Annotated in this window: 121 protein-coding genes (1 of these 121 running past the window's edge); 109 read left to right on the forward strand and 12 right to left on the reverse strand. The window is 27.7% G+C overall.

All coding sequences use genetic code 11. The features are described from left to right. From Q7K47_10195 to Q7K47_10215, 5 genes are all read right to left on the reverse strand, one after another. The coding region (locus tag Q7K47_10195; GenBank protein MDP0507559.1) for a GTP-binding protein at positions 1–109 on the reverse strand (109 nt) is incomplete at its 3' end. A 54-nt stretch (positions 110–163) separates the two neighbouring features. Next, complete coding sequence (gene fusA, locus Q7K47_10200) at positions 164–2,239, reverse strand: elongation factor G (protein MDP0507560.1); 2,076 nt, start codon at positions 2,237–2,239, stop codon at positions 164–166. 35 nt (positions 2,240–2,274) lie between these two features. Beyond that, positions 2,275–2,745, reverse strand: a complete 471-nt coding sequence (gene rpsG / locus Q7K47_10205; GenBank protein ID MDP0507561.1) for a 30S ribosomal protein S7 — start codon at positions 2,743–2,745, stop codon at positions 2,275–2,277. A gap of 35 nt (positions 2,746–2,780) precedes the next feature. Continuing rightward, positions 2,781–3,149: a 30S ribosomal protein S12 gene (rpsL, locus tag Q7K47_10210; protein MDP0507562.1), complete on the reverse strand. Its 369-nt coding sequence runs from the start codon at positions 3,147–3,149 to the stop codon at positions 2,781–2,783. A 134-nt stretch (positions 3,150–3,283) separates the two neighbouring features. Then, entirely contained in the window at positions 3,284–5,194 is a 1,911-nt protein-coding gene (locus tag Q7K47_10215; protein ID MDP0507563.1) for an ABC-F family ATP-binding cassette domain-containing protein, read from the reverse strand. Between the two features lie 155 nt (positions 5,195–5,349). Between Q7K47_10215 and Q7K47_10220 the strand changes: the two genes are divergently transcribed. The 69 genes from Q7K47_10220 (at position 5,350) to rpsI (ending at position 63,897) form a co-directional block, all read left to right on the forward strand. After that, positions 5,350–6,510, forward strand: coding sequence for a LysM peptidoglycan-binding domain-containing protein (locus Q7K47_10220; GenBank protein ID MDP0507564.1), 1,161 nt, complete (start codon positions 5,350–5,352; stop codon positions 6,508–6,510). A 14-nt stretch (positions 6,511–6,524) separates the two neighbouring features. Next, the gene (rpoN, locus tag Q7K47_10225) at positions 6,525–7,760 is read left to right on the forward strand and encodes an RNA polymerase factor sigma-54 (GenBank protein MDP0507565.1); all 1,236 of its coding nucleotides are present in this window, start codon (positions 6,525–6,527) and stop codon (positions 7,758–7,760) included. Next, positions 7,757–8,344, forward strand: coding sequence for a dephospho-CoA kinase (gene coaE / locus Q7K47_10230; GenBank protein ID MDP0507566.1), 588 nt, complete (start codon positions 7,757–7,759; stop codon positions 8,342–8,344). The genes rpoN and coaE overlap by 4 nt, the downstream gene beginning before the upstream one ends. 3 nt (positions 8,345–8,347) lie before the next feature. After that, on the forward strand, positions 8,348–10,510 hold the full coding sequence (locus Q7K47_10235) for a U32 family peptidase (protein ID MDP0507567.1): 2,163 nt from the start codon (positions 8,348–8,350) through the stop codon (positions 10,508–10,510). After that, complete coding sequence (locus Q7K47_10240; GenBank protein ID MDP0507568.1) at positions 10,510–11,007, forward strand: phosphatidylglycerophosphatase A; 498 nt, start codon at positions 10,510–10,512, stop codon at positions 11,005–11,007. The genes Q7K47_10235 and Q7K47_10240 overlap by 1 nt, the downstream gene beginning before the upstream one ends. Before the next feature lie 18 nt (positions 11,008–11,025). After that, entirely contained in the window at positions 11,026–12,234 is a 1,209-nt protein-coding gene (locus Q7K47_10245; GenBank protein ID MDP0507569.1) for a CinA family nicotinamide mononucleotide deamidase-related protein, read from the forward strand. Then, entirely contained in the window at positions 12,218–12,784 is a 567-nt protein-coding gene (locus Q7K47_10250) for a cupin domain-containing protein (protein ID MDP0507570.1), read from the forward strand. Before Q7K47_10245 ends, Q7K47_10250 begins: the two co-directional genes overlap by 17 nt. Before the next feature lie 18 nt (positions 12,785–12,802). Continuing rightward, entirely contained in the window at positions 12,803–15,319 is a 2,517-nt protein-coding gene (locus Q7K47_10255) for a DegV family EDD domain-containing protein (protein ID MDP0507571.1), read from the forward strand. A gap of 45 nt (positions 15,320–15,364) precedes the next feature. Continuing rightward, the gene (locus Q7K47_10260; GenBank protein MDP0507572.1) at positions 15,365–16,645 is read left to right on the forward strand and encodes an ArsB/NhaD family transporter; all 1,281 of its coding nucleotides are present in this window, start codon (positions 15,365–15,367) and stop codon (positions 16,643–16,645) included. 13 nt (positions 16,646–16,658) lie between these two features. Further along, the gene (locus Q7K47_10265; protein ID MDP0507573.1) at positions 16,659–17,588 is read left to right on the forward strand and encodes a PTS sugar transporter subunit IIA; all 930 of its coding nucleotides are present in this window, start codon (positions 16,659–16,661) and stop codon (positions 17,586–17,588) included. A 28-nt stretch (positions 17,589–17,616) separates the two neighbouring features. After that, a complete protein-coding gene (locus Q7K47_10270) occupies positions 17,617–18,894 on the forward strand; it encodes an ArsB/NhaD family transporter (protein ID MDP0507574.1) in 1,278 nt (425 codons plus the stop codon). Positions 18,895–18,907: 13 nt separating this feature from the next. After that, positions 18,908–19,615, forward strand: coding sequence for a biotin--[acetyl-CoA-carboxylase] ligase (locus Q7K47_10275; protein MDP0507575.1), 708 nt, complete (start codon positions 18,908–18,910; stop codon positions 19,613–19,615). 2 nt (positions 19,616–19,617) lie between these two features. After that, the gene (locus Q7K47_10280; protein MDP0507576.1) at positions 19,618–20,052 is read left to right on the forward strand and encodes a hypothetical protein; all 435 of its coding nucleotides are present in this window, start codon (positions 19,618–19,620) and stop codon (positions 20,050–20,052) included. A gap of 125 nt (positions 20,053–20,177) precedes the next feature. Then, positions 20,178–20,384 carry a S4 domain-containing protein YaaA gene (gene yaaA, locus Q7K47_10285; GenBank protein ID MDP0507577.1) on the forward strand — a complete coding sequence of 69 codons (207 nt, stop codon included), beginning with the start codon at positions 20,178–20,180 and terminating at the stop codon, positions 20,382–20,384. Positions 20,385–20,406: 22 nt separating this feature from the next. Next, positions 20,407–21,498: a DNA replication and repair protein RecF gene (recF, locus tag Q7K47_10290; protein MDP0507578.1), complete on the forward strand. Its 1,092-nt coding sequence runs from the start codon at positions 20,407–20,409 to the stop codon at positions 21,496–21,498. After that, a complete protein-coding gene (locus Q7K47_10295) occupies positions 21,485–22,018 on the forward strand; it encodes a DciA family protein (protein MDP0507579.1) in 534 nt (177 codons plus the stop codon). The genes recF and Q7K47_10295 overlap by 14 nt, the downstream gene beginning before the upstream one ends. An 18-nt stretch (positions 22,019–22,036) precedes the next feature. After that, positions 22,037–23,941, forward strand: coding sequence for a DNA topoisomerase (ATP-hydrolyzing) subunit B (gyrB, locus tag Q7K47_10300; protein ID MDP0507580.1), 1,905 nt, complete (start codon positions 22,037–22,039; stop codon positions 23,939–23,941). A gap of 29 nt (positions 23,942–23,970) precedes the next feature. Then, complete coding sequence (gyrA, locus tag Q7K47_10305) at positions 23,971–26,529, forward strand: DNA gyrase subunit A (protein MDP0507581.1); 2,559 nt, start codon at positions 23,971–23,973, stop codon at positions 26,527–26,529. 32 nt (positions 26,530–26,561) lie between these two features. Further along, positions 26,562–27,338 (forward strand): hypothetical protein, encoded by a 777-nt coding sequence (locus Q7K47_10310; GenBank protein ID MDP0507582.1) that lies wholly within the window; start codon positions 26,562–26,564, stop codon positions 27,336–27,338. A 14-nt stretch (positions 27,339–27,352) separates the two neighbouring features. Further along, entirely contained in the window at positions 27,353–27,811 is a 459-nt protein-coding gene (locus tag Q7K47_10315) for a YfcE family phosphodiesterase (GenBank protein ID MDP0507583.1), read from the forward strand. Positions 27,812–27,830: 19 nt separating this feature from the next. Further along, a complete protein-coding gene (gene pheS, locus Q7K47_10320) occupies positions 27,831–28,847 on the forward strand; it encodes a phenylalanine--tRNA ligase subunit alpha (protein ID MDP0507584.1) in 1,017 nt (338 codons plus the stop codon). A gap of 15 nt (positions 28,848–28,862) precedes the next feature. Continuing rightward, positions 28,863–31,253 (forward strand): phenylalanine--tRNA ligase subunit beta, encoded by a 2,391-nt coding sequence (pheT, locus tag Q7K47_10325; protein ID MDP0507585.1) that lies wholly within the window; start codon positions 28,863–28,865, stop codon positions 31,251–31,253. A 22-nt stretch (positions 31,254–31,275) separates the two neighbouring features. Further along, positions 31,276–32,481 (forward strand): L-serine ammonia-lyase, encoded by a 1,206-nt coding sequence (locus Q7K47_10330; GenBank protein ID MDP0507586.1) that lies wholly within the window; start codon positions 31,276–31,278, stop codon positions 32,479–32,481. Between the two features lie 18 nt (positions 32,482–32,499). Continuing rightward, a complete protein-coding gene (gene pth, locus Q7K47_10335) occupies positions 32,500–33,066 on the forward strand; it encodes an aminoacyl-tRNA hydrolase (protein MDP0507587.1) in 567 nt (188 codons plus the stop codon). A gap of 124 nt (positions 33,067–33,190) precedes the next feature. Continuing rightward, on the forward strand, positions 33,191–34,501 hold the full coding sequence (gene rsxC, locus Q7K47_10340; GenBank protein ID MDP0507588.1) for an electron transport complex subunit RsxC: 1,311 nt from the start codon (positions 33,191–33,193) through the stop codon (positions 34,499–34,501). A 42-nt stretch (positions 34,502–34,543) separates the two neighbouring features. Further along, positions 34,544–35,473 (forward strand): RnfABCDGE type electron transport complex subunit D, encoded by a 930-nt coding sequence (locus Q7K47_10345; GenBank protein MDP0507589.1) that lies wholly within the window; start codon positions 34,544–34,546, stop codon positions 35,471–35,473. Next, positions 35,463–35,993, forward strand: coding sequence for an RnfABCDGE type electron transport complex subunit G (locus Q7K47_10350; GenBank protein ID MDP0507590.1), 531 nt, complete (start codon positions 35,463–35,465; stop codon positions 35,991–35,993). The genes Q7K47_10345 and Q7K47_10350 overlap by 11 nt, the downstream gene beginning before the upstream one ends. Further along, positions 35,993–36,595 carry an electron transport complex subunit E gene (locus tag Q7K47_10355; protein ID MDP0507591.1) on the forward strand — a complete coding sequence of 201 codons (603 nt, stop codon included), beginning with the start codon at positions 35,993–35,995 and terminating at the stop codon, positions 36,593–36,595. The genes Q7K47_10350 and Q7K47_10355 overlap by 1 nt, the downstream gene beginning before the upstream one ends. A gap of 4 nt (positions 36,596–36,599) precedes the next feature. Continuing rightward, complete coding sequence (gene rsxA, locus Q7K47_10360) at positions 36,600–37,184, forward strand: electron transport complex subunit RsxA (protein ID MDP0507592.1); 585 nt, start codon at positions 36,600–36,602, stop codon at positions 37,182–37,184. A 15-nt stretch (positions 37,185–37,199) separates the two neighbouring features. Continuing rightward, positions 37,200–38,090 (forward strand): RnfABCDGE type electron transport complex subunit B, encoded by an 891-nt coding sequence (locus Q7K47_10365; protein ID MDP0507593.1) that lies wholly within the window; start codon positions 37,200–37,202, stop codon positions 38,088–38,090. A 190-nt stretch (positions 38,091–38,280) separates the two neighbouring features. Continuing rightward, positions 38,281–38,589, forward strand: a complete 309-nt coding sequence (rpsJ, locus tag Q7K47_10370; protein MDP0507594.1) for a 30S ribosomal protein S10 — start codon at positions 38,281–38,283, stop codon at positions 38,587–38,589. 168 nt (positions 38,590–38,757) lie between these two features. Next, positions 38,758–39,384: a 50S ribosomal protein L3 gene (gene rplC, locus Q7K47_10375; GenBank protein MDP0507595.1), complete on the forward strand. Its 627-nt coding sequence runs from the start codon at positions 38,758–38,760 to the stop codon at positions 39,382–39,384. Positions 39,385–39,411: 27 nt separating this feature from the next. Continuing rightward, positions 39,412–40,044, forward strand: a complete 633-nt coding sequence (rplD, locus tag Q7K47_10380; protein MDP0507596.1) for a 50S ribosomal protein L4 — start codon at positions 39,412–39,414, stop codon at positions 40,042–40,044. Then, positions 40,044–40,328, forward strand: coding sequence for a 50S ribosomal protein L23 (rplW, locus tag Q7K47_10385; protein ID MDP0507597.1), 285 nt, complete (start codon positions 40,044–40,046; stop codon positions 40,326–40,328). Before rplD ends, rplW begins: the two co-directional genes overlap by 1 nt. A 52-nt stretch (positions 40,329–40,380) precedes the next feature. Beyond that, positions 40,381–41,211: a 50S ribosomal protein L2 gene (rplB, locus tag Q7K47_10390; protein MDP0507598.1), complete on the forward strand. Its 831-nt coding sequence runs from the start codon at positions 40,381–40,383 to the stop codon at positions 41,209–41,211. 24 nt (positions 41,212–41,235) lie between these two features. Beyond that, on the forward strand, positions 41,236–41,508 hold the full coding sequence (gene rpsS / locus Q7K47_10395; protein MDP0507599.1) for a 30S ribosomal protein S19: 273 nt from the start codon (positions 41,236–41,238) through the stop codon (positions 41,506–41,508). A 48-nt stretch (positions 41,509–41,556) separates the two neighbouring features. After that, the gene (gene rplV, locus Q7K47_10400; GenBank protein ID MDP0507600.1) at positions 41,557–41,889 is read left to right on the forward strand and encodes a 50S ribosomal protein L22; all 333 of its coding nucleotides are present in this window, start codon (positions 41,557–41,559) and stop codon (positions 41,887–41,889) included. A gap of 12 nt (positions 41,890–41,901) precedes the next feature. Next, entirely contained in the window at positions 41,902–42,558 is a 657-nt protein-coding gene (gene rpsC / locus Q7K47_10405) for a 30S ribosomal protein S3 (GenBank protein MDP0507601.1), read from the forward strand. A 2-nt stretch (positions 42,559–42,560) separates the two neighbouring features. Further along, positions 42,561–42,983 (forward strand): 50S ribosomal protein L16, encoded by a 423-nt coding sequence (gene rplP / locus Q7K47_10410; protein MDP0507602.1) that lies wholly within the window; start codon positions 42,561–42,563, stop codon positions 42,981–42,983. Continuing rightward, positions 42,983–43,165 carry a 50S ribosomal protein L29 gene (gene rpmC / locus Q7K47_10415; protein MDP0507603.1) on the forward strand — a complete coding sequence of 61 codons (183 nt, stop codon included), beginning with the start codon at positions 42,983–42,985 and terminating at the stop codon, positions 43,163–43,165. The genes rplP and rpmC overlap by 1 nt, the downstream gene beginning before the upstream one ends. Before the next feature lie 41 nt (positions 43,166–43,206). Next, complete coding sequence (gene rpsQ, locus Q7K47_10420) at positions 43,207–43,458, forward strand: 30S ribosomal protein S17 (protein MDP0507604.1); 252 nt, start codon at positions 43,207–43,209, stop codon at positions 43,456–43,458. 35 nt (positions 43,459–43,493) lie between these two features. Beyond that, entirely contained in the window at positions 43,494–43,862 is a 369-nt protein-coding gene (gene rplN / locus Q7K47_10425; protein MDP0507605.1) for a 50S ribosomal protein L14, read from the forward strand. Between the two features lie 16 nt (positions 43,863–43,878). Beyond that, positions 43,879–44,220, forward strand: coding sequence for a 50S ribosomal protein L24 (rplX, locus tag Q7K47_10430; GenBank protein ID MDP0507606.1), 342 nt, complete (start codon positions 43,879–43,881; stop codon positions 44,218–44,220). Positions 44,221–44,238: 18 nt separating this feature from the next. Further along, a complete protein-coding gene (gene rplE, locus Q7K47_10435) occupies positions 44,239–44,790 on the forward strand; it encodes a 50S ribosomal protein L5 (GenBank protein MDP0507607.1) in 552 nt (183 codons plus the stop codon). Positions 44,791–44,811: 21 nt separating this feature from the next. Next, on the forward strand, positions 44,812–45,099 hold the full coding sequence (gene rpsN / locus Q7K47_10440) for a 30S ribosomal protein S14 (protein ID MDP0507608.1): 288 nt from the start codon (positions 44,812–44,814) through the stop codon (positions 45,097–45,099). Positions 45,100–45,138: 39 nt separating this feature from the next. Further along, positions 45,139–45,534: a 30S ribosomal protein S8 gene (gene rpsH, locus Q7K47_10445; GenBank protein MDP0507609.1), complete on the forward strand. Its 396-nt coding sequence runs from the start codon at positions 45,139–45,141 to the stop codon at positions 45,532–45,534. Between the two features lie 21 nt (positions 45,535–45,555). Next, positions 45,556–46,092: a 50S ribosomal protein L6 gene (rplF, locus tag Q7K47_10450; GenBank protein ID MDP0507610.1), complete on the forward strand. Its 537-nt coding sequence runs from the start codon at positions 45,556–45,558 to the stop codon at positions 46,090–46,092. 29 nt (positions 46,093–46,121) lie between these two features. Then, entirely contained in the window at positions 46,122–46,490 is a 369-nt protein-coding gene (rplR, locus tag Q7K47_10455) for a 50S ribosomal protein L18 (protein ID MDP0507611.1), read from the forward strand. 36 nt (positions 46,491–46,526) lie between these two features. Beyond that, a complete protein-coding gene (rpsE, locus tag Q7K47_10460; GenBank protein MDP0507612.1) occupies positions 46,527–47,021 on the forward strand; it encodes a 30S ribosomal protein S5 in 495 nt (164 codons plus the stop codon). Between the two features lie 13 nt (positions 47,022–47,034). Next, entirely contained in the window at positions 47,035–47,217 is a 183-nt protein-coding gene (gene rpmD, locus Q7K47_10465; GenBank protein MDP0507613.1) for a 50S ribosomal protein L30, read from the forward strand. A gap of 3 nt (positions 47,218–47,220) precedes the next feature. Then, the gene (gene rplO / locus Q7K47_10470) at positions 47,221–47,700 is read left to right on the forward strand and encodes a 50S ribosomal protein L15 (protein ID MDP0507614.1); all 480 of its coding nucleotides are present in this window, start codon (positions 47,221–47,223) and stop codon (positions 47,698–47,700) included. Positions 47,701–47,730: 30 nt separating this feature from the next. After that, positions 47,731–49,011 (forward strand): preprotein translocase subunit SecY, encoded by a 1,281-nt coding sequence (secY, locus tag Q7K47_10475; GenBank protein MDP0507615.1) that lies wholly within the window; start codon positions 47,731–47,733, stop codon positions 49,009–49,011. A 138-nt stretch (positions 49,012–49,149) separates the two neighbouring features. Next, a complete protein-coding gene (gene ychF, locus Q7K47_10480) occupies positions 49,150–50,244 on the forward strand; it encodes a redox-regulated ATPase YchF (GenBank protein ID MDP0507616.1) in 1,095 nt (364 codons plus the stop codon). 70 nt (positions 50,245–50,314) lie between these two features. Then, positions 50,315–50,806, forward strand: a complete 492-nt coding sequence (locus Q7K47_10485) for a DUF177 domain-containing protein (protein MDP0507617.1) — start codon at positions 50,315–50,317, stop codon at positions 50,804–50,806. Positions 50,807–50,837: 31 nt separating this feature from the next. Further along, positions 50,838–51,017, forward strand: coding sequence for a 50S ribosomal protein L32 (gene rpmF / locus Q7K47_10490; GenBank protein ID MDP0507618.1), 180 nt, complete (start codon positions 50,838–50,840; stop codon positions 51,015–51,017). Between the two features lie 233 nt (positions 51,018–51,250). Further along, entirely contained in the window at positions 51,251–52,246 is a 996-nt protein-coding gene (plsX, locus tag Q7K47_10495) for a phosphate acyltransferase PlsX (protein ID MDP0507619.1), read from the forward strand. A 22-nt stretch (positions 52,247–52,268) separates the two neighbouring features. Beyond that, the gene (locus Q7K47_10500) at positions 52,269–53,255 is read left to right on the forward strand and encodes a beta-ketoacyl-ACP synthase III (GenBank protein ID MDP0507620.1); all 987 of its coding nucleotides are present in this window, start codon (positions 52,269–52,271) and stop codon (positions 53,253–53,255) included. Positions 53,256–53,331: 76 nt separating this feature from the next. After that, on the forward strand, positions 53,332–54,243 hold the full coding sequence (fabD, locus tag Q7K47_10505) for an ACP S-malonyltransferase (protein ID MDP0507621.1): 912 nt from the start codon (positions 53,332–53,334) through the stop codon (positions 54,241–54,243). An 84-nt stretch (positions 54,244–54,327) separates the two neighbouring features. Continuing rightward, positions 54,328–54,555: an acyl carrier protein gene (locus tag Q7K47_10510; protein ID MDP0507622.1), complete on the forward strand. Its 228-nt coding sequence runs from the start codon at positions 54,328–54,330 to the stop codon at positions 54,553–54,555. Between the two features lie 80 nt (positions 54,556–54,635). After that, positions 54,636–55,868 (forward strand): beta-ketoacyl-ACP synthase II, encoded by a 1,233-nt coding sequence (fabF, locus tag Q7K47_10515; protein MDP0507623.1) that lies wholly within the window; start codon positions 54,636–54,638, stop codon positions 55,866–55,868. Positions 55,869–55,882: 14 nt separating this feature from the next. Continuing rightward, positions 55,883–56,611 (forward strand): ribonuclease III, encoded by a 729-nt coding sequence (gene rnc, locus Q7K47_10520; GenBank protein ID MDP0507624.1) that lies wholly within the window; start codon positions 55,883–55,885, stop codon positions 56,609–56,611. After that, complete coding sequence (locus tag Q7K47_10525; protein MDP0507625.1) at positions 56,598–57,632, forward strand: radical SAM protein; 1,035 nt, start codon at positions 56,598–56,600, stop codon at positions 57,630–57,632. Before rnc ends, Q7K47_10525 begins: the two co-directional genes overlap by 14 nt. Next, a complete protein-coding gene (locus Q7K47_10530; protein MDP0507626.1) occupies positions 57,625–59,091 on the forward strand; it encodes an Rne/Rng family ribonuclease in 1,467 nt (488 codons plus the stop codon). The genes Q7K47_10525 and Q7K47_10530 overlap by 8 nt, the downstream gene beginning before the upstream one ends. Positions 59,092–59,102: 11 nt before the next feature. Continuing rightward, positions 59,103–59,603, forward strand: a complete 501-nt coding sequence (gene coaD, locus Q7K47_10535; GenBank protein MDP0507627.1) for a pantetheine-phosphate adenylyltransferase — start codon at positions 59,103–59,105, stop codon at positions 59,601–59,603. Positions 59,604–59,612: 9 nt separating this feature from the next. Further along, entirely contained in the window at positions 59,613–60,968 is a 1,356-nt protein-coding gene (radA, locus tag Q7K47_10540; GenBank protein ID MDP0507628.1) for a DNA repair protein RadA, read from the forward strand. Positions 60,969–60,971: 3 nt separating this feature from the next. Beyond that, entirely contained in the window at positions 60,972–62,030 is a 1,059-nt protein-coding gene (disA, locus tag Q7K47_10545; protein MDP0507629.1) for a DNA integrity scanning diadenylate cyclase DisA, read from the forward strand. A gap of 101 nt (positions 62,031–62,131) precedes the next feature. Continuing rightward, positions 62,132–62,929 (forward strand): hypothetical protein, encoded by a 798-nt coding sequence (locus tag Q7K47_10550; GenBank protein MDP0507630.1) that lies wholly within the window; start codon positions 62,132–62,134, stop codon positions 62,927–62,929. 120 nt (positions 62,930–63,049) lie between these two features. Beyond that, positions 63,050–63,484 (forward strand): 50S ribosomal protein L13, encoded by a 435-nt coding sequence (gene rplM / locus Q7K47_10555; protein ID MDP0507631.1) that lies wholly within the window; start codon positions 63,050–63,052, stop codon positions 63,482–63,484. Between the two features lie 23 nt (positions 63,485–63,507). Beyond that, the gene (rpsI, locus tag Q7K47_10560) at positions 63,508–63,897 is read left to right on the forward strand and encodes a 30S ribosomal protein S9 (protein ID MDP0507632.1); all 390 of its coding nucleotides are present in this window, start codon (positions 63,508–63,510) and stop codon (positions 63,895–63,897) included. A gap of 140 nt (positions 63,898–64,037) precedes the next feature. Here the strand turns inward: rpsI and sstT are convergent, their stop codons facing one another. The 3 genes from sstT to trxA form a co-directional block, all read right to left on the reverse strand. Then, complete coding sequence (gene sstT / locus Q7K47_10565) at positions 64,038–65,258, reverse strand: serine/threonine transporter SstT (GenBank protein MDP0507633.1); 1,221 nt, start codon at positions 65,256–65,258, stop codon at positions 64,038–64,040. A gap of 219 nt (positions 65,259–65,477) precedes the next feature. Then, the gene (locus Q7K47_10570; GenBank protein MDP0507634.1) at positions 65,478–66,326 is read right to left on the reverse strand and encodes a mechanosensitive ion channel; all 849 of its coding nucleotides are present in this window, start codon (positions 66,324–66,326) and stop codon (positions 65,478–65,480) included. Positions 66,327–66,400: 74 nt separating this feature from the next. Further along, positions 66,401–66,709, reverse strand: a complete 309-nt coding sequence (gene trxA, locus Q7K47_10575; protein MDP0507635.1) for a thioredoxin — start codon at positions 66,707–66,709, stop codon at positions 66,401–66,403. 231 nt (positions 66,710–66,940) lie between these two features. On the opposite strand from trxA, the gene Q7K47_10580 reads away from it, so the two are divergent. After that, positions 66,941–67,291 (forward strand): CoA-binding protein, encoded by a 351-nt coding sequence (locus Q7K47_10580; protein ID MDP0507636.1) that lies wholly within the window; start codon positions 66,941–66,943, stop codon positions 67,289–67,291. A gap of 76 nt (positions 67,292–67,367) precedes the next feature. Here the strand turns inward: Q7K47_10580 and rpmB are convergent, their stop codons facing one another. Further along, positions 67,368–67,625, reverse strand: coding sequence for a 50S ribosomal protein L28 (gene rpmB, locus Q7K47_10585; GenBank protein ID MDP0507637.1), 258 nt, complete (start codon positions 67,623–67,625; stop codon positions 67,368–67,370). Positions 67,626–67,779: 154 nt separating this feature from the next. Here rpmB and Q7K47_10590 point away from each other — a divergent pair, with 154 nt between their 5' ends. The 7 genes from Q7K47_10590 to Q7K47_10620 all read left to right on the forward strand — a co-directional run bounded on the left by Q7K47_10590 (position 67,780) and on the right by Q7K47_10620 (position 75,800). Continuing rightward, positions 67,780–70,119, forward strand: coding sequence for an endonuclease MutS2 (locus tag Q7K47_10590; protein MDP0507638.1), 2,340 nt, complete (start codon positions 67,780–67,782; stop codon positions 70,117–70,119). Then, positions 70,095–70,790, forward strand: a complete 696-nt coding sequence (gene ispD / locus Q7K47_10595) for a 2-C-methyl-D-erythritol 4-phosphate cytidylyltransferase (GenBank protein ID MDP0507639.1) — start codon at positions 70,095–70,097, stop codon at positions 70,788–70,790. Before Q7K47_10590 ends, ispD begins: the two co-directional genes overlap by 25 nt. Before the next feature lie 75 nt (positions 70,791–70,865). Next, on the forward strand, positions 70,866–72,086 hold the full coding sequence (locus tag Q7K47_10600; protein ID MDP0507640.1) for a hypothetical protein: 1,221 nt from the start codon (positions 70,866–70,868) through the stop codon (positions 72,084–72,086). Next, positions 72,070–73,497 (forward strand): cysteine--tRNA ligase, encoded by a 1,428-nt coding sequence (gene cysS / locus Q7K47_10605; protein MDP0507641.1) that lies wholly within the window; start codon positions 72,070–72,072, stop codon positions 73,495–73,497. Before Q7K47_10600 ends, cysS begins: the two co-directional genes overlap by 17 nt. Next, on the forward strand, positions 73,485–73,880 hold the full coding sequence (locus Q7K47_10610; protein MDP0507642.1) for a ribonuclease III domain-containing protein: 396 nt from the start codon (positions 73,485–73,487) through the stop codon (positions 73,878–73,880). The genes cysS and Q7K47_10610 overlap by 13 nt, the downstream gene beginning before the upstream one ends. Further along, the gene (locus tag Q7K47_10615) at positions 73,867–74,892 is read left to right on the forward strand and encodes a rod shape-determining protein (protein ID MDP0507643.1); all 1,026 of its coding nucleotides are present in this window, start codon (positions 73,867–73,869) and stop codon (positions 74,890–74,892) included. Before Q7K47_10610 ends, Q7K47_10615 begins: the two co-directional genes overlap by 14 nt. 2 nt (positions 74,893–74,894) lie before the next feature. Continuing rightward, positions 74,895–75,800 carry an ATPase gene (locus Q7K47_10620; protein MDP0507644.1) on the forward strand — a complete coding sequence of 302 codons (906 nt, stop codon included), beginning with the start codon at positions 74,895–74,897 and terminating at the stop codon, positions 75,798–75,800. A gap of 11 nt (positions 75,801–75,811) precedes the next feature. On the opposite strand, the gene Q7K47_10625 is transcribed toward Q7K47_10620, so the two are convergent. Beyond that, entirely contained in the window at positions 75,812–77,206 is a 1,395-nt protein-coding gene (locus Q7K47_10625) for a PLP-dependent aminotransferase family protein (protein ID MDP0507645.1), read from the reverse strand. Between the two features lie 163 nt (positions 77,207–77,369). On the opposite strand from Q7K47_10625, the gene Q7K47_10630 reads away from it, so the two are divergent. The 25 genes from Q7K47_10630 to Q7K47_10750 all read left to right on the forward strand — a co-directional run bounded on the left by Q7K47_10630 (position 77,370) and on the right by Q7K47_10750 (position 107,233). Beyond that, positions 77,370–78,518 carry an iron-containing alcohol dehydrogenase gene (locus Q7K47_10630; protein ID MDP0507646.1) on the forward strand — a complete coding sequence of 383 codons (1,149 nt, stop codon included), beginning with the start codon at positions 77,370–77,372 and terminating at the stop codon, positions 78,516–78,518. Between the two features lie 13 nt (positions 78,519–78,531). Continuing rightward, complete coding sequence (locus tag Q7K47_10635; GenBank protein ID MDP0507647.1) at positions 78,532–79,197, forward strand: L-fuculose-phosphate aldolase; 666 nt, start codon at positions 78,532–78,534, stop codon at positions 79,195–79,197. A gap of 49 nt (positions 79,198–79,246) precedes the next feature. Beyond that, a complete protein-coding gene (locus Q7K47_10640; GenBank protein ID MDP0507648.1) occupies positions 79,247–80,539 on the forward strand; it encodes a Na+/H+ antiporter NhaC family protein in 1,293 nt (430 codons plus the stop codon). Between the two features lie 23 nt (positions 80,540–80,562). Continuing rightward, positions 80,563–81,612, forward strand: a complete 1,050-nt coding sequence (locus Q7K47_10645) for an S-methyl-5-thioribose-1-phosphate isomerase (GenBank protein ID MDP0507649.1) — start codon at positions 80,563–80,565, stop codon at positions 81,610–81,612. Between the two features lie 21 nt (positions 81,613–81,633). Next, complete coding sequence (gene mtnK / locus Q7K47_10650) at positions 81,634–82,818, forward strand: S-methyl-5-thioribose kinase (GenBank protein MDP0507650.1); 1,185 nt, start codon at positions 81,634–81,636, stop codon at positions 82,816–82,818. Between the two features lie 92 nt (positions 82,819–82,910). Continuing rightward, the gene (gene sbcD / locus Q7K47_10655; GenBank protein ID MDP0507651.1) at positions 82,911–84,059 is read left to right on the forward strand and encodes an exonuclease subunit SbcD; all 1,149 of its coding nucleotides are present in this window, start codon (positions 82,911–82,913) and stop codon (positions 84,057–84,059) included. Continuing rightward, positions 84,059–87,088 carry an AAA family ATPase gene (locus tag Q7K47_10660; GenBank protein ID MDP0507652.1) on the forward strand — a complete coding sequence of 1,010 codons (3,030 nt, stop codon included), beginning with the start codon at positions 84,059–84,061 and terminating at the stop codon, positions 87,086–87,088. The genes sbcD and Q7K47_10660 overlap by 1 nt, the downstream gene beginning before the upstream one ends. Positions 87,089–87,239: 151 nt before the next feature. Beyond that, positions 87,240–88,187: a tRNA dihydrouridine synthase DusB gene (gene dusB, locus Q7K47_10665; GenBank protein MDP0507653.1), complete on the forward strand. Its 948-nt coding sequence runs from the start codon at positions 87,240–87,242 to the stop codon at positions 88,185–88,187. Then, positions 88,180–90,801: a DNA mismatch repair protein MutS gene (gene mutS, locus Q7K47_10670; GenBank protein ID MDP0507654.1), complete on the forward strand. Its 2,622-nt coding sequence runs from the start codon at positions 88,180–88,182 to the stop codon at positions 90,799–90,801. The genes dusB and mutS overlap by 8 nt, the downstream gene beginning before the upstream one ends. A 9-nt stretch (positions 90,802–90,810) precedes the next feature. Beyond that, a complete protein-coding gene (locus Q7K47_10675; GenBank protein ID MDP0507655.1) occupies positions 90,811–92,217 on the forward strand; it encodes a hypothetical protein in 1,407 nt (468 codons plus the stop codon). Positions 92,218–92,226: 9 nt separating this feature from the next. Continuing rightward, complete coding sequence (lptB, locus tag Q7K47_10680) at positions 92,227–92,952, forward strand: LPS export ABC transporter ATP-binding protein (protein ID MDP0507656.1); 726 nt, start codon at positions 92,227–92,229, stop codon at positions 92,950–92,952. A 23-nt stretch (positions 92,953–92,975) separates the two neighbouring features. Then, positions 92,976–95,582 carry an alanine--tRNA ligase gene (alaS, locus tag Q7K47_10685; GenBank protein ID MDP0507657.1) on the forward strand — a complete coding sequence of 869 codons (2,607 nt, stop codon included), beginning with the start codon at positions 92,976–92,978 and terminating at the stop codon, positions 95,580–95,582. 9 nt (positions 95,583–95,591) lie between these two features. Further along, positions 95,592–96,011, forward strand: a complete 420-nt coding sequence (gene ruvX / locus Q7K47_10690; GenBank protein MDP0507658.1) for a Holliday junction resolvase RuvX — start codon at positions 95,592–95,594, stop codon at positions 96,009–96,011. Positions 96,012–96,028: 17 nt separating this feature from the next. After that, positions 96,029–97,279 (forward strand): protein translocase subunit SecD, encoded by a 1,251-nt coding sequence (gene secD / locus Q7K47_10695; GenBank protein MDP0507659.1) that lies wholly within the window; start codon positions 96,029–96,031, stop codon positions 97,277–97,279. Further along, positions 97,254–98,189, forward strand: coding sequence for a protein translocase subunit SecF (secF, locus tag Q7K47_10700; protein ID MDP0507660.1), 936 nt, complete (start codon positions 97,254–97,256; stop codon positions 98,187–98,189). The genes secD and secF overlap by 26 nt, the downstream gene beginning before the upstream one ends. Positions 98,190–98,253: 64 nt before the next feature. Next, on the forward strand, positions 98,254–99,324 hold the full coding sequence (gene alr, locus Q7K47_10705; GenBank protein ID MDP0507661.1) for an alanine racemase: 1,071 nt from the start codon (positions 98,254–98,256) through the stop codon (positions 99,322–99,324). A gap of 27 nt (positions 99,325–99,351) precedes the next feature. After that, positions 99,352–100,527, forward strand: coding sequence for a class I SAM-dependent rRNA methyltransferase (locus Q7K47_10710; GenBank protein MDP0507662.1), 1,176 nt, complete (start codon positions 99,352–99,354; stop codon positions 100,525–100,527). Between the two features lie 11 nt (positions 100,528–100,538). Continuing rightward, a complete protein-coding gene (locus Q7K47_10715) occupies positions 100,539–101,072 on the forward strand; it encodes a CvpA family protein (protein ID MDP0507663.1) in 534 nt (177 codons plus the stop codon). A 9-nt stretch (positions 101,073–101,081) separates the two neighbouring features. Then, positions 101,082–102,155, forward strand: coding sequence for an LptF/LptG family permease (locus Q7K47_10720; protein MDP0507664.1), 1,074 nt, complete (start codon positions 101,082–101,084; stop codon positions 102,153–102,155). 1 nt (position 102,156) lies between these two features. Beyond that, entirely contained in the window at positions 102,157–103,230 is a 1,074-nt protein-coding gene (locus Q7K47_10725) for an LptF/LptG family permease (GenBank protein ID MDP0507665.1), read from the forward strand. Between the two features lie 14 nt (positions 103,231–103,244). Next, positions 103,245–104,474, forward strand: coding sequence for a pitrilysin family protein (locus Q7K47_10730; GenBank protein ID MDP0507666.1), 1,230 nt, complete (start codon positions 103,245–103,247; stop codon positions 104,472–104,474). 12 nt (positions 104,475–104,486) lie between these two features. Next, positions 104,487–104,924, forward strand: a complete 438-nt coding sequence (dut, locus tag Q7K47_10735; GenBank protein ID MDP0507667.1) for a dUTP diphosphatase — start codon at positions 104,487–104,489, stop codon at positions 104,922–104,924. A gap of 13 nt (positions 104,925–104,937) precedes the next feature. Continuing rightward, on the forward strand, positions 104,938–106,041 hold the full coding sequence (gene rodA, locus Q7K47_10740) for a rod shape-determining protein RodA (GenBank protein MDP0507668.1): 1,104 nt from the start codon (positions 104,938–104,940) through the stop codon (positions 106,039–106,041). 8 nt (positions 106,042–106,049) lie between these two features. Further along, positions 106,050–106,913: an RluA family pseudouridine synthase gene (locus Q7K47_10745; protein ID MDP0507669.1), complete on the forward strand. Its 864-nt coding sequence runs from the start codon at positions 106,050–106,052 to the stop codon at positions 106,911–106,913. 113 nt (positions 106,914–107,026) lie between these two features. Continuing rightward, positions 107,027–107,233, forward strand: a complete 207-nt coding sequence (locus Q7K47_10750; protein ID MDP0507670.1) for a hypothetical protein — start codon at positions 107,027–107,029, stop codon at positions 107,231–107,233. 41 nt (positions 107,234–107,274) lie between these two features. On the opposite strand, the gene Q7K47_10755 is transcribed toward Q7K47_10750, so the two are convergent. Then, the gene (locus tag Q7K47_10755; GenBank protein MDP0507671.1) at positions 107,275–108,666 is read right to left on the reverse strand and encodes a tryptophanase; all 1,392 of its coding nucleotides are present in this window, start codon (positions 108,664–108,666) and stop codon (positions 107,275–107,277) included. 336 nt (positions 108,667–109,002) lie between these two features. Here Q7K47_10755 and Q7K47_10760 point away from each other — a divergent pair, with 336 nt between their 5' ends. The 6 genes from Q7K47_10760 to Q7K47_10785 all read left to right on the forward strand — a co-directional run bounded on the left by Q7K47_10760 (position 109,003) and on the right by Q7K47_10785 (position 113,727). After that, positions 109,003–109,692 carry a PAS domain-containing protein gene (locus Q7K47_10760; GenBank protein MDP0507672.1) on the forward strand — a complete coding sequence of 230 codons (690 nt, stop codon included), beginning with the start codon at positions 109,003–109,005 and terminating at the stop codon, positions 109,690–109,692. A 311-nt stretch (positions 109,693–110,003) separates the two neighbouring features. After that, positions 110,004–110,645, forward strand: coding sequence for a helix-turn-helix domain-containing protein (locus Q7K47_10765; GenBank protein MDP0507673.1), 642 nt, complete (start codon positions 110,004–110,006; stop codon positions 110,643–110,645). A 108-nt stretch (positions 110,646–110,753) separates the two neighbouring features. After that, positions 110,754–112,280 carry a sodium-dependent transporter gene (locus tag Q7K47_10770; GenBank protein ID MDP0507674.1) on the forward strand — a complete coding sequence of 509 codons (1,527 nt, stop codon included), beginning with the start codon at positions 110,754–110,756 and terminating at the stop codon, positions 112,278–112,280. Between the two features lie 3 nt (positions 112,281–112,283). Further along, a complete protein-coding gene (locus tag Q7K47_10775) occupies positions 112,284–112,385 on the forward strand; it encodes a MetS family NSS transporter small subunit (GenBank protein ID MDP0507675.1) in 102 nt (33 codons plus the stop codon). Between the two features lie 185 nt (positions 112,386–112,570). After that, positions 112,571–112,849: a hypothetical protein gene (locus Q7K47_10780; GenBank protein ID MDP0507676.1), complete on the forward strand. Its 279-nt coding sequence runs from the start codon at positions 112,571–112,573 to the stop codon at positions 112,847–112,849. A gap of 125 nt (positions 112,850–112,974) precedes the next feature. Beyond that, the gene (locus Q7K47_10785; GenBank protein ID MDP0507677.1) at positions 112,975–113,727 is read left to right on the forward strand and encodes a DUF368 domain-containing protein; all 753 of its coding nucleotides are present in this window, start codon (positions 112,975–112,977) and stop codon (positions 113,725–113,727) included. A 70-nt stretch (positions 113,728–113,797) separates the two neighbouring features. On the opposite strand, the gene rpsT is transcribed toward Q7K47_10785, so the two are convergent. Next, a complete protein-coding gene (rpsT, locus tag Q7K47_10790) occupies positions 113,798–114,058 on the reverse strand; it encodes a 30S ribosomal protein S20 (GenBank protein MDP0507678.1) in 261 nt (86 codons plus the stop codon). 212 nt (positions 114,059–114,270) lie between these two features. Between rpsT and Q7K47_10795 the strand changes: the two genes are divergently transcribed. Then, positions 114,271–115,343: the 5' end (the start) of a helicase C-terminal domain-containing protein gene (locus Q7K47_10795; GenBank protein MDP0507679.1), read on the forward strand. The gene runs 1,396 nt beyond the window's last position; only the first 1,073 of its 2,469 coding nucleotides appear in the window; the start codon lies at positions 114,271–114,273; its stop codon lies beyond the right edge, outside the window.

Here is a 115,343-nt window from a genome sequence, read left to right on the forward strand (position 1 = left end):
CTAATACCTTAGAGATAGCTGCTGTTGTAGTTGTTTTTCCGTGGTCAACGTGTCCTATTGTACCAATGTTTACATGGGGTTTACTTCTGTCAAATTTTTCTTTTGCCATTTTTTTTGTCCTCCTAAATTTTTATTAATTTTAAATTTTATTTGATATAAAGAGTTATCTTCCTCTTTCTTCTTTAATAGCTTCTTGAATATTTCTAGGTACTTGAATATATTTTTCAAATTCCATAGCATAGTTAGCTCTTCCTTGAGATTTAGATCTTAAGTCAGTTGCATAACCAAACATTTCTGATAAAGGAATTTTAGCATCAATGATTTTAGCACCATTTCTATCTGTCATTCCACCAATCATTCCTCTTCTAGAGTTGATATCTCCTATGATATCTCCCATATACTCTTCAGGAGTAGTAACTTCTACTTTGAATAAAGGTTCAAGAATAACTGGTTTACATTGAGAAGCTCCTTGTTTCATAGCCATAGATCCAGCTATTTTAAATGCCATCTCAGATGAATCAACCTCATGGAAAGATCCATCATATAATGTAACTTTAACACCAACTAAAGGATATCCAGCAACAACACCATTTTCAAGCGCTTCTTTACATCCTTTTTCAACAGCAGGAATATATTCTCTAGGAATAGCTCCTCCTGTAATTGAGTTAACAAATTCAAAGTCTTTATCTTCAATAGGTTCAATTTTAATTTTAACATGTCCGTATTGACCTTTACCACCTGATTGTTTAGCGTATTTAACTTCTTTATCAGTAGAACTTGTAATAGTTTCTCTATAGGCAACTTGAGGTTTACCAACTGTAGATTCAACTTTAAATTCTCTTTTCATTCTATCAACAATGATATCTAAGTGAAGTTCACCCATTCCAGATATGATAGTTTGTCCAGTTTCCTCATCAGATTTAACTCTAAATGTAGGATCTTCTTCAGCAAGTTTAGCTAAAGCAATACCCATTTTTTCTTGGTCAGCTTTTGTTTTAGGTTCAACTGCAACAGAGATAACTGGTTCAGGGAATTCCATTTTTTCAAGAATAATAGGAGCTTCTGGGCTACATAAAGTATCTCCAGTAGTAGTGTCTTTAAGACCAACAACAGCTGCTATATCTCCACAATAAACAACATCTTCTTCAGCTCTTTTATTAGCATGCATTTGAAGAAGTCTTCCCATTCTTTCTTTTTTACCTTTAGTAGAGTTTAATACATAAGAACCTTTATTAGCAATTCCTGAGTAAACTCTAAAGAAAGTTAATCTTCCTACAAAAGGATCTGTCATAACTTTAAAAGCTAATGCAGAGAAAGGAGCGTCATCAGATATTTCTAACTCAACAACTTTATCTTCATGCTTAGGGTCAGTTCCTGATATAACACCTTTTTGAGTAGGTGCAGGCATGAAATCAACAATTACATCAAGTAATGGTTGGATTCCTTTGTTTTTAAATGCAGTTCCACAAAGTACAGGAATGATCATATTTCCAATAGTTCCTGTTCTTAAAGCAGATTTTATTTCATCAATAGAAATTTCTTCTTCACCTAAATATTTTTCCATTAAAGCATCGTCACATTCAACGATAGATTCAATCATAGCTTCTCTCATTTCTGTAGCTTCATCAATTAATTCAGCTCTGATTTCTCTTTCTTCGATGTTAGCCCCAATTTCATCAAGGTAAACTATTTCTTTCATTGTAATTAAGTCTACAATTCCTTCAAAATTGTCTTCAGCACCTATAGGTAGTTGAAGAGGAACAGGATTTGCTCCTAATTTTTCTTCGATATCGTTTACGCACATTTTAAAATCTGCTCCAACTCTATCCATTTTATTGAAGAAAGCTATCCTAGGTACTTCGTACTTATCAGCTTGTCTCCAAACAGTTTCAGACTGTGGTTGAACTCCATCAACTGCAGAGAAAACTGCTACAGCACCATCTAGAACTCTAAGAGATCTTTCAACCTCAACAGTAAAGTCCACGTGACCTGGTGTGTCTATTATATTTATTCTGTGTTTTTTCCAGAAACATGTTGTAGCGGCAGAAGTAATTGTGATACCTCTTTCTTGCTCTTGCTCCATCCAGTCCATAGTTGCTGCTCCATCATGAACCTCTCCGATGTTATGGTTAACTCCAGTATAGAAAAGAATTCTTTCTGTAGTAGTAGTTTTACCAGCGTCAATATGAGCCATTATACCAATGTTTCTAGTCATGTCTAATGAAACTTGTCTAGCCATTTAATGATTCCTCCTTGATATAAAAATACGCTAAATTAATATTTATAATGTGCGAAAGCTCTATTTGCTTCAGCCATTCTATAAGTATCTTCTTTTTTCTTGATAGTAGCACCCTCGTTATTTGCTGCTGCAATTAATTCAGCTGCTAATTTTTCGATCATACCATATTCTTTTCTTGCTCTAGTATAAGCTTTTAACCATCTTAATGCTAAAGTTTGTTGTCTTTCTAATCTTACTTCAGTAGGAACTTGATAAGTTGCTCCTCCAATTCTTCTAGATCTTACTTCAACTTGAGGTTTAATATTTTCCATTGCTTGTTTGAAAATATCGTACCCCTCTTTACCAGTTTTTTCTTTAATTAAATCCATTGCTGAATAGAATATAGATTCAGATAAAGATTTTTTTCCATCTATCATTAATGCGTTTATAGTTTTAGTAACTACCTTATCGTTATATCTAGAATCAGGTAATACATCTCTTTTTACCGCTGCTCTTCTTCTTGACATACTAAACTGTTCACCTCCTTAATTTTTATAAATTGTTATGCTTTTTTTACACCATATTTAGATCTTGATTGTTTTCTATTGTTAACTCCTGCTGTATCTAGAGCTCCTCTTACAATTTTATATCTAACTCCTGGTAAATCCTTTGTTCTTCCACCTCTTATAAGTGCGATTGAATGTTCTTGTAAGTTATGTCCTTCACCTGGAATATAACAAGTAACTTCAAGTCCATTAGTTAATTTAACTCTGGCAACTTTTCTTAAAGCTGAGTTTGGTTTTTTAGGTGTAGTAGTATAAACTCTTACACAAACTCCTCTTCTTTGTGGGTTTCCTTGTAATGCTGGTGACTTACTTGTTTCTTCTAAAGTTTGTCTTCCTTTTTTTACTAATTGATTTAGAGTAGGCATTTTACCCTCCTTCCGATTTTTTTATTTTTTTATAATTAAAAATTATATAACTTAAATATTATAGCTTTTATATAAATAAAAGTCAATTATCTTAGTGTATATAGCAGAAAACATTTTATCATATTTTAAAATATTTAGAAAGCATTTTTTAAATTTTTTAATTTAATTTCTAAATTTTCCCATTCTTCCATTGAGATCAAAATCTCATTATCTAATAAGTCTAAGTCTTTTTGGATTCTCAATAGTTCGTCTAAATTATTTTCCTTTCCTGCTAATTCGTATTTATTTTCTAAGACATTTTTTTTGTTTTCTAAAGTTTCGATATTTTTTTCAATATTAAAGGATTTTTTTTCTAAAGAAGAAATTTTGTTTTTTATTTTTTTTTGTTCTTCATAATTATTGCTTTTATTGTTGTTATTTTTAATGGGAGAATTTAACTTTGATTTACAATAATCAGTGTAGTTTCCAGAAAATTTGATAGCACCTTCTTTGTTTATTTCATAAATAGTATTTGTAACATTTTCCAAAAAATATCTATCATGAGAAACTATTAAAAGTGTTCCAGGAAATTCTTCCAAAGCTTCTTCTAGAATTTCTCTTGAATATATGTCAAGATGATTAGTTGGTTCATCAAGTATTAAAAAATTGGATTTTTTTAAGATCAACTTCATTAAAGAAACTCTTGCCTTTTCTCCTCCGCTAAGAGAAGCAATTGTTTTGAAAACATCATCTTCTGGAAAAAGAAAACTACCGGCTAATTTACGTACATCTTCTTCTCCCATAGGATAATTAAACATAAATTCATTAAGAATACTAGCTTTTAAATCAAGATTTTTATGGTTTTGATCATAGTAACCAATAGAAACTTTTTCTCCAATGTTTATATTTCCTGAATCAGAAGATAATTCGCCTATAATTATTTTTAAAAGAGTGGATTTACCTACCCCATTTTTACCAATAATTCCAATTCTTTCTCCTTTAAAAACCTCTAAATTAAGATTATTGAAAAGGTTGGTGTTTCCAAATGATTTAGATAAATTTTTAATATTTAAAACTCTGTCTGCACTAGGTTTTTCAATTTCAAATTTTAATTTCATTTTGCGTGGTTTAATTACAGGATTTTCCATTTTTTCCATACGGTTTAATAGACTTTGACGTCCTCTTGCTTGTTTTGATTTTATTCCAGCTTTATATCTTTGGATATATTCTTCGGTTTGTTTTATTTTTTCTTGTTCTTTATTAAAAGCTTTTAAAGCTCCGCTTAAAAATAATTCTTTTTGAATAACGAAGTCGTCATAATTACCTTTATATGTTTTTAAATGATGATTTTCAATTTCAAATATTTTATCAATGACATTGTTTAAAAAATATCTATCATGTGAAACTACCAATACAGCACGATTATAATCTTTTAAAAATTTTTCCAACCATTCGATAGCTAATAAGTCTAGATGATTAGTGGGCTCATCTAAAATTAAAAGGTCAGGTTCTTCTAAAAGAATTCTACTTAATGCTACTCTAGATTTTTGTCCACCAGACAAAGTTTTTATTTTTTGTTTCCAAAGTTTTTCAGGCAAACTAAGTCCATGTAATATTTGTTTTACCTTGTATTCAATAGCATATCCTTCATTGTGTTCATATCGAGATGTAACGGTAGCTAAAGTTTCCATAATTTCATCGAAATTATTAGGTTCTTCAGATAATTTTAAAGTTAAAGAAGTTATTTCATTATAGTCGTCTAAAATATTTTTAAAAACTAACATTAGCTCGTTAAAGACGGTGTTTTCATTATTTAAGTTGATGTTTTGAGAAAGATAACCTATTTTTAAATTACTTTTTTTAGAAATATTCCCTCTTTGATTATTTTCAGGATTAACATCATTAAGTTCTTCTCCTAATATAATTTTAATAAGAGTAGTTTTTCCAACTCCATTCATACCAATTAAGCCTATTTTATCTTTAGAATCTATAGAGAAAGATAAATCTTTAAATATAGTTTCTCCAGAAAAACTTTTATATAAATTATTAATATTTAATATAGCCATATTTTTTCTCCTAAAATTAATATATATTCGAAGAATATTATAACATATTTTATAAAGATAAAATATGTTTGGTAAAAAATAACTAAGAAAAAAAAGAAAGCTTGGAGGAATTATAGTATAATGTATACTGTAGAAAATAAAAAAGGGGGAATCTTTTGAAAAAAATAATATATATTCTGTTAATGGGAACCTTTCTAGGATGTTCTCAAATAGATAATTTTAAATTAAAAACTAAGAAAGAAAAAGAAGTGGATTATAATTTAGCGATTATAAACACAGGAAAAGGACAAGGCGTTTTAAATGAGGGGATTGGATATTCAAGAGTTTCAACAATTATAAAAAGAGCAGAAGACAGATATGGAAAGAAAAATGTTTTATATCTAGATGTTGGAGGAAATTTTTCCGGAACAAAGCTAGCTAATAAAACTAAAGGGGCATCTAGTGTTACTGTATTTAATGGAATAAAATTAAAAGCTACCACTTTAGGAGAAGAAGATTTTAAATATGGGTTGGATAATTTAGAACAAATCAAAGAGAAATCTAATTTTAAATTAATTGCAACAAATATAAAAAAAATAGACGGTAGCACATTTTTAGATAATTATTTAATTGAGAAAATTGGAAATAATAAAATAGGAATAATTGGATTAGTTTCTCCTAAATTTTATGAAAAATTAGAAGGAAGAGAAATAGAGAAAATATCAATAGAAGAGCCTATAAGTTCAGCTAAAACAACTATAAAATCATTTAAAAAACAAGGTGTTGATTTTATAATAGTATTATCTTCATTGGGAAATGATGAAAAAATCAATAAAGAATGGACAATTAAAAAATTAGCAGAAGAAACTAACGGAATAGACTTAATTATAGACAAAGGAGAAAATAATGATAACAGTTTTAAAATAAAAAATACTTTAATTGTTTCTTCAAGAGAAAAATTAAAATCATTAGGAATTATTCAAATAGATTTAAATGCAAGAAAAACAAATAAAAATAGAATGAATTATAGAGTTTTAAAAGCAGAAGAAATTTATAAAAATGATTTACCAGAATTAAAAATAGAGCAATATTTAGTAAAAAAAGAAGATACATTATATTCCTTAGCTAAAAAATATAAGACAACAGTAGGTGAATTGCTTAAACTTAATCCTGAAATTAAAGATGGACAAACAATAAAAATTAATCAAAAATACTTAGTACCAATTTTAAAAGAAAAATTTGATGAAAGGATTCAAGAAAACAAGAAAAACAAAACTAAACAAATAAAAATAATAGAAGATAGACAGATAAAAAAAATAATAGAAAAAATAAATTAAAAAAGGATAGAAATATGGATTTTTCTTTAAATATAAAACAAGAATTAAAATTAATATTAACTCAAAGTATGAAAATATCATTAAATATTTTAGAAATGTCTTCTTTTGATTTAGAAAAATATATTTTGAAAGAAAGCAAAAAAAATCCCTTTGTAGAAGTTCAGTATACTAATAATTATAGAAAAACTAAAAATTCTGATGGAGCTTCTCCTTTAGATTTTGCACATAAAGAAAAGAATTTAATAGATTTTTTAGAAGAACAGATAGGCTATATTCATTTAAATAATAATCAAAGGTTTTTATATACTTTTATTGTAAATAATTTAGATAATAGAGGATATCTAGGGTTGAATATAAAAGAAATAAAAAGTCTAACAAAATTTTCAACTAAAGAGATAAAAGAAGCATTAAAAAATATTAAAAAATTTGAACCAATAGGAATAGGGGCTTCAAATTTAGAAGAGTGCTTAATTATTCAACTGCATAAAAAAAATATAACTGATTTAAAATTAGAATATATTATAAAAAATTTATTAAAAGAGATAGCTTTAGGAAGACTCGAAGAAATAGGAGAAAAAGTTGAACTTTCTATTCAAGAGGTAGAGGAAAAACTAAAAATAATAAGAACATTAAATCCAATTCCTTCTCGAGGATTTTATATGGGTGATACAATAAGATATATAATTCCAGAGGCAGAGGTGAAAAAAATAGAGGGGAAGTATGCTATCATAATGAATGAGGATAGTGTGCCTAAAGTCAAAATAAATAAAAGTTTAAAACTTGAAAAAGAAAGCTCAAATGATTATTTTAATTCAGCTAATAATTTAATAAAATGTATAAAAAAGAGAAGGGAAACATTAAAAGAAATCTTAGAAATTATTTTAGAAAAACAGTATGATTATTTTTCCGAGGGAAAAACTAAAAAATTTTTGCCAATGAAACTAGTAGCAAAGCAATTAAAAATACATGAATCAACAGTATCAAGGGCCATAAAAAATAAATATATAAAAACAGAAAAAGGGGTTGAAAGGATAAGGGATTTTTTTGTTTTGGATGAACAAAAAGAAAAGGTGGATAGTATTATTGAAAAAATAATATTAAAAGAAGATAGAGAAAAGCCCGTATCAGATCAAGAAATAACAAAAATTTTAAATGAAATGGGAATAAAAATAGCTAGGAGAACGGTTGCTAAATATAGAGAGAACCTAGGAATTAAATCAACTTCAAAAAGGAAAGTGAAAAGAATATGATATTAGGATTAACAGGAGGAATAGCATCTGGAAAATCAACAGTGAGTAATATTTTAAAAAAGTTGGGAATCAAAATTATAGATGCAGATTTAATGGCAAAAAAAATTTCTAATCAAAAATATATAAAAAGAGAAATAGCCTTAAGATTAGATGAAACTTTATTGGATTCTAATTATGAAATTGATAGAGAAAAATTAAAAAAAATAGTTTTTAAAGATAAAAAAAAATTAGAAATATTAAATAGCATCTATCATCCAAGGATAAAAGAAGAATTTAAAAAAATAAAGGAAAATCATAATAAAAATGATATAATAATATTTGATGTTCCGTTATTATTTGAAACAGGGATAAATAAGTATTGTGATCTAGTCATTTTAGTTTGTGTAGATGAGGAAATTCAAATAGAAAGAATTATGAAAAGAGACGGAATAGATAAAAAGTTAGCAATAGAAATTATAAAAAGTCAAATGTCTCAAAAAGAAAAAAAAGATATGGCAGACATTATTATATATAATAATAATACTTTAGATAAATTAAAAAAAGAAACAATGAAAATAATAAAAGATATTATAAGGAGAAAATAAAAGATGAAAATAGTAGCCCCTGCTGGAAACATAGAAAGATTTTATTCAGCTATAAAATCAGGTGCAGATGAAATATATATGGGTTTAAAAGGATTCGGAGCAAGAAGAAATGCTGAAAATTTTACAGTAGAAGAAATAAAAGAAGCAATAGATTATGCTCATGAAAGAGGGAGTAGAATTTTTCTAACTTTAAATACATTAATGAAAAATAATGAGATAGAATTTTTATATACTAACTTTAAAAAGTTATATGAGTATGGATTAGATGCAGTAATAGTTCAAGATTTAGGATATTTCAGATTTTTAAAAGAGAACTTTCCAGATATTGATTATCACGGCAGTACTCAAATGACTATAGCTAATCATGTTGAAGCTAATTATTTAAAAAAAATAGGATTTAAAAGAGTTGTTTTACCAAGAGAAATGTCTTTACAAGAAATACAAGAAATAAAAGCTAAAACAGATATTGAACTAGAAGTTTTTGTATCTGGAGCTTTATGTGTGAGTTGTTCTGGAAATTGTTATATGAGTAGTTTTATTGGTGGAAGAAGCGGAAATAGAGGAATGTGTGCCCAACCTTGCAGAAAAGAATATATAGTTTCTAAAGAAAAAGGATATTTATTAAGTCCAAAAGATCAGTTGATGGGGTTAGAGGAAATAAATGAATTAAAAAAAATTGGAGTCAATTCAATAAAAATAGAAGGAAGAATGAAACAGAGTAATTATATATATGAAGCAGTTACTTATTTTAAAAACTTGTTAAATAATAAAGAAGTTGAAAATAATTTAGATTCTATATTTAATAGAGGATATTCTAAAGGATATTTAGGAAATGACCAAGAGAATATAATAAATAAAAATTATTCATTTAATGCCGGTAAAAAGTTAGGGATAATAAGTGGAAAAGAATTAAGATTAGAAGAGAAAGCTATGCTGGGAGATGGGATAACTTACTATTCTAAAGATTTTAATAATTTAGGTGGAGACTATATAAACAGGATAGAAAAGAAAAATAAAAAGGAAAAATATAAAGAAGCCTCAGTAGGGGATAAAATTATTTTATCAAAGGCACCTAAAGGATCGAAATATGTTTTTAAAAATTTTGACAAGAAAATAAATTCTCAGATTGAAAGTAATTTAAAAAATATCAATAAATTTTTAGGAATAGATTTTAAATTTCAAGGGAAAATAAATAAAAAGCCTATTCTAGAAGCTGTTGTTATTAATAGCTTTGGAGAGAAAATAAGTTCAAAATTATTAGGAGATAAAGTTTTAGAGAAAGCTTCGAAGAAGGAAGCAACAGAAAAAGATATTTCTGAAAAATTAGCAGAAACAGGAGGAACATCATTTGATGTAAAAAATATTAATGTGGAAATAGATAAGGGTATGTTTTTACCGGTGTCTTTATTGAAACAACTTAGAAGAGATGTTCTAAATAAATTAAGAGATAATTTAGTAGAAAGTTATAGAAGAAAAGTTGAAATTAAAAAGAAGTTTGTTGAAGTAGTTAACAAAGATAACTCTAAACATGCAGAAATTTCAGCAATAGTTTCCAATAATTTACAAGAAAAAGTATTAAAAAAATTAGGGATAAAGAGAATATATAAAAGAGGTTATCATGTAGCTAAAGAAAGCAATTTAGAAAATATAGATTTAAATTCTAATTTGGCAAGTAACTTATATCAAGTCTTGGAAAATAAAACCAAAGATATAACTATTAATTGGAATTTAAATATAGGAAATATTTATTCTTTACTAGAATTAGGAAGAATAAAAAATGTAAAAACAGTAATATTATCTCCAGAATTAAGTTATGAACAAATTGAAAATATAGGGCAGGTTCCTGTTAGAAAAGCAATGCTAGGATATAGTAAATTATTAGCTATGTATATAGAGAAGAGATTATTTAAAAATAACGAAATTATTGAAAGTCCTCAAGAGGATAAATTTATTTCAAAAATAAATGATTTAGGAAATAATGAAATATATTTTAATAAAAGCTTAAATGTTCTTAGTCAAGTTAAAAGATTAGGGAAAATAGGAATAGATGAAGTTGTTATTGAGCTTTTAGATGAAACAGAAGAAGAAATAAAATTTCTCATAAATAATATAAATAAAAAGGAAAATGTATATAGTCCTTACAATTATGAAAGGGGAGTATTTTAATGAGAAGAAAAGTAGTGAAAAATTTAGGAACGTGGTTTGGATTAGGAGATTTGCCAAAAGCTCCAGGGACTTTTGGGACTTTAGGAGGGATACCTGTTTATATAGGACTGAATTTAATTAGAAAGTTATTTCCTAACAATTTAGTTTTTAATTCTTTTTATTTTATGTTTTTAATGACTTTTTTTATGGTAGCAGTTTATGTTGCTAATATTTGTGAAAAAGAAATATATCATAAAAAAGATCCTCAAAATGTTGTGATTGATGAAGTTTTGGGGTATTTAACAACACTATTTCTTATAAATCCTGTAGGGTTAAAAGAAAATATAGTTGCCATAATACTTGCATTTATAATTTTCAGATTTTTTGATATTACAAAACTAGGACCAATTAATAAATCTCAAGCTTTAGGAGAGGGAGTCGGAGTTGTAATAGATGATTTTTTAGCAGGTATAATAGGAAACTTTTTATTAGTTTGTATATGGTCAATAATATTTTAAGAAGGGAGAAAAAAGGTGATGGAAGCAACACTCATATTAGTTGGAACTGAATTGTTAAATGGAGCAATGTTAGATACAAATAGCATATATATGACAGAAAAATTAAACTCTTACGGTATTTTAATAAAATATAAAATAATTGTTAAAGATGATATAGAAGAAATAAAATATGCAATAGATATTGCAAAAAAAAGTGGAGATTTAGTAATAATGTCTGGAGGTTTAGGTCCAACTATAGATGATTTAACAAAAAAAGCTGTTGCAGAATATTTAGAAAAAAAATTAATTATAGAAAATGAAGATTTAAAAAAAATAAAAAATAAATTTAAAGAAAAAAGGATTAAGTTTTTAGATGAAAATAAAAAAGAAGCAGAAAAAATAGAAGGAGCAATTTCTTTCGAAAATGAAATAGGAATGGCCTCAGGAATGTATATAGACAATATCGTTTGCTTTCCCGGAGTACCAAGAGAATTATATAATTTATTTCCTAAATTTTTAAAATGGTATTCAGAAAAGCATGAATTAAAAATAGATCAAATTTACACCAGAGATTTATTGACTTATGGAATACCGGAATCATATTTAAATAATAAGTTAAAGCGTTTATTTAAAGAGCCAAGAATAGAATATGAATTTTTAATAAAAGATTATGGAACAATAATAAGATTGCAAAGTAGAATAAGTAATAAAAACGTAGTAGAAAAAATAATTAAAAAGATATATAATGAAGTAGGTGACAAAATTTTTAGTGAGAATAATATGAAATTAGAGGAAGTGATATTAGGAATTTTAAAGAAAAAGAAATTGACGCTTTCAGTTGCAGAGTCATGTACAGGTGGAATGATTTCTTCTAAATTAGTATCGGTCTCAGGGGCTTCGGAAATTTATAAAGAAGGGTTAGTAACATATAGTAATTTATCTAAAAGTGAAAGATTAGGTGTAAATAAAAAAACATTGGAAAACTATGGAGCGGTTAGTTTTGAAGTGGCAACAGAAATGGTAAAAGGGTTAAAGACAGATGTGGGGATAGCTACAACAGGAATAGCAGGACCATCTGGAGGAACAAAAGAAAAACCAGTAGGGTTAGTTTTTATTGGTTTAAGGGTAAAAGAAAGAATAAAAATAATAAAGAAAATATTTAAAGGATCTAGGGAAGAAATAAGGGAAAAAGCTGTGTTATGTAGTTTATTTTACTTAAAGGAATTATTAGATGAAGGAAGTAATTAAGATGACTATAGGGGAAAGAATAAAAAAGCAAAGAAACGAAAAAGGTTTTTCATTAAGAGAATTAGCAAGTAAAGTTGATTTATCTGCAAGTTTTTTATCTCAGATTGAACAAGGAAAAGCATCTCCATCTATTGAAAATTTAAAAAAAATTGCAAACTGTTTAGAAGTAAGAGTAAGCTATTTGATAGAAGAGGAAGATGAAAAAATAGGTTCTTATCATTTGAAGAAAAAAGATAGAAAATATGTTGAAAGTATTGATTCAAAAACGTCAATAGCTTTATTAACATCTTCTAAAATAGAAAAGGATATGGAACCAATTATGTATGAAATAAAACCTGGAGGAGAAAGTGGGAGAGGTTTATTCAATCACAATGGAGAAGAATTCATATATATAGTGGAAGGAAGCTTAGATATATATATAGAAGATCATATTACAACTTTAAATGAAGGAGATAGTTTCTATTTTAAATCAACATTAAATCATAGATTTAAGAATAATGGAAAAAAATTGACAAAAGCTTTATGGGTAGTTACACCACCGACATTTTAAAAATATATGGAGGAAGAAATGAAAATAGAAGTAAAAGTTTTAAATGCTATGAGACTTACAAAGTTATTGATAGCGGCGAGCAGATGGCTTTCAAGACATGCTGACATATTAAATGATTTGAATGTTTATCCTGTTCCTGATGGAGATACAGGAACTAATATGTCAATGACGTTACAAGCTGTTGAAAATGATTTGGTTAGACTTAGCTATGAACCAGAAATGAATGAATTATGTGAAATAGTATCAGAGACAATTCTTTTAGGTGCAAGAGGAAATTCAGGAACAATATTATCTCAAATAATTCAAGGATTTTTGGATGGCTTAAAAGATAAAGAAGCAGTTACTGTAGAAGATGTAATAAAAGCTTTTGAAAAAGCCAAAGAAAAGGCATATAAAGCAGTAAATAATCCAGTTGAAGGAACTATGCTTACAGTTATAAGAAAAGTTTCAGAAGCAGCTAAAATTTATGAAGGGAATAAAGAGGATTTTATTCCTTTTTTAAGCTATTTAAAAAATGTGGCAGCAGATGCAGTAGAAGAAACACCAAATTTATTAGATAAACTAAAAGAAGCGGGAGTAGTAGATGCAGGGGGAAAAGGAATATATTATATTCTAGAAGGATTTGAAAAATCTGTAACTGATCCTCAAATGCTAGAAGATTTAGAAAGAATAATTCAATCTCAATCAAAAAGAAAAGAAATTTTAGATGCGAATGTATCTATTATGGACGAAATAAAATTTAAATATTGTACAGAATTTATAATTGAAAACGGAGATTTTGATTTAGAAGAATATAAAGGAAAAATAACTGATTATGGAGATTCAATGGTTTGCGCCCAGTCTTCTAAAAAAACTAAGACACATATTCATACAAATAATCCAGGATTAGTTTTTGAAGTAGCTTGTAAATTAGGAGATTTATCGCATATAAAAATAGATAATATGTCATTACAACAACATAAAAATAATTTGTTTAAAGATTATGATTTATTTAACAGTAAAAATGATAGTTTTTTAGTAAATAATAAAAATAGTAAACCGTTAGCTTTCTTTGCTATTGCTGATAATAAAGAATTAGGAGAGGAGTTTATTAAAGCTGGAGCTACGGCAGTTTTAATAGGAGGACAAACACAAAATCCAAGTGTAGCTGATATTGAAAAAGTATTGGATAAGATAGAAACAAATACTATTTATCTTTTGCCAAATAATAAAAATATAATTTCAGCAGCAAAAATTGTAGCGGAAAGATCAGATAAAGAAGTAATTGTAGTGGAAACTAAGACAATGTTAGAAGGGTATTATATTGTTGAAAATAAAGAATTAGATTTAGAGAAAGTTACAAATCAACTAATTTATAACAACTCTATAGAAATAACAAAAGCAGTAAGAGACACCAAGGTTGAATTATTAGAGATAAAAAAAGGTGATTATATTGCTTTAGTTAATGGAAAAATAAAACAAAAAGCTAAAAAATTAAGTGAATTAATAGAAATTATAAAAATAAATTATATTTCAGAAGAAACTTTAAAAGTTGTAACAGCTGTAGGAAAGCAAGCGGATAAAAATACAACTTTGGAGTTAGGGAAATTGAAAGAAATTTTGAGATATAAAGAAATGAATATTTTTCAAGAAAATTATTTTTATTACATTTATATAGAAAATAGAGATCCAAATCTTCCAGAAATAGCTATAGTAACTGATTCAACATCAGATTTAAGCAAAGATATGATAAAGGATTTAAAAAACATCGAAATAATTCCATTAAAAGTCAAATTAGATGGAAATAATTATTATAGAGATGGAGTAGATATTTCAAGTGAAGAATTTTGGGGAAAGCTTCTTACAGAAGGACAAGTTCCCAAAACATCTCAACCTTCTCCAGCTGAGTTTAAAGATTTATATGAGAAATTATTAAACAAGGGTTACAAAAAAATTATTTCAATTCATATTTCAGGAAAACTTAGTGGAACTCAGCAAGCAGCAAGAGTAGGAAGAAGTATGCTTAAAAGAGATAAGGATATTGTGATAATAGATTCAAAAACAGTCACATTTGCTTTAGGATTTTTAGTGACAGAAGCAGCAAAAATGTCAAAACAAGGAGTTGCTTTATCTCAAATTATTAAGTGGATAGAAGATAGAAAAGAAGCGATGAAAGTATATTTTGTAGTAAAAGATTTAGAATTATTACAAAAAGGTGGAAGAGTAGGAAAAACTTCAGCAACAATAGGAGGAATTTTAAAAATAAAGCCAATTCTTAAAATGGAAAATGGAGAAATAACTACAGAAACTAAGGCTATAGGAGATAAGGGAGCAATGCTTCATATGGAAAAACTGATCAAATCTAGTAAAAAATCGATTGTTTTGTATACTGGGTGGGGAGGAGAAAGAAATCAATCTTCTAATGCGGATATGCTTAAAAATATAGCGGATAAATATAAAAAAGTTGATTATAGAGGTAGGGTTGAAATAGGAGCGGTTATTGGTTCTCATGTAGGTTCTGTTTATGGAATGGGAATTATGGATAAAATAAGATAAAGAAGGACTCAATTTGAGTCCTTCTATCTTTTAGGAGGCTGGATTGTGAAAGAAAATTTGATTTTATTCGTCGGCATTTTTATATTTTTATGTACTTTTTATTTTATAGTTTCAGAAAAATATCCAAAATCAGTAATGTCTGTAGTGGGTGGAAGTTTAATGGTGTGGGTTGGAATATTAGATGAGAAGAAAGCTTTAAAAACAATAAGTTATAATCTAGAAATATTATTTTTACTTATAGGAATGATGATTATAGTTGAAATAATATCAGAGACAGGCTTATTTCAATGGGTAGCAATAAAAATAGCTCAGCTGGTCAGAGGAAATGCTATGAAAATATTAATTTTTCTTTCTTTAGTAACTGCATTTTTTTCAGCAATGCTAGATAATGTAACAACAATTTTATTGATGGTACCTATAACTATATTTTTGGTGAAAAAATTAAAGCTAGATCCCAAACCCTTTATATTAATTCAAATATTTATGTCAAATATAGGTGGAACAGCCACAATGATAGGAGATCCTCCTAATTTAATAATAGCTAGTTTAGGGGATATAAATTTTAATGAATTTATTATAAATTTAATGCCAATAATAATAATAAATATAATTATTATATTAGGTGTAGCTAGTTTTTTTTTAAGAAAAAAATTAATTGTTTCAAGAGAACTTAAAAATAGTATAATGGAATTAGATGTTTCAAGAGTAATAAAAAATAAGAGATTAATGTTTCAATCGTTAATTGTATTTTCGTTAGTAATAATTGGATTTTTAACTAATTTTTTTACTCACATGGGGTTAGCTATTATAGCTATTTCAGGAGCATTTATTTTAATATTGATAAGTAAAAAAAATCCAGAAGAAATTTTAAAAAAAATAGAGTGGGATATGATATTTTTCTTTGGAGGATTATTTATTTTAGTTCAAGGAGTAGAAGAATTAGGAATAGTTGAAAAATTAGGAGAAAAATTAGTTTTTCTAACAGAGGGTAATTTAAAGTTAACATCTAGTTTAATTTTAATTATGTCAACATTTTTTTCACCTCTGCTAGGGGCGATACCCAGTACATTATCTTTAGGAAAAATTATATTAGAGATATTGCCTAATTACAATGGAGAAACAAGAATTTTATGGTGGGCATTGTCTTTAGGGGCTTGTTTAGGTGGAAACATGACAATTGTTGGAACTGCAGCAAATATGGTGGGTGTTTCGGTAGCTAAAAAGGTTGGAATAGAAATTTCATTTAAGGAATTTTTTGGATATGGAGTAATGATAGTTTTAGAAACAACAGTTATGAGTTTAATTTATTTATATATTAGATATTAAGGAGAGGGATAATATGAAATTTTCGAGTTATTTGGATAAAAATTTAATATTTAACGGAATAAAAGGGAAAACCCAAGAAGAAGTTATAGAAAATATGTTGAAAGAAATGTCCAAAAAAGATTCTAAAATAGCAAAGAAACAAAATGAGATAAGAGAGGCTGTATTAAAAAGAGAAAGAGAAATCTCAACTGCAATAGGGAAAGGGATAGCTATCCCTCATGCAAGAATGTCTAAATTTAATGACTTTGTTGTTGCGATTGGTATATTGGAAGAACCTTTAGATGTTCAGGTCGAAGGATTAAATGAAAAAGACGAAGTTAAAGTCGTCTTTTTAATAGTTTGTGATATATTAAAAAATAAAAATATATTAAAAATAATGAGTACAATTACAAAATTAGTTATGAAATATCCTGAAATTATGGAAAAAATAAAAAATTCAAAAAATTCAGAAGAAATTTTTGATTTAATTGATAGTGCGAAACTAGAAATAGGTAAAAAAATAATAGCGGATGATGTATTGAGCCCAAATATAGATCCAGTAACTCCTGACATGACTTTAGAATATGTGGCTAAAAGACTAATTGTAGAAAAAATAGCAGGAATTCCTGTAGTTGATGAAAATAGAAATTTTTTGGGAGAAATAACTGAAAAAGAATTAATAGAATTTGGAATGCCTAAATATTATTCAGTTATGTCTGATTTGAATTTTTTAACAGTGGGAGAACCCTTTGAAGAATATTTGATTAATGAAAAGACAGCATTGATAGAAAATATATATAGAGAAAAAAGTAGTTTATGCGTAATAGATAGAAAAGCTCCTATTATGGAAATTTGTTTTATTATGATAAATAAAGGAATAACAAGGATATATGTAGTTGAAGATGGAAAGTATTGTGGAGTGATTAGAAGATACGATATAATAAAGAAAATTTTACATATATAAATAATAAATAGAAATTTTAGGAGGAAAGATGTTTTATTTAATAGCTGGGATGATTATTTTTATAGGGACATTTTATTTTATAATAACAGAAAAAATACCATCTGCATGGGCAACTATGCTAGGGGGATTATTAATGTCTTTGATTGGAATAATGAATGAGGAAGAAGCTTTAAAATCAGTTGGGGAAAGATTGGAAATATTATTTTTATTGATAGGAATGATGATAGTTGTTCATATTATTTCAGAAACAGGAGTTTTCCAATGGTTTGCAATAAAAGTAGCTCAGTTAGCTAAAGGTGAACCATTTAAATTAATATTAATGTTATCTATAGTGACAGCTATATGTTCTGCGTTTTTAGATAATGTAACAACAATATTATTAATGGCTCCAGTATCAATTCTTTTAGCAAATGAATTAAGGTTAGATCCTTTTCCTTTCGTGATGACAGAAATAATGGCAGCGAATATAGGAGGAGCAGCAACCTTGATAGGAGATCCAACTCAATTAATTATAGGACATGAAGGAAGAATAGGATTTAATGAATTTTTAATAAATACTTCTCCCATGGCTATAATAGCTATGGTGATATTACTTTTAAATGTTTATTTTTTTTATTGTAAAAAAATGGAAGTTTCAAGAGAATTAAAAGCAAGAATAATGGAATTAGATCCTAGTCGTTCTTTAAAAGACAAAAAAGTTTTAAGGATAGCATTGGTAATATTTTTATTGATTATAACAGGTTTTATTTTGAATAATTTTGTAAATAAAGGGTTAGCTATAATATCTCTTTCAGGAGCAATAATTTTAGTTGTTTTAACTAAAAAAGAACCGAAAGAAGTTTTGGAAAACGTAGAGTGGGAAACTTTATTTTTCTTTATAGGCTTATTTATGATGGTTACAGGAATTGAATATCTGCATGTAATTGGATTTATAGGAGAAAAAATAGTGAAAATAACAGAAGGAAAATTTAATTTAGCTTTAATCTTAATCACTTGGGTTTCTGCAGGGTTTACATCTATAATAGGAAATGTAGCCAATGCAGCGACAGTTTCTAAGATTATAGCAGTTATGGAACCAGCTTTTAGAAATGAGATCCATATAAAAGCTCTTTGGTGGGCGCTATCTTTTGGTTCTTGTTTAGGAGGAAATTTAACTATTTTAGGCTCAGCGACTAATGTTGTTGCTGTTGGAGCGGCTAAAAAGGCTAGTTGTAAAATAGATTTTGTAAAGTTTTTTAAGTTTGGAGCAGTTATATCTATACAAACGTTGATTGTAGCAACTATTTATTTATTAATTAGATATTAATTTAGGAGAAAAAATGAATATATATAGATTTAAAGAGATAAATTCAACCAACACTTTTTTAAAAGAGTTAGATGAAAAAGAAAGTTATGATATTGCTATAGCAGAAAAGCAAACTTTAGGGAGAGGAAGGAGAGGGAATAAATGGTCTTCTGAAAAAGGAGGGGCATATTTTAGTTTTTTGTTGGAAGAAGAGAGAGGTATTTCTTCTGAAAAATATATAAAATTACCATTAGTTGTTGGTTATTCTCTTTTAAGAACCTTTGAAAAAATGGAATGTTTAGATTTTAAATTTAAATGGACAAATGATATTTATGTAAATGATAAAAAATTAAGTGGAATACTCGTTGAGAAAAAAGCAAATTTTTATATTATTGGTATAGGAATTAACTTAAATAATGAAATAGGAAAAGAATTCAAAGAGAAAGGAATATCTTTGAAAGATATTAATAAAAAACATTACAATAAAGAAGAGGTTATTTTTAAAGTCATTGATGACTTTAAAAATAATTTAAGATATTATTTGAACGGGAACTGGAAAGAGATATTAGACTATTTAAATTCTAGAAATTATCTTCTAGGAAAAAAGATAATTATAGATTTAAGAAATAAAAAGGAAGAAGGAATAGGTCAAGAAATTGATGAAAGCGGAGAATTTTTAGTTGAAATAAAAGGAGAAATAAAAAGCTTTTCCATAGGAGAAATTCATATTAAAAGGAGATAATTATGAAGGGAATAAAATTAGTTTTGTTATTAGTTGCGTTTTCTTTGAGACTGTGTGCAGAGACTAGTCAAGATTTAAAAATTGATTTAAATATAATGACGCCATTGACAGTTTGGGAACAATCTCCAATGAATTTTGGGAAATTAATGATAGGAAGTCAAGGACCTTTTTTAGCAAAGACGGTTTTAAAAGCAAAAGGAGAAAAGAATAGACACTTTAAAGTAAACGTTCCCAGAATAGTTGTTTTGAGAAATATAGAAGGGTATTCTTCTATTAATTTAACTATAGATAGAAATGCAGGAGAAGGAATTTTAGGCGAAGAGATAAATGGAAACATAGGCAGTAGATCTATGACCTTTGAAGGGCGGATAGATGTTCTTGCGAACGAACCAGGAATATATAAAACAACAGTTCCAGTAAAGATTATTTACGATTAAAAGTAATAAAAAAACTTTGTTTATACAAGGTTTTTTTTATTTTAAAGAAAGTGACATCTGGCTCAAAGTATGTTAAAATATAAAGTATGATATACGCTTATTGTTAAGAAAACAAGGAGAAAGAGATGAATAAAATAAAGATAAATACAGAGTTTATAAAATTAGATCAATTTTTAAAATGGATTGGAATTGCAGAAAATGGAGTAATGGCTAAAGAAATAATTTTATCGGGAGAAGTGAAGGTAAACGAAGAAGAAGAAAGAAGAAGAGGTAAAAAATTATATCCAGGAGATGTTATTTTTGTTTTTGGGAAAGAATATACTGTAGAGTAAATGATTTTATAGAGGTGAAGTTTTGAAAATTTTAGAAATAAGTTATATTAATTTTAGAAATTTAAAAGATAAGAGTATAAAGCTATCACCAGGAATAAATTTATTTATAGGAAAAAATGGTCAAGGGAAAACTTCTGTAGTAGAAGCTATATATTTTAATGCTACGGGAAAAAGTTTTAGAACTTCAAAATATGATGAAATCATAAGTTATAATAAAACAAAAACAGGTTGTCATATGAAGTTTATGGATAAGTTAAGTAATAAAAGCCTAGCAATAAAGTTTGATTCGCAAAAAAAAGAATATATTTTTAATAAAAAAAAGATAGCTTATGAAGAATATTATGGAAAAGTCAATATAGTTTCTTTTATTCCTGAGGATATAGAACTTATAATGGGGGCTCCTTCTATTAGAAGACGTTTTTTTAATAGTGAAATTTCTCAAAGTAACGAGGATTATTTTTATAACATAAGAAAATATAAAAAATTATTAAAAATAAGGAATAGGTATTTAAAAGATAAAGATGTGAAAAACGAGATGTATAGAATATATGAAGAAGAATTTATAAAGTATGGTTCTTTAATTGTGAAAAAAAGGATTGAATATGTTAAAAATATATCAATTTTATTAAATTTAAATTATAGAAAACTTTTTGACAATGAAAAAGAATTATGTTTAAAATATTCTTGCTTTTTAGGAAAAGTAAAAAGAATAGAATTAAGTGAAATACAAAAAAAGTTTAGAGAAAGTATAGTTAAAAATTATAAAAAAGAGATAAAATATGGTTATTCTTTTGTGGGACCTCAAAAGGATGATTTTATATTTTTTTTAAATGAGAAAGAAGCAAAATCATTTTCATCTCAAGGAGAAAAAAAATCAATAGTTTTTTCTTTGAAATTGGCAGAATTAGATATGATACTAAAAGAGAAAAGAGAAAATCCTATTTTTATTATAGATGATTTATCTTCATATTTTGATAAAACAAGAAAAGATAATATTATAAAATTTTTAGTAAAACGAAATATACAAGTTATGATTACTTCAACAGAAAATTTTAAAATAAATTCAAAAAATTTCAATGTATTTGAAGGAGAACTTTGTTATGAAAATAATTAGTGTTGAAGAAATGATAAGTAAAGGAATAAAAAAAAGTAAAACATTAAGAGAGGCTTTAATAAAAGCTTATTGGAAAGATATTGTTGATAAAATGGAAGTGAAGTCAGAAGTTATAAAAATTAAAGATGAAATATTAATTGTTAAGGTTGAAGGATCGGCTAATTTACATTTTATGACAATGAAAAAAAATATTTACTTAGAAAATATAGAGAAATTACTAAAAGGCAAATATATAAAAAAAATAAATTATAAACTTGGAAAAGTTAATTTACAAAACAAATTACAAAATAAATTAGAAGAAATAAAAGAGGCTGAAAGAATAAAAGATGTAGATTATAGCATTTATTCATTAGAAGAAAGAATAGAATTATTAGCACAAGCATCTAAAAAAAGAGAAAAATATTTGTTGCAAAATGGTTATAGTAAATGTATTCAATGTGATAATTTATTTTTAGGAAACAACCTTAAATGCCCAAAATGTAGGGGGATAGAGGATAAAACAGTTGTGAATAAATATTAAATGGAGGGAAGATAAATAATGAGCAATTATCAGGCAGAAAATATTACAGTCCTAGAAGGATTGGAAGCAGTAAGAAAAAGACCTGGGATGTATATAGGTACAACTTCAGAGAGAGGACTTCATCACTTAGTTTGGGAGATTATAGACAATTCAATTGATGAAGCTTTAGCTGGATTTTGTAATAAAATAATAGTAAATATTCTTCCTAACAACATTATTGAGGTTATTGACAATGGAAGAGGAATTCCGACAGGACTACATCCTAAATATGGAAAATCAGCATTAGAAATAGTTTTAACAGTTTTACATGCTGGAGGAAAATTTGAGAATGATAACTATAAAGTTTCAGGAGGACTTCATGGAGTTGGTGTATCAGTTGTTAATGCTCTTTCTGAATGGTTAGAAGTTGAAGTTAAAAGAGAAGGTAAAATTTGGTATCAAAGATACGACAGAGGAATACCTGAAGAAGATGTAAAATCAATAGGGGAAACGAATGAAACAGGTACTAAAGTAACATTTAAAGCAGATGGGGATATATTCGAAACTTTAGTCTATAGTTATGAAACATTAGAAACAAGATTTAAAGAATTGGCTTATTTAAATAAAGGACTTGCAATAGAATTAAATGATCAAAGAAAAGAACCTATGAAAACTTCAGATTTAATATTTGAAGGGGGAATAATAGATTATATAAAAGAAATAGAAAATGATTCTATTAAACTTATAAAAGAACCAGTTTACATGTCAGGAGAAGCTGAAAATATTATAGTAGAAGCTGTAATACTTTATAATACAAATCAAAGAGAAAAAATATATTCTTTTGTTAATAATATTCATACTCATGAGGGAGGAACTCATGTGAGCGGATTAAAAACAGCTTTAACTAGAATTATAAATGATGTAGGAAAGTCTCAAGGGTTTATAAAAGAAAGAGATGGAAAACTTCAAGGAACAGATATAAGAGAGGGGTTAACTGCAATTATTTCTATAAAAATAGCTCAGCCTCAATTTGAAGGACAAACAAAAACAAAATTAGGAAATTCTGAAGTAACAGGAATAGTTTCTAATATTGTAGGTACACATTTAAGAATGTTTTTAGAAGATAATCCAGGAGATACTAAAATAATAGTTGAGAAAGTTTTAAATTCAAAGAGAGCAAGGGAAGCAGCACAGAAAGCAAGAGAATTAGTTTTAAGAAAATCGGCTTTAGAAGTAGGTTCTTTACCAGGTAAATTATCAGATTGTTCATCTAAGAATCCAGATGAATGTGAAGTTTATATAGTCGAAGGAGATTCGGCAGGAGGATCAGCTAAACAAGGTAGAGATAGACGTTTTCAAGCCATATTGCCATTAAGAGGAAAGATTTTAAATGTTGAGAAAGCAGGATTACATAGAGCGTTGGAAAACACAGAAGTAAGAGCTATGATTACTGCTTTTGGAGCAGGTTTTGGAGAAAATTTTGATTTAGAAAAATTAAGATATGGGAAAATAGTAATTATGACAGATGCTGATGTTGATGGAGCACATATAAGAACTTTATTATTGACATTTTTCTATAGATATATGGTAGAACTTTTACATAATGGAAATATATATATAGCACAACCACCATTATATAAAATATCAGTAGGAAAATCTGTTTCATATGTTTATAGTGATAAACAATTAAAAGAAGCTCAAACAAAGCTAGAAAATGAAGGTAAAAGATATACATTACAAAGATATAAAGGTTTAGGAGAAATGAATCCAGAACAATTATGGGAAACTACTATGGATCCAGATGCAAGAACTTTTTATCAAGTTCAAGTTGATGATGCTATTGAAGCGGATACAATTTTTGATAAATTGATGGGAGATAAAGTTGAACCGAGAAGAAAATTTATAGAAGAACATGCAGAATTTGTTAAGAATTTGGATATTTAGTAATTGTATGTGGAGAGGAGAAAAATATAATGTCTAACATAATAAATAGATATGTCGAAGAAGAAATGAAGGAATCATATTTAGATTATTCGATGAGTGTAATAGTTAGTAGAGCTTTACCTGATGTCAGAGATGGGATGAAACCAGTTCATAGAAGAATTTTATTTGCCATGAACGAAATGGGAATGACTTATGAAAAAGCTTATAAAAAATCAGCAAGAATCGTTGGGGAAGTACTAGGTAAGTATCATCCTCATGGAGATAGTGCGGTTTATGGAACAATGGTTAGAATGGCTCAAAGTTTTAACTATAGATACGAATTAATTAATGGACATGGAAATTTTGGATCAATTGATGGTGATTCAGCAGCTGCAATGAGATATACAGAAGCTAAAATGTCTAAAATAACTAGTGAATTATTAGAAGATATCGATAAAAATACAGTTGATTATAGAAAAAACTTTGATGATTCCTTAGATGAGCCGGTAGTTTTACCAGCAAAATTACCAAATTTATTATTAAATGGAGCTACAGGAATAGCAGTCGGAATGGCGACTAATATTCCTCCTCATAATTTAGGAGAATTGATTGATGGGATATTGGCTCTAATAGAGAACAGGGAAATAACCTCTTTAGAGTTGATGGACTATATTCCTGGGCCAGATTTTCCAACAGGAGCAATAATTAATGGGAAAAAAGGTATTGTAGATGCATATACGACAGGTAGAGGAAGAGTTAGAGTAAGAGGAAGAGTAGAGATAGAAGAAGGAACAGGAAAATCTCCAAAAGCGTCAATAATTATTAAAGAAATTCCTTTTCAAGTAAATAAATCAAATCTTATTGAAAAAATAGCTAGATTAGTTAGAGAAAAAAAGATATTAGGAATAGCTGACTTAAGAGATGAATCTGATAGAGATGGAATAAGAATAGTTATAGAATTAAAAAGAAATGAAGAACCAGAAATAGTATTAAATAAATTATATAAATATACAGAACTTCAAAATACATTTGGAGTTATTATGCTGGCGTTAGTAAATAATGTTCCTAGAGTGTTAACTTTAAAAGAGGTTCTAAGTGAATATTTAAAACACAGATTTGAAGTTATTACAAGAAGAGTAAAATTTAATTTAGAAAAAGCAGAAAAAAGAGATCATATATTACAAGGATTTAGAATTGCTCTAGAAAATATAGATAGAATAATAGAACTTATTAGAGCTTCTGCAGATGGAAGCAGTGCTAAAGAATTATTAATAGAAAAATATGCTTTTTCAGAAATACAAGCAAAAGCTATTATGGATATGAAACTTCAAAGATTGACTGGTTTAGAAAGAGAAAAAATAGAAAATGAATTTATAGAACTAGAAAAGAAAATAAAAGAATATAAATTAATATTATCTGATGATGACAAAATATATGAAATTATAAGAGAAGAGTTAGAAGAATTAAAAGAAAAATATAATGATGAGAGAAGAACAACTATTCAAGACGAAAAATCAGAAATTAATATAGAAGATTTAATTAAGGATGAGAAAGTATTGATAACCATTACAAATAGAGGATATGTTAAGAGAATAGGATTAAATACATATAAATCTCAAAAACGTGGGGGAAAAGGAGTTTCAACTCAAAACACAGTTGAAGACGACTTTGTTCAAGATATGGATATCATGTCGAACTTGGATTCTATGATGTTGTTTACAGATAAGGGAAGAGTATTTAATATCAAGGCTTATGAAATTCCGGAAACTTCAAGACAATCAAGAGGAAAGTTAATAGAAAATATTATTAAACTTCAAGAAGATGAGAAAGTTAGATTTACAATCAAAATAAAAGAATTTACAGATAAACAAGAAATTATATTTGTTACTAAAGATGGAACTGTTAAGAAGACAAATTTAATGGAATTTAAGAATATAAATAGTTCTGGAATAATTGCAGTAAAATTAAGAGAAGAAGATGACTTAATTTATGTTGGCGTTGTTACTGATTTAGAAGATCAATTATTTATTGCAACTAAAAAAGGTTATGCAATAAGAGTTTCTACAGGTGAAATCAGAAGTTTAAAAAGAAATACAACTGGGGTTAAGGGAATTACGTTAAGAGAAGAAGATCACGTTGTATCTGCTTTATTAATAAAAGATATCGAAGAAGAAAATATTTTAACAGTTACAGAAAATGGATACGGGAAAAGAACAAGAATTAATGAATATCCTCTTCAAGGAAGAGCGGGAAAAGGAGTTATTAATTTAAAATGTAATGAAAAGACAGGAAATATAGTAGAAGTTAAGCCAGTAAGGATGGAAGAAGAATTAATGGCGATAACATCGATGGGAGTTGTTTTAAGAACTCCAGTAGATTCAGTTTCTATTTATGGAAGAACAGCAATGGGAGTTAAAATAATTAGGACTTCTGAAGATGAAAAATTAGTTGCTATAGCAAAAGTTAAGAATGAAAAAGATGAAGAAAAAATGTTACAAGAAGAAGAAATGGAAGGTAAAGAAATTAAAAAAGTTTCACAAGAAGAAAAAGATTTAAAAAAATCTGAGGATTTGTTTAAAGTTTTTGATAATGAAGAAGATGAAAACTAATTACTAATGAAGCTACATATGGAGGGGATTTTATGAATAAGAATGTTCTTTTGGTATTAGGAAATGGTTATAATAGGGAAAATCTTATTAAAAGTGCGCTATATTTAAGAGATAACTTAGGGGTTGAAATAAGACCGATTCATGTGAGGGATGTTAGAAAAAAAGAATTTTTGCCCAATGCTATTGATGGAATAATGTTAGAACCAATGATAGCAGGGGTAAACAAAGAATGGACAGAATATGAGGATAAAGAAATTTTAAAAATTCAAGATTTGTTAAAAAAAAATAGAATTGAAAAAGATTTAGAAATAAAATATGGAATAACTCCTGAAATAGTTATACAGGAACTAAAAAAATCAGATATGCTTCTTATAGAAAAAGAAGAAAAATTTACAGAAGATTTAATAGTTTTAATGAAAAGATTTTTCAAACCAATTATAGTTGTTAGGGATAAACCTTTAAAACTAGATAAAATATCTATAGCTAATGATGATGGAACTAAAGTTAATAAAAGTTTTCAAAGATTTTCAAATATATTTGATATAAAGGAAGTAAGGTCTTTAAAGTTGAAGGAAACTTCTTCTGATGAAGAAGAAAATTATTTAGAAACATTTATTCTAAACAAGGGATTAAAACTAACTTCTAAACAATTTGAAAAAGAGAATATAGAAGAATTTATAAAAGAATGTAACAAAGCGGATATATTAGTAATGGGAAACTTAAGTAATTCTTATTTGTTTGAAAAGATTACTAAAAAAATAGGAATAAAAATTATGGAATCAGTAGAAACTACTTTATTTATAGCTTAAAGGATAGAATAATTATGAAAATATTAGTTATGTCAGACAGTCATGGAAATTTTCAAAATTTTTATAATGCTTGTATTAAAGAATCTCCGGAAATTGTACTTTTTTTAGGAGATTTAACAAAAGATGCTTATGAAATAGAAAGTATATTTCAAGATATCAAGTTCTATATAGTTAGAGGAAATTGTGATTATGATGATTTTAAGTCTGATGATGAAAAAAATATTGAAATAAAAGGAGTTAAAATATTTTTAACTCATGGGCATATATATCAAGTTAAAAGAAATTATAAATCAATATCTGCTAAGCTAAAATATGCAGATATTGTTCTTTTTGGACATACTCATGCTAAATATCTAGAACGATTAGAAAATAAAATATTGTTTAATCCAGGAGCTCTTATTTTAGGGGAATATGGATTAATTGAAATAGAAAATAATAAACAAATAAAAATTAAACATAAAAATTTAGGTTAGTCTTATGTGGGAGGAAAGAATGAAAGAAAAGTTATCTTTGCTTAGTAAACAAGCAAAAGAAGAAATTTTTAATTTGAAAGAGCTTCAGGAATTAGAAAATTTTAGAGTTAAATATTTAGGTAAAAAAGGACAGTTAACAGAAATTTCTAAAGGAATGAAGAATTTAACAAAGGAAGAGAAACCAGTTATAGGTCAAGCTTTAAATATAGTAAGACAAGAAATAACAACTTTAATTGAAACTAAAAAAGTTGAAATTATGGAAATGCTAACAGAAAAAAAATTAAAAGAAGAGGTAATAGATATAACTTTATCTGGTAAAAAAGTTGAAGCAGGAAGTATTCATCCTTTAACAGAAACAGCTAATTTTTTAAAAAAAATATCTATGGAAATGGGATTCGATGTTGCAGATGGACCAGAAGTTGAATTGGTTTCATATAATTTTGATGCTTTAAATATTCCAAAAACGCATCCATCAAGAGATTTAACAGATACTTTTTATATATCTAAAGATGTTGTTTTAAGAACTCAAACATCTCCAGTTCAGATAAGATATATGTTAGAAAAAAAGCCACCTTTTAGAATGGTTTGTGTTGGGAAAGTATATAGACCAGATTATGATGTTTCTCACACTCCAATGTTTCATCAAATGGAGGGACTAATGGTGGGAAAAGATATTTCTTTTGCTAACTTAAAAGCAATCTTAACAGAATTTGTAAATAAAGTTTTCGGAGAAACAAAAGTTAGGTTTAGACCTCATTTTTTTCCGTTTACAGAGCCAAGCGCAGAAATGGATGTAGAATGTGTTATTTGTAAAGGAAAAGGATGTAGAGTTTGTAAAGGTAGTGGTTGGCTAGAAATTATGGGCTGTGGGATGGTAGACCCTTCAGTATTAGAAGGAGTTGGATATAATCCAGAAGAAGTTTCAGGGTTTGCATTTGGAATGGGTATAGAAAGAATAACTATGCTTAGACATGGAATAGATGATTTAAGAGCATTCTTTGAAAATGATATGAGATTTTTAAAACAATTTAAGTAGGAGAGTGGATAGGTAATGTTAATTTCGTTAGAATGGCTTAAACAATATGTAGATATAAAAGAAAATATAAATGAGTTAGAAAATGCTTTAACGATGATAGGTCAAGAAGTGGAAGCGATAAATATACAAGGTGAAGATTTGGATAATGTTGTGATAGGCCACATAGTTGAATATGGTAGGCATCCTGAAGCAGATAAATTATCTTTATTAAAAGTTGATGTTGGAGAGGAAGAAAATCTTCAAATAATTTGTGGAGCTTCTAATCATAAATTAGGAGATAAAGTTGTAATTGCAAAAATTGGTGCAGTTTTACCAGGAAATTTTAAAATAAAGAAAAGTAAAATAAGAGGAATAGAATCACAAGGAATGTGTTGTTCAGATGAAGAGCTGGGCTTAGGAAAAGACTCTTCAGGAATAATAATATTACCAGAGAATGCTCCAATAGGTGAGGAATATAGACAATATGCGGGATTAAATGATGTTGTTTTTGAATTAGAAATAACTCCAAATAGACCAGATTGCTTATCTCATATAGGAATAGCAAGAGAGATAGCAGCTTATTATGGAAGAAAAGTAAAGTATCCTCATGCAGAAGTATTTGAATCTTTAGATGATATTGAAAATAATATAAAGATTGATATAGAAGATAAAGAAAGATGTAAAAGGTATGCAGGAAGAGTAATTAGAGGAATTAAGGTAAAAGAATCTCCAGAGTGGTTAAAGAAAAGAATAACTTCAATGGGATTAAATCCAGTTAATAATATAGTAGATATTACAAATTTTGTAATGTTTGAATATAACCAACCAATACATACTTATGATTTAAGTAAGTTAGAGGGGAATAATATAATAGTAAGAAAAGGTAAAGAAGGAGAAAAATTAGTAACTTTAATGGATCAGGAAGTTGAATTAAATGGAGAATTAGTTATAGCTGATGCTCAAAAGCCAATTGGTTTAGCAGGAGTTATAGGAGGAGCTAATACTTGTATAAAGGAAGAGACTACAGATTTATTTTTAGAAGTAGCTTATTTTGAACCAGATGATATTAGAAAAAATTCTAAAAAATTAGGAATATTTACGGATGCTTCGTATAGATTTGAAAGAGGCTTAGATATTGATAATATAGAAGAAGTTTTAGAAAGAGCAACATATTTAATTGAAGAGCTTGCAGGAGCAAAAATTATAGGAAAAGCAAAAGATTGTTATTTAGAAAAGGCAACAAGAAAAGAAATTCCTTTAGACATGAATAAATTGAAGAAGTTTATGGGGAAAGAGATAGAAGCTCAAGACGGAATTAAAATTTTAACAAACTTAGGTTTAGAAGTTAAAACTTCTTTAGGGGAAGGTGCGGTAGTAGTTGTTCCTCCTTTATATAGACAAGATTTATCGAGACCTGCAGATTTATATGAAGAAGTTATACGTATGTATGGATTTGAAAATATTGAAAATAAAATGCCAATAGAAGATATAACTGCAGGTAAGAAAGATCAAACAATTTCTTTAATGGATGAAACTAAAGAAATGTTGGCTAAAATAGGATTACAAGAAGTTATAAACTATAGTTTTATTCCAAAGGAAGTTAATAATATTTTTGAAATAAATAAAAATGAATTAATGATATTAAATCCAATAGTTGAAACAATGTCTATGATGAGACCATTTTTAGCTTATAGTATTTTATCTAATATAAAAGAAAATTTAAATAGGAATCAAAATTCAATAAAAATATTTGAAGTATCTAAAGTTTTTGAAAAGACAGAAGATCTATTGGCTAAAGAAGAAGTTCACATGGCCATTGGAATTTCAGGAAGAGAAGAAAGAGATCTTTGGAATTCAAAACCAGAATCATACGACTTCTATACATTAAAAGGATATGTAGAAGAGTTTATGAAACAAGTTGGAGTTAAGAATTATAAAGTTGAAAGGACGGATAATAAAAATTATCATCCTGGAAGAGCTGCAGATATTAAAATAGGAAAAGTTTTAGTAGGAACTTTTGGAGAGATACATCCAAAAGTATCTGAAAAATTAGAAATAGAAAGAGAAAGAGCTTATATTGCTGAAATTAATTTATCTTTATTAGAAAGATATATGAAAAAGAAAAGTAAATATGAAAAAGTAGTTAAATATCCGGAAGTAAGTAGAGATTTAGCAATTGTTTTAGAGGAAAATATATTAGTAGGAGAAATGATAACAGCGATTGAAAAAAGTTCATCTTATATAGAAAGTGTTAATCTATTCGACATTTATAAAGGCGAACATATAGAAAAAGGGAAGAAATCAGTTGCTATAGGAATAATATTAAGAAAAAAAGAAGGAACTTTATCAGAAGAAGAAATATTAAAAGTTCAAGAGAAAGTTTTATCGTTAATTGAGAAAAAATTTAAAGGAGAGATAAGAAAATAAATAAAAAGTAAGGAGGGGTAAAATGGATTCGTTAAAAGAGTTATTCAAAATTGGAAATGGACCTTCTAGTTCGCATACTATGGGACCAGAAAGAGCTGCAAGAAAATTTAAAAAAGAGGTTAGTAATGCAGAAAAATACAAGGTGGAGCTCTACGGTTCATTAGCCCTTACTGGAAAAGGACATTTAACAGACTGGATAGTTGAGAAAACTTTAGGTAAAGAAAAAACTGAGATTATTTGGAAGCCTGAATTTATTCATCCTTTTCATCCTAATGCAATGAAATTTTTTGCGTATGATAAAAATGGGGATGAAATAAAAAATTGGTTAGTTTTTTCAGTTGGTGGAGGAACTATTATAGAAGAAGGACAAGAAAGAAATTCAAGGTCAACTGTTTATCCTTTAAAAAAAATGGATGATATATTAGAGTGGTGTGAATCTAATAAAAAGGAATTGTGGGAATATGTGTTCCAATATGAAGATAAAAATATAAAATTATTTCTATTAGATATATGGCAAGCAATGAAAGAAGCTGTAGAAAGAGGAATAATTAAAGAAGGAGTTCTTCCTGGAAGTATCGGGTTAAAGAGAAGAGCAGCAGTATTTTATAAAAAAGCCAGAACAGAAGGGAAAGTAAGAGCTTTTAGAGGAAAACTATTTGCTCATACTTTAGCTGTTTCAGAAGAAAATGCTGCAGGAGGAAGAGTTGTAACAGCTCCTACTTGTGGAGCGGCAGGAGTTATTCCAGGTACTTTATATACTTTAGTAGGAACTTTTGAATTATCTGATGATGAAATAGTAAAAGCGTTAGCTATAGCGGGTCTTATAGGAAATATAGTTAAAGAAAATGCTAGTATATCTGGAGCTGAAGCAGGATGTCAAGCTGAAGTAGGAACAGCATGTGCTATGGCAGCAGGAATGGCAACCTTTATAATGGGAGGAACAAAAGAACAAATAGAGTATGCTTCAGAGATGGCTTTGGAGCATAGTTTAGGATTAACTTGCGATCCTGTTGGAGGTTATGTGCAAATTCCATGTATAGAAAGAAATGCATCAGCAGCAGCCAGAGCTTTAGATACAGCTAATTATGCTATATATACCGATGGAATTCATTCTGTTTCTTTTGATGATGTGGTAATTACAATGAAAGAAACAGGAAAAGATATGAAAAAAGAATATAGGGAAACTTCATTGGGAGGATTAGCAAAATATTATTGTCCTCATTGTTAAAGAAGCTAGGAGAAAGAAATGAAATTAATAATTGGATTGGGAAATCCAGGTAAAAAGTATGAAAAGACAAGGCATAATATAGGTTTTATGGTGGTTGATGAAATTTCTAGAAAATTAAATCTTAATAATTTCAAAGAGAAATTTAAAGGATTATTAATAGAAACTAGTTATAATAATGAAAAATTATTTTTATTAAAACCACAAACGTATATGAACTTAAGTGGGGAATCGATAGTTGAACTTGTTAATTTTTATAAGTTGGATATTGAAAAAGATGTGATAGTAATTTATGATGATATGTCTATGGATTTTGGAAAAATAAGAATAAGAGAAAAAGGTAGTGCTGGTGGACATAACGGAATAAAATCAATTATATCTTTTTTAGGAGATAAATTTACAAGAATTAAAGTCGGTATAGGTGGAGCAAAAACTGATGATAAGATTATAGAACATGTAATAGGTCGGTTTTCAATAGAAGAAGAAAAAGACTTGGGAATTATAATTGAAAATGTTTCTGAAATGACTTTATTGTTAGCAAAAGGTGAAAAAAAAGATAAAGTATTGCAGAAAACTAACAAAAAGTGATTAAATAATACTCAAAATGCTCAAAAAAATATTGTTAAAAAATTATAAGTGTGGTAAACTCTAGAGGGGATTATTTATTATATTAATTAATAAATTTTATATAAGTTTAAGGAAGGAGATTTGTATGAAGTTTTTTGGATTCAAGGGTGGAGTACATCCGCCTGATAACAAAGCTCAAACGGCAAAATTAGTAACTGAGGATATGGTGTCACCTAAAATGGTATACGTACCAATGCAGCAGCATATAGGAGCTCCATTAGATCCAATAGTGAAAATTGGAGAAAGAGTTTTAAAAGGTCAGAAAATAGCTGACTCGAAGGCATTTATGTCTACAACTATTCATGCACCAGTTAGTGGAGTTGTAAAAAAAATCGAAAAGCGTGTTTTTCCTTTAATGGGACAGGCTAATACTGTTGTAATTGAAAACGATGGTAAAGATGAATGGTGTGAACTTGAGAAAATTGAAAATTGGAAAGAGGCATCAACTGAAGAATTATTAAAGCTTATTAGAGAAAAAGGAATTGTTGGTATTGGTGGAGCTAGTTTTCCAACTCATATTAAGCTAAACCCACCAAAAGATTGTAAGATTGATACATTATTATTAAATGGAGCTGAATGTGAGCCTTATTTAAATTCAGACAACAGACTTATGTTGGAAGATCCAAAGGCAATAGTAGAAGGTATTAAGATTATTAAAAAAATATTAGGTATAGATTCTGCAATTATAGGAATAGAAGAAAATAAACCAGAAGCAATAGCTAGTATGAAAAAAGTTTGTGAAGGAACAGGAATAGAAGTATTACCTCTTCACACAAAGTATCCTCAAGGAGGAGAAAAACAATTGATAAAGGCAGCTCTAAATAGAGAGGTTCCGTCTGGAAAATTACCAGCAGCTGTAGGAGTAGTTGTTCAAAACACAGGAACTGCAGCAGCAATATATAGAGGAATTGTATTAGGACAGCCTTTAATTGAAAAAATAGTAACTGTTTCAGGAAAAGCAATAAAGGAACCTAAAAATTTAAGAGTAGTTATAGGAACTCCTTTTTCTGAGTTACTAGAAAAATGTGGAGTAGATAGAGAAAAAGTAGATAAACTTGTAATGGGTGGACCTATGATGGGTATGGCACAATTTACAGAAGATGTTCCTGTTATTAAAGGAACAGGTGGATTATTAGCATTGACTGATGAAGAGACTAACTACTGTAAACCTCAAGCATGTATTAGTTGTGGTAAATGTGTAGATGTATGTCCTATGAATTTAGTACCATTTATGTATGGGAGATTAGCAATAAAAGAAGAATGGGATAATATGGGGCAATATAATTTAATGGATTGTATTGAATGCGGTTCTTGTGCATATATATGTCCAGCAAATAGACCATTAACTGAGGCTATAAAAATAGGAAAAGCTAAATTAAGATCAATGAAAAAATAATTAGCAGATAGGAGGAGAGAAAAAGTGTCAAAAGTATATAATATGGGGCCATCACCTCACATAAGAACTTCAGAAACAGTAGACAAAGTAATGCGTGATGTTATTATAGCATTAGTTCCAGCTTTGTTAATGGCTATATATGTTTTTAAATTAAAAGCTGTAATAGTAACAGCTGTTTCAGTTATATTCTGTATGTTGACAGAGTTAGTATTTAATAAGATAAGAAATAAAGATTGTACATTACATGATGGGAGTGCTATTATAACAGGGCTTTTATTTGCATTTGTAATACCTGTAGATATGCCAATTCAATTTGTAATAATTGGAGCAATTGTTTCAATAGCTTTAGGAAAAATGCTGTTCGGAGGATTGGGACAAAATATTTTTAATCCAGCTTTAGTTGGAAGAGCATTTATTCAGGCTTCATGGCCAGTAGCAATAACAACATTCTCTTTGGATGGAATGGCAGGACCAACAATGTTAGACGCTATGAAAAGAAGCTTACCTTTAGGAGATGTTTTAATAGGTAAAGGAAATATATATATTCAAAGTTTAATTGGAAATATGGGTGGATGTTTAGGAGAAACATCAGCATTAGCCTTGCTAATAGGGGGATTATATTTAATATATAAAAAACAAATTGATTGGAAAATGCCAACAATAATAATAGCAACAGTATTTGTATGTACTTATTTACTAGGTGCAGAAAATCCTTTAGCTCAAATTCTTTCAGGAGGATTGCTATTAGGAGCATTCTTCATGGCAACTGATATGGTAACTAGTCCAGTAACTCCTAAAGGAAAAATAATTTTTGCTCTAGGGATAGGATTTTTAATTTCAGTTATAAGAATGAAAGGTGGATATCCAGAAGGGACAGCGTTTTCAATATTAATAATGAACGGTGTAACACCTTTAATAAATAGATATACAACACCTAAGAAATTTGGGGAGGTGAAAGCTAGTGGAAAATAGATTTATACGTTTTGGATCTGTTTTATTAATTATAGCAGCGATCTCTGCAGGTTGTTTAGCTGGAGTTAATTCTATGACTAAGGGAGTAATTGAAAAGAATAAAATAGCAACTGCGAATGCAGCTAGAAAAGAAGTTCTTCCAAAGGCAATAAAATTTGATGAATCATTAGCAAAAGAAAATGAAGGATTAAAATTTATACCAGGAGTAGATTCTTCAGAAAATATAGTTGGTTATGTAGTAGTAGTGGATCAAGGTGGATATGGAGGAAATATTAATTTTTCTTTAGGAGTAGATTTAGAAGGAAAAATTACAGGGCTAAGAATAATGAACCATCAAGAAACACCTGGATTAGGAGCTAAAATTACAGGACTTGAATGGGAAAATCATTGGATAGGAAAAGATAAAACTTGTACTTTCGATAAGTCAGTAGATGCTTTTGCAGGAGCAACTATTTCTCCAAGCTGTGTTTACGCAGGTATTCAGAAAGCATTATCAGCATATGCGGGGGTGAATAAATAATGGCTAAAAATAGATTAAGTATAGTTATAAATGGATTAGTAAAAGAAAATCCAGTATTTGTTTTATTACTAGGGTTATGTCCAACACTAGGAACAACAACTTCTGCAATTAACGGTATGTCTATGGGACTTGCTACAACAGCTGTTTTAGTGTGTTCGAATTTTTTAATATCATCAGTAAAGAAATTTATACCAGATAAGGTAAGAATTCCAGCGTTCATTATGGTAATAGCCTCTTTAGTTACTGTTGTTCAAATGATGATGGAAGCATATACTCCTGGAATTTATAAAGTTCTAGGTTTGTTTATACCTCTGATAGTTGTTAACTGTATAGTTTTAGGAAGAGCTGAAAGTTTTGCTTCTAAAAATGGAGTTTTTGACTCGTTATTAGATGGATTAGGGTCAGGTCTTGGATTTACATTAGCTTTAACAATATTAGGATCAATTAGAGAAATTCTAGGAAATGGATCATTATTCAATATTTCTCTTTTCCCAGCTAGCTGGCAACCAGCATTAATATTCATATTACCTCCTGGAGGATTTATGACTATAGCTTTTGTTATTGCTTTTCAAAACTATTTAAAACAAAAGAAGGAGGCATAGTTAAATGGATTTCGGAAAATTATTTAGTATAATTATAACTTCAATCTTTATTCAAAACTATGTTTTTGGTAGAGTATTAGGGATTTGTCCTTATATGGGAGTTTCTAAAAAAGTAGAATCATCTATTGGGATGGGAATGGCAATTGTATTTGTAATTTCATTATCATCCGCGATAACATGGATTATATATCAATATATGTTAGTACCTTTTGGTTTAGAATATCTACAAACAATAATGTTTATATTAATCATTGCTTCTTTAGTTCAATTTGTAGAAATGGCAATTCAAAAATTATCGCCTAATTTATATAATGCTCTAGGGGTTTATTTACCATTAATAACAACAAATTGTTGTGTATTAGGGGTTGCAATATTAAATATACAAGAAGGATATAATTTTATAGAAACAGTAGTAAACGGAGCAGGAGCAGCAATTGGTTTTACATTAGCTTTAGTATTACTTGCAGGAATAAGAGAAAGAATGGAATATTCAGATATTCCAGCACCTTTCAAAGGTGTTCCAATAGCATTTTTAGCAGCAAGCTTTTTGGCAATTGCATTTATGGGATTTAGTGGAATGAAAATATAATTTTTGGAGGTCAAAATGGGTAGTGAAATTTTAATAGCTATGGTAATTCTTGGTGTAACAGGACTTGCAATGGGGCTATTCTTAGCTTTTGCCTCTAAAAAATTTGAGGTTAAAGTAGATGAAAGAGTTACAAAAATAACAGAATGTTTACCAGGAGCAAACTGTGGTGGTTGCGGATTCCCTGGTTGTGGAGGATATGCAGATGCAGTAGTTAACAAAGGAGCTAAGCCAAATTTATGTGCTCCTGGTGGTGCTGGAGTATCTGAAAAAGTAGCAGAAATTATGGGAATGAAAGTTGAAGCTTCAACTGGAGATAAAATAGTAGCTAAAGTTCTTTGTCAGGGAAATACAAAGAATGCGAATACTAAATATAATTTCAGAGGAGAAATACAAACTTGTGCAGCGGCAAATATTTATGCAAATGGAGAAAAAGCATGTTCATATGCATGTTTAGGATTAGGAGATTGTGTAAAAGTTTGTCCAGTAGGTGCTATAAAGGTTGTAGATGGAATAGCTAGTATAGATGAAGAAAAATGTGTATCTTGTGGTGCATGTAAGAATACTTGTCCTAAAGGAGTTATTGAAATGTTACCTCAAAAAAAATTGGTAACTGTAAAATGTTCATCTAAGGACAAAGGTGTGGATGCTAGGAAAAATTGTAAGGTAGCATGTATTGGTTGTGGAATGTGTGCAAAGGCATGTCCTAAGGATGCGATTATAATAGAGAATAATTTAGCAAAAATAGATCCTGAAAAGTGTATAAATTGTGGTTTATGTGAGCTAAAATGTCCGACTAATGCAATTGTTAACTTAAGATTTGAAAGTGGTCACGGAGTAAGAAAAAAGCCAGCGCCTAAAAAGCCAGCATCTAAAAAAGAAGAAGTTAAAGCAGAAAATAAAAAATAGAATAAAAAATAGAATAAAAAATAGAATAGTGCTAATAGAAGAGTATCTATTAGCACTGTTTTTATGAAGAAAAAAAAAATATAAAAAAATGTAAAAAAACCTTTGAAATTGTTATAAAGTATGATATAATCTTTCAGGTGTACAAAGGATATTAATTCTTTTAAATGAAAAAATTAAAGGAGGTGTATAGATGTCTAGCAAATTAAGAATCTATTTAAAAGCTTATGATCACATGTTATTAGATCAATCAGCTAAAAAAATAGCGGAGGTAGCACAAAAGTCAGGAGCTGAGATAGCAGGGCCAATGCCACTACCTACAAGAATAAAAAAATACACTGTATTAAGATCAGTACATGTAAATAAAGATTCAAGAGAGCAATTTGAGATGAGAGTTCACAGAAGAATGGTAGAAATAAAAAATTCTACTCAAAAAACTATATCATCATTAACAGCTGTAAATTTACCAGCTGGAGTTGGAATCGAGATTAAACAAGCGTAATTTGAGGCAAAGTATAATGGCTGATTCTCGGGTAATTTGAAATTAAATATAGGTTGAATCAAATTATCCTTACAGAATAATACAAGTTGACGCTTTTTTTAAAGCAAACTCGTGGAACCACGAGGTCAAGTTGTCAACCGATATATTATTTGATGGAGGTAAAAAGAAATGTCAGGAATTTTAGGAAAAAAAATTGGAATGACTCAAATCTTTGAAGACGGGAAATTTGTTCCAGTAACTGTTGTAGAAGCTGGTCCAAACTATGTTTTACAAAAGAAAGAAGTTGAGACAGAAGGATATGTAGCATTACAATTAGGTTTTGATGAGAAAAAAGAAAAAAATTCTACTAAACCAATGATGGGAATATTCAATAAAGCTGGAGTAAAACCATTAAGATTCGTAAGAGAATTAAAAGTTGAAACAGTTGAAGGATATGAACTTGGACAAGAAATAAAAGCAGATGTTTTAGAAGGTGTTGAATATTTAGACATTACAGGAACATCAAAAGGTAAAGGAACTGCAGGTGTTATGAAAAGACATAACTTTGGTGGAAATAGAGCAACTCACGGTGTTTCTAGAAACCATAGACTTGGAGGTTCAATAGGACAATCTTCTTGGCCTGGAAAAGTTTTAAAAGGGTTAAGAATGGCTGGACAATATGGAAATGCTACTGTTACAGTTCAAAACTTAAAAGTAGTTAAATTAGATGTTGAAAACAATGTAATCTTAGTAAAAGGTGCAGTACCTGGACCTAAAAATGGATACGTTGTATTAAGACCAGCTATAAAAAAATAGGTTAGTAGAAGTGAAAGGAGGAAAGAAATGGCAGTTTTAAGCATATATAACTTAGCAGGAGCACAAACTGGAACTGTTGAAGTAAATGATACTATATTTGGAATTGAACCAAATAAAATAGTACTTCATGAAGTACTTACAGCAGAATTAGCAGCAGCTAGACAAGGAAGTGCAAATACTAAGAACAGATCCGCAGTAAAAGGTGGAGGAAGAAAACCTTTTAAACAAAAAGGAACTGGTAGAGCTAGACAAGGAACAATAAGAGCACCACATATGGTTGGTGGAGGAGTTGTTTTTGGACCAACACCTAGAAGTTATGAGAAAAAAGTAAATAAAAAAGCTAGAGTGTTAGCTCTTAAATCAGCATTATCAGCTAAATGTGCAAATGGAGATATCGTTGTTTTAGATGGCGTTATAGAAGCTCCAAAAACAAAAACTATAATTGAATTAACAAAAGCTTTAGGAGCTACAACAAAACAAATGTTTGTAGTTGATGACTTAACAGAACAGAATGATTTTAATTTATTCTTATCTGCAAGAAATTTAGAAAATGCAGTAGTATTTCAACCAAGCGAGTTAGGAATTTACTGGTTACTAAAACAAAATAAAGTTATCATTACTAAAGAAGCATTAGCAACAATTGAGGAGGTGCTTGGATAATGACAGCTTATGAAATTATAAGAAAGCCTCTAATTACTGAGAAAACTGAGCTTCTTAGAAGAGAGCATAACAAATATACTTTTGAAGTAAATAGAAAAGCAAATAAAATAGAAATAAAAAAAGCGGTAGAAGAAATATTTGATGTAAAAGTAGCAAATGTTTCTACATTAAACGTTAAACCTGTAACAAAAAGACATGGTATGAAATTATATAAAACTCAAGCTAAGAAAAAAGCAATTGTTGAATTAGCTTCAGGAACTATTTCATATTTTAAAGAAATGTAATAAAGGATTTAAAGATAGTTATAGGTCTATATTAGATATCGGAGGATTAAGAATGGCTATAAAAGTAATGAAACCAACAAGTGATGGAACAAGACACATGTCAAGACTTGTTGTAGAAGGACTAAGTAAAGCAAGACCTGAAAAGTCTTTAACTGTACCTTTAAACTCTGCTTATGGTAGAGATAATTACGGTCACAGAACAGCAAGAAATAGACAAAAAGGTCATAAAAGATTATACAGAATAATCGATTTTAAAAGAAATAAATTAGATGTACCTGCAACTGTTGCATCAATAGAATATGATCCAAACAGAACTGCAAACATCGCATTATTACATTATGCTGATGGAGCTAAAGCTTATATATTAGCACCTAAAGGATTAAAAGCTGGAGACGTTGTATTAAGCGGATCAAAAGCTGAAATCAAACCAGGAAATGCATTAAAATTAAAAGATATGCCAGTAGGAGCTCAAATTCATAATGTTGAACTTCAAGTTGGAAGAGGTGGACAATTAGTAAGATCTGCAGGGACTGCAGCTAGACTAGTTGCTAAAGAAGGAACATATTGCCATGTTGAGTTACCGTCTGGAGAACTTAGATTAGTACATGGTGAATGTATGGCAACTATTGGAGAGGTAGGAAACTCTGAGCATAGCCTAGTATCAATCGGAAAAGCAGGAAGAAATAGACATATGGGAAGAAGACCTCATGTTAGAGGTTCTGCAATGAACCCTTGTGATCACCCTCATGGTGGAGGAGAAGGTAAAGCTACTGTAGGTAGAAAATCTCCATTAACTCCTTGGGGTAAACCAGCACTTGGTATTAAAACAAGAGGTAAAAAATCATCTGATAAGTTTATTGTAAGAAGAAGAAACGACAAGTAATTTCGAGAGAGGAGGACATAGGTTATGGCAAGATCGCTTAGAAAAGGGCCTTTTTGTGATCATCACTTAATGAAAAAGGCTGAAGAAGTAAAAGCAAGTGGAAATTTAAAAACTGTTATAAAAACTTGGTCAAGAAGATCAACAATATTCCCTAGCTTCATAGGGTTAACATTTGGAGTTTATAATGGTAAAAAACATATACCAGTTTATGTAACAGAACAAATGGTTGGAAATAAATTAGGTGAATTTGCACCTACTAGAACTTACCACGGACATACAAGAGTCGGAGGAAAGTAATAATTAAAATGTTTAAACGATATTAATATAAAAAAGGAGGAGAAACTAGTGGAAGTAAAAGCAAGTACTAGATTCGTGAGAATGTCTCCAAGAAAAGCTAGATTAGTAGCTGACTTAGTGAGAGGAAAATCAGCACTAGAGGCACTTGATATATTAGAATATACAAATAAAAAAGCAGCTAGAATAATAAAGAAAACTTTAACATCAGCTATAGCAAATGCAACAAATAATGCTAAATTAGATGATGAAAAATTGGTTATATCTACAATGATAATAAACGATGGACCAGCTCTTAAAAGAATTAGCCCAAGAGCAATGGGAAGAGCTGATATAATTAGAAAACCAACAGCTCATATTATAGTTGGAGTATCTGAAAAGTAGGAGGTTAAAACTGTGGGACAAAAAGTAGACCCTAGAGGATTAAGACTTGGAATAACAAGAACTTGGGACTCTAACTGGTATGCAGACAAAAAGGAATACATTAAGTACTTCCATGAAGATGTAAAGATCAGAGAGTTCATTAAGAAAAATTATTACCATGCTGGAATAGCAAAAGTAAGCATAGAAAGAACATCACCTTCACATGTTGTAGTGATAATCAATGCTGCTAAAGCTGGAATAGTAATAGGTAGAAAAGGTTCTGAAATAGAATCAATAAAAGCTAAATTAGAAGCTTTAACTGGTAAAAAAGCATTAGTTAAAGTTTTAGAGGTGAAAAACTTCAATAAAAATGCTGTCTTAGTAGCAGAAAATATAGCTGGAGGAATTGAAAGAAGAATTGCGTATAAAAGAGCAGCTAATCAAGCTATAATGAGAGCTATGAGATCAGGAGCAAAAGGAATCAAAGTTATGATTTCTGGAAGACTAAACGGAGCTGAAATTGCTAGATCTGAGTGGATGGTTGAAGGTAAAGTGCCTTTACATACATTAAGAGCAGACATAGATTATGCAACAGCAACAGCACATACTACTTATGGAGCATTAGGAATTAAGGTATGGATATTTAACGGTGAAGTACTTCCAACTAAAAAGGAAGGAGGGGATAAATAATCATGTTAATGCCTAAAAGAACAAAACATAAAAAAATGTTTAGAGGAAGAATGAAAGGTTCAGCTAATAGAGGAACTACTGTAGCATTTGGTGACTATGGATTACAAGCTTTAGAGCCTGCTTGGATAACAAACAGACAAATAGAAGCGTGTAGAGTAGGAATCAACAGAACATTCCAAAGATCAGGAAAGACATTCATAAGAATATTCCCTGACAAACCAATAACTTCTAGACCAGCTGGTGTTAGAATGGGTAAAGGTAAAGGAGCTGTAGACGGATGGGTTTCAGTTGTTAAGCCTGGAAAAATAATGTTTGAGGTTGCTGAAGTAACTGATGAATTAGCAAAAGCAGCGCTAAGAAAAGCAGCTATGAAGCTACCAATTAGATGTAAAATAGTTAAAAGAGAAAATGGCGGTGATAAATAATGAAAGCTAAGGATATAAGAGAAATGTCTAGTGAAGACTTAGTTGTTAAGTGCAAAGAACTTAAAGAAGAATTATTCAATCTAAAATTTCAACTTTCATTAGGACAATTAACTAACACTGCTAAAATTAGAGAAGTTAGAAGAGAAATTGCAAGAATGAATACAATATTAAACGAAAGATAATATTTTAGATATAAAGATTCTTAAGAATAGGAGGTCAAACCTTGAGAAACGATAGAAAAGTAAGAGAAGGAATAGTTGTTTCTAATAAAATGGAGAAAACTGTAGTTGTTGCAATAGCTACTATGGATTTACACCCACTTTATAAAAAGAGAGTTAAAAAAACTACCAAGTTAAAAGCTCATGATGAAAATAATGTAGCTCAAGTTGGTGATAAAGTTAGAATTATGGAAACTAGACCTTTATCTAGAGATAAAAGATGGAGATTGGTTGAGGTTTTAGAAAGAGCTAAATAAAATCCAATATATAAATTTGGAAGGAGGATATTTTAATGGTACAACAACAAACTATCCTTAATGTTGCAGACAACTCAGGTGCAAAAAAGATTATGGTAATCAGAGTACTTGGCGGAACTAAGAAAAGATTCGGAAGAATTGGTGACATAGTTGTAGCATCAGTAAAGGAAGCAATACCTGGTGGTAGCGTTAAAAAAGGTGACATCGTTAAAGCTGTCATTGTAAGAACTAGAAAAGAAACAAGAAGAGAAGACGGATCATATATAAAATTTGATGATAATGCAGGAGTTGTTATGAATGCTAACAACGAACCTAAGGGAACAAGAATTTTTGGGCCTGTTGCAAGAGAATTAAGAGCTAAAGGCTTTATGAAAATAGTATCTCTTGCTCCAGAAGTAATATAGAGAGGAGGCTAACGAAGTGGCTAAACCTAAAATTAAATTTGTACCAAATTCTTTACACGTGAAAACAGGAGATACAGTATGTGTTATCTCTGGTAAAGATAAAGGTAAAACTGGAAAAGTATTAAAAGTATTTCCTAAAAAAGGAAAGATAGTTGTAGAAGGAATTAATGTAGTTACTAAGAACTTAAAACCATCACAAACAAACCCACAAGGTGGAGTTGTAACTAAACCAGCAGCAATTTTCTCATGTAAAGTAATGCTTTATGATGAAAAAGCTGGAAAACCAACAAGAGTTGGATATAAATTAGAGAACGGGAAAAAAGTTAGATACTCTAAAGTGTCTGGGGAAGTTCTATAAGAAGGGAGGATAACATAAGTGTCTAAATATGTTTCTAGATATCATAAATTATTTGATGAAGTAATCAGAGAAAATTTAATGAAAGAATTAGAATTAACAAATATAATGGAATGTCCATCTATGGAAAAAATTATAGTTAATATGGGAGTTGGAGAAGCTACTCAAAATACTAAATTAATGGACGCAGCAATGAAAGATTTAGCAATTATTACTGGACAAAAACCACTAGAAAGAAGAGCTAAAAAATCAGAAGCTGGATTTAAATTAAGAGAACACCAAGCAATCGGAGCAAAAGTTACTTTAAGAAAGGAAAGAATGTATGACTTTCTTGATAGATTAGTAAATGTGGTTCTTCCAAGAGTTAGAGACTTTGAAGGAGTTTCAGCTAAAGCTTTTGATGGAAGAGGAAATTATTCAATTGGTTTAAGAGATCAATTAGTATTTCCTGAAATAGATTTCGATAAAGTAGATAAACTACAAGGAATGTCTATCACATTAGTATCTTCTGCTAAGACTGATAAAGAAGGAAGAGCTTTACTTAAGGCTTTCGGAATGCCTTTTAAAAAGTAATTAGTTAAGGAGGAGTAAAGAATGGCTAAAAAGTCAATGATCGCTAGAGATGCCAAAAGAGCTGAACTTTGTGATAAATATGCAGCTAAAAGAGCTGAATTAAAGAAAAGAGTGCTTGAAGGAGATTCTGAAGCTATGTTTGAATTAAATAAGCTTCCAGCTAACTCTTCAGCAGTTAGAAAAAGAAATAGATGTCAACTTGACGGTAGACCAAGAGGATTCATGAGAGAATTTGGAATATCTAGAGTTAAGTTTAGACAACTAGCAGGTGCAGGATTAATTCCTGGGATAAAAAAATCATCTTGGTAGAAAGATGCCATTAGTAATATGGAAGGAGGATTAGAGTAAATGTTTTTAACAGATCCAATCGCAGATATGTTGACAAGAATCAGAAATGCTAATGCAGTAATGCATGAGAAAGTTGATATTCCTTATTCTAACTTAAAGTTTAAATTAGCAGAAATACTAAAAGAAGAAGGATATGTAACTAACTATAAAGTTATAACTGATGATAATAAGAAAAATATAAGAATATATTTAAAATATGACGGAAAAGATAGAGTAATAAAAGGACTAAAAAGAATTTCTAAACCAGGAAGAAGAGTGTACGCACAGGTAGATGAATTACCAAGAGTACTTTCTGGATTAGGAATAGCTATAGTATCTACTTCAAAAGGTATTGTTACTGATAGAGTAGCAAGACAAGAAAATGTAGGTGGAGAAGTCCTTGCATTCGTATGGTAATAAACTAGGAGGTGTCCATTAATGTCTAGAATAGGTAAACTACCTATAGTGGTACCTGCTGGGGTGACTGTTACAGTTGATGCTAATAATGTAGTAACTGTAAAAGGACCTAAGGGTACTTTAACAAAAGAATTTAACAAAGAAATGGTAATAAAAATAGAAAATGATCATGTGGTTATAGAAAGACCTAATGAAGAAAGATTCATAAGAGCTTTACATGGAACTACAAGAGCACTTATTCACAACATGGTTGTTGGTGTAAGTGAAGGATTCAAAAAAACTCTAAAATTAGTAGGGGTTGGATATAGAGCAGCTGTTAAAGGAAACGGATTAGAATTATCTTTAGGATATTCACATCCAGTTATAATTGATCCAGTTGAAAATATAAAATTCTCAGTAGATAAAAATACTACAGTTGTAGTTGAAGGAATTGAAAAAGATATTGTTGGACAAGTTGCAGCAAATATCAGATCAAAAAGAGCTCCTGAACCTTATAAAGGAAAAGGAGTTAAATATGAGGATGAAGTTATTAGAAGAAAAGAAGGTAAAAAATCATAGTATTTAGCTAAAATAAGGAGGTAAGTGAGTTGTTTAAGAAAGTAGATAGACAAGCTGTTAGAGTTAGAAAACACTTATCAATCAGAAATAAAATTTCTGGTACAGCAGAAAGACCAAGACTTTCAATATACAGATCAAACGCAAATATGTTTGCTCAATTAATAGATGATATTAATGGAGTTACTTTAGTTTCTGCATCAACTGTTGATAAAGAAATAAAAGGAACAATTGCTAATGGTGGAAATATAGAAGCTGCTAAAGCTGTTGGGAAGTTAATCGCGGAAAGAGCTGTATCAAAAGATATAAAAAATATTGTATTTGATAGATCAGGATATAATTATACAGGAAGAGTATCCGCTCTTGCAGAATCAGCTAGAGAAAACGGATTAAACTTCTAATTTTATTAGAGAGGAGGATTTCACTTGTCTAAAGTAATGGATAAAAGAGAAGAAAAAGAGTTTGAAGAAAAACTATTAAAAATTTCTAGAGTATCTAAGACAACTAAAGGAGGAAGAACAATATCTTTCTCAGTATTAGCTGCTGTAGGAAATAAAGAAGGAAAAATAGGATTAGGATTAGGAAAAGCCAACGGTGTTCCTGATGCAATAAAAAAAGCAATTGCTGCTGCTAAGAAAAACATGATAGATGTTTCTCTTAAAGGAAGAACAATTCCTCACGAAGTTGAAGGAAGATGGGGAGCAACAACTATATGGATGGCACCTGCATATGAAGGTACTGGAGTTATTTCAGGATCATCATGTAGAGAAATCCTTGAGTTAGTTGGAATACATAATATTTTAACTAAAATCAAAGGATCAAAAAATAAACATAACGTTGCAAGAGCTACAATTGAGGGTTTAAGAATATTAAGAACAGCCGAAGAGGTTGCAGCTTTAAGAGGGAAAACTGTTAAGGAAATCTTAGGCTAGGAGGTTTAGAAAAATGGCAAAGGTTAAAATAAGACTTGCAAAAAGTATAATAGGAAGAAAGCCTAACCACATAGCAACTGTAAAGTCGCTAGGGCTTAAGAAAATGAATAGTGTAGTGGAACACGAAGCAACTCCAGATATTATGGGGAAAATAGCTTTAGTTTCTTATTTACTTGATGTAGAGGAGGTGCAATAATAAATGAAATTAAATGAATTACAACCTTCTGTACCAAGAAAAAATAGAAAAAGAGTAGGAAGAGGAGAATCTTCAGGTTGGGGAAAAACTTCAGGAAAAGGAAGTAATGGACAAAAATCAAGATCAGGTGGAGGAACTAGACCAGGTTTTGAAGGTGGACAAATGCCAATAATCCAAAGAGCTCCTAAGAGAGGATTCAGTAACTATCCATTCAAAAAAGAGTATGCTATTATTAATTTAGATACTTTAAACAGATTTGAAGAAGGTACAGTTGTAACTCCAGAAATATTATTTGAAACTGGATTAGTTAAAAAAATGTTAGACGGAGTAAAAGTTTTAGGAAATGGTACTCTTGATAAAAAAGTATCAGTAAAAGCTCACAAAGTTTCTAAATCTGCTCAAAAAGCAATTGAAGCTGTTAATGGAGTTGTTGAAATTATAGAAGTAAAAACTTTTGCAGACGTAGCTAAAAATAATAAATAGTTTTGACTATGATAAGCGAGGTGAAAAACTTTGACTTTAATGGAAAGCTTTAATACGAAGTTAAAAGGAATCATGGGTATTCCTGAATTAAAAGCAAGAATTGTTTTTACCTTGTTGATGTTCCTTGTTGCTAGAGTGGGGACTTTTATCCCTGCTCCAGGCATAGACATAGAGAGATTGACAGCAATGACATCTCAAAATGACTTATTAGGGTTTATCAATATGTTTTCAGGGGGAGCTTTTCAAAGAATTTCTATTTTTGCTTTAGGAATAGTTCCATATATCAATGCGTCTATTGTTTTTAGTTTACTTGGAGTTATTATTCCTAAAATTGAAGAGATTCAAAAAGAGGGAGAATCAGGTAGAAATAAAATTAATCAATGGACAAGGTATGTGACAATACTAATAACTATAATGCAAGGAATAGGAGTTTGTGTTTGGCTTACATCCTCAGGATTAGTGATTAATCCAGGTTTTAAATTTATGCTAGTAACAGTAACAATACTTACAGCAGGAACAGTGTTTTTGATGTGGGTAGGAGAGCAAATATCAGTTAATGGTATAGGAAATGGTGTTTCTTTACTAATATTTTTGAATGTTATTTCAAGAGGACCATCTAGTATTGTTCAAACAATACAATTAATGAAAGGAAGTAAATTTATAATACCAGTTTTTATTGCTGTTGCAATAGCTGCAATACTAACTGTAACAGGAATAGTAATATTTCAACTTGGGCAAAGAAAAATCCCAGTACATTATGTTGGAAAAGGTTTTGGAAGACAAGGAGGAATGGCACAAAATTCATATATTCCATTAAAATTAAATACTTCAGGGGTTATGCCGGTAATTTTCGCTTCTGTATTAATGATGATACCAACATTAATAACAAAAGCTTTGCCAGTAACATTTCCATTTAGAGATTATATTGTTTTAATCTTTAATCAGAAACATCCTGTTTATATGATTTTATATGCATTAATAATAGTGTTCTTTTCATTTTTCTATACAGCTATAATATTTGATCCTGAAAAAGTAGCGGATAATTTAAAACAGGGTGGAGGAACTATCCCAGGAATTAGACCTGGTGAGGAAACTGTTGAATATTTAGAAGGTGTTGTAACAAGAATAACATGGGGAGGAGCAATCTTCTTAGCTATTATTGCTATTTTACCAATGGCAATTTTTACAGCATTAGGATTACCTGTTTTCTTTGGGGGAACAGGAATAATAATTGTTGTTGGAGTTGCTTTAGATACAGTTCAACAGATAGATGCCCATTTAGTTATGAAAGAATATAAAGGATTTTTATAAAAAAAGGATAACACAGGTATCTGTGTTATTCTTTTTATTAATATAAAGATTTAAATATTTTCAAATGTAATTTTATTTACAAAGAAAATTATATATGTTAGAATTGATAGTAAATATAAATTTCAGGAGGAATATGAAATGATAGGAATAGGAATAGTTGGGTTACCAAATGTAGGTAAGTCAACATTATTTAATGCAATAACAAAAGCAGGAGCAGCAGAAGCAGCTAATTATCCTTTTTGTACTATAGAGCCAAATGTAGGTATGGTAACAGTTCCAGATGAAAGATTAGAAGAATTATCTAAGATAATTAATCCTAATAGAGTTGTAAATGCAACCGTTGAATTTGTAGATATAGCTGGCTTAGTAGAAGGGGCTTCTAAAGGGGAAGGATTAGGAAACAAATTCTTGTCAAATATAAGAGGAACAGCGGCTATTTGTCAGGTTGTTAGATGTTTTGCTGATGAAAATGTAGTTCATGTAAATGGAGAAGTTAACCCATTAAGAGATATAAATGTAATTAATGGAGAGCTTATTTTAGCTGACTTAGAAACTGTTGAAAGAGCTTTAGAGAAAAATAAAAAATTATTAGTTGCTAAAAATAAAGAAGCAATGAAATTGGTTCCAGTTTTAGAAAAATGTCTAGATCATTTAAATCAAGAAAAATTATTAAAAACATTAACTTTAACAGAAGATGAAATAAATTTATTAAAAGTTTATCAGTTTTTAACTATCAAACCAATGCTGTTTGTTACAAATGTTTCAGAAGATGACTTAGCTGATGGAAATCAATATGTTGATCAAGTTAAAGAATATGCAAAAAATTTAAATTCTGAAGTAGTAATAGTTTCTGCCAAAGTTGAAGAAGAACTTCAAGAAATGGAAGAAGAAGATCAAGCTGAATTTTTAGAAAGTTTAGGAGTGCAAGAAGCGGGATTAAATAGATTAATAAAGGCAGGATTTAAATTGTTAGGATTACAGACTTATTTTACTGCTGGAGTTAAAGAAGTAAGATCTTGGACAATTAAGATAGGAGACTCTGCACCTCAAGCGGCAGGAGTAATACATACTGACTTTGAAAGAGGCTTTATAAGAGCTAAGGTATGCTCGTATGAAGATTTTGTTAAATATTCAGGATGGAAAGGAGCTCAAGAAGCTGGAGTAATGAGAGTGGAAGGTAAAGATTATATTGTTAAAGATGGAGATTTGATGGAATTTTTATTTAATGTATAAAGAATTATACTTGACATTAATCTAAAAACCGTGTAAAATAACTAGGTATCACAATAATGGAGGGCTATAGTTGAAGATTGAATTAAAAGATTTTATCACAAAGGATTTAAAAAGATTTGACTTAAGTTTATCAGATATTGAGGGTATATTTTTAGACGGAGATGTCCATATAAATGGTTCGGTTTCTAAAGTTGAAAATGAATATATAGTTGAAGGAAGTTATTCAGCTAATATAAAATCTTCATGTGTAAGATGTCTAGAAGATATTGTTATAAAATTAGAAAAAAAGAAGTTTTACGGGATATTTCTAAAAGAAGAAGATTATTTTAATTATCAAAAATCATTGAGTGAAAAAGATATTATGATTAGTGATAATTATTTCGAAATTAAAAATGAAGAAATTGACATTTTAGAATTTATAAGAGAGCAAATTATTTTAGATATTCCTCTATATCCTAAGTGTAATGGAGGATGTTTAGACGATACATATTTAAAAAAATATGGAGAAGACCAACCAGATCCGAGATGGATGGGATTGTTGGACATTGAAATAAAAAATTAAAATAAGAAAGTTGTGAGGAGGGGAAACTGAGATGGCAGTACCTAAGAAAAAGACTTCAAAAGCTAAAAAAAATATGAGAAGATCTCACCATGCAATTGCAGGAACTACTTTAGTTACTTGTGAAAAATGTGGAGCTACAAAAAGACCTCATAGAGTATGTTTAGAATGTGGAGACTATAACGGAAAACAAGTACTAAATTCAGCTGAGTAATTTAGACTAAATAAAAAAAGCAAGAGGAATTAACCAACTTGCTTTTTTTATTTTTTGTAATTTTATAAAAAATAAATATTTGCTAAATCTTAATGAAATAGGATATAGGAAGTAATTCAAATAGAAAAAAATAAAAATTATTTAAGGAAGGTTTTGATTAAAAGAATTTCTTTAAGAAAAAATAAAAGTTTTATGTTAAAATATAGAAAAAGAAATTTTTTTAGAGGTGAAAGATGAAAATAGTTGTAGATGGTATGGGCGGAGATAAAGGTAGTAAAGAAGTATTAAAAGGAATAAAGAAAGCGTTAGAAGAAAAAAAAGATATAGAGATAATCGTTGTTGGACAGGAAAATAAATTATCTGAAATATTAAAAGAAATGAATTTTTCAGATAAAAGATTAACTATAGTTAATGCAGATGAAATAATCAAGATGGATGATGAACCTGTAGCAGCAGTTAGAGAGAAAAAAAATTCTTCTATAAATGTAGGGTTAGGTTTAGTAAAGAAAGGAGAAGCGGATGCTTTTGTATCAGCAGGAAATACAGGAGCATTGATTTCAGCTAGTCAACTTAAATTAAGAAGAATAAAAGGAATATTAAGACCAGCAATAGCTACAGTATTTCCTTCAAAAAAAGGAAAAATTGTTTTTATGGATGTAGGAGCAACTGCGGATACAAAACCTGAGTATATAAATCAATTTGCAATTATGGGAACTGAATTTGCTAAAGAAATTTTAAAGATCGATTTTCCTAAAGTTTCTCTTTTAAACATAGGAAGTGAAGAAGGAAAAGGAAACGAAGTTACTAGACAAGCTTTTGATTTATTAAAAGAAAACAAAGAAATAAATTTTGTGGGTAATATAGAAAGTAGAGAAATGATGTTTGGAGATGTAGATGTTATTGTTTCTGATGGCTTTACAGGAAATATGGTTTTAAAAACAAGTGAAGGTGTTGCAAATTATATATTTTCGGTTTTAAAAGAAGAAATTAAGAAGAGTTTTTTTGCAAAAATAGGAGTAATTTTTTTGAAAAAAGCATTGAAAAGTATGAAGAATAAATTAGATTCATCTGAATATGGTGGAGCTTTATTTTTAGGTCTGAATGGAATTTCAATAAAAGCTCATGGAAATTCTGATTATATAGGTATAAAAAATGCTATAATAGTTGCAGATAGTTTTGCAAATAACAAATTTGTAGAGAAATTAAAAAATAAAATTAATAACAATTAAGAATAACTGGAGGTAAATAGCTTTGAAGAGTGTTGGAATCTTAGGGTTTGGGAAGTACGTTCCTGAAAGAATAATGACTAATGCAGATTGGGAAAAATTGGTAGATACATCAGATGAGTGGATCACAACAAGAACAGGAATAAAAGAAAGAAGATATGCAGGTGAAAACGAAGGAACATCTGACTTAGGAGTTGGAGCAGCTAAAAAAGCTTTGGATGATGCTAATATGAAGGCAGAAGATGTTGATTTAATAATTTTAGCTACATGCACTCCTGATTATAGAGCTCAAAATTGTTCTTCTTTAATTCAAAGTAAGTTAGGAGCTGTAAATGCAGCAGCATTTGATTTAGAGGCAGCTTGTAGCGGTTTTATATATTCTTTAACAGTAGGAAAAGCAATGTTACAAGCAGGAATGTATAAAAATATTTTAGTTATTGCAGCAGAATCTATTTCAAGAATAATAGATATGAAAGATAGAAATACAGGAATTTTATTTGGCGATGGAGCCGCTGCCGCAGTTTTAGGAGAAGTTGAAGAAGGTTATGGAATAATTTCTTCTTATCTTGGAACAGAAGGAGTAACAGATGGAACTTTAAGAATAAAAGCTGGTGGAACTAGATATCCTATGACTCAAGAGAGATTTGATAATAGAGAACATTTTATAGAAATGAATGGAACAGATGTTTTTAAATTTGCAGTAAGAGCATTACCACATGCAACAAAAGAAGCAGCAAAACAAGGAAAGATAGACTTAAAAGATATTGATATAGTTTTTCCTCATCAAGCAAATTTAAGAATAATTAAATCTGCAGCTAAAAAACTAGGTATTCCATATGAAAAAGTATATATAAATCTTGAGAAATATGGAAATACTTCTGCAGCCTCAATTGGGATAGCTATGGCTGAAGCAATAGAAGAAGGAAGATTGAAAAAAGGAGATTTAATAGCTTTAACAGGATTTGGAGCAGGTTTAACATATGGTTCTTTAATAATGAGATGGAGTAAATAGTTTTAAAATATATTGAAATAAAGATAAAACTATGATAAAATTACATATGTAATTATAAAAAACAAGGAGAATTTTAATGGGGAAAATAGCTTTTGTTTTTCCAGGTCAAGGAAGTCAATTCGTTGGGATGGGAAAAGATATTTATGAAAATAATACTTTAGCAAAACAAGAATATGATAAAATTTTTGAAAATCTTTCTTTTGATTTAAAAACACCTATGTTTGATGGGCCAGAAGAAGTTTTAAAGAAAACAAAATATACTCAACCAGCAATAGTTGCGATGAGTTTAATTTTAGATAAGTTATTAAAAAGCAAAGGAATTAATCCTGATTTTGTAGCAGGTCATTCAGTTGGAGAATATGCAGCAATAGGTTCTGCAGGATTTTTAAATCTAGATGAAGCTGTTAAGTTAACTTCTTTTAGAGGAGAAGTAATGAATGAAATAGCTGAAAAAGTAAATGGAGGAATGGCTGCAATAATAGGGATGCCTGTAAATAAGATACAAGAGATCTTAACAACAATTCCTGGAACAATTGAAGCAGTTAACTTTAATGAACCTAAGCAAACAGTAATTGCAGGGGAAAAAGGAGCCATAGAAAAAGCATGTGAAATACTGAAGGAAAATGGGGCAAGAAGAGCAATGCCTCTTGCTGTATCAGGACCTTTTCATTCATCTCTTATGAAACCTGCAGGAGAAAAATTAATAAAAGAAATAGAAAATTATACAATTAAAGATACTAATATAAAATTAGTAGCAAACACAACAGCAGAGTTTATTTCTACAGGAAAAGAATTAAAAGAAGAAATATATAATCAAAGCTTTGGGCCAGTAAAATGGGTAGATACTATTGAGAAATTAAAGGAAAATGGAGTAGAAACAATTTATGAAATAGGACCTGGTAAAGTATTATCTGGACTTATTAGAAAAATAGATAAGAGCTTAAAGGTTATAAATATAAACTCCCTTTCAGCTATTGATAATTTATAATAAATTGTTGAAAACTATTGTTAAATTTGGTAATATGGTATTGAAAACATTTAAATAATATAAAAAACTTTAGGAGGAATATTAATGTTAGAAAAAATAAGAGAAATAGTAGTAGAGCAATTAGGAGTAGATGCAGATCAAATTACTGTAGATGCAAACTTTATTGATGATTTAGGAGCAGATTCACTAGATACAGTTGAATTAATAATGGCTTTTGAAGAAGAATTTGATATAGAAATTCCTGATACAGATGCAGAAAAAATTAAAACTGTAAAAGACGTTATAGATTACATCGAAGCAAATAAGAACTAAAAGTTAAAGGGGATACGTAATATCCCCTTTAAAATTATAAAAAATTAAAGGTATTTTATTATAGATTATGAGGTGATTTTATGAGAAGAGTTGTAGTTACAGGTTTAGGACTTATTACAGCTTTAGGAACTGGACTAGAAAAATCTTGGACAGCTATAAAAGAGGGGAAAACAGGAGTTAAAAAAATAGAATCTTTTGATACTTCTGATTCTTCAGTTAAATGCGCTGCAGAAATAAGAGATTTTTCTCCTTTAGAATTTGGGATAGAAAAAAAAGAATTAAAAAAAGTAGCTAGAAATACTCAATTTGCAATAGCAGCAGCTAAAATGGCAATAGAAGATTCTGGTTTAATAATAGATGAAAAAAATGCGGAAAAAGTAGGAGTAATAGTTTCTTCTGGAATAGGAGGAATTGAAGTTTTTGAAAAGCAATATGAGTCAATGCTAAACAAAGGAGTAAGAAGAATATCTCCTTTTACAATACCAGCAATGATAGCTAATATGGCAGCGGGTAATGTAGCAATATATACAGGGGCTAAAGGGCCTAACAAATCTGTAGTTACAGCATGTGCAGCGGGAACTCATTCTATTGGAGATGCTTTTGAAATAATTAAGCTAGGAAAAGCAGATTCGATGATAGCAGGTGGAGCTGAAGGCTGTATAACTAAATTTGCCTTAAATTCATTTGCAAATATGAAAGCTTTATCTACTAATCCAGATCCAGAAAAAGCTTCAAGACCGTTTACTATTGATAGAGATGGTTTTGTTATGGGAGAAGGATCAGGGATTCTTATATTAGAAGAATTAGAATCAGCTAAAAAAAGAGGAGCTAAAATTTATGCAGAGGTAGTTGGGTATGGAGAAACTTGTGATGCTCATCATATTACAGCACCTGTTGTAGAAGGAGCAGCAAGAGCTTTTAGAATGGCATTGAATGAAGCTAACATAAAATTAGAAGAAGTTGATTATATTAATGCTCATGGTACTTCTACAGGGCTTAATGATAAAAATGAAAGTGCTGCAATTAAAGAAGTTTTTGGACAACATGCATATGAATTAAATGTTTCTTCTACAAAAGGAGCAACAGGTCATGTTTTAGGAGGAGCAGGAGGAATAGAAGGTGTAATACTTGCTAAAAGTATAGAGGAAGGAATTATACCTCCAACAGCAAATTATGAAAATTCAGATCCAGAATGTGATTTAAATTACACTCCAAATAAAGCAGAAGAAAAAGAGATTAATGTAGGAATGTCTAGTTCATTAGGATTTGGTGGACATAATGCAGTTATAGTTATGAGAAAATATAAAGATTAATTAAGGAGTGAAAAATGAATATTGAAGTGAAATTCGATTTAAGTTTAAAATCATTAGAAGAAAGGTTAACTCATTCTTTTAAAGATATTAATTTATTGAAAAATGCACTTCTTCATAGATCTTTTGGAAATGAAAATAGGAGATATAAAAAAGTAAACAATGAGAGACTAGAACTGCTAGGTGATGCGGTTCTAGATCTTGCTGTTGCAGAATATTTATATTTACATAACGAAGATTATACTGAAGGAGACTTAGCAAGAATTAAATCAATGGTAGTAAGTGAGCCTGTTTTTGCTAAAATTTCAAGAAAGTTAGATTTAGGAAAGTATTTAAGATTGAGTAAAGGTGAATTGATGACTGGTGGACAAGATAGAAATTCTACACTATGTGATACTTTTGAAGCAGTAATGGGAGCAATTTATCTTGACTCTAATTTTGAAGAAGCTAAAAGAGTAGGAATAAAATTTTTAAAATATGAAATAGAGCATTTTGATGAAGATGAAGAAATAACAGATTATAAAACAACTCTTCAAGAATTTGTTCAAAAAAAATATAAGATTGTTCCAACTTATACTGTTGTAAAAGAATCAGGACCTGATCACAAAAAAACTTTTGAAATTGTAGTCAAAATAGGACAAGATGAAGAAGGATATGGAATAGGGAAAAGTAAAAAAGTTGCAGAGCACGCAGCTGCTAAAGATTTATTAAAAAAAATAAAGGAAATTAAAAATGAAACATTATAACATTCCTGTTTTTATAAGTCATTTTGGGTGCCCTAATGCCTGTGTTTTTTGTAATCAAGTAAAGATTAATGGAAGAGAAACAGATGTTACTAATAAAGACTTAGAAAATATTATAGAGGAATATTTAAGAATATTACCTGAAACTTCATATAAAGAAGTAGCATTTTTTGGAGGAACATTTACAGGAATATCTTTAGGGAGACAAAAGGAATATTTAGAAGTTGTAAAAAAATATTTAGATAAAGGCTTAGTTCAAGGAATAAGGCTTTCAACTAGACCAGATTATATAAATAAAGAGGTAATGGATCAGTTAAAAAAATATAAAGTGACAACTATTGAATTAGGAGTTCAATCTTTTGATGAAGAAGTGTTAAAAAAAAGTGCTAGATATTATGAAATAGAATCTGTTTATAAAGCTTGCAACATGATAAAAAGTTATGGGATTGATTTGGGGATTCAAATTATGCCTGGATTACCAGGGTCGACATTTGAAAAAGATTTTGAAACAGCTAAAATAGTTGTTAGAATAAATCCTATAAATGTAAGAGTTTATCCTACATTAATAATAAAAGATACAGAGTTAGAAAGAATGTATAAAGCAGGAGAATATAAAGTATTATCAATGGAAGAAGCAATAAAAAGATGTAGGAAAATATGCGCTCTTATAGAGTTGAATGGAATAAAAATAATAAGAGTGGGATTGCAACCATCAGAAGATTTAAGAAATGGTGGGGTATCTGTAGAAGGAGCTTTTCATCCAGCATTTAAAGAATTAGTTGATGGAGAGATTTATTTTAATTTTTTGAATAAAATTGAAAATAAAGAAAATAATTTAGATGTGGAGACTTGTGAAAAAAATATCTCTAAAATAATAGGGATAAATAAAAGAAATAAAAAAAGATTAAAAGCTTTGAAGATGAAAATAAATAACAGCTTAACAGTGGACAAAGTAATAGTTAATGGGGTAGAATATAGTAGAGATAAAATATTACAACAGGAATTGAGTGAATGTTATGAATAGAATTGTTATTAGTGTAAATACTTTTCAAAGAAAAGCAGCAATCATAGAAGATGATAGGGTTGTAGAAATTTTTAATGAGCGAGATGATGAGTCAAATATAATAAAAAACATTTATAAGGGAAGAGTAGCAAATGTTCTTCCTGGAATGGAGTCAGCTTTTGTTGATATAGGCTTAAAAAAAAATAGTTTTCTTTTTGTTGATGATTTAAGAGAATTTGAGGAAAAATATTTAAATGGGTTAGTAAATAGTGAAAAACCTATAGAAGATTTATTAACTGTTGGTGATCAAGTTGTAGTTCAAGTTTTGAATGTTCCTAGAGGGAATAAAGGAGCGAGAGTTACAACCAATTTTACAATACCAGGAAAATACCTAGTATTGATGCCTAACAGTGATCATATTGCAATTTCTAAGAAAATTTCAAATGAAGATGAGAGACAACGGCTTCAAAAAATATTTGAAGAAATAATGCCAAACAAGATGGGAGTCATAATAAGAACAGCTGCTAGAGGGAAATCTGTATACCATTTTGAAAGAGAAATAAGTTATTTAGTTAAAAAATGGCAAGATATTGAAAAAAGAATATCAAAATCTAAAGTAGGAGAAATTTTATATAATGATAATGATATTGTAATAAAAATATTAAGAGATATTTTAAATAGCAACATAGACGAAATTATAGTAGATAATGAAGAGGTTTATTTAGAAATAATTGATTATATTAATGCTTTTAGTGAAGGAAAGTCTAAAACAAAAGTTAAACTATTCTATGGAGAAAATGAAATATTTGAAGAATATAACATAGATAAGGAAATAGAAAAAGCTCTTCAAAAAGAAGTATGGTTAGATTGTGGAGGATATTTAGTTATAGAAAAAACTGAAGCTCTTATAAGTATTGATATTAATACAGGAAGAAATACTGGAAGCTATAATTTGGAAAAAACAGTATTAAATACAAACTTAGAAGCAGCTAGAGAGATACCTAAACAATTAAGAATAAGGAATTTAAGTGGAATTATTATAATAGATTTTATAGATATGAAATTACAAGAAGATAAAGATTTAGTTATTCAACAATTAGATTCAGAATTAAAAAAGGACAGATTAAAGAATAATATAGTCCATTTTACTGATTTAGGATTAATTGAAATGACAAGAAAAAGAGTAGGAAGAAATTTAAGTTATTTTTATCAAACAGATTGTCCAAGATGTAATGGATTAGGAAAAGTGAGATCTATAGAAGGAACAATAGAAATGATAATAAGAGAACTTAAAGAAGTTTCTAAGGAAATGGATATAAAAATAGTATGTTTATTATCTACAAAGGAAATAATAGATAAAATAAAAGAAGTTTATTTTGATATTTTAAAGGAGTATTTTAAAAAAAGAGGAAAATACTTAAAGTTTGTAGTAGAAGAGATAAACAATAAATCAGGTTATGATATATTACTAGAAAAATAGGGGGAATAAATTTGAAAGTAGGAGTTTATTCTGGTAGTTTTGATCCTATAACTTTAGGACATCAGAATATTATTGAAAGAGCAAGTAAAATGTTCGATAAGTTAATAGTTGTTATTGGAAATAATAGTGAGAAAAAATATTGGTTTAATTTAGAAGAAAGAAAGGCTATGTTAGAAGAATTATTTAAAGAGTATAATAATATTCAGATTGATACTTATGAAGGATTAATTGTTAATTATTTACTTGAAAATAAATTACAAGTCATAGTTAGAGGGATAAGAACGATTGAAGATTGCGGTTTAGAGTTGTATTTTGCTGATGGAAACTTGATGATATCTGAAAATAAAGTGGATACAGTATTTTTACCTGCATTTAAGGAATATATGCATGTTAGTTCAACAGCGGCAAGAGAAATAGCAAGATATGGAGGAAAAGTAACTTGTTATGTAGATGAAAAAATAGAAAAAAAACTTTTAGAGAGAGGGAAATTGTATAGTCCTAAGAAAAAATAAGGTGAAAATATGGCTAAAGAAAAAATTGTATATACTTGTCAAGAATGTGGATATAAAACTTCAAAATGGATAGGAAAATGTCCTAGTTGTGGAGAGTGGGATACTTTTGAAGAATATGAAGAAAAAAAAATAAATAAAAATTTTTCTTTAGCTGATATAGAAAAAAATGTATCTTCTTTTAATGAAATAAAAATAGAAGAAAATTTTAGATATAAAACTTCTGTGAAAGAAATAGATAGATTATTAGGAGGAGGCTTAGTACAGGGAGAGGTTGTTTTAATAACAGGAAATCCTGGTATAGGAAAATCAACTCTTCTTCTTCAAATGGCTTCAGAATATTGTCAATATGGGGATATATTATATGTTTCTGGTGAAGAATCTTTAGGTCAGATTAAAAGTAGAGGAGAAAGGCTAGGAATAGATAATTCTAATTTATATTTAATGGCAGAAGTTGTTATTGAAAAAATAGTAGAGTATATTACTTTTAAAAAACCTAAGATAATAATAATAGATTCTATTCAAACTATCTCAAGTGAAAATAGTATGTCAGTTTCAGGATCACCTAGTCAAATAAGAGAATCAACATTAAAAATAGTTGAAATTGCTAAAAAAACAGGAGTGTGTTTTTTTATTGTAGGACATATAACTAAGGAGGGGAAAGTTGCAGGTCCTAAATTATTAGAGCATATGGTAGATGCTGTTTTTAATTTTGAAGGTGAAGAAGGTTTGTTTTATAGAATATTGAGAAGTACTAAAAATAGATTTGGATCAACTAATGAGTTGGCTGTTTTTAGTATGGATGAAGAAGGCTTGAAAGAAATAAAGAATTCATCAGAATTTTTTATAAGTGAAAGAAATGAAAAAAATATAGGAAGTATGATAGTTCCTGTTTTAGAAGGAACAAAGGTTTTTCTTTTAGAAGTACAAACGTTATTAACTGAAGGAAACAATATAGGTATACCTAAAAGAATCATACAAGGCTTTGACAGAAATAGATTTCAAATTTTAATGGCTATTGGTGAAAAAAGAATGGGTTTAAATATAGGAAATAAAGATGTATTTTTAAATATTCCAGGAGGAATAGCTATAAAAGATCCAGCAGCAGATTTAGGAGCTTTAATATCTTTATTGTCTATTTATAGAAATGTTGAAATTAGTCAAAAAATTGCAGCTGTAGGAGAGTTGGGATTAAGAGGAGAAATTAGAAAAGCTTTTTTTATTGATAAAAGATTAGCAGAGCTAGAAAAATTAGGCTTTAAGGGAGTTTATATTCCCGAAGCTAATAGAAAAGAAATAGAAAAGAAAAATTATAATTTGAAAATAATTTATCTAAAGAATATAGAAGAATTTCTAGAAAGGATGTAGAGTATGGAAAAATCAGAAATGAAAGAAATATTCAGTTTTGTAAGACCAGGAACAAGACTTAGAGAAGGCTTAGATAGCATCCTTGATGGAAGAAAGGGAGCTTTAATTGTTATAGGGATGGACGAAGAAGTTGAAAAAGTTTTAGATGGAGGTTTTTTTTTAAACTGTGATTATAGTCCTGAAAGACTATTTGAGTTATCTAAAATGGATGGAGCAATAGTACTAGATGAGAGTATAGAAAAAATATTATATGCAAATGTTCATTTACAACCGGACAAGAGATATACTACAGATGAAAGTGGAACAAGACATAGAACAGCTCAAAGAATAGCTAAACAATTAGATAGATTAACCATTGCTATTTCAGAAAGAAAAAGAGTTTTGACTCTATATAAAGGGGAAATAAGATATAAACTAAGAAGTTTACTTGAATTAACTAATGAAGCAGCTCAAGCCTTAAATACTTTGGAAAGATATAGAAATGTTTTGGAAAGAAGTTTAGGAAATTTAACTATATTAGAATTAGATGATATGGTTACAGTTGAAGACGTATGTACTGTTTTACAAAAATTTGAAATGTTAAAGAGGATAAAAAAAGAAGCTTTTGATTGTATAATAGAACTTGGAACAGAAGGTAGATTAATAAGTCTTCAGTTAGAAGATTTATTGAGAGGAACCAAGGAAGAAAAGGAAGAATTTTTAAATGATTACTATACCTATAAAAGCGAAGAAGAAATAAAAAATATAGAATTAGAAATTTCAGAATTAGATAATAGTGAAATGTTAGATTTGGTTAAGATTTCTACTATATTGGGATTTGGAAAGTCGGTTTCTAAATTAGACAATAGAATAAGTCCTAAAGGATATAGAATATTAAATAAATTTGGAAAAATTAATGATAAAGATATTGAAATTTTAGTAGAAAATTTTGGAGAATTATCAAAAATTCAAATAGCTTCTGCAGATGAATTAGTAGAAAAATCTGAGATAAGTAAATTTAAAGCAAATGCTATTAAGAGAGGATTTGCAAGATTAAAGTTTACAGTAGGATTAGATAAATAATTAGAAGAAAAGCGCTAGGTAGTGGACTAGTGCTTTTTCATTGAAAAAATAAAATTATATGTATACAGACAAAAATAAAAATTATTTAGAAAGGATTTAAAATGAATTACTTTTTGTTTTTAAACCACCCAAAAGGTGAAAAAATTTACAAGGTATCTTTAGAAAAAGAAAAGTTAGCTAGAAGATATTTTGATTCTATAGATACAATAGAATGTGAGATTACAATAAAAGAAAAAAAATATAATGCAGTAATTGATTATGAAAGTTTTGGCAAATTATGTAATTTTGATTGTTTTAATTGTGTAAATGACTGTTGTGCAGATAGCCCTTCGCTATTAGAGGAAAATACAAAAAAATTTTTAAAGGATAATTTAAAAGAATTTAATAAAATTACTAAGAATTATGATATAGCAGAAGAGTTAGGTTATTGTAAAAAAGAATTAAAAGAAGAGTTAGAAAAAGAAGATGAAAGAGAAATTATATCTCATGTAGAAGAAGAGACTGAAATGTGTTTTTATGCATATAGAACGAAGGATAGAAAAACTTTATGTAGTATTCACTCAATTTGCTTAAATAAGAAGATGAAAGAGAAAGAAATATGGCAGTATAAACCTTTAGTTTGTTCTCTATGGCCAATGGAAATATTAATAGAAGATGATAAATCTAAAATTTATATTACATTACCTGATGATTTTACAAATAGTTTTACAATAGAAAACTATTATGAAATTCCCTGTATAAATATAGAAATGTTAGAAAGTAGTCTATTTAGAAAAAAAAATCCAAACGGTTTTTCTGAAAAAAACTATATTCCATTTGTAGAAGCATATAAGACGACAATAAGTTCTATTTTTGGTGAACAAATATATGAATTAATAAAGTCTAAAGTAATGGAATAATTAAATAAAACTATTGACATCAAAAGAAAATTCATATATAATCTTAAGGTAAATGTACCTTTCCCACAAAGGACCGTTGCGTTATATAAAAATATATAACTGAAATTTTAGGAGGATAAAGTGAAGAAATACACTGAAATGCAAAGAAAAGAAGATGTAGTAAGAGAGTGGTTCCATTACGACGCTGAAGGCGTAGTATTAGGAAGATTAGCTGTAGAAATTGCTAAAAAATTAATGGGAAAAGAAAAAGTTTCTTTCACACCACATATTGACGGTGGAGACTATGTAGTAGTTACTAATATTGAAAAAATAGCAACAACTGGAAATAAAATGAAAGACAAACTTTATTATAGACATTCTGGATTCCCTGGTGGAATTAGCAAAAGAACTTTAGGGGAAATTATAGAAGCTAAGCCAGAAGATGCTTTAATGCTAGCTGTAAAAAGAATGCTTCCAAAAAATAAGTTAGGAAGAGAACAATTAACAAGACTAAGACTATTTGTAGGAGCTGAGCACGGACATGTTGCACAAAAACCTACAAAGGTAGAAATGTAAGGGGGTATTGAACAGTGGCAGAAATGAATCAATTTAGAGGAACAGGTAGAAGAAAAACTTCTGTAGCAAGAGTAAGATTAATTCCTGGAGAAAAGGGAATAGTTATAAATGGAAAAGATATGAAGGATTATTTTGGAGGAAGAGAAATCTTATCTAAAATAGTTGAACAACCATTATCATTAACAGAAACTTTAGATAAATATCAAGTAATAGTTAATGTATTTGGTGGAGGAAATTCAGGACAAGCTGGAGCTATTAGACATGGAGTTTCTAGAGCTTTAGTTGAAGCTGATGAAACTTTAAAAGGAGCTTTAAAAGCAGCTGGATTCTTAACTAGAGACTCAAGAATGGTTGAAAGAAAGAAATTCGGAAGAAGAAAAGCAAGAAGAAGTCCTCAATTCTCAAAAAGATAATTTTATCCTTTGGAGAAGTCGAGAAAATATACAAAAAAACCTTGGAGATTATATTTCCAAGGTTTTTTATTTTAGCACACAAAAAAGAGACTGTTTAAACTTTTGGTAAGTTCAGTAGTCTCTTTTAATATTTTAATAAATTATTTTATCTTTATTTCTCTTCCTTGTTTTTTCCACTCTGAAAATTCAGCAACAGCTGTAAACAGAGCATCAGTAGAAGAATTTAAACCAGTTTCGACAGAATCTTGAATAACTCCAATAACAAATCCTACACCAACAACTTGCATGGCAACATCATTAGGTATTCCAAATAGACTACATGCTAATGGAATTAGTAAAAGAGATCCTCCAGCAACTCCAGAAGCACCACAGGCGCTCACAGCGGACAAGACACTTAGTATAACGGCAGTTCCAAAATCAACATGTATACCTAGAGTATTAACAGCTGCTAAAGTAAGGACAGATATTGTAATCGCAGCTCCAGCCATATTGATAGTAGCTCCTAAAGGAATAGAAACAGAATACATATCTTTGTCTAGATTTAATTCTTCACATAAATCCATATTAACAGGAATGTTTGCTGCAGAACTTCTTGTAAAGAAAGCAGTTATTCCACTTTGTCTTAGACATTTAAAAACTAGAGGATAAGGATTTTCTTTGATCATAATAAAAGTAATTAATGGATTAACAACTAATGCCATGAATCCCATAGCTCCTAATAAAAGAACAAGCAATCTACCATATTGCATTAAAGAAGATAACCCACTAGTTGAAATAGATGTGAAAACTAATCCAGCAATTCCAAATGGCGCTAAACTTATTACCCATTTAACAATTTGAGAAAGAGCATCTGAAAAATTAGAAATCATAATTTTTGTAGAATCAGGAGCATGCTTTAATGCAACTCCTAATAAAAGAGCCCAAACTAAAATTCCGATATAGTTTGCATTTGATAGGGCGTTTATAGGATTATCAACAATATTTAATAATAATGTTTTTAATACTTCAGCTACTCCACTGGGAGGAGCTATACTTTGAACACTTTCTCCCAATGCTATTTTTACTTTAAATATAAAACTTGCAACAACAGCAACTATTCCAGCAGAAAGGGTACCAATTAGATATAAAAATATAACAGATTTCATATTTGTTTTTTGTCCTGGTTTATGTTGAGCTACCGCCGAGATAACTAAGAAAAATACTAAAATAGGCGCTACCGCTTTTAGTGCACCAACAAATAATGTACCTAATAATTGAATAGGTTTTAATTGGTTTGGTGCTATTATGGCAAGAGCAATTCCTACGATTAATCCTATTATTATTTTTTTTACTAAACTTAATTCATTCCACTTGTTAAACATTTTTTCCTCCCTATTATTTAAGCTTGTGCCAAAATTTCAAACAACAATACTTAAAAAACACTACTTTTTTTTAATTTCAATTAGTTTATCATATTTTCACAAAAAAATAAAGAAAAAAATGAAAAAAGCATAAAAAAGATAAGAAAAAGTGTTTTGAAAAAAATCAAATTTCATTATAATGAAAAAAAAGGTGCTGATATTTTATACCAGCACCTTTTTTTATTGCTTTTCTAATTCAAAACTTTTATTATAGATATCAAGTTTGTTATAAGGGATTTCGATATTATTTTCTCTAAACTTAATAATAACTTCCTCCATTAAATCAAATCTAACTGTCCAATAATTAGGAGTAGAGGTCCAGACTCTAAATGTAAAATCTAGAGAGCTAGCATTATGTGACATAAGTCTAATTGTGTATCCTCTATTGTGTAATACTTTTTCATGACTATCAGCAATTTTTTTTAAAGTGTCTTTTACTAAATTGATATCAGCATCATAATTTACAGAAATTATTAAATCAATTCGTCTTTCAGGATTTCTTGAAAGATTAGTTAATGGAGAATTAGCCAAAGCTCCGTTTGGAATAATAATTTTTTTATTATCAATGGTTACAATTGTAGTGTAAAGAATACGAATGCTATCAACTATTCCTGAACCAGAAGAGCTTTCGATATAATCACCCTTGTAAAAAGGTTTGAATAATAAAATTAAAATTCCACCAGCTAAATTAGTTAAACTTCCTTGAAGCGCTAAACCTATTGCTATACCAGCAGTACCAAGTATAGTTATTAAAGAGGTTGCTCTAATTCCTATTCCCCCAATTAACAAGAAAAATATAAAAATATAAGTAATCATATGTAAGAGTGAAAGAGAAAAAGTTTTTAATAAAGGATCAACATTATGTTTTTCCATAAGAATATTACTGGTTTTATCAATTAAATTAACTATAGGTTTAGATAAAAAAAGGATTACTAAAATCCAAATAAGTTTAAGAGTAATGCCGGGAAGTTTTGTTCCCATACTAGCAAATAAACTTTGAAAAAATATATCCAGATTTAAATTGTTCATAGATACCTCCTTAAAAGAATAACAGAGATTAGAATTCTTCTAATCTCTGTTATTAAATCTTATTTAGTAAAAAATTATTTAATTAACTCAGATATTTTACTTTCAGAAACTAGCCCAACAGATTTATTAATAATTTCTCCGTTTTTATAAATTATTAAAGTAGGAATACTCATTATTTCAAATTTACCAGCTAATTCAGCCTCTTCATCTACATTGATTTTACCTATTTTAATATTAGAATTTTTATTAACAAAAGATTCTAGTATAGGTCCTAGTGCTCTACAAGGTCCACACCAAGTAGCCCAAAAATCTAAAATAACAATATCATTAGATTTTAAAACTTCAGCTTCAAAATTATCTTTAGTTATATTTATGATTGACATAGTTATAACCTCCTTAGAGTTTTAATTTATTATATATTAATATTATACAATAAAAATAAAGATATGTCATTAATATAATATAAATTAAATTTAAACTTTTTTAAAAAATTTATCGTCATAATGGTGAAAATGAATAAAAGATGTTAATAGAAATTCTCCCCTTATCTCATAAAGGAAGAACGAGTGATGGTCGTTCTTTTTTTATTTTTTGGAGAGAAAAAGGAGGCAAAGATGGATTTGAAAGAAACAATGAAAATGAAAAATTTTGTTGTTGTTGGAGATACTTTAAATGAAAGAAAATATGCATGTAAAATAAAAAAAGAATTACTAGCAGGAGGATATAAAGTTGCTTCCGTTGGAAAAGAATTAGAAAGTATAAATGATGTTGGATTTGAGATAGATGTTTTAGATTTATGTATTAATCCTAGGGCTGGAATAAAATTATTAAAAGAAAATAAAAAAAAGTTTAAAAATATAGTTATTCAACCAGGAGCAGAAAGTAGAGAAATTTTAGAATATTTAAATAAAAATAATATCCCATATATAGAAAGTTGTTTGCTTGTAGGATTAAGAATATATTAAAAGAGAAATAAAAAAAAGACATACTATATATAATAAGTTGTCTTTTTTTTATTTCTCATAAAATTTTAAAATAAAATTATTTGCTTAAGAATTTTTGAATTCTAGGGCTTAAATTATTTTTATTTGCTTTTAATATTTGCATAGTTTCAACTTCAGTAGCTGATTTTAAAGTTTTTAAAACTTTAGTACAAACTTTAACTTTAAGAGATTTTCCATTAACAGTTATTACAACTGGTTGAAGATTTGGTTTCCATACTCTGTTAGTTGCTCTATGAGAGTGAGAAACTTGGTGTCCGAAAGTCATTCCTTTACCACTAACTTCACATCTTTTCATTGTAGCACCCCCTTTTAAACAATATTGCAAGATATTATATCACTATATTGATATAATATCAAGAAAATTTTAGAGAAAACTATTCTATAAAGTTTAATTGTGAATGCACTTATGGTATAATATCAATGAGAAAAAGAGAAAGAAGGAGAAAAAATTGAATACACATAGTTATGATGTTTTAGAATTTAATAAATTAAAAAATGTTTTAAGTGAATATATGGTAACGGAAAGTTCTAAGAATAAATCTAAGAATTTATCAATATACAAAGAAGTTAACTTATTAAGGAAAGATTTTAATATTTTAAAAGATTTTATAGATTTTTCAAAGTATGATGGAGGAATTGAATTGTCAGGATTGACTGATATAACAAATCTTTTAAAAAAATGTGAATTAATTGGAATGTTTTTTGAACCAGATGAGTTATTTTTTATTAATCAAAATTTAAGATTATTTAGATTATTTAAGAATAAATTAGAAGAATTAGATAAATATAAAGAATTAAGAAATAAATATTCCAAGATAGAAACACTAAAATATATAGAAGATATTATTAATAAAACTATTGATAATGAAAAAAATATAAAAGATGAGGCTTCTCTAGATTTAAGAGATTTAAGATCTCATAAAAAATTATTATCTTCTAATATAAAAAGAAAATTTGAAGATATGTTTTCAAATGATAATTTATCAAAGGCAATTCAGGAAAAAATAATAACAGTTCGTGATGGAAGAAATGTAATTCCGATAAAAACAGATTTTAAAGGATTAATTAAAGGGATAGAACATGACAGATCTTCAAGTGGTCAGACAGTATTTATAGAACCTTTAGCTGTAGTTTCTTTGAATAATAAGATGAGGGAATTAGAAGCTAGAGAAAGAGAAGAAATAAGAAAAATATTATTAAGGTTAACTGATCAAGTTAGAATGAATATTGACACTATTTCTAAGGTTTCTGAAGTTTGTTTAGAATTGGACTTTCTTAATGGAAAATCAAAATTTTCTATTGACTTAGAATGCAATATTCCTGAAATTAACACAAGAGAACAATTAAATATAATAAGTGGAAGACATCCTTTTATACCAAAAGATAAGGTTGTTCCTCTTACTTTTGAAATAGGAAAAAAATATAATACTTTATTAATAACAGGTCCAAATACAGGAGGTAAAACAGTAGCTTTAAAAGTTGCGGGATTACTTACTTTGATGGCTTTATCAGGAATCCCAATTCCAGCAAGTCCGGATTCAAGTGTTGGATTTTTTGAGAATGTTTATGCGGATATAGGTGATGAGCAAAGTATAGAACAGTCATTGTCATCTTTTTCAGCTCACTTAACAAATGTTCAGAAAATATTGTCAGGTGTTTCTAAAAATAGTTTAGTTTTGTTAGATGAATTAGGTTCAGGAACAGATCCAGTTGAGGGGTCAGCTTTTGCAATGGCAGTAATAGATTATTTAAAAGATAAGAAATCAAAATCAATTATAACTACTCACTATAGTGAAGTAAAAGCTTATGGTTATAATGAAGAAGAAATTGAAACAGCTTCAATGGAATTTAATTCTCAAACATTATCTCCTACATATAAATTATTGATAGGAATTCCAGGGGAGAGTAATGCTTTAACTATAGCAAGAAGGTTAGGAGTTTCAGAAGAAGTTATAAATAAAGCAGAATCTTATATAAGTGATGAGAATAAAAAAGTAGAAAAAATGATTAGTAATATAAAAACTAAATCAGAAGAACTTGAAATTATGCAAGTAGAAGTAGATAGGCTAAAAAGAAAAGCTTTGGCTGATAAACAAGAGTATGAAGAAAAGCTAAGAAAATTAGAAATTGAAAAAAATAAAATATTAAAAGAAGCTTATGAAAAAGCTGATAATATGATGAAAGAAATGCAAAATAAAGCAGCAGCTTTAGTTAAAAAAATTCAATCAGAAGAAGCAAAAAAAATAGATGCAAAAAATGTTCAAAAAAGTTTAAATATGCTTAGAAGTTCTTTAAAAGATGATAAAAAGAAAAATGTAGAAATAAAACCTAAAATAGCTAGAAAAATAGATATAAAAGAAGGAGAGAAAGTTTTTGTTAAAAGTTTAAAACAATATGCAGATATTTTAAAAATAAATAAAGTTAAAGAAACAGTATTTATTCAAGCTGGAATATTAAAATTAGAAGTTTCCCTAGATGATGTTAGTAAAATTATAAGTAAAAAGAAAAAAACATATACTTCTGTGATATCTCATAATAAATCTATGGTAAAATCTAAAATTGATTTAAGAGGTAAAATGGTTGAAGAATCAGTATATGACTTAGAATCTTATTTTGATACTGCTATGTTAAATGGATATAAGGAAGTTCAAGTTATCACAGGAAACGGTACAGGAGCTCTAAGAAAAGGAGTTGTTTCTTATCTTAAAGAATGTAGATATGTTAAAGAATTTAGATTTGGAGGACAAGGAGAAGGTGGTGTTGGTTGCATAGTAGTAACTCTGAAATAGAATGTACTTTAATAGTTGCAGCAGCAGGGCAAGGAAAAAGAATGGGGCTTTCTTTCCCTAAACAGTTTTTGAAATATAAAGATAAACCTTTGTTTATAAATGTTTTAGAAGTGGGAGAAAAATCAAATTTAGTGAAAAATATAATTGTTGTTACAAAAGAAGATTTAATAGATGAAGTTTCTAATTTATGTGAAATGTATAAATTGAAAAAGGTTAAAGCTATTATAAAAGGTGGAAAAGAAAGGCAAGAATCTATTTATAATGCATTAAAATATTGTTCGAAGGATTCAATAATTGCCATACAAGATGGAGTAAGACCTTTTTTCAAAGAGGAATATTTAGAAAAAACTATAAGAGAATTAAAAAATAATCAAAAATTATCAGGGGCAATTATTGGAGTACCAGTTAAAGACACTGTTAAACAGTTGAAAAAAGATAAATTAATAGAAAGAACTCCTGAGAGGTCAACCTTATATTTAGCTCAAACTCCTCAAGTTTTTAGAGGAAGAATATTAAAAGAAGCTTATGAAAAAGCTTTGAATGATAATTTTTTAGGAACAGATGATTCTTCTTTAGTTGAAAAATATTATGGAAATGTAAAAATAATAGAAGGTGATTATTCCAATATAAAGATAACAACAATAGAAGATTTAAGATTTTTAGAATTATAAAATATTGAAATTTACTTTGACATTTAAAGGGTGTATAATAAAAAGAACTGAAAAATTATAGATATAGGAGGATAAATGAAAAAAGTTATAAGTTTGATAATTTCTCTTTTAGTGACATTATTAGTTATAATAATAGGATTTGAATTTTATTATAAAGATTCTATAGAAAGTTTTATAACTGACAAGTCAACTATTATTTATTGTAATAAAAATATCAACAAAAAAAGTTTATCTAAATTAGAAGATATATTTGAAATAAATATAGAGAATGAAAATGAAATAATAAAAAATATAAAAGATTTATGCTTTGTATCTCAAAGTAAAATATATGAAAAAAATAAAAATGGAGTTTTAATTATAGATTTAGGAAAATATTATCCAATTGCAATTTTAGAAATAAATGATTATTTTAACGAGGGAAAAAACGGATATTATGTTCTAAAGGATGAGAATAGAAAATATATAGAAAAATTTATTAATCATAGAGATGAAGTTTATCTTAAAAATTATAAAGGACTATTTATAATAGGAAAAGATGAAAATGAAATAGAAAAAGCTATAAAATCATCTTCTAAAAACAATAATAAATTAAAAAGAATAATAGAGGAAAAATTAGATAATAAATTAGGAACTTTAATAATAAATCAAGGAAGAGAAAGATATTTAGGAATGGATATGTTAGTTTTTTCTGGTAATTTAAAAGATGAGAACACAATAAAATTAGATGGGGAAATTTATGGAGAACAAAGTTTTTTGAAATTGTTAAAACCGCAACCTAAAAAAAGAAAGTTATTAAATTATTTGGAGAATGACAAAGTTTATCTTTCAGCTAAAAATATAGATAAATTAGATACTTTTATTTTTAGAATGCTCTCAATTAGATTATCAAATTTTACTATTGCAGAATTAGTTCAAGAATTTTTTATTTTAGAAGGAAAAGATTTATTTTCAATGCTTAATGGAGAAGTAATTATAGATACTAAAAATGGAAACTATTTATTTGGACTTAAGACTTTAGAAAGCAGTAAGGAAATCTCTTTGTTTTTAGAAAAATTACAAAATATTTCTATAAAAAGAGATTTATTAGGAAATGATTATTTATTAATTGGTGAAGATAGTTTTGAGTATAAAACAGAAAATTGGATTATGAAAGAAAATCAAATTGCAATGGGGCAATTTAAATATAAATATATGAATATAGATTGCAAAGGATATATAGAAAAAAATAAATTAAGAATAAAAGCTGAAATAAAAATAGATAAAAATAGGGAGGAAAAAAATGATAAGAATCTATAACACAATGACAAGAAGTTTAGAAGAATTTAAACCAATAAAAGAAAATCAAGTGTCTATGTATGTTTGTGGACCAACAGTTTATAATTGTATTCATATTGGAAATGCACGTCCAGCTATAGTTTTTGATACTGTGAGAAGATATTTAGAATATAGAGGTTATAAAGTTAATTATGTTTCTAATTTTACAGATGTAGATGATAAAATAATAAAAAAAGCTAATGAAGAAGGTGTTTCTTGTGAAGAAATTGCTCATAAATATATTAATGCTTATTTTGAAGATACAAAAAAAGTTAATTTAAAAGAAGAAGGAATGCAAAGACCTAAGGCAACAGACTATATAGAAGAAATGCAAGAGCTTATTAAAAATCTAATTGAAAAAGGTTATGCTTATGAATCAAAAGGGGATGTTTACTTTCAAGTTGATAAAAATAAAGGAAAATATGGATGCTTATCTCATCAAGAAATAGATAATTTAAGAGCGGGAGCTCGTGTGGAGGTTAGTAATATAAAAAAATCACCTTTAGACTTTGCATTATGGAAAAAAGCAAAAGAAGGAGAGCCTAGTTGGGATTCTCCTTGGGGAAAAGGTAGACCAGGATGGCATATAGAATGTTCAGCTATGTCTGGAAAATTATTAGGAAAAGATTTTGATATTCACGGTGGTGGACAGGATCTTATTTTTCCTCATCATGAAAATGAGATAGCACAATCGACTTGTGGATCAGGTGGAAATTATGCTAGATATTGGATGCATAATGGATACATAAATGTTGATGGAGAAAAAATGTCAAAGTCATTAGGAAACTTTTTTCTTTTAAGAGAAGTTTTAGAACATTACGAAGGAAGAGTTATTAGATTTTTTGTTTTAGGAGCTCAATATAGAAAAACTATTGATTTTTCAGATAACGAATTACAACAAAGTAAAACTGGATTAGAAAGAATTGATAATGCTATATTAAGAATAAAAGAAAAAGTTAAAGATGGATTTATAGAAGATGGAGATGATTTATCATCTTTAAAATCAGATGTAGAAAATGCTAAAGAAAGATTTATAGCTGCAATGGATGAAGATTTTAATACAGCTCAAGGAATTGGTGTAATATTTGAACTGGTAAAAAAAATAAATAAATATGCTGAAGTAGAAAAATTATCTCAACAGGGAATAAAAAATCTTGAAATGGCAGATACTTTTATAACTTATATAATGGAAGAAGTATTAGGAGTGTTATTAAAGAAAAATGAAGAAAATTTAGGAAATTTAACATCTGAATTAGTTGAATTTTTGTTAGAATTAAGAAGAAAAGCAAGAGTAGAAAAAAACTGGGCATTATCTGATGAAATAAGAAATAGACTTTTAGAAATGGGAATCAAAATAAAAGATGGAAAGGATAAAACAACATGGTCTCTATAGATTTAAGAGAAAAAAGTGGGGTAGTATTAGCCTATTTAGGAGATTCCATATGGGAAGTTAATGTTAGAGAATATTTTTTTATGAAAGGCTATAATTTAAGACATATGAATAATGAAGTAGTAAAGTATGTTAATGCAAAAGCCCAAAGTAAAATATTAAATAAGATATTAAAAGATGTAGATGAAAAATATAAACAACTTATAAATAGATCAAAAAATGGAAGGATAAAATCTTTTCCAAAAACTTGTACTCCTCAAGAGTATAGAGAAGCAACAGCATTTGAAGCATATATTGCAGCTTTATATTTAGATGGTAATATTGATGAAATAAGAAATATAGTGAAATTAAATATAGACTTGGAGGGAAAAGATGGGATTATTTAAGTTTGGATCAAGAAGAGGAATAGGAATAGATTTAGGTACAGCTAATACACTTGTTTATAATAAAAAAACGCAAGAGATAGTATTAAATGAACCATCAGTAGTTGCAGTTGAAAGAGAAACAAGAAAGGTTTTAGCAGTTGGGAACGAAGCAAAGGCAATGATAGGTAAAACTCCAGATTCTATAGTTGCTATAAAACCTTTAAGTGAAGGGGTTATTGCTGATTATGATGTAACAGAAGCTATGATAAAATATTTTATAAAAAAAGTATTTGGAAATACTATGTTTATGCCAGATGTAATGATATGTGTTCCAATTGATGTAACAGGAGTAGAAAAAAGAGCGGTATTAGAAGCTGCTTTATCAGCAGGAGCTAAAAGAGCATATTTAATAGAAGAAGCTAGAGCAGCAGCTTTAGGAGCAGGATTAGATATATCAGCACCAACAGGAAATATGATAGTTGATATTGGTGGAGGATCTACAGATGTTGCTGTGATTTCTTTTGGTGGGACAGTTGTAAGTAAAACTATTAGAATTGCAAGTAATAACTTTGATAATGATATTGTGAGATATGTTAAAAAAACTCATAATTTGTTAATAGGAGATAGAACAGCAGAACAAATAAAAATAAAAATAGGGACAGCTATTCCTTTGGAAGAAGAAGAAAGTATAGTTGTAAAAGGAAGAGATTTAGTAATGGGGCTTCCAAAATCAGTAACGATAACATCTGAAGAAGTAAGAGAAGCAATTAATGATTCATTAATGCAAATAGTATCTTGCGTAAAAGAAGTTTTGGAAAAAACTCCTCCAGAATTAGCTTCAGATATAGTTGATAGAGGAATAGTAATGGCAGGAGGAGGTTCTTTAATAAGAAACTTCCCTAAATTAATAGCTCAACATACTCAATTACATGTTAGATTATCAGAAGAGCCTCTTATGAATGTTGTTAGAGGAGCGGGGCTAGCTATGGACCAATTAGATGTATTGAAAAAAATAGAGAAAGCAGAGAGGTAATTATGTTTAAAGATATTTCTTCCAATGAGGAAGCTAAAATATTTTTAAAAAATGAGTTGAAAAATAAAAAAAAGAGTGGAACATATATATTTTATGGAGAGGATAGGGAGCTTATTTTTAAATTTGCTCTCTCTTTTTCCAAAGGTTTAACTTGTAAAAATTATGAGGATGATTTTTGTGATGAATGTGAAAGCTGTAAAAGAATGAACTCTTTAACTCATGGAGATTTAGAAATATTTGAAGATATAAAGATAGAAGATGTAAGAAAAATTTCATATAGAGCTTCAACTTCTTCTTATGAAGGAGGAAATAGAATTTTTATTTTAAAAGATTTAGATAGATTAAATAAAGAATCCTCTAATGCTTTACTTAAGTTAATAGAAGAGCCTAGGGATGGAGATTATTTCATATTGCTTATGAAAAATTTAAATTTAATTTCAACAATAAAATCTAGATCAATAATTTTAAAAATAAAAAATAGAACTTTTGATGAATTAGAAGTAACTGAAGAAATATATAAATTTTTCAGAGGAAATGGACACGATATATTAAATTATAAGAAAGAAAATTTAGATTTAAAAAAAGCATATATATATTCTGATATTCAAAAGGTTATTGAAAGTTATATAGAGAATAAAGATATAGAAAGTAAAATGAATATTTATAAAGCATTGATAGATTTTTATAAAAATAAAGAATATATAGGAAAAGCAGAACAACTTAAATTTGCAGAGGATATAGCTAATTCTTGTGGAAAAGAAAGGATAATAGCTATGGAGATATGTAATTATATGAGTTATTTTATAAAAGATTATAATAAATTAGAAAAGTTACTAAAAATTAAAAATTGTATAAAAAGTAACGTTAATTTAAGGGTATTATTTAGAGTGTTTATTTTAGAAATATAAAACTTAGAGATTTATATATCTCTAAGTTTTTTTTTGCTTAAAATATTTTTAATTATATTAATACCAGTATGTATTTTTTCTAAATCTGTTGAAATAAAACAAATTCTAAATTTTGAATTTTTTCTTCTATCCTGATAAAAAATATAACCAGGTAAAATTAAAACTCCTTTAATTTTGCAAAGAGTATAGAACAACTCTTCATCTATTTCAGTTTTTAGTTGAAGCCAAATAAAGAAACCACCATATGGGACATGCATTATTTTAAGATAAGGAATTTTTTTTAATAAATATAGAGCATAATTATGCCTTGTTTCTAATTTTTTCTTATATTTTTTTATAAAAGTATTCATATGGTTATTTCTAATAAATAATTCTATTATTTTTTGAGAAATATTAGAAGGAGAAGCTTCTAAACTAACAATTTCTAAAGAAATTTTTTCTTTAAAAATCGTAGGAACTATTAATAAAGCAACTTGTAATTCATTTGAAATAATTTTAGAGAAATCTTTAATATAAAAAACTCGTTCATTTCCGATTTTATCTAAACTTTTAAAAGTTATAGGTTTATTTATATTGTAAAAGAAATCAGATAAATTATCTTCTTCTATAATGTAAAAGTCATGTTTATTAGCAAGATTTAAAAGATGTAGTTTTTTTTCTACAGACCATGAAATCCCAGAAGGATTTTGAAAGTTAGGAGCTTCATAAACAAAATCTATTTTATATTGATTAAGAATATTTTCAAAATCATGAAAATCCCAACCGTCATCTAAAAGATGCACACCATGGATATTTGCGAATGGTTCTAATAAGGTTATTGTGTTATAATGTGTAGGATCAGAAACAGCAATATTTAATTTTTTATCATGATAAAAAGATCGCATTATAATTTCTAAGCATTGTTGAGTTCTGGAAATTGAAAAAATATTATCTTTATGAACAAAAATATTATCACTTTCTATCCATTCAGATATAAAATTTATAAAACTTGGAAGTCCTTGTATGTATTTAAAATCATTTAAAACAAAATCTTCAGAAGAAAAAATTTCTTTTAAAAGTTTTTGATAGAGAAATTTATTAAAAAAAGAACTATCTATTTCAGATTTAGAAAAATCAATAGTTTTATTTGTTTTTATTTCAGTTTTTTTATAATTTTTTAAAATAGTTTTAATCTTTTTGTTATTTTTAAATTTAGTGTTATTTTTTATATATATTCCCTTAGAAGGAATTATATTGATATAACCATTTATTTCTAAAAGTTCAAGACTTTTAGAGATTGTTCTTGAACTCACTAAATATTCTTTAGTGAGAGCTCTAGTGGAAGGGAGTTTATTATCAGTAAAGTGATTTTTTAATATTTTTTCTTTTAAATCATTATAAATTTTTAAATATAAGAATTGTTTCATAAAATCACCTCTTCAAAATTGTTATAAATATTTTAACATATAGAAAAGTGATGTACAACAGTTTATCTAATTATTGTTTACAAGAGATTAAAAATATAGTATATATATTAATATAAAAGTTAATGTTTTAAAAATAAACATAGTTTTACGAAAAGGAGAGAAAATGGAAAATTTTAATTTTATAAGTCCAACTAAAATAGTATTTGGAAAAGATAGTCATTTGGATGTAGGAAAATTAGTAGGGGAATATTCAAAAAAAATATTACTACATTATGAAGGAGATGGTTCTTTAATAAAAAAATTAGGAATTTATGAAAAAGTTTTAAATTCACTAAAAAAAGAAAATATAGAAATTATAGAGTTAGGGGGAGTAGTACCAAATCCTAGGTTATCTCTTGTAAATGAGGGAATTAAAATCTGTAAAGAAGAAAAAATAGAATTTATTCTTGCTATAGGTGGGGGAAGTGTAATTGATTCTTCAAAAGCAATAGCTTTAGGGACAGTTTATGATGGAAATGTTTGGGATTTTTTTACAGGAAAGAATACTCCTAAAAGTTCTTTAGGTGTAGGAGTTGTATTAACTATTCCAGGATCTGGATCAGAAATGTCAGAAAGTTCAATAATTACAGATGAATTAAATGAACTTAAATGTGTTTGCGATACAGAAAAGAATTTTCCTAAATTTTCAATATTAGATCCAGAAGTTTGTTTTTCAATTCCAGATTCTTTAATGGGAGCAGGAGTTGCAGATATATTATCGCATTTAATGGAAAGATATTTTAGTCAAAGTATCCATACAGAATTAAGCGATAGTTTAATGGAAGCAGCTATGAGGACAGTTATAAAATTTGGACCTAAAATAATGAAAAACAGAAAAGATTATAATAATTGCGCTCAAATAATGTGGGCAGCAACTGTGGCTCATAATGGAATGATAGCTTGTGGAAGAGTTGCTGATTGGTCATCTCATAGAATAGAACATGAAATAAGTGGAATTTATGATATAACTCATGGAGCAGGAATGGCAATTATTTTTCCAACTTGGATAGATTATGTGAAAGATGATAATATAGAAGTTATGAATAGATTTTCAAAAGAAGTTTTCGGTGTAAATACAATTTCTGAGGGAATTAAAGAATTGAAGAAATTTTTTAAAGAATTAGGATTAAAAGAGAAGTTGTCAGATTTCAATATAACAAATGAAAAATTTGAATTGATGGCAGAGAAAGCTTTAGCTGGAAGTGAAACATTAGGTAGATTTAAAAAATTATCGAAAGAAGATTTAATTAAAATAATGGAAATTTCTAAATAAGAAAGAGGGTAATATGTTATTAGAAAAAGAGAGAATAGAATTAATGAATTATGGTAAAAGAATGATTACAGAAGGTTTAACTAAAGGAACAGGAGGAAATCTTAGTATATGTAATAGAGAAAAAAACTTAATGGCAGTTACTCCTAGTGGGGTTGGTTATTTAGAAATTGTTCCTGAAGATATTGTTATACTAGATGTTGATACAGGAGATATAGTAGAGGGAGATAGAGTTCCATCAAGTGAATCAGATATGCATAGAATTTTTTATAAATATAGAAAAGATATCAATGCAATGGTACATACCCATTCTAAATATTCAGCAGGACTTTCTTGTACAGGAAATAAATTGCCTGCAATTCATTATTTATTAGCAGTGGCAGGAGTAGATGTACCTTGTGCAAAATATGCAACTTATGGAACTGTAAAATTAGCTAAAACTGCTTATGAAGCAATGAAGGATACCAAGGCAGTTTTATTAAGTAATCATGGATTGTTAACAGGAGGAAAAAATTTAGGAGAAGCTTATAATATAGCTGAAAATGTTGAATTTTGTTGTGAACTTTATTTTATTTCAAAAGTTATGGGAAAACCATTTATATTAGAAGAAAAAGAAATGAAAAATGTGATAGAAAGATTTAAAGACTATGGAGAAAGAATAGAAGAGCATGAAAAAATATAGGTAATTAAAGAAGTTAATATGTATATATATAAAAATAAAGGAGGGGTTTATGGAGAAGAAAGGAAATATAAGAGGGTTGTTGCCGTTGATGGTGTTTATTATTTTATATGCAGGAGCAGGTTTATTTTTAGGAGATTTTAGTAAAATGCCACTCTTAGTAGCTTTTGTTATTACATCAGGAGTTGCAATAACTTTAAATAATAAAGATAATCCAATATCTTTAAATGATAGAATAGATATATTTTGTAAAGGAGCAGGGGATCCTACATTAATTTTAATGGTTGTTATCTTTATATTAGCAGGTGCATTTTATTCAGTTGCAAATGCAATGGGAGCTGTTAATTCAACAGTAAATTTAGGATTATCATTATTGCCAGCTAAGATGTTATTACCAGGATTATTTTTAGTTGGTTGTGCTTTAAGTTTTTCAATGGGAACATCAATGGGAACAGTGAGTGCTTTAACTCCAGTTGCAGTTGGAATAGCTACAGAAACAGGGATAGCATTACCTTTAGTTTGTGGAGTAGTAGTAGGTGGAGCCATGTTTGGAGATAATTTATCTTTTATTTCAGATACAACAATAGCTGCTACAAGAACACAAGAAGTTGAGATGAGAGATAAATTTAGAGTTAACTTTTCAATAGTTTTACCAGCGGTTTTAATTAATTTAGTATTAATATCAATGGCTGGTGGAAGTGGAGTTGTTGGAAAAGCATATGAATATAATTTAATAAATATAATTCCTTATATTTCAATAATAATATTGGCTCTTATTGGATTAAATGTAATTTATACTTTAGGGACAGGAATATTAGTAGGAGTAGCAATAGGGATAATGAATGGAAGTTTTACTTTTGTAGAAACTTTTGGAGTGTTACAAAGAGGAATGGGTTGGATGGAAGATATTTCAATGATAGCTATATTAGTAGGTGGAGTAGTGGCAACAATGCATCATTTTGGTGGTATTGATTGGTTATTAGAAAACTTAACATCTAGAATAAAAAGTAAAAAAGGTGCAGAATTTGGAATTGCAGGACTAGTAAGTTTACTAGATTTAGCAACAACAAATAATACTGTAGCGATTATTACTGCAGGTCCTTTAGCAAGAGATATAGCAGACGAATTTGGTGTAGATCGTAGAAGAGTAGCAGGACTTTTAGATTTATTTGCCTCAGCATTTCAAGGGTTAATGCCTTATGCAGGTCAATTATTAATGGCAGCAGGAATGGCTAAAATATCTCCAGCATCTATTGTACCTTATTCATGGTATTCTATGTTAATGTTAGTTATGGGATGTATAGCAATAATGATTAATAAGCCTAATTTAAAAAAAGTAAAATAATATAAAGAAAAGAGGAAAAATAAATGGATAGAAAGGATAAAGATTTAGCATTTATGTTGAGATATGAAAATATAGCTTGGTATGAAGATGGAAAGGTAAAGATACTAGATAGAAGAATTTATCCAAAAGAAATTAAATTTGTAGAATGTATTGATTATAAAGAAGTAAAACAAGCTATTACAGATATGGTGACTCAAAGTGCGGGACCATATACTGCTGCAGGAATGGGAATGGCTTTAGCAGCTTACCAATGTAAAAAAATGAAGTTAGAAGAGCAAATTAATTATTTAAAAAATGCTTCAGAAGTAATATCTCATGCTCGCCCAACTACAGTCAACAGAATGAAAATGATAACAAGTTCTTGTGCTGAAGTTGGTATTGAAGCTTTAAAAAAAGGGAATTCTGCAATAGAAGCAATATTTCAAAGAACGATAGATTCTCTAGAGAGAAGATATGGGAGAATGTCAGAAGTAGCAGTTAATTTAGTTAATTTATTTCCTAAAAAAGGGAAAATTATGACACAGTGTTTTGGAGAAACAATTGTAGGATGTATGGGAAGAGAAATAAAAAGACAGAATAAAGAAATTGAATTTTATTGTCCTGAAACAAGACCTTATTTGCAGGGAGCTCGTTTAACTGCAAGTGTTTTAAAAAATCAAGGATTTAAAGTGACAGTTATAACAGATAATATGCCAGCTTGGACAATTAAAGAAAAGAAAATAGATGTTTTTACTTCAGCAGCAGACACCATTTGTATGGATGGAAATATAGTTAATAAGGTAGGGACTATGCAAATCGCAATTTGTGCAAAACACTTTGGAATACCATATTTTGTAACAGGAATTCCAGATGAAGGGAAATATTTAGAAAATATTGTAATTGAGGAAAGAGATTCAAAAGAAGTTATTAGCTGCAATGGAATAAGAAATACATTAGAGGGTGTAGAAGGATATTATCCAGCATTTGACATTACTCCTCCAGAATTTGTGAGCGCAGTAGTTACAGATCAAGGAATCTATTCTCCTTATAATTTGAAAGAATATTTCAAAACAGAAGTAGAACAATATTATTAAAAGAAAGAAGGTAAAGTTAATATGGAAAAATATAAAGAACATTTTCGATTATCTGTTGCTGACGCAATAAACTACACTAAAGATTTTAATATATTTGATAAGAATTCTAAATTAAAAGGCGAAGAAATTGGAGATGGAAATATAAACTATATTTTTAGAATAATAGATGAAACTAATAATAAATCAGTTGTCTTAAAGCAAGCTGACAAATTTTTAAGATCATCAGGAAGACCTTTAGATTTAGCTAGAAGCAAAATAGAGGCAGAAATATTAAGAATAGAAGGTCAATATTCAGAAAAATCAGTACCAAAAATATACCGTTATGATGATATTATGTGTGTTATTGTTATGGAAGATATATCAGAATTTAAAAATTTAAGAAAAGAATTGTTGGAAGAAAAAATATTTCCTAATTTTTCAGATGAAATAAGTAGTTTTTTAGTAGATACATTACTTCCTACAACAGATTTAGTTATGGATTCTGCAGAAAAAAAAGATAAGGTTCAAACTTTTATTAATAAAGAATTATGTGATATTTCAGAATGTCTTGTTTTTACAGAACCTTATGATGATTATAAAAAAAGAAATATAATATTAAAAGAAAATGAAACTTTGGTTAAAGAAAAATTATATGATGATAAGGAATTACATTTAGAAGTATCTAAATTAAAAAATAATTTTATGAATAATGCACAAGCCTTGATTCATGGTGATTTACATTCAGGTTCAATCTTTATAAATGAAAGAGGAATAAAAGTAATTGATCCGGAATTTGCCTTCTATGGACCTATGGGGTATGATATAGGAAATGTAATAGGAAATTTATATTTTCCCTTGATAAATAAAAAATATTTGATGAAAGCTAGTGAAGATAAAGAGAAATTCATTAAATGGTTATCAACTTCTATAGAAGAAATTTATGATATGTTTATTTATAAATTTAAAAACAAATATAAAGAATTAGTAAAAAAACCTCTTTATCATGAAGAAAATTTTATGGATTGGTATTTATCAGAAGTACTAGCTGATTCATTAGGATCTGCAGGTCTTGAAATAATCAGGAGAGTAGTGGGAGATACAAAAGTTATTGAAATAGAAGGAATAGAAAATATTGAAAAAAGAATTTTAGTTGAAAGAGAATTGCTTGAAATAGGAATTAGATTTATAAAAGAAAGATACAAGATAAAAAAAGGAAATCAGTTATAAAAAAAGGGATGCATATGCATCCTTTTTTTCTTGTTTTGATATCTAATAGAGGTTATAATTAAAAGGAAAGAAAGTATAACTAGGAGGTAAAAATGAGAATATTACATACTTCAGATTGGCATTTTGGGAAGAAATTAGAAGGAATGAAAAGAATAGAAGAACAAGAAAAATTTATAAATAACTTAAAGAATATAGTACAGGGAGAAGAACCAGATTTAATACTTATAGCAGGAGATATTTTTGATACTCCCAATCCTTCAGCAGAAGCAGAAACTTTATTTTTTGAATCATTAAAAAAGATATCTTTAAATGGCAAAATTGGAGTTATAATAATACCAGGAAATCACGATAATGGAGAAAGATTATCAGCAGCAAAATCTTTAGTTAAAGATATTGGAGTAATAATTTATAAGAAGCCTTATGAAATAAAAAAATTAGGAAAGTATGGCAATATGGAAATTGTAGAGTCTTATGAGGGAGGTATTCTTTTAAAAATAAATAAAGAAAAATTATTTTTATATTCTTTACCTTATCCTAGTGAAACAGCTTTAAATGAAATTTTTGAAGAAGGTAAATATTCTGAAAGAATAGGAGAAATATTAAGAGAGGGAATAAAGAATAATAAAACAAATACCCCTACTGTTATAATGGGACATTTATTTGTAACAAAAGAAGATAAAGATATTGAACTAGGGGGATCTATGGCTGTTAAAGTTAGTGATTTACCAGATGTAGATTATATAGCTCTAGGACATATTCATAAACCAATGAAGTTTAATTCTAAGAGAGCCTGTTATTCAGGATCTCCAATAGAATATAGATCTACAGAAAATAGTTTTTTGAAAAAAGTGTTTATAGTGGAAATAAAAGGAAATCTTAACACTGATATTAAAGAGATTATATTAGAAAATTATAAACCAATAAGAGAATATACTTCAAATTCTATAGAGGAAGCTATTGAAGTTTCTGAAAAATTAAAAGACAGAGATGAGTGGATTTATTTAACAATAAAAACTAAAACTCATTTAAAATCAAGTGAAATAAGAAAAATAAAAGAGAATAAAAATATAGTTGAGATAATTCCTGTTTTATTAGGAGAAAAAAGTTATAGTGAAGAGATCGATTATTCAGAAATTAATATAAAAGAAGCTTTTTTAGAATTCTATAAAAATAAAGATGGGATTTCTCCATCTAAAGAAATAGTAAATCTTTTTGAAAAACTAGTTGGAGATGATGAATAATGAGACCAATAAGATTAGAGATAGAGGGGCTACAAAGTTTTAAAGAAAGACAAATAATAGATTTTGAAAAATTATCAGAATACGGACTGTTTGGAATTTTTGGGGAAACAGGAAGTGGTAAATCAACTATACTAGATGGAATGATTCTTGCTTTATTTGATGAAATTCCAAGAAATAGAATAGATGGAAATAAAAGTAGTCTTTTAAATTCTATAAACGAGAGATCTAGTAAGATGGAAGTATATTATTCTTTTGCTTTGGGAGAAGATATATATGAAATTAAAAGAAATTATAAAAGGGGAAAATCAAAGGGGCAAGAAGTAATAAATTCAAAAGATGCAATATTAATAAAAAATGGAAATATATTAGCAAACAAAAAAACAGAAGTAAAGAATATATTAAATAAAGAATTTGGTTTAGATGTTGATGATTTTTCTAGAACTGTTGTTTTACCTCAAGGAAAATTTAATGAATTTTTAAAATTAAGAGGAAAAGAAAAAATAAAAATGTTAGAAAAAATATTTGCGTTAGAGAAATATGGAGAAAAGTTAGAAATAAAAATTTCTAAAGAAAAAAGACATTGGTATATGGAAAGTGAAAAATATAGAAATCAAATTATTGGGAAGGGAGAAATAGATCTAGAAGAAATAAAAAAATTAGAAACTAACTTCAAAGAAAAACAAGAATTTTTAAAAAGTTCTTTAAAAGAAAAGGAAACATTTGATAAAGAATATAATGAAGAAAAAAAATTAAGAGAATTATTGGATGAAAAAAATAAACTAAATATAGTTAAAGAAGGACTTTTAAAAGAAGAAAAAGTTATAACTAATTTTAAGGATATTTTAAAAAGAAATAATTTAGGAAAAGAATTAAAAATAGAAATAGAAAGTTTGTCATTATTGACAAAAAAATTAGAAGAAAAAAAAGAATATAATTTGAAATTAAATAAAGATAAATTAAGTGAAGAAAACAATATAGAAGATTTAAAAGAAAAACAAAATAAAATAATATTACAAAAAGAAAAATATATAAAAGAAAAAGAAAATATTGTGTTTAATGTTGAAGAATTAAGAAAAATTAATAATTTATATGGAGAAAAAAGCAAATTATTAATAAAAAAAGATCAAGAAAAAAATATAGTAAATAATCTATCAATGAAAGAGATTGAAAAAAAAGAAAATATTATTAATAAAGAAAAAAATCAAAAAGATTTAGACATAAAGAAAAAAGAAAAAGAAGAATTTAAAAAAATAGATAAAAATATACTAATTGAAAAAGAAAAAATAATAAAAGAACAAATAGAATTTATTAGATTAGCTAAACAAGAAAAAAAAGAAAAAGAAATTAAAGAGGAATTATTAGAAAAATTAAAAAAAGAAAAAGAAGAAACAATAAAGAAAAAAATGAATTATTTAAAAAAAATAAAAGAAAAAAATGAGGAATTGAAAAAAAGTTTTGCCTACAAATTATATAAAGAATTAAAGGATGGAGAAGCTTGTCCTGTCTGTGGCTCTACTAATCATAAAAAAATGGATATAGATGATTTAAAGAGTAGTGATATAGAAAAAGAATTAGAATTGTTACTTAAGGAAAAGGATAAAGTTTTAGGAGAAGAAGGAAGATTAATAGAGAGAATAAATAAAATAGAAGAAGAATTAAATATCTTTAAAATTAAATATAAAAATTTAGATATGGAATTAGATGAAAAAAATATAAAAGAGGCACTAGAGTTATTAAATAGAGAAAATATTCAAATGGAAAAAGAAGAAGAAGAATTCATGGAGTTAAATACAGTTATAATAAAAAAAGAATCAGAAAAAAATCTTTTATTAAGAGATGAAAAAAGGATAAAAAAAGAATTAGATAATTTAAATGAAGAGTATCTAATGTTAACAAAAGAAATTAAAATTAAAGAATCAGAAATTTTAAATGAGTACGAAGATTTATCTAAAGAATCTATAGATTTCTTAGAAGAAAAAAAGAAAAAACTAGAGGAAAATCAAGATAGGATTTATAAATTACAAAATAGTATTGAAATTATAGACAAAAAAGTATTAGAAAATTATGATATTTTAAAAGAAAAAATTAAAAATCAAGAAAAAATAAACCAGTTATTAATAAAAGAAGAAACAGAATTAAATCTTATTATTGAGGATATACATATAAAAAGTACTAAACTAAATGAAAATATAGAGAATTCTGTATTTAAAAATAAAGAAGAAATAGAAAAAAGTATATTAAATGATGAAAAATATAAAGAAATTGAAAATGAAATAAATTATTATGAAAAAAATTTTTTAAGAATAATAACCTTATTAGAAGAAACAGAAAAATCAATAGCAGGTAGAAATCAAAGTATTGAAAAATGGGAAAATTTAGAATTAAAAAATAAAGAATTAAAAGATAAAAATGAGTTATTAAAAATAGAGATTTCAACTTTGGAGAAAGATATTAAAGGAAAACATAAACTTTTAAAAGAACTAGAAGAAATAATTAAATTAAAAAATAACGCTGAAAAACAATATGAAATAGCAGAAGAACTTGGTAAAAAATTAAAAGGAAGAGCTTTTGTAGAATTTTTATCTGTGAAAAAACTAAAAAGTATTGTTTATCAGGCTTCTCAGAGATTAAAAAGAATAACAAATGGAAGATATCAGCTTATCTCTGATGAAGAATGTGATTTTTTTGTTATAGATTATTTTAACGAAGGGTCTCAAAGAAGATGTTCTACTTTATCAGGCGGAGAAACCTTTATAGTTTCTTTATGCCTTGCTTTGGCTCTTTCAAATCAAATGCAACTTAAAGGGAAAGTACAACTTGAGTTTTTTTTCTTAGATGAAGGTTTTGGAACATTGGATGAAAAATTATTAGATAAAGTTATTGAGTCTTTAGAGAATATAAACAGTGAAGAAAGATTAAAGGTAGGAATAATTACTCATTTAGAGGAATTAAAAGTAAGAATAATAAGAAGTTTAGAAGTTAGTCCAGCAGTTCCTGGAATAAAAGGAAGTGAGGTAAAAATTATCTAAAAATTACTTTATTAAAATTTATTTTTTTATTTAGAAAAGCCTTGTATATAATTGAAAAATAGTAAGAAATATGGTAAAATTTTGTATTGTGGATAATTGTGTAAAATAACTTTTATAAGTTATTAAAAGAAGAAAAAGAGGATGTGAATTAATGAAAATATTTATTGCTCCAATGGCAGGAGTAACAGATTATACATTTAGATCTATTTTAAGTGAATTTAACCCAGATATGATTTTTACAGAAATGGTTAGTGTTAATGCTATAGATGCTTTAAATGATAAAACTTTAAATAAACTTTTAAGATTAAGAGAGGGAGAATCAGTTCAAATTTTTGGAAATGATGTTGAAAAAGTTATTAAAAGTGTTAAATATTTAGAAAGTAAAGGGGTAAAACATATAGATTTAAATGCAGGATGTCCTATGGCAAAGATAGTGAAAAATGGATATGGATCAGCTTTAGTTGCAAATCCTGAAAAAATAAAAGAAATTTTACAGGCTATGAAAGATAATTTAAAGAAAGAAACAACTATTTCTGTTAAAATAAGAGTAGGATATAAAGGAATTAGTGAATATATAAAAATTGCTAAAATAGCAGAAGAAATAGGATGTACTCATATAACAGTTCACGGAAGAACTAGAGAACAAATGTATACGGGTAAAGCTGATTGGTCAAAAATAAAAGAAATTAAGGAAGCTGTTAATATTCCAGTTATAGGAAACGGGGATATATTTACTACAGAAGATGCTATAGAAAGAATAAATTATTCAAAAGTTGATGGAGTTATGTTAGCTAGGGGAATTTGTGGAAATCCATGGCTAATTAGAGAAATAAGAGAAATGTTAGAATTTGGTGAAGTTAAAAATAAAGTAACTCCAGAAGAAAAAATAAATATGGCTATTAAACATATAAAAATGGCGCAAGAAGATAATCAAGGAAATAGAAAATTTATTTTTGAAATGAGGAAGCATATTTGTTGGTATTTGAAAGGAATAAGAGGTTCTTCAGATGCCAAAAATAGAATAAATAAAGAAGAAAATTATTTAGAAGTAATAAGAATTTTAGAAGAATTAAGAAGGGAGCAAAAGATAAATGATTAAAGAGACTCCTCTTATGAAACAATATAATGAAATAAAAAAGCAGTATAATGACAGTATACTGCTTTTTCGTCTTGGAGATTTTTATGAAATGTTTTATGAAGATGCTAAAATAGCATCAAAAGAGTTAGGAATAACATTAACAAGACGTAATAAAAAAATGGATGTTCCTCTAGCAGGAGTTCCATATCATTCTGTAGCCTCATATATTTCAAAATTAGTAAGTAAAGGTTATAGTGTAGCTATTTGTGAACAAACAGAAGATCCTAAAGATGCAAAAGGGATTGTAAAAAGAGAAGTTGTAAGAGTAATAACTCCAGGAACAATAATTGATACAGAATATTTAGATGAGAAAACTAATAACTATTTAATGTGTGTAATTTTAAAAAATGAAAAAGCAGCAATTTCTTATGTTGATATAATGACTGGAGAATTTAAAGTTTCTGAATTTCAGGGAGAAAATTTAATATATAGAGTGTTAGGAGAAGTTAATAAAATATCTCCAAAAGAATTGATAACTGATGAAAAAAGTTATGATGAATTAAAAGATAATCTTGAAAGTTATAGGATGCTGGAAAATATAAAGATTAATAAAACTTTACCAGTAAGAAACTCAAAAAAATATTTATTAGATTATTTTAAAATTAAATCTTTAGATAGTTTTGGAATAAAGGGAAAGGATGAAATTATATCAGTTTCTGGAATGATATTAAAATATGTAAATGATTTACAAAAAGGAAAAGAATTGCCTTTTACGAATATTTTATGTGTAAATTCAGAAAATGTAATGGAATTAAATTTAACTACTCAAAAAAACTTAGATATAATTTCTAATTATAAAGGAGAAACTTCGAATGGAACGTTACTTTGGATATTGGATTATTGTAAAAGTTCTATGGGAAGTAGATTATTAAAGAAAATAGTAAAAAATCCATTACTTAATATAAAAAAAATAAAGCAAAGACAAGAAGATATAGGATTTTTTATTGATGAAGTTTTATTAAGAGAAGAAATAAGAGAACAATTAAAAAATATTTATGATATAGAAAGAATTATAGGGAAATTAATACTTGAAACTGTTAATGGTAGGGATTTAATAGCGTTGAAACAATCTATCTTAAGTAGTTTAGAGTTATATAAATTGTTGAATGATAGTAAAATTCTAGATATAAAGTTAGAAAAATTAATAGATATATATAATTTAGTAGAAGAGTCTATAGTTGAAGAGCCTCCTTTTTCAATAAGAGAAGGGGGGATAATAAAAGCAGGATATAATAAAGAGTTAGATGAATTGAGAGATATTTCTAATAATGGGAAAGATTATATTTTAAAAATAGAAGCTTCAGAAAGAGAAAAAACAGGAATAAAAGGGTTAAAAATAAAATATAATAAAGTATTTGGGTATTTTTTAGAAGTAACAAAAGCTAATATAGCTTTAGTTCCAGAATACTATATAAGAAAGCAAACTTTAACAAATGCAGAAAGATATATCATCCCAGAATTAAAAGAGTATGAGGAAAAAGTTTTAAATGCTAAAAATAAAATAGAAAGTTTAGAATATTATTTATTTAAAGAAATAACAAGTAGTATAAAAAAATATAAAGAGGAATTACAAGATTTAAGTTTTAAATTAGCATATCTAGATGTTACAACAAATTTAGCTCATGTTGCAATAAAGAATTCATATGTGAAACCTGAAATTAGTGAAGATAAAAATTTAGAAATAATAGGAGGAAGACATCCTATTGTTGAGAAATTAATTCCTGCAGGAGAATTTGTTAAAAACAAAGTTCTTATGAACAAAAATAAAAACTTAATAATTTTAACCGGACCAAATATGTCAGGAAAATCAACTTATATGAAACAAGTTGCTTTAATAATAATAATGGCCCATATAGGATCATATGTGCCTGCTGATTATGCAAAAATAGGATTGGTAGATAAAATTTTTACAAGAATTGGGGCAAGTGACGATTTAATGACAGGGCAATCAACGTTTATGTTGGAGATGAGCGAAGTAGCAAATATTTTAAATAGTGCTACAAACAAATCGTTTATTATTTTAGATGAAATAGGAAGAGGAACTTCTACTTTTGATGGAATTTCCATTGCGACAGCTATAACAGAGTATATTCATGATAAAATAAAGGCTAAAACAATATTTGCAACTCATTATCATGAATTGACTCAATTAGAAGAAAGATTAGAAAATGCAGAAAACTATAGGATAGAAGTATCAGAAGATAAAGATGAAATAAAATTTTTAAGAGAGATTGTAAAAGGTGGAGCAGATAAATCTTACGGTATTGAAGTTGCCAGATTAGCAGGATTACCTAAAGAGATACTTAAAAATTCTAAAAAGATATTATCGGTTTTAGAAAAAAGAAAAAATATTGTAGAAAGAAAATTAGGAGAAGAACAGATGATATTGTTTGGAACTAATTTGAATACAAATATGGAACTAGAAAAAAAGGAAGAGAAAAAAGTATTAGAAGTTAGTGAAATATCCAAAGAAGAAGAATTAGCTTTAAGGTTGGTAAAGGAAGTGGATATAAATAATTTAACTCCAATGGAAGCATTGCTTAAATTTAATGAGCTCAAAAAAATATTGAGCTAGGAGGAAAAAATGAAAAAGAAAATTTTATATTTGTTAGGCTTAGTAGGAGTGTTAATTTTAGGATATTTTAATTATTATAAGGAAGAAGAAGGGATAAAAGAGGTTTCAACAAAAATAGAGACAATAGATGTGAATTATACTTCTTTAGGTTATAAAATAAAGGCAATTAAGCAAATAGATGATACAAAACTAAATATAACAAATTTTGAAAATGCAGAAATTAATTTTAAGGAAATGGAATTAAAAGCAAATAATGTATTATTAGATTCAGCTAAAAATATTTTTTTAGAAAATAATATTTATGGAAATAATGGTAAAAATTGGGAATTTACATCAGAAAAGCTATCATATAATCAACTAAAAGATTTACTTAGTTCAGATACAGGAGTGAAAGCTTTTAATAAAAAAGAAGATTTAGAAATTCAAAGTAAGATTTTTAGAACGAATAAAAGCTTTACTTATATAGAATTAAACGAAGATATTGTTTTAGAAAATCAAGGATTAAGATTAAAAGCAGATAAAGGAAGATATACCTCAAGTAATAAAGTTATGATTTTAAGTGGAAATGGTATAATAGAATCATCGGACTCAAGAGAAGATATTTTACAAGGAAAATTTGAAAAAGGAAGATACAATAGTAAAACAGGAGTATTAGAAATTTTTAGCCCATTTGAAATAAATTATAATGGTGTTATCCTTAAGGGGAAAGAATTATGGTATAATAATCTAAGTGAAGAAATTAAAATTGATCAAGAACCTGAAATTTATTTAAAAAAAGATTCTGGATTGGAAAAATACGAAGGAAAAGAAGGAAAGTTTAGCTCTGATAAAATTCAAGGAAATCTTAAGGATATGGTTTTTAATTTTTTAGGAAATGCCAAGGGTCAAATAATTTCCTTAGACAAACAAACAAATAAAAAGATAATATCAAGTTATAAAGGAAATAATTTAAAAGTTTATTTAAAAAAAGAAAACTCAGGCTATGACATTTCTGAAATTAAAGGGAAAGAAAAAGTTGTAATTTCAAGAGATAATCAAGTATTGAAATCAGATGAGATTTATATAAATTTATATAAAAATATTGCTTTTGGAGAAAAAGATAATAAAATTATTTTAAATGATTCAAAAGGAGAAACTATAATAATTGGAGATAAATTTAAAGGATATTTAGATAAAAAAGTATTTAATTCAGTAGGAAATGTAAAAATAGAAAATATAGGAAAAAACGGTAAGACTACAGTAATAACAGGGGATAAAGGAACTGTAGATGACACAAAAAAAACAGCTGAAATAGAGGGAAATGTTAAATTAGAAAATGATGAACTTATTTGTACAGCAGACAAGGTTATATATAATAAATTAACTAATAAAGTAAAAACTTTTGGTAAAACATTAGTTAATTATAAATCAAATTAGGAGGACTTTATGATAAGTATTGAAGCTCAAGGCTTATGTAAAAGTTATAAAAAAAGAAAAGTTGTAAAAGAAGTTACTTTAAAGGTTAATAAAGGTGAGATTGTTGGACTTTTAGGGCCAAATGGAGCAGGAAAAACAACTACTTTTTATATGATAACGGGAATAATATCTCCAGATAGTGGGAAAGTTTATTGCAACGAAAAAGATATAACATCTTATCCCATGTATAAAAGAGCAAATTTAGGAATAGGATATTTGGCTCAAGAGCCTTCAGTTTTTAGAAACTTAACAGTGGAAGAAAATATTTATGTTGTACTTGAAATGAAAAATATTTCTAAAGAAGAGCAAGAAAAAAAAGTGAAAGAATTATTAGAAGAATTTAAGTTAACTCATGTAGCAAAATCATATGGTTATTCTTTATCTGGTGGAGAAAGAAGAAGAGTAGAAATAGCTAGGACAATTGCAAATGATCCTGATTTTATACTTCTTGATGAACCTTTTGCAGGTGTTGATCCAATAGCAGTAGAAGACATTCAAGAAATAATAAGATACTTAAAAAAGAGAGGATTAGGAATATTAATAACAGACCATAGTGTTAGAGAAACTTTAAGAATAACTGAAAGGGCTTATATTATGGCAAATGGAGAAGTATTAGTAAGTGGAACTCCTGAAGAAATTTCTAAAAATGAAGTAGCGAAGAAGATATACTTAGGAGAAAACTTTAAATTAGATTAAAAATAAAAAATTATGGAGGAAACATGTTAACAGGAAACGAGGTAAGAAGTAAATTTATAGAATTTTTTGAAAGCAAAAATCATAAACATTTTGAAAGTGCATCATTAATACCAGATGATCCAACTTTATTATTAACAGTGGCAGGAATGGTTCCATTTAAGCCTTTCTTTTTAGGACAAAAACCAGCTCCAACACCAAGAGTTACAACATTCCAAAAATGTATTAGAACAAATGATTTAGAAAATGTTGGGAGAACAGCAAGACATCATACATTCTTTGAAATGCTAGGTAATTTTTCATTTGGAGATTATTTTAAAAAAGAAGCTATTTCTTGGTCATATGAATTTATAACTAAAGTTTTAGGAATAGAAGAAGAAAATTTATGGGTTTCAGTTTTTGATACTGATGATGAAGCTGAAGAATTATGGATTTCAGAATGCAATTTTCCTAAAGAAAAAATAGTTAGATTAGGAGAAGATGATAACTGGTGGGCTGCAGGACCTACAGGTTCTTGTGGACCTTGTTCAGAAATATATGTAGATTTAGGAATTGAATTTGGTGGAGATGAAAATTCTAAACTTGGAGATGAAGGAACAGATGATCGTTTTATTGAAATTTGGAATTTAGTATTTACTGAATGGAATAGAATGGAAGATGGAAGTTTAGAACCATTACCTAAAAAGAATATAGATACAGGTGCAGGTTTAGAAAGAATTACAGCAGTATTACAAAAGAAATCAAATAACTTTGAAACAGATTTATTATTTCCAATAGTTCAAACAATGGAGAAAATAGCAAAAGTTAAATATGGAGAAAATGAAAAGATTGATTTTTCATTAAAAGTTATAGCTGATCATGCAAGAGCAGTAACATTTTTAGTTAATGATGGAGTAATCCCTTCAAATGAAGGAAGAGGATATGTTTTAAGAAGAATATTAAGAAGAGCGATAAGACATGGAAGACTTTTAGGAGTAAAAGAATTATTCTTATTTGAAATAATAGATGTAATTATAGATTTAATGAAAGCGTCTTATCCTGAGTTAGAAAAAAATATAAAACATATTAAAAAAGTTGTAAAAATAGAAGAAGAAAAATTCTCAAATACTTTAGATCAGGGAATTCAACATGTTATGAATGCTATTGGAGAAGCTAAAAAGTTAGAAAAAGATTATTTATCAGGAGATATTACATTTAAATTATATGATACTTATGGTTTTCCTTATGAATTAACAGAAGAAATTTGTGAAGAAAATGAAATAAAAATATATAAAAATGAATTTGATAAAAAAATGGAAGAACAAAGAAATAAAGCTAGAAATTCAAGAGAAGTTATAATGGAAAAAGGTCAAGATAGTTTTATTGAAGCTTTCTTTGATAAATATGGGAAAACTGAATTTACAGGTTATACTAGTTTATCAGAAATGGCAAAAGTGCTTCATGTATCAAAAATAAAAGAAGATATATATACAATAATTACAGATAAGACTCCTTTTTATGCAGAAGCAGGAGGACAACAAGCTGATAATGGTATTATTTCAGGAAATGGATCAACTGGAAATGTAATAGATGTTCAAAAACAAAAAGGAATATATACTCATACAGTAAAAGTACTTAATGGTATATATAATTTTGTAGAAGGAATTGAAGTTAGAATGGAAGTAGCTGAAAATAGAAGAGAAGCAATGGCTAAAAATCATAGTGCTACTCATTTATTACAAAAAGCTTTAAGAGAAATATTAGGAGATCATGTTCAACAAGCAGGTTCTTTAGTTACTCCAGAAAGACTAAGATTTGATTTTAATCATTATGAACCAGTTACAGATGAAGAATTAGAAAAAGTAGAAAGATTAGTAAATACTCAAATAGCGAAAAGCTTAGCATCAAATATTAGAAATATGTCTATGGATGAAGCTAAAGAAACTGGAGCAATGGCTTTATTTGGTGATAAATACGAAGATATAGTTAGAGTTGTTTCTTTTGGTGACTTTTCAACAGAGCTTTGTGGTGGTATTCATGTTAAAAATGTTTCAGAAATAGGAATGTTAAAAATAGTTTCAGAAACTGGAATAGCTGCAGGAATAAGAAGAATAGAAGCTCAAACAGGATTTAAAGCCTATGAAACAGTAAAATCTATGGAAAAATTAATAGAAAAAGTTTCTAAAACTTTAAAAACAACTTCTTCAAAATTAGAAGAAAAAGTAGAAAAAACAGTGGAAGAATTAAAAAATTCTCAAAAACAAATAGAAGAATTAAAATTAAAATTAGCAAGTTATGAAGCTAATTCTTTATTCTCAGAAGTAGAAGAAATAAAAGGAATAAAAGTTTTAGTTAAAAGATTTGAAAATAAAGATGGAGGATCTTTAAGAGATATTGTAGATAAAGCAAAAGAAAAATTAGGAAGTTGTGTAGTTGTTTTAGGTGCAGATAACGGAAAAGCAATATTTGCAGTGGGGGTAACAAAAGATTTAACATCTAAAATAAAAGCAGGAAATTTGGTAAAACAATTAGCAGTAATAGCAGGTGGAAACGGTGGTGGAAGACCTGATTTTGCTCAAGCAGGTGGGAAAGATGGTGCTAAAGTAAAAGAAGCTTTAGATAAAGCTAAAGATATTTTAGTAGAAAGTTTATAAGAGGTTAGTATGTATAAAAAGTATATATCTTTAGATGTAGGTGATGTAAGAATAGGTGTAGCGAGATCTGATATAATGGGGATAGTCGCTACCCCTTATGAAGTTATAAATAGAAAAAAAGTTAAGTCAGTAAAAAGAATAGCAGAAATTTTAAAAGAAAATAATACAAAGTCTTTAGTTGTAGGAATTCCTAAAAGCTTAGATGGGACAGAGAAAAGACAAGCTGAAAAAGTTAGGGAATATATTAAAAAATTAAAGAAAAATATTGAAGGCTTGGAAATTTATGAAGTAGATGAAAGATTAACAACAGTTTCAGCTGATCGAATGTTAACTGATGGTGGAAAAAAAGGAGCTTTAGAAAAAAGAAAAGTTGTAGATAAAATAGCAGCAGCAATAATACTTCAAACTTTTTTAGATTCTAAAAGATAAAAATTACTGGAGGCGTTATGAAGTCTAAAATATTTTTAAAATTATTATTGGTAATAACAGTATTGGTAGGTTCGTCATATCTAATTTTTAAAGAACCTGTCAAGTTAGGATTAGACCTTAAAGGTGGTGTTTATGCTGTTTTAGAAGCAGAGCCTAAAGAAGAAGGGGAAATTATAACTAATGAAACTATGGATAGTTTAATAGAGGTTTTAGATAGAAGAATAAATGGTATTGGAGTAGCAGAATCAGTTGTTCAAAAAGCTGGTACCAATAGAGTTATAATTGAATTACCAGGTGTAAAAGATACAACAGAAGCAATAAAAGTTATAGGAAAAACAGCATTATTAGAATTTAGAATATTAGATGGAGATGGGAACTTAGGAGAAACATTATTAACAGGGGAATCTTTAAAAAAAGCTCAAGTTGGTTATGGACAACTTGGAGAACCTCAAATAAATTTTGAATTAAAACCAGAAGGAGCAATTAAATTTGCTAAAATAACTAGAGAAAATGTAGGAAAACAACTAGCTATTGTTTTAGATGGAAAAGTTCAAACAGCTCCAGTTATAAAAACAGAAATTCCAGGTGGATCAGGAAGTATAAGTGGAAATTATACAGTGGAAGAAGCAAAAAGAACAGCCATGTTATTAAATTCAGGAGCATTACCAATAAAAGCAGAAATTATAGAAACTAGAACAGTAGGGGCATCTTTAGGAGATGAATCAATCGCAGCTAGTTTAGTTGCAGCAAAGGTTGGGATAGCTTTAATTGGAATATTTATGTTTATATTTTATAGAGTTCCTGGTTTAGTTGCAGACTTAGCATTAATTTGCTTTGGAATGATTACTTTTGGAATTCTTAATTTTATAGGAGCAACTCTTACTTTGCCAGGAATAGCAGGTCTTATATTATCTGCAGGAATGGCAGTAGATGCTAATGTAATTATTTTCGAAAGAATAAAGGAAGAACTTAGATTTGGAAATACTGTTAATGGAGCAATAAAATCTGGATTTAGTAAAGGATTTGTAGCAATATTTGATTCCAATGTAACAACATTAATAATAACTACAATATTATTTGTATTTGGTACAGGGGCAGTAAAAGGATTTGCTGTAACTTTAACAATAGGAACTCTTGCATCAATGTTTACAGCTATAACAATAACAAGAGTATTTATGGATATACTTGTAAACGTTTTTAATGTAAAAAATGCTAAACTATTTGGAGTAGGAGGGAAGACTAATGCAAGTACAAATAATAAAAAATAGTAAAAAATGGGTTTCTATTTCTTTGATTGCTATTATAATTTCAGTTATAACATTGTTTACTAAAGGTCTTAATTATGGAATAGATTTTTCAGGTGGAAATTTATTTCAGCTGAAGTTTGAAAAAGTTTTAGATAATAAAGAAGTTAATGAATCTTTAAATAAGCTTTCTAAAAACATTAAACAATTTAGTCCAAATGCAAGAAAGGTTCAAATTTCAGAAGGACGTGATTTACTTATAAGAATAGAAGAAATATCAGAGGATGAAAAAGCTGAATTTTATGATAATATAAAAGAAGTTGGAAAATATGAAATAATAAAGGAAGATAAAGTTGGAGCAAGCGTTGGGTCTGAATTAAAAAAATCAGCTATATTATCACTTTTAATTGGTGGAGCTATGATTATTCTATATATAACTTTAAGGTTCCAGTTTAAATTTGCTATTGCAGCAATATTTGCTTTGGTAAATGATATTATAATTGCAATTGGAGGTATAGCATTGTTAGGCTATGAAATAAATACTCCGTTTATAGCAGCAGTTCTGACTATTTTAGGTTATTCTATAAATGATACAATAGTAGTTTTTGATAGAATAAGAGAAACTTTAAAAAGAAAATCAGATTCTAATTTTGGAGAATTATTAGATAAAAGTATAAATCAAGTTATAACAAGATCAATCAATACTTCAGTAACAACTTTACTTGCAATAATTGCAATATTGGTTTTTGGTGGAGATAGTTTAAAAACATTTATAACAACTTTATTAATAGGAACAATTGCAGGAACGTATTCTTCTATATTTATAGCTACTCCTTTGATATATTTATTCGAGAAAAATAGAGATGGGAAAGTAGATGCAAGTAAATATATTGGACAAGAAGAGTCAGAAGATTATGAAAAAATAGTAGTATAATTAAAATTTATAAAGCCATCTTTAAATTTAAGATGGCTTTATATACTATAAGATGGAGGAGAGTATGAGAACTTGGTTAGAAATTAATTTAAGTAATTTCAGATGGAACATAAAGTCCCTTCAGAAAAAAATAGGAAATAAAAAATTAATAGGAGTAGTTAAAGGAAATGCTTACGGTATGGGAGCAGTTAGATTAACTAAAGAATTAAGAAAATGTGGTGTAGATTTCTTTGTTGTTGCAACAGTAGAAGAAGGAATTGAGCTAAGAGAAGCAAATATAAATGATAATATATTGATTCTTGGTGGTGTTTTTAATGAAGATTTAAAATTAATTGAAAAATATAATCTTCAAATAGCTCTTACATCATTAGATCAACTGAAATATATAAATAAAAATAATTTAAATATTAAATGTCATTTAAAAATAGAAACAGGAATGGGAAGAGTAGGTTTTAATGACATTGAAATAGATCAATTAATAAAATATGTAGAAGATAACAAAGTAAAAAATATAATAGGGGTATATAGTCATTTGTCAGTTGCAGATGAAGAAAAAAAAGAAAGTGAAAGTTATACAAAAGAACAAATAAGAAAATTTAATGAATTTAAAGGAATAGAAACAATAAAATATAGACATCTTTTAAATAGTGGTGGAATATTAAGATATTGTGGACAAGATAATGGAAATTATGTGAGAGCTGGAATAATTCAATATGGAATTTGTGGAGAAAAATATATTGATGGTTTTAAACCAGTTGTAACTTTTAAAAGTAAAGTTTTATTTTTAAAAGTTTTATTAGAAGATTGTGATATTTCTTATGGAAGAACAGCACACTTGAAAAAAGGGGATATGGTTGCCACAATCTCAGCTGGTTATGCAGATGGTTTTAAAAGATCAATATCTAACAAAGGTTTTGTAACTATAAACAATATTAAATGTCCAGTAACAGGAAGAGTATGTATGGACATGTTTATGGTGAAAATACCTGAAAGTTTAATAAATAAGATTAAAGTAGGAGATGAAGTAATTCTTTACAAAGAAAATATTATAGAGGTTGCAAAGATTTCAAATACTATATCTTATGAAATATTTACAGGAATAAGCAAAAGAGTGAAAAGGGTTTATGTTGAATAAAAAATTATAGATTATAAAAGGAGAAACATGTCGCAAATAATATTATTAAAAGGAAAAGAAAAAAAAATAGAAAATTTTTATCCTAATGTCTTTAAAGATGAAGTTAAAACAATTATAGGAGAAATAAAAACTGGAGATATAGTTGATGTAGTAAGAGAAGATATGAAGTTTGTTGGGAGAGGGTATGTTACAGAAGGAACTTCAGCAATTGTAAGAGTTTTAACTACTAAAGATGAAAAAATAGATAAAAAATTTATATATGATAAAATAAAAGTAGCCTATGATAATAGAAAATTATTACAAGAAGAAACAAACTGTATGAGAGTTTTCTTTTCAGAAGCTGATGGACTACCAGGATTAGTAATAGATAAATTTGATAAATATATATCTATTCAATTTAGAAATTCAGGTATAGAAATATTTAGACAAGAAATAATAAATGCAGTAAAAAAATATATGAAACCTAAAGGAATCTATGAAAGAAGTGATGTACAAAACAGAGTTCATGAGGGAGTAGAAGAAAAAACAGGTATAATTTATGGAGATATTCCTAATGAAATAATAATGGAAGATAATGGACTTAAATATACTATAGATATTGAAAATGGACAAAAAACAGGTTTTTTCTTAGATCAAAGAGATTCTAGAAAATTTATTAGACCTTATTTAAATAATAAGACTAGATTTTTAGATGTTTTTTCAAGTTCTGGAGGTTTTTCAATAGCAGCTATGAAAGAAGGATGTGAAAAAGTTGTAGCAATAGATAAAGATTCACATGCTTTAGAGTTATGTAGAAAAAATTATGAACTTAATAATTTTGAAAATAGTTTTGATACTTTAGAAGGAGATGCTTTTATGCTTCTAAAAACTTTAATAGGTAGAGGAGAAAAGTATGATGTTATTACATTAGATCCCCCTTCTTTAATAAAAAGAAAAGCTCAAATAAGAAAGGGAAGAGATTTTTTCTTTGATCTTTGTGATAGTAGTTTTAAATTAATGGAAAAGGGTGGAATTTTAGGAGTTATAACTTGCGCATATCATATGGGACTTCAAGATTTAATAGAAGTAACAAGAATGGCAGCTTCAAATAATGGGAAGAGACTTCAAGTTATTGGGATAAATTATCAACCAGAGGATCATCCTTGGATACTACATGTACCAGAAACTTTATATTTGAAAGCTCTTTGGGTTAAAATTGTTTAAAGGAGGCAAGAATGTATTTAGATATTGCAATACTAGTGATAGTATCATTAGCTTTTATTTTTGGAATAAGAAATGGATTTATCGTTGAATTTATGTCAACTTTTGGCGTTGTTATAAATTTTATAATTACTCAAAAAATAGCTCCAATTGTTATAAAAATAGCTAAATCATATGTAGGGGGATATAGTTATAATTATGTTTATGGAATAACCTTTGTTGTGATATTTATGTTCTTTAGTTTAGTGATACATCTTTTAAATAGTTTTTTGAAAAGGCAAAGAATATCTTTACTAAGTAGAGTATCAGGGGGAATTCTAAGTTTATTAAAAGGGATATTAATAGCTTTTTTAGTAATATTAATCTATAATATAGTCTTAGATTCTTTTCCTAAAATTTCTGATTTTGGAAAAGATAGTAAAGTAAATGCATATTTTATAGAAAATAGTGATAAAATAAACGATTATATTCCAGAAATATTCAAAGAAAAATTAATGGAGTTAAGAGATGGAAGATTAATAGATAAATATATTGATAAATTATTTTAGGAGAAAATTATGAAGATGATTAATAGATACATTTTAAATGAAGCTAAAATGCCAATTTTTTTTGGGATTTCTTTGTTTACGTTTATTTTCCTGATAGAGATAATAGTATCCATGTTAGAGAGTATTATAGTTAAAGGAATATCAATTATAGATGTATCTAGAATGATATCCTTTTATTTACCTATGATTTTATCACAGACAATACCTATGGGAATCTTTTTAGGAGTAATGGTTACTTTTGGAAATTTAACAAAATATAGCGAAATAACAGCGATTAATTCAATAGGAATATCATTGAAAAAATTATTAAAATTAATGTCTTTAGTTGGGGTGATAGGAACAATATTTATATTTTTCTTACAAGAAAGCATAATTCCGAGATCATATGTTAAATTACAACAATTATCAATAAAGATGGTTTATAATAACCCTGTTTTCCAGTTAAAAGATAAAGTTTTAATAGATGAAGTTGATAAGTATAAGATATACATAGATGAAATAGATCCGAAAACAAAAGATGCAAAAAATGTTCTTATATTTTTTAAAGAAAATACAAAATATCCCACTTTAATTACAGGTGCAAGAACATATTGGGAAAATGCAGCTATGATTTTAGAGGATTCAAAATTTTATAGATTTAAAGAAAATGGAGAAGAACAATTAAGAGGAAAATTCAAAGAAAAAAAGATTCCTTTAACTAATTATTTTAGAGATGTAGAAATAAAAATGAAAGATATAGAAGGAATGGGAGTAGCAACATTGTATAATGAATATAAAAGCAGTGATAAAGAAGATAAATTACCTTATTTAGTAGAGATAAATAGGAAAATAGCAGTACCAATATCAGCGATAATTTTATCAATTTTAGGAGTTTTACTTTCAGTTGGAAATAAGAGAAGTGGAAAAGGAACTAATTATGGAGTAGCTATAGGTATAATTTTTATATATATAGTTTTTCTAAATTTAGGGATGGTTTTTGCATATAGAGGAATAATATCTCCTTTTATAGGAGTTTGGTTCTCTAACATTTTTCTAATAATTTTGACTTATTCTCTTTATAGAAAAAAGGGAAAGGTGATATAAAATGAAAAAATTAGACATATATATAAGCAAAAATTTTATAAAATCATTTTTAATTAGTTTAATTGCTTTTATGAATATATTTTTATTGAGTCAATTGTTTAAAGTTTTTAGATATGTAGCTGATGGTAGAATGTCTTCTTATCAAGGAGTACTTTATTTATTTAATATGTTACCAGAAGTTATAGTTAATATGACTCCATTAGCAGTGTTACTAGGTTCATTAATGTTTATAAATAAAATGGCAAGTAATTTAGAAATAATTTCTTTAAAGACATCAGGAATTAGTTTTAGAAGAATAATAGTATGTCCAATAATAATTTCTTTTATAATATCTTTAGTAGTTTATTATATAAATGGAAATATTTATCCTAGAAGTGAGAGAAGAATGCGAGAACTTAAAGGGGATAAAATTATAAAAACTATTCCTATAGAAAAAAGAAATGCTTTTTTAAGAGATAGAAATAATAATGTTTACTATATAGGATACATTAATTCTAATAAAGAAACAGCTAAAGATTTTCAAATAATAAAAATGAATGAAACTTTTTCTGAAATAGAAAAAGTTATAATAGCTAAAAATGCAAATTTTGATAAAAATGAAAAAATATGGAAATTATCTGATGTAGTTATAAATGATATTTTAAATAAAAAGTCAGAAAAAATAAAAAATTATTCAAATAAAGAATTTAATGAACAACCTGAAAATTTCTTTACTTTATCAACAAACCCTAAGTTTTTAACTAATAAAGAACTTAGAAAAGAAATAATAAATATGAAAATAACAGGGGGAGATACTAGAAGTGGTTTAGTTGAACTAGGAAAAAGATATTCATTCCCTTTTGCTAGTTTAGTAATTATTCTTATTGGTTTGTCCTTAGGAAGTAGATACGTAAGGGCAGCATCAGCAAAAACAATAGGAATAAGTATATTTTTTGGATATGGTTATTATATAATTCAAGGATTATTTGAAGCTTTGAGTAAGAATGGTTTGATAAATGCTTTTTTAGGAGGATGGATTCCTAATATTTTATTTTTATTACTTGGAATATATTTGATATATAAATCAGAATATTAAGTTTGGAGGAGATTTTGGGCAATAATATAAAAAAAAGGATTTTAAAAAATGGGATACCAGTTTTATTAGATAAAATAGAAGGAATAAATAGTATTTCTTTGGGGATTTTTATAAAAACAGGAGCAAAAAATGAATTAAAAGGGGAAGAAGGAATTTCTCATTTGTTAGAACATATGATGTTTAAAGGAACAAAAACAAAGACAGCAAAAGATATATCTGAGATTATTGATAATGAAGGTGGCTTAATTAATGCTTATACAGGAAAAGAGAACACTGTTTATTATGTACAAATGTTATCTAATAGCATAGGAAAAGGTATTGAAATTTTAACAGATATGTTTCTAAATTCAGTTTTTTCAGAAGAAAATTTAGAAAAAGAAAAATCAGTAGTAATAGAAGAAATAAATATGTATAATGATATTCCTGAAGAAATTATTCATGATCAAAATGCTCATATGATAATAAATGGAGTTCAAGGAAATATAGTGTTAGGGAGTATAGAAAGTGTACAAAATTTAACTAGAGAAAAATTAATAAATTATTTTAAAGAAAGATATATAGCAAAAAACATAGTTATTTCAGTTGCTGGAAATTTTTCTGAAGAAGAAATTTATAATATTTTAAATGATGGACTTGGAAATATAGAAGATAAAAATAGTGATAGAAATTATAATGGAGATATGTCTATAAATTCAGGTGAAAATATAATAAAAAAAGATACAAATCAAGTTCATTTATGTTTCAATACTTTAGGTAGTTCGTTAAAAAATCCTGAAAAATATGAAATAGCAATACTTTCCAATGTTTTAGCAGGAAATATGAGTTCAAGATTATTTCAAAAAGTTAGAGAAGAAAAAGGATTAGCTTATTCTATTTATAGTTATACTTCTTCTTATGAAGAAGGTGGATTGTTGACAATTTATGCAGGAACTACAAAAAAAGATTATAAAAAAGTAATAGAAATGATAGAAGAAGAATTTAATGATATAAAAGAAAATGGAATAACAGCTTATGAGTTACAAAAAACTAAAAATCAATTTTTAAGTGCAGTTACTTTCGGATTAGAAAGTACAAAGGGAAGAATGAATAGAATGGCTAATTCATATTTACTTTATGAAGAAGTTAAAGATTTAGATTTATTAATGGAAGAGATAAACAAGATAACAATAGAAGATATAAAAATTGTTGCAAATAAAATATTTAATAAAAAATATTATTCAAAAACAATATTAGGGAATATATAAGAAGGAGATGAAATGGAAAAAGTAGTAGTAAAAGTAATATTAGAAGATGGTGTAAAAAAGCCAGTTTATATGACTGAAGGATCAGCAGGAATGGATGTTAGAGCAAACATAGAAAATTCAATGACTTTAAAAAGTTTAGAAAGAAAATTAGTACCAACAGGAATAAAAATGGAAATACCAGTAGGATATGAAGTACAAGTTAGACCAAGAAGTGGACTAGCGTTAAAACATGGAATAACGTTAGTAAATACTCCAGGAACTATAGATAGTGATTACAGAGGTGAAGTAGGAATAATTTTAATAAATTTAAGTAAAGATGATTTTACAATAGAACCAGGAGAAAGAATAGCTCAACTTATATTAGGGAAGGTATATCAAATGAATTTAGTAGAAAGTGATTTATCTGAAACTGAAAGAGGAGCAGGAGGATTTGGTCATACAGGTAAATAATTAGGGAGAAAATATGAATAAAAGAGATATTTTAGTATTGCAAAAAAAAATAAAAAAAGCGGATTATTACCTGGTATTAAAAGTAATTTTATTAATAATTATAAGTTTATCTACTGTTTATACAGCAACATCTTATAGAACATTAGTTTATTTTAAAAAAGAAATTATTTGGTCAGGATTAGGGTTATTAGTTTATTTTTTTGTATCTTTAATAGATTATAAAAAATATGCTAAGTATTATAAAGTGATTTATGTTTTTAATATTTTAATGTTACTTTCTGTTTTTATTTTTGGGGACAGTGCAAAAGGTGCTAAAAGATGGATAGATTTAGGTGTTGTAAATATTCAACCAGCAGAGTTTGCTAAGTTATTTATAATTTTAACTTTTGGAGAAGTATTAATTTTAAATTATAATAAAAATTTTACAGGAATAAAAAATATAATATTTTCTTTTTTTCATATAGCTCCTATTTTTTTATTGATAGCAAAACAGCCAGATTTAGGAACTTCATTAGTAATTATTTTTATATATGGAGTTATGGTTTTTGTTCATGGGATAGATTTTAAAACTATTTTTAAATTAATAATAGCAGGGATTACTTCAATTCCAATAGCTTATTTCTTTTTATTAAGAGATTATCAAAGAAGAAGAATATTAACCTTTTTAAATCCAGAAGCAGATTTAGCAAATAGCGGTTGGAATGTTGTCCAATCTAAAATAGCTATAGGCTCAGGAGGAATTTTTGGGAAAGGATTTTTACAAGGAACTCAGAGTAAATTAAGATTTTTACCAGAATCTCATACAGATTTTATAGGATCAGTTTTTCTAGAGGAGAGAGGATTTATAGGAGGAATAATTTTAGTTGTAATTTACTTAGCTTTAATTTTAAATATTTTAAAGATAGCAGATTCAACAAAAGATGAATATGGAAAACTTGTATGTTATGGAATTGCCAGTATATTTTTCTTTCATACATTTATAAATTTAGGAATGATAATGGGAATAATGCCAGTTACAGGATTACCTCTTTTATTCATGAGTTATGGAGGAAGTTCATTTATCTTTGGATTTTTAATGATTGGTGTTGTAAATAGTGTTAAAATACATAAAATATAGAGGAAGTTATGAAATATATAATAGAAAAAGATAATGAAGGTGTAAGATTAGATAGATATTTGAGAAAAAAATTAAAGACAACACCTTTAACAGAAATATTTAAAGCTTTAAGAATAGGCAAAATAAAGGTCAATAATAAGAAAAAAAAGGAAAATTATAGACTGGTTGAAGGGGATAAAGTATTTATAGGATTAGAAGTACCAGAAGAAGAAATAAAATTTATAAATTTGGAAAATAAAGACAAAAATTTTTTGAAAGAGGGAATAGTTTTTGAAGATAAAGATTTATTAATTTTTAATAAAAAGAAAGATATGGTTATGCACAAAGGAAGTGGATTTGACTATGGAATTTCAGAAATGTTTAAAGCTTATTTTCAATCAAATGATTTTAATTTTGTAAATAGAATAGATAAAAAAACATCAGGCTTAGTTATAGGAGCAAAAAATAAAATATCTACAAGGTTGTTAACTGAAGAAATAAGAGAAAATAGAGTTAAAAAAAAATATTACATATTGGTTAAAGGAATAATAGATCAAGATAAATTTGTAATAGAAAATTATTTAAAAAAAATAGAAGATAAGGTTATAGTTACTTCTAAAGAGGATAAAGGTTCCAAATTAGCGGTTACTATTTTTAAAGTAATAAAGAGAAAAAATAATTTAACATTGCTAGAAGGGGAACTATTGACAGGAAGAACTCACCAATTAAGAGTTCAACTTTCTAATTTAGGTTATCCTATTTTAGGAGATACGAGATATGGAAATGGTAGAGAAAAAATGTTGTTTCTAAATTCTTTTTATTGTAAAATTGAAAAATTTAATATAGAGGTTAAACTAGAGTTACCTAAAGAATTTAGAGAAAAGTTAAAGTGAGAAAAGATTCTTGATTTTAAAAAAAAATTGAAATTTATCTCGAAAGAGTATATAATATTTTTTGGATTAAGATAAAATTAATAAATAAAAATTTATATATGGAGATGATTGAAATGAAGGAATATATTTTAAAAAGAAATATAAATATAGTATTTATATTCTTTATTATTTTAACATTTTTATTAAATCAAAAAGAACTAGGAATATATGGGATAATTGCTTATGGAATTTATTCTACTTATTCAGCTTTATGTGTTTTTGGAATAATAAAGATTAAGAAAAAAGGAATTTCTAGAAAACTATCAAGAAAACCTATATAAAAAAGGCTCTAATTAGAGCCTTTTTTTAATATTTATATAATTTATTCTTCAACAGGAGCAAGTGATGCTTGGAAATGACGAAGAATAGGTGGTTCCCAAGTAATTTTGTATCCACGTTTAATTTGGCTAGCTCTATCTCTAACAGCAATGATAGCATCTGCCATTATATCAAAATGAGATTGAGTATAAACTCTTCTAGGTATAGCAAGACGAGTAAATTCAAAATCTGCATGAAGTTGTTTACCTGTATCAGGATCGTTACCTAACATATAAGATCCAATGTCACATGTTCTTATTCCAGCTTCAATATAAAGTTCGATAGCAAGAACCTGTCCAGGAAATTCATTATAAGGAATTTGAGGGAACATAGCTTTAGCATCTATAAATGGACCATGTCCACCGATTGGAGCTTGATAAGCTATACCAGCATCATCTAATCTAGAAGCTAAATATTCCATTTGTCCATTTCTGTATCTTAAATAATCTTCATCTAATCCTTCATAAAGTCCAATTGCAAGAGCTTCTAAATCTCTTCCAGCTAAACCTCCATAAGTAAAGAATCCTTCAAAAGAAATACAAGCAGCTTTTATTTTTAAGATTAAAGGGCTATTTGCATCCTTAACTCCTATAAGTCCACCCATATTAACAATAGTATCTTTTTTAGCAGACATAGTAAACATATCAGCATAAGAGAATGTTTCTCTAACTATTTCTTTGATTGATTTATCTTGATATCCTTCTTCATCTCTTTTTATAAAATAAGCATTTTCAGCATATCTAGCAGCATCAATATTAAATGTTATATTATATTTTTTACAAATTTCAGATGTTTTTCTGATGTTTTCCATGGAAACAGGTTGCCCACCAGCAGAGTTATTAGTAATAGTCATAACAACTAGTCCCACGTTTTCAGGACCTTTTTCTAAAATAAGTTTTTCTAATTTTTCAATATCCATGTTTCCTTTGAATTTACAACGTTTAAAAGGATGTTTTGCAGCTTCAATCACACAATCAATAGGACGAGCTCCAGATAAAATAACATGAGCACGAGTAGTATCAAAAAACATATTTGAAATTGCAAATTTCCCTTCAGATAAAAATGTAGGGAATAAAACTTTTTCAGCTGCTCTTCCTTGATGAACAGGTTGAATATAGCCATATTGGAAAATATCTTTTCCAGCTTCTAATAATTTATAATAACTTGAAGCTCCAGCGTATGCTTCGTCACCTCTCATAATTCCAGCCCATTGTTTATCACTCATTGCATTTGTTCCTGAATCAGTTAGCAAATCGATATAGACATCTTCTCCTCTAAGATTAAATAGATTATAATTAGCTTCTTTAATCTTCTGAATTCTTTCTTCTCTAGTTAACATCTTAATAGTTTCTACCATCTTAATTCTAAATGGTTCAGGTATATATTTTACTGCCATATTACAAAACACCTCCAAAATTATATAAATTTTTTCTGTGCCCCGGTTATCAATAATGATTAGCGGTCAGCGAATAAAAGTTTTAAATTATAAATTGAAAAAGATATCGCGAATCTCTCTTTCAAAATAAAGAAACATAAATAATTTATCTTTATGAAAATATTTTATCACCAAGATAAAAAAATGTCAACTATTTCATAAAAAAGTTTTATAAAAGTTTTTTATGTTTCATATTAGGGCCCGTTTTAAGGCACGTTTATTAAGGAGATAAGACAATATTGAAAAAAACCTATCTCTGTGATAAAATATTCTCATAATGAAAAAAGGAGGTTTGTGATGAAAGCAGAACTTTATCCATATTTAGGGTTAATTGATTTTTTAGCCCATACTTTAGGACCAGATTATGAAATAGTTTTATATGATTTTTCTTTTGAGGGGAGTTCTATAATATCTATAGCTAATGGAGGTATCAGTGGTAGAAAAGTAGGAGCACCATTAAATAAAAAATCTATGGAAGCGATATCTAAAGGAGTTTATAAAAGTAAAAACTATATATCTGATTATATATCTTTATCGAAAGAAGGAAAGATGTTAAGGTCAAATATTTATTTTATAAAAAGTTCAAATAATGAATTATTAGGATTGTTATGTATAAATTTTGATGATAGTAGGTATCAACTTTTAGTTGAAGATGTTTTAAGGTTATGTCATCCAAATGATTTTGCTCGAGAAAAAAATATTTATATTGATAAGCCAGAATTAAAAGAAATTAATAAAAATGAATTTGAAAATTTTTATAGTTCTATGGAAGACGCTGTAGATGAAATATTGAAAGTAAGTATAGATGGTTTGGGTATGCCAGTAGAAAGATTAACCTTAGATGAAAAAATGAGGATAGTGGAGACAATGAGTAATCAAGGTGTTTTTATACTAAGGGGAGCAGTAAAATATGTTGCTGAAAAACTTAAATGTTCTCAAGCTAGTATTTATAGGTATTTAAAAAAAGTTAAAGATAATACTAAATAATAAAAGAATAAGTATTATTATAAATGGGATATATGATTTATTGTTTTAATAGATAAAAAAATTAAAAATATAACTATTTTAAAAATAAGGTTTTATAATAAAATGTGTAAAAAATAAATTTTATAAATAGTTACAAAAAATAGATAAAATCCTAAAAAATAGGTAAATAGAGGCCAAGATATATTTTATATATTTGTTTTGTATTAAAAATATATTATAATTAGTATTGTATTGGAGAAAAAAATCTTATTTTCAGTTATAATGAGAAAAAATTCCAAAAATGAGAGGTGATTTAAATAGAAAATCAAGAAATTTTAAAACATTATAAATTTATGGTAGAGTTTTTAGGGAATTCTTTAGGGAAAGATGTAGAAATAAATTTATATAGTTTTTTAAAAAATGAAGAAGGTAAATTGGTAGCGAAAACTTTAAATTGTAATGAAAAGTTGGGGAGTTCTATTCCAAATATGTATTTAAAGATTATAAAAAAATATAAAAATATTAAAGGGAATGTAATCAATAAAATTCCTGGGAAAGATAAAAATGGAAAATTATGTAGAATTTCAACTTATTTTATAGAAGATAAATTAAAAGAAAAAATAATAGGTATATTAAATATTAAAATAGATATTTCTGAAATTATTTCAGCTGCTAACTATTTAAATGAGACTTTAAAAAGTATTACAGGAGGACCTGAAAGAAATTTAACACAAGAATATGAAGAGGAAACTTTTAGAATAACAGTTGAAGAATATTCAGAGAAAATGATTAATAAAATGTTTAGTGAAATAAAGAAACCAAATGATGCGTTAACTACTTCAGAAAAAATTAGAATAGTTAAAAGATTAGATGAAAAAGGTGTTTTTAATTTAAAAGGAAATATTGGGGAATTAGCAAAAAGATTTAATACTTCGGAAAAAACTATATATAGATATTTAAAATCAGAAAATTAAATTACTATAAATTAGAACTTTGAACTGTCTAAATATATAAGGGCGAGCTTATATTTTGAAATAATTTTTTTAGGTTATTTAAGTAGGGGAAATATCTAGGAGGTTGGTATGGCAGAAAAAAGAGAAGTGTGGGGAAGTAGGAGAGGATTTATTTTTGCAGCAGTAGGAGCAGCTATTGGATTGGGTAATTTATGGAGATTTCCATTTCAAGCTTATAGGAATGGAGGAGGAGCTTTTTTCTTGCCTTATATAGTTGCTTTATTTACGTGTGCTATTCCGCTAATGATACTAGAGTATACTTATGGAAGAAAAGTAAGAGGGGGATCAACAAAAGCTTTTAGGTTGTTAGGCAAAAAATATGAGTGGATTGGATGGCTTCAGGTTATGGTTCCAATTATAGTAATGATGTTTTATAGTACTATAATATCAATTTCTGTTATATTTATGGTTTGGTCATTGGGACATGCTTTTGGGATAATAAATTGGATGTCTGATCCAGGAAAAATAATGGGAATGATAGTAGGTGGAGGTTCAGGACCTTTTGATTTTGCAGCAGGAATAAGTAAATATTTATTAGGTTTTGTGATTGTTGTTTGGTTAGGAAATTGGTTGATTGTTAAAAATGGGGTATCTCAAGGAATAGAAAAAGCTTCTAAGATATTTACTCCTTTATTAATGGTTATGATGGTAGCCTTTATGATTAATTCAGTGAGATTACCAGGGGCAACTTTGGGATTAAATGAACTATTTACTCCAGATTTTAATAAAATTTTAAATCCAAATATATGGGTAGCAGCTTATGCTCAAGTATTTTTTTCTACAACTTTAGCAGTGGGGGTTATGATAGCTTATGGATCTTATTTAGGTGAAGATTGGGATATAGTTAACAACTCTTTTATTACTGTATTTTCAAATGCTTCTTTTGATATAATTGCAGGAATTACTGTATTTTCAACTTTAGGATATTTAGTTCATAATATGGGTGTTGATTTTAATTCTTTTGGATCAGGAGCAGGTATAGCTTTTATTGCTTTTCCAATTGCTGTATCAACAATCACTACAAATACTTTTCTTCAAGGGATAATTGGATTTTTATTTTTCTTTTGTTTATTCATAGCGGGATTATCTTCAAGTATATCAATGCTTGAGTCTTTTTCTGCAGCAGCACTAGATAAATTTGATATAAAAAGAGAAAAATTGGTAGGGTTTATTTCTATAGTTGGATTTTTAGGAAGTGCTTGTTTTGCAACTTATGCAGGATTTAATTTTATATTAGATATAGTGGATGCTCATGTTGGTCAATATATTATAGCTACTTTAGGTCTAGTAGAGTCAATTTTAATAAGTTATGTTTATGGAATTGAAAAAATAAGAGTAGATGCTAATAAATATTCAGATTTTAAAGTTGGAAAAATATTTAATTTTTTATTAAAGTATTTAACTCCAGCTATGCTTGGGATAACAGTTGTAAGTAATCTAATCGGTGGATTTAAAAAATTAGTAGATTTAAAGACAACAGATAAAGCTGCATTTATGGGGCAGATAGTTTTCGGGTGGGGAACTATTTTATTAATGGTTATTTTTGCTACTATATTTTTTAGAAAACAATGGAAAAATTCAGAAGAGGAGGATTAATATATGAATAAATCAGCTTTAATTATGATGATATTTGGATGTGTAGCTGTTTGGGGTGGATTAATAGTGACTTTGTCAATCGCTATAAAAAAAGGAGATTTATAGGAAAATAATAATTATTTTAAATAAAAAATGATTGATAAAAAAACAAAAAAAACTATAAAGATATAAAAATTCAAAAAAAATAAATAAAAATATAAAATCATTGAAAAAACAAAAAAAACATATATAATATTTTATATATCAAAGGTTATTTAATTTTTAAAAATTTATATATGGAGATGATTTTAATGAAAGGTTATATTTTTGAAAAAAATGTGAATTTAGTTTTAGCAGCACTTATTGTTATAGCTTTATTTTTAGGTGAGAATTTAATTGTTGGTTATTTATCTTTAGTTTTTTTAATTTTGTCAGTTATTGTTTCTTTTAATCTCAATTTAAGAGCTTATTTTAACAATCAAACTGATATAAGAGAAGAAGAAAATATTTCTAAAGAATTATTTACTTCTAAAGAAAAAGAAGTTCAAAGCGCAGCTTTAAAAAGCTTTAAAACTTTAGTTTGTAGGTAGTAATAAAAAATAAAAGTCACGTTATTATTTAAAAAAATAATAACGTGACTATTTTTTATTTATTTTCCAATTTTTAATAAAAGTATGTTAGAATATAAAAACATCAATAGTGCTTTGGAGGAAAAATGAAAATAAATAATTTTATTATAAATATGTTTAAAGGTATGGGGATTGGAATTGCGAATGTTATACCAGGAGTTTCAGGGGGAACTATGGCAATAGTTTTTGGAATTTATGACAAATTGATAGAAGCCTTAGCTAATTTTATAACAGCTTCAATAAAGAAAAAGGTAGAGTATATTATTTTTATCGCTCCGATAATAATAGGAGCAGTTGTAGGAATTTTAGGATTTGCTAGAATAGTAGAATTTTTATATGCGAATTATCCTTTATATACAAAACTTATTTTTGTAGTTTTGGTTCTTCCTTCTATTCCAATAGTTGTTAAAGGGGAAAGAATAAAAGAGATAAAAAATATAATTTATTTTTGTTTAGGAATGGTTTTTGTTTTAACTTTTTTCATGTTAGTTCATAAGTTTAGTGCTGAAGATATGAGTTTTCAGATAAGGAAAACTTTTGATACATCTTATGGAATAAAGTTATTATTTTGTGGATCTCTAGCAGGAGGAGCGATGATAATTCCAGGTATTTCTGGATCTTTGTTGTTGCTAGCTTTAGGAGAACATCAAAATGTAATATATTATATAAGTAATTTAGATTTTTTACCACTTGGTTATTTTGGAGTGGGAGTAATTTTAGGAATTGCTTTATTTACAAAAGTTATAAATTATTTTTTAAAAAGATATAGAAGTTTAACTTTGTTTTTTATACTGGGGATAGTAGTTGCTTCTTTGATAGAAATGTTAATAAATATATAATTTTTATAAGAAAAGAAAAAACCCGGAAGAAATTTCTTCCGGGTTTAACTTATTAGTTATTTAAATCTAATTATAAAGCGTTAACTCTAGCAGCTAGTCTAGCTTTTTTTCTAGATATAGTATTTTTCTTGAAAACACCTTTAGAAACTGCTTTATCGAACTCTTTATAAGCTGCAGATAAAACTTGTAAAGCTACTTCTTTATTACCATCTTCAATAGAAGCTAGTACCTTTTTAGTTGTAGATTTTACTCTAGTTTTTACTGCTTGATTTCTAACTCTGTTTCTTTCATTTAAAATTACTCTCTTTTTAGCTGATTTATTGTTTGCCAAATCAAAACCTCCTAATATTATATAAAAAATTTATTTGTTCCTAAACGTAAAATAGGTGATAATCTAAAAAGAGACACACATATTTAAAACAATGGACCGAAAATATTATATCATAAAATTTAGGATTATCAAAGGAAAATAAAAAAAAGTTTCTGCTTTTTAAGAAAAAAAATATGATATAATCTATAGTATAAAATATGGAGAGGGAAGTCATGAAAATAGAAGAGGTAATAGATTTAGAATCTAGGAAAAAATTAAAGAAAGAAATTGAGAATTCAGGGGAAAATGAAGTTTTCTTTAAAGGAATTTTGGATGAAAATAGAGTGGTGTCTGAAGTTGTTCCTTTAGCTAGAGGAAATAAATATAGTGTTCCTGCTTTCTTGAAGAGGATGAAAAGAAATGAAGTAATTATACACAATCATCCTTCTGGATATTTATACCCTTCTGATGCAGATATTGAAGTGGCGAATATATTTGGGAATAAAAAAGATGGTGGTTTTTACATTATAAACAATAAAGTTGATGATGTTTATGTGGTGATGGAGTCTTTTTCAAAGGAAAATAAAAAAATAGATGTTTTGCCTTATTTTGAAGAAAAGGGATTAATATCTCAGAAATTTAAAGAATTTGAATTTAGAAAAGAGCAAAATGATATGGTACAACATATTCAAGAAGGTCTAAATAAAGAAAAAAAGATTATTGTAGAAGCTGGAACAGGAACAGGAAAAACTTTAGCATATTTGATTCCTAGTATAGAATGGGCTTTGGAAAATGAAAAAAAAGTAGTTATAAGTACAAATACAATTAACTTACAAGAACAATTAATAAACAAAGATATACCAATGATTCGCAAAATTATGGATAAAAAATTTAAATATATTTTGGTTAAGGGACGAGGAAATTATTTATGCAATAGAAAATATTATAATGTTTCTAGTGGGAACATTATAAAACCAGCAAATATATCCGAAGAACAAAAGGTGCAAGTAAAAAAATTAATTAATTGGGGAAGAGTAACTCAGACAGGAGATAAATCAGAGTTGAGTTTTGAACCTAGTTATGATATATGGGAATATTTTCAAAGTGAAAGTGATACTTGTTATAATGGTTGCCCTCATAGAGAAGAATGTTTTTTCTTTAAAGCTAGGGATGAGAAAAAAAATGCAGATATTTTAATAGCTAATCATCACATATTTTTTTCAGATTTAGCTATTAAAAAAGAAATTGGTTTTAATACAGATTTTTCTATATTACCAGAATATGGATTAGTTGTTTTTGATGAAGC

Origin of the sequence: Fusobacterium sp. JB019, assembly GCA_030673965.1 — a bacterium.
In the GTDB taxonomy this organism is placed as follows: Bacteria; Fusobacteriota; Fusobacteriia; order Fusobacteriales; family Fusobacteriaceae; genus Fusobacterium_B.

Bases quoted from the DNA above. Each gene is read 5' to 3' on its own strand.
- rpoN (MDP0507565.1), top strand. From the start codon at position 6,525: ATGGATTTTTCTTTAAATATAAAACAAGAATTAAAATTAATATTAACT.
- rpsH (MDP0507609.1), top strand. From the start codon at position 45,139: ATGTTTTTAACAGATCCAATCGCAGATATGTTGACAAGAATCAGAAAT.
- Q7K47_10720 (MDP0507664.1), top strand. From the start codon at position 101,082: ATGAAGATGATTAATAGATACATTTTAAATGAAGCTAAAATGCCAATT.
- Q7K47_10240 (MDP0507568.1), top strand. From the start codon at position 10,510: ATGAGAAGAAAAGTAGTGAAAAATTTAGGAACGTGGTTTGGATTAGGA.
- Q7K47_10630 (MDP0507646.1), top strand. From the start codon at position 77,370: ATGGAAAATTTTAATTTTATAAGTCCAACTAAAATAGTATTTGGAAAA.
- rplD (MDP0507596.1), top strand. From the start codon at position 39,412: ATGGCAGTTTTAAGCATATATAACTTAGCAGGAGCACAAACTGGAACT.
- alaS (MDP0507657.1), top strand. From the start codon at position 92,976: ATGTTAACAGGAAACGAGGTAAGAAGTAAATTTATAGAATTTTTTGAA.
- rpsS (MDP0507599.1), top strand. From the start codon at position 41,236: ATGGCAAGATCGCTTAGAAAAGGGCCTTTTTGTGATCATCACTTAATG.
- pheT (MDP0507585.1), top strand. From the start codon at position 28,863: ATGTTAATTTCGTTAGAATGGCTTAAACAATATGTAGATATAAAAGAA.
- Q7K47_10550 (MDP0507630.1), top strand. From the start codon at position 62,132: ATGAATTACTTTTTGTTTTTAAACCACCCAAAAGGTGAAAAAATTTAC.
- rpsN (MDP0507608.1), top strand. From the start codon at position 44,812: ATGGCTAAAAAGTCAATGATCGCTAGAGATGCCAAAAGAGCTGAACTT.
- Q7K47_10660 (MDP0507652.1), top strand. From the start codon at position 84,059: ATGAGACCAATAAGATTAGAGATAGAGGGGCTACAAAGTTTTAAAGAA.
- Q7K47_10715 (MDP0507663.1), top strand. From the start codon at position 100,539: ATGTATTTAGATATTGCAATACTAGTGATAGTATCATTAGCTTTTATT.
- rplF (MDP0507610.1), top strand. From the start codon at position 45,556: ATGTCTAGAATAGGTAAACTACCTATAGTGGTACCTGCTGGGGTGACT.
- sbcD (MDP0507651.1), top strand. From the start codon at position 82,911: ATGAGAATATTACATACTTCAGATTGGCATTTTGGGAAGAAATTAGAA.
- Q7K47_10525 (MDP0507625.1), top strand. From the start codon at position 56,598: ATGAAACATTATAACATTCCTGTTTTTATAAGTCATTTTGGGTGCCCT.
- cysS (MDP0507641.1), top strand. From the start codon at position 72,070: ATGATAAGAATCTATAACACAATGACAAGAAGTTTAGAAGAATTTAAA.
- dut (MDP0507667.1), top strand. From the start codon at position 104,487: ATGGAAAAAGTAGTAGTAAAAGTAATATTAGAAGATGGTGTAAAAAAG.
- yaaA (MDP0507577.1), top strand. From the start codon at position 20,178: ATGAATAAAATAAAGATAAATACAGAGTTTATAAAATTAGATCAATTT.
- Q7K47_10245 (MDP0507569.1), top strand. From the start codon at position 11,026: ATGGAAGCAACACTCATATTAGTTGGAACTGAATTGTTAAATGGAGCA.
- rpsG (MDP0507561.1), bottom strand. From the start codon at position 2,745: ATGTCAAGAAGAAGAGCAGCGGTAAAAAGAGATGTATTACCTGATTCT.
- Q7K47_10770 (MDP0507674.1), top strand. From the start codon at position 110,754: ATGGCAGAAAAAAGAGAAGTGTGGGGAAGTAGGAGAGGATTTATTTTT.
- rplW (MDP0507597.1), top strand. From the start codon at position 40,044: ATGACAGCTTATGAAATTATAAGAAAGCCTCTAATTACTGAGAAAACT.
- Q7K47_10745 (MDP0507669.1), top strand. From the start codon at position 106,050: ATGAAATATATAATAGAAAAAGATAATGAAGGTGTAAGATTAGATAGA.
- Q7K47_10760 (MDP0507672.1), top strand. From the start codon at position 109,003: ATGAAAGCAGAACTTTATCCATATTTAGGGTTAATTGATTTTTTAGCC.
- Q7K47_10265 (MDP0507573.1), top strand. From the start codon at position 16,659: ATGAAATTTTCGAGTTATTTGGATAAAAATTTAATATTTAACGGAATA.
- Q7K47_10780 (MDP0507676.1), top strand. From the start codon at position 112,571: ATGAAAGGTTATATTTTTGAAAAAAATGTGAATTTAGTTTTAGCAGCA.
- Q7K47_10255 (MDP0507571.1), top strand. From the start codon at position 12,803: ATGAAAATAGAAGTAAAAGTTTTAAATGCTATGAGACTTACAAAGTTA.
- Q7K47_10755 (MDP0507671.1), bottom strand. From the start codon at position 108,666: ATGGCAGTAAAATATATACCTGAACCATTTAGAATTAAGATGGTAGAA.
- Q7K47_10710 (MDP0507662.1), top strand. From the start codon at position 99,352: ATGTCGCAAATAATATTATTAAAAGGAAAAGAAAAAAAAATAGAAAAT.
- Q7K47_10330 (MDP0507586.1), top strand. From the start codon at position 31,276: ATGGATTCGTTAAAAGAGTTATTCAAAATTGGAAATGGACCTTCTAGT.
- ruvX (MDP0507658.1), top strand. From the start codon at position 95,592: ATGTATAAAAAGTATATATCTTTAGATGTAGGTGATGTAAGAATAGGT.
- pheS (MDP0507584.1), top strand. From the start codon at position 27,831: ATGAAAGAAAAGTTATCTTTGCTTAGTAAACAAGCAAAAGAAGAAATT.
- rpmF (MDP0507618.1), top strand. From the start codon at position 50,838: ATGGCAGTACCTAAGAAAAAGACTTCAAAAGCTAAAAAAAATATGAGA.
- Q7K47_10250 (MDP0507570.1), top strand. From the start codon at position 12,218: ATGAAGGAAGTAATTAAGATGACTATAGGGGAAAGAATAAAAAAGCAA.
- Q7K47_10315 (MDP0507583.1), top strand. From the start codon at position 27,353: ATGAAAATATTAGTTATGTCAGACAGTCATGGAAATTTTCAAAATTTT.
- gyrB (MDP0507580.1), top strand. From the start codon at position 22,037: ATGAGCAATTATCAGGCAGAAAATATTACAGTCCTAGAAGGATTGGAA.
- dusB (MDP0507653.1), top strand. From the start codon at position 87,240: ATGAAAATATTTATTGCTCCAATGGCAGGAGTAACAGATTATACATTT.
- Q7K47_10640 (MDP0507648.1), top strand. From the start codon at position 79,247: ATGGAGAAGAAAGGAAATATAAGAGGGTTGTTGCCGTTGATGGTGTTT.
- rpmB (MDP0507637.1), bottom strand. From the start codon at position 67,625: ATGAAAAGATGTGAAGTTAGTGGTAAAGGAATGACTTTCGGACACCAA.
- rpsI (MDP0507632.1), top strand. From the start codon at position 63,508: ATGAATCAATTTAGAGGAACAGGTAGAAGAAAAACTTCTGTAGCAAGA.
- Q7K47_10600 (MDP0507640.1), top strand. From the start codon at position 70,866: ATGAAAAAAGTTATAAGTTTGATAATTTCTCTTTTAGTGACATTATTA.
- Q7K47_10235 (MDP0507567.1), top strand. From the start codon at position 8,348: ATGAAAATAGTAGCCCCTGCTGGAAACATAGAAAGATTTTATTCAGCT.
- Q7K47_10645 (MDP0507649.1), top strand. From the start codon at position 80,563: ATGGATAGAAAGGATAAAGATTTAGCATTTATGTTGAGATATGAAAAT.
- Q7K47_10270 (MDP0507574.1), top strand. From the start codon at position 17,617: ATGTTTTATTTAATAGCTGGGATGATTATTTTTATAGGGACATTTTAT.
- Q7K47_10310 (MDP0507582.1), top strand. From the start codon at position 26,562: ATGAATAAGAATGTTCTTTTGGTATTAGGAAATGGTTATAATAGGGAA.
- Q7K47_10280 (MDP0507576.1), top strand. From the start codon at position 19,618: ATGAAGGGAATAAAATTAGTTTTGTTATTAGTTGCGTTTTCTTTGAGA.
- rpsJ (MDP0507594.1), top strand. From the start codon at position 38,281: ATGTCTAGCAAATTAAGAATCTATTTAAAAGCTTATGATCACATGTTA.
- Q7K47_10635 (MDP0507647.1), top strand. From the start codon at position 78,532: ATGTTATTAGAAAAAGAGAGAATAGAATTAATGAATTATGGTAAAAGA.
- rplN (MDP0507605.1), top strand. From the start codon at position 43,494: ATGGTACAACAACAAACTATCCTTAATGTTGCAGACAACTCAGGTGCA.
- Q7K47_10355 (MDP0507591.1), top strand. From the start codon at position 35,993: ATGGCTAAAAATAGATTAAGTATAGTTATAAATGGATTAGTAAAAGAA.
- Q7K47_10365 (MDP0507593.1), top strand. From the start codon at position 37,200: ATGGGTAGTGAAATTTTAATAGCTATGGTAATTCTTGGTGTAACAGGA.
- alr (MDP0507661.1), top strand. From the start codon at position 98,254: ATGAGAACTTGGTTAGAAATTAATTTAAGTAATTTCAGATGGAACATA.
- lptB (MDP0507656.1), top strand. From the start codon at position 92,227: ATGATAAGTATTGAAGCTCAAGGCTTATGTAAAAGTTATAAAAAAAGA.
- secD (MDP0507659.1), top strand. From the start codon at position 96,029: ATGAAGTCTAAAATATTTTTAAAATTATTATTGGTAATAACAGTATTG.
- ychF (MDP0507616.1), top strand. From the start codon at position 49,150: ATGATAGGAATAGGAATAGTTGGGTTACCAAATGTAGGTAAGTCAACA.
- rsxA (MDP0507592.1), top strand. From the start codon at position 36,600: ATGGATTTCGGAAAATTATTTAGTATAATTATAACTTCAATCTTTATT.
- Q7K47_10530 (MDP0507626.1), top strand. From the start codon at position 57,625: ATGAATAGAATTGTTATTAGTGTAAATACTTTTCAAAGAAAAGCAGCA.
- secF (MDP0507660.1), top strand. From the start codon at position 97,254: ATGCAAGTACAAATAATAAAAAATAGTAAAAAATGGGTTTCTATTTCT.
- Q7K47_10345 (MDP0507589.1), top strand. From the start codon at position 34,544: ATGGGGCCATCACCTCACATAAGAACTTCAGAAACAGTAGACAAAGTA.
- rpmD (MDP0507613.1), top strand. From the start codon at position 47,035: ATGGCAAAGGTTAAAATAAGACTTGCAAAAAGTATAATAGGAAGAAAG.
- rpmC (MDP0507603.1), top strand. From the start codon at position 42,983: ATGAAAGCTAAGGATATAAGAGAAATGTCTAGTGAAGACTTAGTTGTT.
- rsxC (MDP0507588.1), top strand. From the start codon at position 33,191: ATGAAGTTTTTTGGATTCAAGGGTGGAGTACATCCGCCTGATAACAAA.
- rplP (MDP0507602.1), top strand. From the start codon at position 42,561: ATGTTAATGCCTAAAAGAACAAAACATAAAAAAATGTTTAGAGGAAGA.
- coaE (MDP0507566.1), top strand. From the start codon at position 7,757: ATGATATTAGGATTAACAGGAGGAATAGCATCTGGAAAATCAACAGTG.
- Q7K47_10610 (MDP0507642.1), top strand. From the start codon at position 73,485: ATGGTCTCTATAGATTTAAGAGAAAAAAGTGGGGTAGTATTAGCCTAT.
- rnc (MDP0507624.1), top strand. From the start codon at position 55,883: ATGAATATTGAAGTGAAATTCGATTTAAGTTTAAAATCATTAGAAGAA.
- Q7K47_10615 (MDP0507643.1), top strand. From the start codon at position 73,867: ATGGGATTATTTAAGTTTGGATCAAGAAGAGGAATAGGAATAGATTTA.
- rpsL (MDP0507562.1), bottom strand. From the start codon at position 3,149: ATGCCTACTCTAAATCAATTAGTAAAAAAAGGAAGACAAACTTTAGAA.
- Q7K47_10275 (MDP0507575.1), top strand. From the start codon at position 18,908: ATGAATATATATAGATTTAAAGAGATAAATTCAACCAACACTTTTTTA.
- rpsE (MDP0507612.1), top strand. From the start codon at position 46,527: ATGGATAAAAGAGAAGAAAAAGAGTTTGAAGAAAAACTATTAAAAATT.
- Q7K47_10510 (MDP0507622.1), top strand. From the start codon at position 54,328: ATGTTAGAAAAAATAAGAGAAATAGTAGTAGAGCAATTAGGAGTAGAT.
- radA (MDP0507628.1), top strand. From the start codon at position 59,613: ATGGCTAAAGAAAAAATTGTATATACTTGTCAAGAATGTGGATATAAA.
- Q7K47_10775 (MDP0507675.1), top strand. From the start codon at position 112,284: ATGAATAAATCAGCTTTAATTATGATGATATTTGGATGTGTAGCTGTT.
- fusA (MDP0507560.1), bottom strand. From the start codon at position 2,239: ATGGCTAGACAAGTTTCATTAGACATGACTAGAAACATTGGTATAATG.
- disA (MDP0507629.1), top strand. From the start codon at position 60,972: ATGGAAAAATCAGAAATGAAAGAAATATTCAGTTTTGTAAGACCAGGA.
- rplB (MDP0507598.1), top strand. From the start codon at position 40,381: ATGGCTATAAAAGTAATGAAACCAACAAGTGATGGAACAAGACACATG.
- Q7K47_10785 (MDP0507677.1), top strand. From the start codon at position 112,975: ATGAAAATAAATAATTTTATTATAAATATGTTTAAAGGTATGGGGATT.
- Q7K47_10215 (MDP0507563.1), bottom strand. From the start codon at position 5,194: ATGGCTATATTAAATATTAATAATTTATATAAAAGTTTTTCTGGAGAA.
- Q7K47_10620 (MDP0507644.1), top strand. From the start codon at position 74,895: ATGTTTAAAGATATTTCTTCCAATGAGGAAGCTAAAATATTTTTAAAA.
- pth (MDP0507587.1), top strand. From the start codon at position 32,500: ATGAAATTAATAATTGGATTGGGAAATCCAGGTAAAAAGTATGAAAAG.
- Q7K47_10625 (MDP0507645.1), bottom strand. From the start codon at position 77,206: ATGAAACAATTCTTATATTTAAAAATTTATAATGATTTAAAAGAAAAA.
- fabF (MDP0507623.1), top strand. From the start codon at position 54,636: ATGAGAAGAGTTGTAGTTACAGGTTTAGGACTTATTACAGCTTTAGGA.
- mutS (MDP0507654.1), top strand. From the start codon at position 88,180: ATGATTAAAGAGACTCCTCTTATGAAACAATATAATGAAATAAAAAAG.
- Q7K47_10750 (MDP0507670.1), top strand. From the start codon at position 107,027: ATGAAGGAATATATTTTAAAAAGAAATATAAATATAGTATTTATATTC.
- Q7K47_10295 (MDP0507579.1), top strand. From the start codon at position 21,485: ATGAAAATAATTAGTGTTGAAGAAATGATAAGTAAAGGAATAAAAAAA.
- rodA (MDP0507668.1), top strand. From the start codon at position 104,938: ATGAATAAAAGAGATATTTTAGTATTGCAAAAAAAAATAAAAAAAGCG.
- rplC (MDP0507595.1), top strand. From the start codon at position 38,758: ATGTCAGGAATTTTAGGAAAAAAAATTGGAATGACTCAAATCTTTGAA.
- trxA (MDP0507635.1), bottom strand. From the start codon at position 66,709: ATGTCAATCATAAATATAACTAAAGATAATTTTGAAGCTGAAGTTTTA.
- sstT (MDP0507633.1), bottom strand. From the start codon at position 65,258: ATGTTTAACAAGTGGAATGAATTAAGTTTAGTAAAAAAAATAATAATA.
- fabD (MDP0507621.1), top strand. From the start codon at position 53,332: ATGGGGAAAATAGCTTTTGTTTTTCCAGGTCAAGGAAGTCAATTCGTT.
- Q7K47_10570 (MDP0507634.1), bottom strand. From the start codon at position 66,326: ATGAACAATTTAAATCTGGATATATTTTTTCAAAGTTTATTTGCTAGT.
- plsX (MDP0507619.1), top strand. From the start codon at position 51,251: ATGAAAATAGTTGTAGATGGTATGGGCGGAGATAAAGGTAGTAAAGAA.
- Q7K47_10725 (MDP0507665.1), top strand. From the start codon at position 102,157: ATGAAAAAATTAGACATATATATAAGCAAAAATTTTATAAAATCATTT.
- rplO (MDP0507614.1), top strand. From the start codon at position 47,221: ATGAAATTAAATGAATTACAACCTTCTGTACCAAGAAAAAATAGAAAA.
- gyrA (MDP0507581.1), top strand. From the start codon at position 23,971: ATGTCTAACATAATAAATAGATATGTCGAAGAAGAAATGAAGGAATCA.
- Q7K47_10675 (MDP0507655.1), top strand. From the start codon at position 90,811: ATGAAAAAGAAAATTTTATATTTGTTAGGCTTAGTAGGAGTGTTAATT.
- mtnK (MDP0507650.1), top strand. From the start codon at position 81,634: ATGGAAAAATATAAAGAACATTTTCGATTATCTGTTGCTGACGCAATA.
- Q7K47_10580 (MDP0507636.1), top strand. From the start codon at position 66,941: ATGGATTTGAAAGAAACAATGAAAATGAAAAATTTTGTTGTTGTTGGA.